This window comes from Pseudomonas sp. 22072, assembly GCF_052046095.1.
GTDB lineage: Bacteria > Pseudomonadota > Gammaproteobacteria > Pseudomonadales > Pseudomonadaceae > Aquipseudomonas > Aquipseudomonas paracarnis.
The window spans coordinates 45,207-156,523 of record NZ_JBQEQE010000014.1 but is presented as its reverse complement, the minus strand read 5'-3'; the positions used below and the strand labels follow the sequence as shown (position 1 = coordinate 156,523).

Genomic DNA, 111,317 nt, shown 5'->3' with positions numbered 1-111,317 from the left:
TTCGTTTCGGTGTGGCGCGCATTCTACGGAGCGACCCTAAGTCTGGCAAGCACTTTCTTAAATCTTTTTTTTCAGCCCTTCCAATGGCTTAGGCAGGGTTGGCCTGCGGCGTGATCAAGAGAATAATGCCCCCCTTTGTATAGAGGAGAGACTCACCCCATGTGGTTCAAGAACCTGCTTATCTATCGCCTGACCCAAGATCTGCCTGTTGATGCCGAGGCGTTGGAAGCGGCCATGGCCACCAAGCTGGCGCGCCCTTGTGCGAGCCAGGAGTTGACCACTTACGGTTTTGTCGCGCCTTTTGGTAAAGGTGAAGACGCCCCCCTGGTTCACGTCAGCGGCGATTTCCTGCTGATCGCCGCTCGCAAGGAAGAACGCATCCTGCCGGGTAGCGTGGTGCGTGATGCACTTAAAGAGAAAGTCGAAGAGATCGAAGCCGAGCAAATGCGCAAGGTCTACAAGAAGGAGCGCGACCAGATCAAGGATGAAATCATCCAGGCCTTCCTGCCGCGTGCCTTTATCCGTCGCTCGTCGACCTTCGCTGCAATCGCGCCGAAACAGGGCCTGATCCTGGTCAACTCGGCCAGCCCCAAGCGTGCCGAAGACCTGCTGTCGACCCTGCGTGAAGTGATCGGCACCCTGCCCGTCCGCCCTCTGACGGTAAAAACCGCACCAACTGCAATCATGACTGACTGGGTCACCACCCAGAAACCGGCTGATGACTTCTTCGTCCTCGACGAATGCGAACTGCGCGACACCCACGAAGACGGCGGCATCGTGCGCTGCAAACGCCAGGACCTGACCGGCGAAGAGATCCAGCTGCACCTGACCACCGGCAAGGTCGTAACCCAACTGTCCCTGGCGTGGCAGGACAAGCTGTCCTTCATGCTCGACGACAAGATGACCGTCAAGCGCCTGAAGTTCGAAGACCTGCTGCAAGACCAGGCGGAACAGGACGGCGGCGACGAAGCCCTGGGCCAACTGGATGCCAGCTTTACCTTGATGATGCTGACCTTCGGCGATTTCCTGCCGGCGCTGGTCGAGGCACTGGGCGGCGAAGAGACACCACAGGGCATCTAAGCAACACCGATCCAATGCGGGCACGGTCAGTGTGGGAGCTGGNCCGCTATCGCAGGCAAGCCAGCTCCCACATTTGATTGCATCGACAACTCGGAAATCGAATAAAAAAGGACATCCCCATGCGCGCACTCGCCGCCTTGAGCCGCTTTGTCGGCAACACCTTTGCCTACTGGGTGCTGATCTTTGCCGTTGTCGCCTTTCTCCAACCCAGCTGGTTCATCGGCCTGAAAAGCGCCATCGTCCCACTGCTGGGCCTGGTGATGTTCGGCATGGGGTTGACCTTGAAACTGGAAGACTTCGCCGAAGTCGCTCGCCACCCGTGGCGCGTGGCCTTGGGCGTGGTCGCGCATTTCGTGATCATGCCGGGCGTGGCATGGTTGCTGTGCCAGGCGTTCCATTTGCCGGCGGAAATTGCCGTTGGCGTGATCCTGGTCGGCTGTTGCCCAAGTGGCACGTCGTCCAACGTCATGACCTGGCTGGCCCGGGGTGACCTGGCGTTATCGGTGGCGATTGCCGCGGTCACCACCCTCCTCGCCCCGCTGCTCACACCGGCGTTGATCTGGCTGCTGGCCTCGGCCTGGCTGCCAGTGTCGTTCATGGAACTGTTCTGGTCGATCCTGCAAGTGGTGCTGCTACCCATCGTACTGGGCGTGGTCGCGCAGCGCTTGCTCGGTGATCGGGTAAGGCATGCGGTGGATGTGCTGCCACTGGTGTCGGTGGTCAGCATTGTGATCATCGTCGCGGCCGTGGTTGCCGCAAGCCAAGGCAAGATTGCCGAGTCGGGCCTGCTGATCATGGCCGTGGTGATGCTGCACAACAGCTTCGGTTACCTGCTGGGCTACTTCACCGGGCGCCTGTTCAAGTTGCCCTTGGCGCAACGCAAGTCGCTGGCCCTGGAAGTGGGCATGCAGAACTCCGGGCTGGGTGCCGCGCTGGCCAGTGCGCACTTTTCGCCACTGGCGGCGGTGCCCAGTGCGTTGTTCAGCGTCTGGCACAATATTTCCGGCGCATTGCTGTCGACCTATTTCCGCCGCATGAGCGAAAAGGAAGACCGCCGCGCCCTGGAAACCACGCCGTAACTTGATCGCCCGGTCCAATTTCGGCACTCTACCGAACTTCGCGGGGACGACCTCGCGACGCTATCAAGCGCTCACCCGGGGACGACCCCACTTTGATAGAAGCGAGGTCATCATGTCCTGGATCATTCTGTTTTTTGCCGGGTTGTTTGAAGTGGGCTGGGCCGTCGGCCTGAAGTACACCGACGGGTTCAGCAAGCCGCTGCCCACCGCCCTGACGATTGCCGCCATGGCTGTCAGCCTTGGGTTGTTGGGGCTGGCCATGAAGGAATTGCCGCTGGGCACCGCCTATGCCATCTGGACCGGCGTGGGGGCCGTGGGCACCGTGATTGCCGGGATTATCCTGTTTGGAGAATCCATGGCGTTGTTTCGGTTGGCGAGTGTGGCGTTGATTATTTGTGGGCTGATTGGCCTCAAGATCTCGACATAAGCCACTACCGCTATCGCAGGCAAGCCAGCTCCCACATTTGACTGTATTCACAATTCAAAATGTGGGAGCTGGCTTGCCTGCGATGATGCCCTGACAAACAACGACAAACTACCTGGCACTCCCCCGCAAACCGCCCACCACAGCGTGCAACTGCTCAGGCGTTGCCGCTTCCACAGCCACCGGCTCGCCCGCCACCAACACCACCCGCGACCAGATCCGATGAAACAAACCCTTGTTCGGATCACGGCTGAAGAAACTCCCCCACAACCCCTGCAATGCCATCGGGATCACCGGCACCGGCGTCTCCTCCAGGATGCGCGTCACCCCACCGCGAAACTCATTCATCTCGCCATCGGCTGTCAGCTTGCCTTCCGGGAAGATGCACACCAACTCGCCATCCTTGAGGTACTGGGCAATGCGCGCGAACGCCTGTTCGTAGATCTGAATGTCTTCATGGCGCCCGGCAATCGGAATAGCCCCGGCGGTGCGGAAGATAAAATTGAGCACCGGCAAGCGGTAGATCTTGTAGTACATGACAAAGCGAATCGGCCGACGTACTGCGCCGCCAATCAACAGCGCATCGACAAACGACACATGGTTGCACACCAGCAACGCCGCGCCTTCATCCGGGATGGCTTGCAGGTTGCGATGCTCCACGCGGTACATGGAATGGCTGAGCAGCCAGATCATGAAGCGCATGGTGAACTCGGGGACGATTTTAAAGATGTAAGTGTTAACCGCGATGTTGAGCAGCGACACCACCAGGAACAACTCGGGGATCGACAGCTTGGCCACGCTCAACAGCAGAATGGACACGATGGCCGAGACCACCATGAACAGTGCATTGAGAATGTTGTTCGCCGCGATCACCCGTGCCCGTTCGTTCTCGGCGGTACGCGACTGGATCAGCGCATACAGCGGCACGATGTAAAAGCCACCGAACACCCCCAGGCCGAGGATATCGAACAGCACCCACCACGCCTGGCCGTAGCTGAGCACCGCGAGCCAATCGTTGGCTTGCACGTTCTGCGGGAAGCCGCCGGAGTGCCACCAAAGCAGCAGGCCGAACACGGTCAGGCCAAATGAGCCAAACGGCACCAGGCCGATTTCCACCTTACGCCCGGAAAGCTTTTCGCACAGCATCGAGCCCAGGGCGATGCCCACCGAGAACACCGTGAGGATCAAGGTCACCACGGTTTCGTCGCCGTACAACCATTCCTTGGCATAGGCAGGTATTTGCGTGAGGTAAATCGCGCCGACAAACCAGAACCATGAGTTGCCGACAATCGAGCGCGACACCGCCGGCGTCTGCCCCAGGCCCATGCGTAAAGTCGCCCAGGACTGAGTGAAGATATTCCAGTCCAGGCGCAGCTGCGGTGTCGAAGCCGCTGCGCGCGGGATGCTGCGGCTGGCCAGGTAGCCCAGCACCGCCACGGCCACAATCGCCACCGCCACCACCGGCGCGTAATGGGTGGAAGACATCATGATCCCGGCACCGATGGTGCCGGCCAAAATTGCCAGGAACGTGCCCATCTCCACCAGGCCGTTACCGCCGACCAACTCATCGTCGTGCAAGGCCTGGGGCATGATCGAGTACTTCACCGGGCCGAACAGCGCCGAGTGAGTGCCCATGGCAAACAGCGCCAGCAGCATCAGTTCAAGATGATTGGTCAGAAAACCCGTCGCGCCCACCGCCATGATCACGATCTCGCCGATCTTGATCGCGCGGATCAACGCGTCCTTGTTGAATTTCTCGCCAAACTGCCCGGCCAACGCCGAGAACAGGAAGAACGGCAGGATAAACAACAAAGCACACAGGTTGACCCAGATGGAGCGGTCACCCTCGATGGTGAGCTTGTAAAGGATGGCCAGGATCAGCGACTGCTTGAAGATGTTGTCGTTGAACGCGCCCAGCAACTGGGTGATGAAAAACGGCAAGAAGCGCCGCGTGCGCAGCAAGGTGAATTGGGAAGGATGGCTCATCGTCGTCCGTGTTCCTGCGTGGCCTTTATTTATCAGGCCACGACTTTACCTAATCCTGCTTACTTATTCGCTAGCCCGGCAATACAAGGCGAAACAAAAAGCTCGCCTTTATAAGCGCCCTGCACGGTGCGCTTGGCCACGATCAGCCACATCAGCGCCAGCGCAACCACCAGCACACTGCCAAACACACTGAAAAACGCCAGATGTAACAGGCTCGCCAATTTAAGCGTGGCCAAGGCGTAAACCCCCAATGGGAAGGTGAAGCCCCACCAGCCCAGGTTGAACGGGATACCGGCGCGCAGGTAACGCAGGGTGATCAACACCGCAATCAACATCCACCACAAGCCGAAGCCCCACAGGGTGATGCCCGCAATCAGGCCCAGGCCGTGGGCCATTTCACCGACACTGGCCAGGCCATTGGCGGCAAAGATCGCGGGGGCATCCGTACCGAGCAGCAACATGCCCAGGGCACCGGTACCGATCGGGCCCAGGGCCAACCAGCTCGACGCGGCCATATTGGCGTGAGGCAACTTATGCAAGGCCATGCGCAGCATCAGGATGGTCAGGATGCTGAACGCTACCGGCAGGGAAAACGCCCACAGCACGTAGCTGGTCACCAACATCACCAGCTGCGAATGGGCATCGGCCAAGTGCGGCGCAAGCAAGCCGCCGCTGGCCGCCGCCACTTCGGCCGCCACCACGGGCAACAGCCAGACGGCGGTCATCTGGTCGATACTGTGCTCCTGGCGGGTGAACATCATGAATGGGATCAGCCCGCCGCAGGCCAAGGACATGGCGACGTCCAACCACCACAGAACTTCGGCCAGCGGGATGACATCACTGCCCCAGCGCGGCAAACCGAACAGCAGCAAGCCATTAAGAATGGTCGCCAGCCCCATGGGGATAGTGCCGAAAAACATCGAGACGGTGGAGTGCCCGAAGATGCGTCGCGCCTCGTGGAAAAACATCACCCAGCGGGCGGCGTAGAGCACGCTGAACAGCACAAACAGGCCGATGGTGAACAGCCACAGGCCCTCGGCGATAGCGTGCAAACCTGGCAAGTTGACTGGCAACTGGGCCAAGGCCAGCGCCAGCACACCGGTGCCCATGGTCGCGGCGAACCAGTTCGGGGTGAACTGGCGAATCACTTCCCGGGGACGGGTCAGGTGACTGAAGGGTTTGTAGCGGTGAGTAGTCGAGCAGGTCATGGGTTAATCCTCTTCCTCATTTGAGGTTGAAGCCATGATAGAACCTGATCGAATATCTATATAACGGGTAATATCTCTAACTGTTATCTATTTTACCTATATTGATCGCAATCAGGCCCTCGCCCTTGCCTGCGCCGTGTCCCGCCACAACAACCCAACAAGCGCGCCGAGAGACAGCAAGATAAGCACCGCACCGTAGCCGTCCGTGGTCGCGATCAGGCCAAACACACGGCTCAGGTTCCCCGCCAATAACGCCGGTATGCAGAACGCCAGGTAGCTCAATACATAGAACGCCGACATCAGGCCCGCCCGCTCATGGGGCAACGCCAGGCCCACGATGCTGCGCACACTGCCCATGAAGCCGCCGCCGAACCCCAGGCCTGCGATCACACTGGCGACAAAGAACAGCCACAGGCTGGCGATGTTTACGGCAACCAGCAGCAACCCCACGCCCACGGCCAGCAGTGCAGCCGACACGCGCATGAACCTGTCAGCCGCGTGGTTGCGCAGGCTGTAGATCATCACCGCGCCGCTCAAGGTCACCACCGCCACCAGCCCGCCGCCGATCAAGTGCGAGGTCGACCCGGTGGCGACACGCACCAACGACGGTGCCAACGAGGAAAAAAACCCACCCAGCGCCCACACGGCCACATTCAATGGCATCGCCAGCCACAACGCGCGGCGCGCCTGCGGCGGCACATGCAGGGTTGGCGCCAGGGACTTCAAGGCGCCGGGTGTGCGGCTGACCGTTTCAGGCAGGCGCCACACATACAGAGCCTGCAACACCATCAAGCCCAGCAGGGTGTAATAGATCAATTGGGTTGGCCACGGCGCGAACTCCACCAACAGCCCGCTGCCCAGGCCACCACTGGCCATGCCGAGCATCGGTGCAAGGCTGTTGAGCATCGGGCCGCGGACGCGGTCGGTATCGAGCAGCGTCGCACTCAATACCGCTGTGGCAGTGCCAGTCGCGAAGCCCTGTAACACGCGGGCGGCCAGCAGGCAGGCGGTGCTGTCAGCGTGGATAAACAGCAGCATCGCCACACTATTGAGCAGCAGCGCGGCGAAGATCACCGGCTTGCGCCCCAGGTAATCCGAGAGCGACCCCACCGTCAGCAGGGCCGCCAGCAGGCTCACGGCATAGACACCAAAGATGGCGGTGAGCATGGCCGCCGAAAAATGCAGGTGGTCTTGATACACCTGGTACAAGGGCGTCGGCGCGCTGGAGGCGGCGAGAAAGGTCAGCACCATGATCACTAGAACCGCCAGGCTGGACCGCTGAGAGATGACACTGGACATGGGCACGCTCCGCTAAAGCTAATATTTTGCTTTTGTGCAGTGTGCTATTCGCTGGCGCTTAAAGCAAATTCTTTGTGTTAAGGTCTCGCCCATGGCGATCAAAGAAGGCCTCCGCCCGGGGGGCCGCAGTGCCCGGGTACAAGAATCCGTCCACAGAGCGGTGCGCGAATTGCTGGAAGCCCATGAGCGTTCCAGCGTCACCGTGCCGATGATTGCGGCATGTGCAGGCGTCACGCCGTCGACCATTTACCGGCGCTGGGGCGATCTGTCAGTACTGCTCGCCGACGTCGCCCTGGCCCGTATGCGCCCCGATACCGAACCGGCCAACACCGGCAGCCTGCGTGGCGACCTGCAAGCCTGGGCCGAGCAATACCTGGATGAGATGAGTTCGGACGTAGGCCGCAACATGATGCGCGACGTGCAGAGCAGCCCGACGCCAGGGTATTGCGTGAGCATCCTGAGTGGGCAGTTGCAGGTGATTGTTGACCGCTACCCGCAGGAACAGCCACCGAGCGTTGACCATCTGATCAACCTGCTCGCCGCACCGACGGTGTTTCGTATTCTGTTTTCGGCAGAGCCTTTGGCTGTTGAAGAGCTGCATGCCCTGATCGAATTGGCACTGAAGGCTTAAAGCCCTACACATAGCAAATGTGGGAGCGGGCTTGCTCGCGAAGGCGTCGTGTCAGTCAATGCATCAGCAACTGATCTACCGCATTCGCGAGCAAGCCCGCTCCCACATTTTTTACCGCGTGCCGTCAGCGGCTAGGTACGCATCCCACGCCCACTCACCAGCAACCGCGCACAACCGATATACAGCACCACGGTCGCAACGATCATAAAGGTGATCGCCACACTGATCTTGATATCCGACACGCCCAAAATGCCGTAGCGGAAGGCGTTGACCATGTGCAGCACCGGGTTGGCCAGGGACACCGTCTGCCAGAACGGCGGCAGCAAGGTGATGGAGTAAAACACCCCGCCCAGGTAGGTCAGCGGCGTGAGCACGAAGGTCGGGATGATGGAAATATCATCGAAGTTGCGTGCGAACACGGCGTTGATAAAGCCCAGCAGCGAGAAGATCGTCGCCGTCAGCACCACCACCAGAATAGTGACACCCAGGTGATGCACCTGCAGCTGGGTAAAGAACAGCGACAGCAGCGTCACGATCACTCCCACCATCAGGCCACGCAACACGCCGCCCAGGGTGTAGCCGATGAGGATGGTGTGCGGTGACACCGGCGAGACCATCAGCTCTTCAATGGAGCGCTGGAACTTGCTGCCAAAGAAACTCGACACCACGTTGCCATAGGAGTTGGTGATCACCGACATCATGATCAGGCCCGGCACGATGTATTCCATGTAGGTGAAGCCACCCATGTCGCCGATCTGCCGGCCGATCAGGTTACCGAAGATCACAAAGTACAGGACCATGGTGATCGCCGGTGGCAGCAGGGTCTGCGGCCAGATCCGGGTAAAGCGCTTCACTTCGCGATAAACAATGGTTTGCAGCGCTACGAGGTTGGGTTGCAGTTCGGAACTCATACCGCCACCTTCGCCAGATTTTTCTCCACCAGGGACACAAACAACTCCTCAAGGCGATTGGTTTTGTTACGCAGGCTCAACACTTCGATGTTCTGAGTGGCCAACTGGGTGAACAGCGCGGTGATGCCCATGGCTTTGTCCACCTGCACCTCCAGGGTGTGGCTGTCCACCAGCCGGCTTGGGTAGCCGAGCAACTGCGGCGCCACCGACAGGTTGTTCTTCAGGTCGAGCAGGAAGGTTTCCACATGCAACTGGCCCAGCAGGTTGCGCATGCTGGTGTTCTCGACAATGGTGCCGTGGTCGATGATGCCGATGTTGCGGCACAACTGCTCAGCCTCTTCCAGGTAGTGGGTGGTGAGGATGATGGTGATGCCCTTCTCGTTCAGTTCGGTGAGGAAGGTCCACATCGAGCGGCGCAGCTCGATATCCACGCCGGCGGTAGGTTCGTCGAGGATCAACAGGCGCGGCTCATGCACCAGGGCGCGGGCGATCATCAGGCGTCGCTTCATGCCACCGGACAACGAGCGCGAAGGTACGTCACGCTTGTCCCACAGGCCCAGTTGAGTCAGGTACTGCTCGGCGCGTTCCTTGGCGACTTTCGCCGGAATGCCGTAGTAGCCGGCCTGGGTCACGACAATGTCGAAGGTCTTTTCGAACTGGTTGAAATTGAATTCCTGGGGCACCACGCCAATGGAGCGCTTGAGCGCCGCCGGGGATTTGTCCAGGTCGTGGCCGAAGATGTTCACCGTGCCGCTGGTCTTGTTGACCAGGGTGGAGAGAATGCCGATGGTGGTGGATTTGCCGGCACCGTTGGGGCCGAGCAAGGCGAAGAAGTCACCTTCGGCAACGTCCAGATCGATACCACTCAGGGCCTGGAAACCGTTGCCGTAGGTTTTGGTTAGCTGCCGGATGGACAGAGCGGAACTCATATGGAAGTACGCACCAAAGAAGGGAATAGAAAGAATAGATAAAGGCACACCGCAGGTAGTTCAACCTGCGATGCAGTGCGAGCATGGTGCGTGCCCATGCCGCACAAGTACAGTCACCCGTATTAATAGTGTGTATTAAGTCAACGCGGTCATCACCGCCTTGCGGTAGGCCGGGCGCTGTTGCAAGCGCTGGTACCAGGCCTCCAGATGGGGCATGGCAGGGCGTTCGATGGGCATCTCGAACCAGGCGTAGATGAAGCAGCCCAAGGGAATATCGCCCATGCCGAACGCCTGGCCGGACAGGTAGGGTTGCTCGGCGAGGGCTTGTTCGACGGTTTTGAGCGCGTCGATACAGGCTTGGCGCCCGGCATTGATGCTGTCCCAGTTTTGCTGGTCAGCCGGGGTGCGCACGATGCCCCAGAACACCGCTTTGAACGGATCGGCGAGCGTGGAAGTGGTCCAGTCCATCCACTTTTCGGCGTTGGCCCGGGCTTGCAGGTCGCTGGGGTAAAAGTCCGATGCCTGCTTGGCACACAGGTAACGCACGATGGTGTTGGATTCCCACAGCACAAAGTCGCCATCTTCGATCACCGGCACCCGGCCATTGGGGTTCATGGCCCGGTATTGCGGGGTATCGACCACACCAAAAGCCCCGCCCGCATCAATTGCTTCATAGTCCAGGCCGAGTTCCTCGGCGCACCACAGTGCTTTCCTGACGTTTGATGAATTTTTACGACCCCAGATCTTCAGCATGACCGCGCCTTATCGTTGATGAACATGGCTTGATGAACGCAGCAGCATACGCCGGTTCAGCCGCGGCTTAAATCGCCCTGCATATCGCCGAGCAAGGTGGGCGCATCGTCGCCAAACAGGTGCGGGTAGCACTGGCGGATATGCCCGAAGAAAAATGCTTCGGGCACGTCAGCAAATTGCCCGTGGTCCACCACGTACTCCATAGAACGCTGGCCCTGGCGATTGAACGCGTGGAACACGCTGTCGTGCAGCCCATCGAATTCCAACGGCGGCACGTCGAACACTTCGCACAGTTGCTGGTTGAACGCCGGAGTGGCCTTGACCCAGCGGCCGTTCAGGTAAAGCTCGGTATAACCGTGCATGGCGAACACGTCACTTTTGAGCAGAGCGAGCAGTCGCGGTGTGGACAGGTGGTTGCGCACGTCCGCCAGGCCAATGCGTGCGGGAATGCCGCAGTGGCGCGCGCAAGCGGCGAGCAACGTAGCTTTGGGCACACAGTAGCTTTCGCCGGCCGCCAGGGCGAAGCTGGCGCTCAAGGTGTTGGGGTCACGGCTGAAGGTATAGGGGTTGTAGCGAATGGCCTCGCGCACGGCGTAGTAAAGACTGACTGCCTGGTCACTTAAATCCGGGCGGGTTCCGCGATGTTTCTCGGCGAACTCCACCACCACAGGGTGGTCACTATCGATGAAGCGGCTGGGACTCAAGTACGTATTCATGAGCTTGATCTCCGAGGGGAGCCTGGAGTTTAACCACCAGGCCTGCCAGAGAGATAACGACGATTCGGCCAAATGCCGGCGCCGGCTGATGGGTTGCCCAGTACACCTTGTTACACCCTGATCACCCGGCTTGTTCGGATGCCGACTAAGCTCCCTGGTGGTTTCGCCCCTGGTTCACGGAGGATTGAATATGCTGTTGTTGTGGATACTGGTGCTGGTGGTCGGCATTGCCTACCTGGCACACCGCCGTACTGCCCCCCTGCCCGCCCTGGGTGTGGTCGCCGTCTACCTGCTGGCGATGGGCGCCTGGAGCCACGCACCGGGTTGGCTGCTGCTGATCTTCTGGGTACTCCTGGCCGTGGTGGCCGCGCCTTTGTTGCTGCCTGACCTGCGCCGCCAATACTTCACCAAGCCGCTGTTCAGCTGGTTCCAGAAAGTGCTGCCGCCGATGTCCGAGACCGAGCGCGATGCGATTGATGCCGGTACCGTGTGGTGGGACGGCGAGCTGTTCAGTGGCCGCCCGGACTGGGACAAATTGCTGGCCTACCCCAAGGCGCAATTGACCGAGGAAGAGCAGGCGTTCATCGACGGCCCCACCGAAGAACTCTGCGCCATGGTCAGCGACTGGGAAATCGGCCAGGCCATGGACCTGCCGCCGCAAGCCTGGGAACACATCAAGACCCATGGCTTCTTCGCCCTGATCATTCCCAAGGAGTACGGTGGCAAGGGCTTCTCCGCCTATGCCCACTCCCAGGTCGCCATGAAGCTCGCGACCCGCAGTGGTGACCTGGCCTCCACCGTGATGGTCCCCAACTCACTCGGCCCCGCCGAACTGCTGCTGCACTACGGCACCGAGGAACAGCGCAATCATTACCTGCCGCGCCTGGCCCGTGGCGACGACATCCCGTGCTTCGCCCTCACCGGCCCGCTGGCCGGCTCCGATGCGGGCGCCATGCCCGACACCGGCGTGATCTGCAAAGGCGAATGGGAAGGCAAGGAAACCCTCGGCCTGCGCCTGAACTGGGAAAAGCGCTACATCACCCTCGGCCCGGTCGCGACCTTGCTCGGCCTGGCCTTCAAGGCTCATGACCCGGACCACCTGTTGGGTGAAGAAGAAGACCTGGGCATCAGCCTCGCGTTGATTCCTACCGACACCCCTGGCGTGGAAATCGGCCGTCGTCACCTGCCGCTTGGCGCCGCTTTCATGAACGGCCCCAACTCCGGCAAGGATGTGTTCATCCCCCTGGAATACCTGATTGGTGGCCAGGAAATGCTCGGCAAGGGCTGGATGATGCTGATGAACTGCCTGTCGGTCGGCCGTTCGATCTCGCTGCCCGCCGTCGGCACCGGCGCCGCCAAGTTCACCAGCCTGGTGACCGGCCAATACGCCCAGGTGCGCGAACAGTTCAACGTACCGCTGTCGGCCTTCGAAGGCATCCAGGAAGCCCTGGCACGCATCGGTGGCAACGCCTGGCTGATGGACAGCGCACGCATGCTCACCGCCAACGCCGTGGACCTGGGCGAGAAGCCGTCGGTGTTGTCGGCGATCCTCAAGTATCACCTGACCGAACGCGGCCGTGAGTGCATCAGCCACGCCATGGACGTGCACGGCGGCAAGGGCATCATCATGGGCCCCAACAACTACCTGGGCCGCAACTGGCAGGGCGCACCGATCTTCATCACCGTGGAAGGCGCGAATATCCTTTCGCGTAACCTGATGATCTTCGGCCAGGGCGCGATTCGCTGCCACCCCTTCGTGCTCAAGGAAATGGCCCTGGCCGGCCGCGAAGACCATGACCAGGCGTTGAAGGAATTTGACGGCCTGCTGATGCAGCACATCGGCTTCGCCGTCAGCAACGCCGCCAGCACCCTGGTGCTGAACCTGGGCTTCGGGCACTTCGAAAAAGCCCCGGGCAACCGTTTGAGCCAGGGCTACTTCCGTGCCCTGAACCGCCAGGCGGCTGCGTTTGCCCTGCTGGCCGACCTGAGCATGATGTTGCTGGGTGGCGAGCTCAAGCGCCGCGAACGCTTGTCCGCTCGCCTGGGTGATGTGCTCAGCCACATGTACCTGGCGTCGGCGGCGCTCAAGCGTTATCACGACCTGGACTCGCCGGACCATCTGGAGCCGCTGTTTGCCTGGGCCATGGAAGAAAGCCTGGGCGAATCGGAACGCGCATTGGATGAGCTGCTGAGCAACTTCCCGAACAAGGTGCTGGGCTGCCTGTTGCGGGTGATCGTGTTCCCGTTCGGGCGTCGTCATACCGGGCCGTCCGACGCTCTGGATGCCGAAGTGGCAGCCGTGATCGGCCGCGCCAAAGGCGACCCGACCCTGGAAGAATTGCTGGCCGGCTGTTATCGCCCGCAATCAGCAGAAGATCCCGTGGGCGCCCTGCAACATGCCTACGACCTGCTCGGTGCCAGCCACCCCTTGCAGAAAAAACTCCACAGCGCGCTCAAAAGCGGCCAGGTCAAGCCGGCTGCCGGCGAGCATGCCATCGACGCGGCCCTGCAGGCCGGCGTGCTGCAACCGGCCGAGGCGCAAACCTTGCGCGATGCCGAGGCTGCGCGACGCAAGGTGATCGACGTGGATGATTTCAGCAAGGAAGAGCTGATGCAGGCAGAAGATAAAGTCCGCTGAGTCGAGCGGTCATATAAAAACGGGCGCGAGAGGCTTATACTCTCGCGCCCGTTTTTGCTTTAGAGGCCTTATCTCGTGTCCAACGTCGTTGCCGATCATCTTGTCTTGCTCGACCACTTGCGCAGCATCCTGGTTGCCGTCGGCGAAGCCGAACAGGTACCCGAGGAAAGCCACTCGCTGTTCCTGGAGCGTTTCGACGAACTGCGCGCCCTGTTGCCAATCGACCCGATCGAAAGCCAGTACCTGGGCCAGGACCTGATGAGCCAGGTCATCCTGCGCTACCCGCAAATCGCCCACCTGGTGCCCCGTGACCTGCTGTGGTTCTTTGGCGGCGACTGCCTGCACTTCATGCCCGACGAAGAACTGGACCTGTACCAGGCCCTGGAAGAACGTCGCTATGAAGCCGAACAGAACGACGAACCGTTCGACTGGAACCAGGAAAAACAGCTGCTGGCGATGCCTCAGGACCAGAGCAAGCACTGACAACTATGCTCGTTCCTACGCTCTGCGTGGGAACCTACCCTGTGACGCTCTGCGTCACCCGTGCACAGGCATAAAGGCAGGACGCGGAGCGTCCAAGGTGGCATTCCCACGCAGAGCGTGGGAACGAGCAACCGCGTTCCTACCGTCGGTGCAGCGTGGGCTCCCTGGCCATGCACTCCACCAGATAATCGATAAACACCCGCAACTTCGGCGGCAGGTAACGTGTGGGCGAATGCAGCAACCACGCCTCGCCATGGTACGACGCAATAAAATCCCACCCCGGCAACACCTGCACCAAATCTCCTGCTTCCAATGCGTGCCGCGCGGTGAAATACGGCAAGCTGGCAATCCCGACATGCTGCAACGCAGCCTCCAGTCGCACCCCGGTGTGGTTCGCCGCATACCGGCCGCGTACGCCGACCGTTACCGCCTTGCCAGCCTGGCGAAACTTCCAGCGTGAATCTCCCGGTGTCTCACCCAGATAGATGCAACTGTGCCCGAGCAGATCATGGGGATGGCTCGGTGTACCGTGCTCGGACAGGTACTGCGGCGTCGCGCACAGCAAATGTTCGATGGGCAACAGCTGGCGCCCGACCAAACCTGGCGGTGGGCTGTCGGTGATGCGGATGCTCAAGTCGACGTTGTCGTCGATCAAATCCACATGCCTGTCTTCCAGGATCAATTGCACATCCACCTTGGGATAGCGCCGCAAAAATTCCGGCATATGCGGGTGCACCACAAATCGCCCCACCGCCTTGGGCACACTGACCCGCACCAGCCCCTCGGCTTCATGGGTAAATTGCCCACTGATTTCCATCACCGAGCGCGCCGCATTGACCATCTCCTGGCAACGCTTGAACACCTCCTCGCCGCCCTCGCTCAGGCGCAGCTTGCGCGTGGTACGTTGCAGCAGGCGCGTGGCCAGGGCTTGTTCCAGGCGCGAGATGCTGCGGCTCACCGCCGAAGGTGAAACGCTGAGTTGCCGCGCCGCTTCGGAGAAGCTGCCGGTTTCCACGACCTTGACGAAAATCGCCATTTCACCCAATAGCGGCAAAGGAAGATTGATGCTCATGACGCACAGGTCCATTGATAATTGAGCGGATTATCACCCATCTGCGCACTATTTATACTGCCCACAGAACCCTGATGCGGATGTAGATGATGACCGAGCGCCTGTTTTTTACCCACGACCACCTGACGGCCGAGCTGGAAGTGCTCAGTTGCACCCCGTACGAAGAGCAATTCGCCGTGATTGTGCAGTCGACCATTTTCCATCCCCAAGGCGGAGGCCAGCCGTCCGACACCGGCTGGCTCGGCGACAGCCAGGTGCTGCGAGTCATGCAGGAAGCCGAACAGGTGGTGCACTACGTCGACCGACCTCTGGAGCCCGGCCTCGTCGTTGCACGAGTCGACGCACAGCGGCGCGCCTTGCATACGCGTCTGCATTCGGCGGGGCACTTGATTGGCAATGCCGGCGAACGCCTGGGCTGGATGCCGATCAAGGCCCACCATTGGCCCGGCGAAGGCAAGATCACTTTTATCCGTGGCGAGACCGCGCAAGACATGGATGCGCAGGCGCTCCAGCAGTGGGTCAACACATGGATCGCCGCCGACTATTCCCGCCATATGACGCTGGAAGACGGCACCCGCGAAGTCGGCTTCGGCGAATTACCGGCGTACGCCTGTGGCGGTACGCATGTTCAAGCGTTGAGCGAACTGGGCCAGGTAACGATCCTGGCGTTGTCGGAGAAAAAAGGCGCGCTCTCGGTGCGCTACAGCCTCGCTGATACCCTGACACTGTAGGAGCGAGCTTGCTCGCGAAGACCGTTAACGATAACGCGGGATACCTGATTCCCATCGGCGCCCTTTCGTTTTCGCGAGCAAGCGCGCTCCTACAGGGCCACGCTCGGCTGGCCCGATTCATTGATGAACGACTTCAACGTCGACACCGTCGCCGCCGGGTCACGCGGATCACTGATCGCCCGAAAATTCGTCAACATGGTGTTGGCCGCCAACTCCACCGACACATACCCACGCTGGCGACTGTCGAAAAACTTCACATGGGGGTTGAGCGGCATGATCTTCATGAACGCGTCGTAGGGAGGGCCATCTGAGGTGACCGACGAGCCGACGAACTCGGTGGCGACCACCGCCGAGTCTGGCCTGTCGGCGTCGAGATGCAGGTCGGTGGCCCAGAACGAATGAATATCCCCTCCCCAGAACACCGGGTTCTTCACGCGATTGCGCACGAGCGACGCCAGCATCCGTGAGCGGTTCGCCATGTAGCCATCCCAACCATCGGTCCAGCGGCCAAGCTTATGGTTGGTCAAGTCACGCTGCATCAGCGGCGCCACCAGCAAATCCTGGGCGATGACATTCCACTGCGCACTGGACTGGGCAAACCCCTGGTCCAGCCAAGACTCTTGCTGCCAGCCGAGCAACGTGCGGCCAGGGTCACGCAGGTCGCTGCAAGGGGTGGTGACAATATGCCCTTGGTGGCTGCCATTGGCCGCGATGCAGGGTTGCTCGGAACGGTACTGGCGACCGTCGAGCACATGAAAACGCGCGAGCCGCCCATAGTCCAGGCGCCGGTAGATGCGCATGTCCGGCCCCTTCGGCACGCTGCTGGCACGCAGGGGCATGTGTTCGTAAAACGCCTGGTACGCCGCGGCCCGTTGCTTGAGAAACTGCGCCACCGCCACCTTCGGGTCCTGGGACCAGCGGTTGGCGTAGTCATTCTGTACTTCGTGATCGTCCCAGGTTACGACGCTGGGAGCCGCGGCGTGCAGGGCCTGCAGGTCTGGATCAGTCTTGTACAGTGCGTAGCGGTTGCGGTAATCACTCAGGCTTTGCGCATTGCCGCTGCCGTGAGAACGAAACACCTTGCCCGAATCCGCAGCATAGGAACTGTCGTAAATATAATCACCGAGGAAAAACACCAGGTCCGGCTGCTCGGCGGCAAGGTGTCGGTAGGCGCTGAAGTAACCGCGCTCCCAGTGCGAGCAGGACACAAACCCCAGCCGGGCCGAGGCCATGGCCTGCAGCGGCGGCATCGTGCGCGACTGGCCCACCGGGCTCTGCGCACCGAGCCCTTCAAACTGGTACCAATACGGCCGATCCGCCGCCAGCCCCGCCACTTCGACATGCACTGCGTGAGCAAAACGGGGCGTCGCCAGTACTTCGCCCTGCTTCACAATGCGCGTCATCGCCGCATCGCTGGCCACCCGCCAACGCAGCGGCACCGAGCGACTCAGGCCGCCACGGCCATCCGCGGCGTTGAACAACGGCGCCAGGCGCGTCCAGATCACAAAGCCATCTGGCAACGGGTCACCGGAAGCCACGCCGAGGGTGAACGGATAATCCACCCCGGCACTGCGCGCAAACGGGCTGAGAATCGAAAACGCGGTAGCGACCGCCAGCCCGCCAAGGACCCGGCGCCGGCCGTGGTCCACTTCGCCGCTCACAGGCAGCGCTCCCAGACATCACGCACGGTGGCAAACCCGAGCATGTCCTCATACACGCCGTTCTTTAAAAACGCCTGGCGCATGCAGCCTTCATAACGCAGGCCGATCTTCTCCATGACCCGCGCCGATTCCTTGTTGCGCGCGAAACACTGGCTGCCCACGCGCTGCAACCCTAGCGCCTCGAACCCGAAGTCCATCACCGCGCTCGCCGCTTCCGCCGCATACCCCTGGTTACGGCAGTGCGCCGCCACCCAGCCACCCAAGTGCCCATAGTGATGGCGAGCGTTGATGCGCAGGCTGACCATGCCGACCAATTCGTCAGTGCTGCGCACATGCATCCCCAGGTTCAGCAGTTCACCAGTGCGGTACTTGTCGGCGGCCCCGACAATAAAATCCTGGGCGGTTTCCAGGGTGTAGGGCGCTGGAATGTTCGCCGTGTTGTCGGCAATTTTCGGCCCGTTGGCAAGCGTGAAAAGCACCTGCGCCTGATGCATTTGCAGGGCGCGCAACAGCAGTCGCGGGGTCGTCAATTGAGGCAGTGCAGTGGGCATGGGAGCCGGCTCTCAAGATAAATTTCTCAAGCATGGATGCCCCGAGTGTCAGTTTCATTACGCCCGAAAACTGACCGGTAAGTTTTCTGAAAGACGCGTCCTAGAGCCTCTAAACGGTCAATTAAAGTTAACCAATCGGTCATTTTTGGCTGTTAGCGTTTTGCCCCTAATTCAATGACGGGGTAACGGAATGAGAACCTGGGACGAACCCAAGAAACGCAAGGCGCACATCGAGCTGATCCCGATGATCGACGTGATGATGTTCCTGCTGGTGTTTTTCGTACTGGTGAGCCTGAACGTGATTCCCGCGCTCGGCATGAAGACCCAATTGCCCAGCGCCAGCAGTTCGCAGCAGCTCAAGCCGCAAAACAAATTCATCCTCACCCTGGGCCTGGAAGGCCAGTTGCAACTGGACGGCAAGGACCTGACGGTGGAGGCCCTGGTGCCGGCGCTGAAGGCGGCCGAAAAGCCCGATACCAAGTCGACGATCATCGTCAACAGCGACAAAGGCGTGGAGGTTTCGCGCCTGGTGGAAGTGATGGACACCCTGCGCCTGGGTGGCTTCACCTCCGTGTCCATCGCCACGCGTAAGTCCTGATCATGTACGTTCTGTTTCGTGCGCGTCAGCTGCTGGGCGGTGTTCCGGCCCTGATCGCCCTGGTGCTGATTGCACTGGGTATCCAGTCCCAGACGTTGAAGGTCGAGCCGGTGTATGACGAGTCGGCGGTCGAATTGGCCTTGGTTGAGCCGGAACCGCAAGTCATACCGGAACCGGTGGTGGAGCAAGAACCGCCACCGCCGGTGATTGAAGAGGAAGAGGCCGAGCCGGCGCCCCCGCCGCCACCGCCCAAGCCGCTGCCAAAACCCGAACCCAAGCCAAAGCCAAAACCTGTGCCCAAGCCTGCGCCCGTGGTCGCCAAGCCCGTGCCGACGCCGCCACCGGTGGCCGCCAAGCCAGCCCCGGCCGCCGTCACCCAAGCGGCACCGACGCCTGCCCCACCGGCGCCACCGAAGGTCGATGGCCAGGCCCTGGAAAGCGGTTACCTCAAAGGCTTGCGCAACGAACTGGACACCTACAAGCAGTACCCCACCGGGCGCCAGGCGTCCCTCGAACGCCCGAGCGGCGAGGTGGTGGTGTGGCTGTTGGTAGACCGTCAGGGCCGCGTCCTCGACTCAGGTTTACAAACCCAGGCCTCGAGCATGTTGCTCAACCGGGCAGCCACCAACAGCTTGCGTCGCATCAAGCAAGTCAAACCGTTCCCCGAGCAAGCCTTCGGGGGGCGAAATGAGCAGCGCTTCACCGCCACCTTCAACTACAGCGTGCAATAAGCACCCGACACCAGGACGACAGTGATGAAGTTCACCCGTATTCATCTGGCACTTGTGGCCGCGACCAGCATGAGCCAGGGACTGGTCATGGCAGAGACCAGCGACAGTGATGTCGGCACCATTGGGGTACAAGGCAAGGCGACCGCCGGGGGCGGTTACATGGTGCCGGAGGAAAGCATCAAGGGCCGCTCCACAGTGACCAAGGAAGCACTGGATAAACAGGCGGCCACCGGCAATGCCATCGACAAACTCAAGTACACCCCAGGCTTGAACATCTCCAGTGAAGACAACACCGGCCTGTCGGGCTTTCGCTTCACCATGCGCGGCATGAACTCCGACCAGGTGGGCATGTCGGTGGACGGCATGCCGATCAACGACTCCGGCAACTACGCGCTGTACTCCAACCTGCTGGGCGACCCGGAAAACATTGACCAGATCTTCGTCACCCAGGGCGCTTCGGAATCCGACGGCCCGCACATTGGTTCCAGCGGCGGCAACATTGGCATCGTGACCATTCGCCCGACCAAGGAAACCGGCGCCTTCGTCAAACAGGTCGTCGGCAGCAATGCCACGCGCAAGACTTTTGCCCGCCTCAATACCGGCGAAATCAACGGCCTGAGCAACTGGCTGTCGGTGTCCCATACCGAAGGTGAGATGTGGCGCGGTTCGGGCGCAGTACGCGCGGACAAGGTGGAGTGGAACAGCTTTTTCGACGCTGGCAATGGCAACACCGCCAACCTGATCCTCAAGTACCACGAGCAGGACAACAACAGTTACAGCCAGTTGACCAAGGCGCAGTTCCAGCAATATGGCCGCAAGTACGACCCTTATCCGGCAACACCCAGCGTGGGCAGCAACGGCAAGTACAACAGCTATTACGCCCTGGCGCAGAACCCGTTCCAGACGTTCACCGCCGTGCTCAACACCCAGTTCAAACTGGCCGATAACCTCGCACTGTCGGTGATCCCGTATTACTACTGGGGCAATGGCAGCGGCGTCGGTTCATCCAGCTATGCCCTCAACCGTGGCTCCAACCAGGGCGGTGTGTTCGACCTCGGCAACCTGCCCACGGCCGCCCAATACAACGCCGACGGCACACCCAACAGCGGCGTGTACTACCGCCCTTCACGCACGCAAACCTGGCGTCCGGGTATCACCACCAAGCTGACCTGGGACCTTGGCGACCACAGCCTGCAATTCGGTTACTGGTACGAGCGCGCACGCCAGAGCCAGACCCAGCCGTTCATTCCGCTCAAGAGCAACGGCAAGCCAGTGGATACCTGGCCAGATTCCAACAGCGCCATCGTCGATGCCAACGGCAACACCGTGCAGGGTCGCGACCGTTTCACCGTGACGCCAGCGCAAAAGGTCTGGGCCCAGGACACCTGGTACATCAACCCGGACTGGACCCTCATCGCAGGCCTGGCCTACATGAACGTCGAGCGTGAAGGCACCAACCACGGCAGCCTCAACGAACGCCCGGAAAAACGTAACCAGACCTACAACAAACTGCTGCCCAACGCCGGCCTGAAATACCAGCTGGACGAGCGTGACCAGTTGTTCTACAGCCTGTCGCGCAACATGCGGGTACCGCAGAACTACGTGCTCTACGACAAAGGCGCCGGCTCGATCGACGCCGAACCGGAAACCAGCTGGAACCATGAACTGGGCTGGCGCTACAGCGGCGACGATATGAACCTGGCCGCCACCCTGTTCTACATGGACTTCAAGAACCGCCAGGTTTCGTCCCGGGACATCAACGGTGACTTTGCCGACATCAACGCCGGCTCCGTCGTCAACAAAGGCCTGGAGCTGGAGTGGAGCGGCCAGTTGCCCCACCACTTCAATTACTACACCTCCTACACCTACACCAAGGCCGAGCAGCAGGATGACCTGACCGTCTACAACGCCGGCAAACCCATCGTGCTGCCCACCAGTGGCAAGCAGTTCGCCAACGTGCCCAAGAACATGCTGGCGGCCAACATCGGGTATGACGACGGGCGCTTCTACGGCACCTTCGGTGGCAAGTACACCAGCAAGCTCTACGGCGACCTGACCAACGACGAGGCGATTTCCGGTCGCACCGTGTTCAACCTCGGCGCCGGTATTTACCTGCCGGTGGACAAGAAAGTGGTCAAGGACGCGACCCTGCGCCTGAACGTCGACAACCTGTTCGACAAGAAATACCTGGACGGCGTGTACACCACCAAGACCAACGCGGCCAGCTACAGCGGTTTCCGCGATGGCGACCCCGCGTACATCGTCGGCCTGGACCGTACCGTCACGGTTTCGCTGGAAGCGAATTTCTAAGACTCACCCCAAGAGGAACACCATCATGGATATGAACCTGCTCCACGACGTCACTTTCTATGTGATGTACGCGGCGATGGCCATTGCGATCTTCATCGCCATCGAACGCGGCATCTACTTCGCCTACGTACGCCGCCAGGCACGCGCATTGATCGACGCCCTGGGCGCCAATGTGCACGGCGAGCGTGACCTGCCGGACAACCTGACCCGTCGCGACAGCCTGCCGCTGAACATGATCTTGCCGGTGCTGGCCCAGAAGGCGACCCACGGTTCGCGCAAGGACCTGGACGACGAAATCGATACCCAATACCTGAAGACCCGCGCCCCACTGGCCCGCAGCCTGTGGATCATCGAGACCATCACCACCGCCGCCCCACTGCTGGGCCTGCTGGGCACCATTCTCGGCATCATCGACACCTTCAAGGCGCTGGCCACCGCGGGCGTATCGGACCCAGGGCAGATTTCCGGTGGTATCGGGACGGCCTTGTTTGCCACGGGATTAGGTATCGCCATCGCGCTTTTTTGCGTGGTGTTCCACAACTTCTTCCAGGACAGCCTGGAGCGCATCAACGACCAGTTGAAGATCCTGTTGATCCGCGCCGCCACCGGCGCCCGCGCACAGGATGAAGTGACTCATCGCGTGCCCACCCCGCTGCATAGCCGCACAGCCTGACCTGCAGGGCGGGCGCCTTGGGCGCTCGCCTTTACCTTTGGTGCGATGAGACGCTTATGTCCCTTTCGATAAAGTTGCGTATTGCCGGCCTGACCGGCTTGCTCCTCAGTCCGCTGGCCCAGGCGGACTTTTCCATTCCAGGTTTTGAATTGGTGCATACCGTGCCTATGGACACCGCCCTGGGCACCGACGATTTGCGCCAGCCCGGCCCGGTATGGATCGAGCTGTTCGACGGCGCCAAAAGCCACATTGATATCGGCCAGTTCTACGCCGCGGACCACCCTGGCTCGGTGATGAACAGCGTGCTTGAACACCTGGAAGCCGCCGGCAAACGCGGCGTGAAGATTCGTTTCCTGCTCGAAGAAAAAGGCATCAAGCTGTCGGATGCCGCCACCCTGGAACGCTTGCGCGCCATTCCCAACCTGACCTTGCGCGTGCTGCCCTACGGGCAACTGAGCGGCGGCATCATCCACGCCAAGTACCTGCTGGTGGATGGCAAGCAGGCGTTTGTCGGCAGTCAGAATTTCGACTGGCGCGCCTTGGAACATATCCACGAAACCGGGCTGCGGATCACTGACGAAACGGTGGTGGGCCAGGTGCAGGCGATCTTCGAGCAAGACTGGCAAGCCCAGGCAGCGCTGGAGGGTAAACAACCGGTGCCGCTACCCGCCAGCGGCCCGGCACCCGCACGTACCGGCAACTACCTGGTGGCCAGCCCGCAACGCTACAACCCGCCCGGCGTGGGCGACTCACAGCTGGAACTGCCGCGCCTGCTGGGCGAAGCCCAAAAAGAGGTGCGCGTGCAATTGCTCGACTACGCGCCGCTGTCCTACGGACCGGATCGAACCCGACCGTACTACGCGGCGATCGACAACGCCGTGCGCGCCGCCGCAGCCCGTGGCGTGTCGATCAAACTGATGGTGTCCAACTGGAATACCGACCCGCTGGAACTGCCCTATCTCAAGAGCCTGGTGGTGCTGCCCAATATTGAGATCAAGATCGTCACCCTGCCCGAAGCCAAGCAAGGCTTTATCCCTTATGCGCGGGTGATACACAGCAAAACCATGGAGATCGACGGGCAAGTGGCGTGGGTCGGCACCAGCAATTGGTTGGGCGGCTACCTGGATAATTCGCGCAATCTGGAGGTGGTGATGCGCAGTGAGGCGATGGCCAGGCGTGTAGGCCAGTTGCATGAACAACTGTGGGATGGGCCTTACGCTAGAGCCTTGAGCGTGACGCAAGAGTATCCCGCGCCCCACCCTGGCCAGCATTGACCTTGGGCACCTGAGTAATGGTAGTGTGTGGAAATGTTTCTGTCTCTTCCGTCAGAAATCTCCTACTCACTACCTGCAAAGGAATGCCTTCAACCATGCACTTTCCACTTAAGCAATTGACGGTTGCCACCCTGTTCGCCGCCAGCCTTTCGGCCGTCGCCACGCCCGCATTCGCCAACATCAGCGCGGACCAGAGCACGGCAATCCTGAAGCAGTTCAACGAGACCTCGGTTACCGATTTCCGCGGTTTCCTCGGCACTCTGGCCCAGGGCGAGCTGGGCAAAGCGGCCGACACCGGCCCGGCTATCAGCGCGTTTGTGGGCAACAAACCCCTGAGCGCCGAGCAACAGAACGAGATCAATCGCCTGCTGGGCATTTACACCCGCGTTAAATATGGCAAAGCCGCGCTCGAAACCTTGCGTGAACTAGTGGAAGTCCCGACGTTCAACGTAGACGGTCTGCCACAGTACAAAAACCCGGAATTCCTCAAGATTGCCGCAAAGATCGAGGCCCTGGCCAAGTCCTTCAACCTGAACTTCCGTAACGTCGACAACCGCGTGTACGAAATTTCCCTGGAAGGCAGCGGTGATGAAGTCGTGGGTGTGCACGCCCATGCCGATGTGGTGCCCGTTACCCCGGAAAACTGGGTGCTGCAAGACGGTACCAAACTCGACCCGTTCAAGGTCACGCTGATTGGCGACCGTATGTATGGCCGCGGTACCGAGGATGACAAGAACGGCATCGTGGTGGCGATGTACGCCATGAAAGTGATCAAGGAAGAAAAACTGCCACTGGCGCGCACGTTCAAGCTTCTGGTGGACACCACTGAAGAAACCGCCGGTGATGCCATTCCTTACTACTTCGAACGCAACCCCGTGCCGCAATACAACCTGGCGCTGGATGGCGGTTACCCGGTGGTGATCGCCGAAAAAGGCTCGGGTACCGTGATGGCCACCTTCCCGGTGCGCAAGGGCGAAGGCAAAGGCGCAGAAATCATCGCGATGACCGGCGGCAAGGCGAACAACCAGATTCCATCGGCCTCGGTGGCCACCCTGGTCAGCGACACCCCCGCCGAACTGGCCGCCAGCCTGCAACAGGCCGGTGCCGACTATGCCAAGCGCAACGGTGGCGACTTCCAAGTGACGGCCAAGGTCGATGGCAAGGACGTCAAACTCACGGTTACCGGCGTATCTGCTCACTCTTCCGAACCTGAAACCGGGGTCAGCCCGGTGGCGCGCATGCTGGACCTGATCCACAGCCTCGACGGCAAGGTCGCCCTCCAGCACAACCACATCACCGATGCCGCGCGCTATGCCGCCGACAACTGGGGCCTGGATTACCTGGGCGGCAAATTGGGTGTGGGCTACGCGGATGATTTCATGGGGCCGTTGACCGCCTCGCTGACGTTTGTGGGGCAGGATGACAAAGCCTTCAAACTGGCCGTGAACCTGCGCGCACCGAAAGGTAAAACCCCGGAGTCGCTCAAGGCGCAAATCGAGCAGAAGCTGAACGCCTGGGACAAGAACGCCAAGGTCAACGTGAGCTTCACTTACTCGCTGGACACGCCGATGTACCGCAACCCTGAAGGCGAATGGGTAAAAGCCTTGCTGGCAGTGGCCACTGAAAACCTGGGCATGGCGCACAAATTCGGCACCTCGGCCGGCGCAACCTCGGTGCACGACCTGCCCAACGGCGTGCAATTCGGCCTGGCCCGCCCGGAAGAGAAGTACACCGGGCACACCGACAGCGAATTCAAGACCGTCGACCAGTTCCTGCTGGACCTGCAGATCGTCACCGAAATGATGGGCCGCGTCGGGCAATTGCCGAAGCTCTGACCCACCTGGTACCCAAGCGAGGCGGCGAAGGCAACGGCACAGGCACCCTCTTCAGCGCCTGAACCACCGCTTTCGCAGCCTCGCTGAAGCTCGACAGCTCCCACAGGGGATCGGCGGTGTGGGTGAGATCTCGCTTTGCAGGGCCATCGCGTCAAACACGACTCGGCAACAATGACAGCTCTTCAGCCTTGCAACATCAGCATGTCCTCAAAGAACCCCCCCACCGGCTCAGTGGGATGGCACAGCTGGATCTCCAATACCCAGGCCATTTCACTCGGTGGGATCTCCAGGTCAGCCAACTCCTTGCTTTCGAACAATGCATGGGGAAAATCCGCAAGGCGGTGCCCCGCCAGGTTGCGCGCCAGCCTCCAGCCCTTTGACGCAGCGCTCTGCTCGGCGAAGTCGTAGAGCTCACGCCCGGTCAGACCACGCAGCCACGCCTGGCGTGTTTCATCGAAGACTTCATGCAAGGCCGTCGTACAGGCCTGGTGCAACGGCCCATCGCCAAACACAAACGTATCGCCATAGTCGCCTTCGTAGCCATCCCACACCGGGCCAAGATCGACCACGGCAATGTCATTAGCGCGCAGCCTGCGCTGACGATCAATACCCTCGCGCGGTGGGCGCACAGTGTCGGCGCCAAAACGAATGTAGGTCGGATGCCAAGTGTGCGAAGCGCCCATGGCCTGCAGTTGCCTCGCGGCCATCTCAAGGGCCTCGCCGGTGGTCATGCCGACTTTCAACTGGCTGGCAATCGCCGCCAGGGCACGTATGGATTTTTCCCGCGCAGCCAGCATGCCGTCCAAGGAATAACGCGGGCCGACTTTCTCCCACACCGGGTCAAACGATAGGGAGACTGCTCCAGCACTTGACCGACCACTGGCGACAAACGCCTCCGCGATAAACCGGTGGCTGGGCAACCCCGCTTCAAGGCAGTGGATGCGTACTTGGCCGAGCATTGCACCGTTGCCGCACGCATAGACCTGGGCCTGTTCCCACTGATACCCATGACTCATTGCAACCTCCTGAACCCTGCCCTCGGAGGACCGCACGGGATGCCAGCGAAAACGGGGATGCTCAAGCATCAGGTGGTCGAGGAAAGCGCTGTCATAAAAGTCCGCCGATTGCGCGCCGCCCCAATACAACGTCACGTCGACATCGCGCTTGAGCGCGGTCAGCAAGATAGGCTTGATGCCCGCGTAACCAGTACCCGTAGCGAATAGCACCACGGGCGCCGCCTCATCGTCCTGCCAGGTACAGGCACCAAACGGCCCTTCCACGTGCAGACGCTCACCCACGGCGAGACCCCCCAGGATACCCTCGGAAAAATACCCGCCGCTCACCCGGCGAATCTGGAAGACCAAGCGCCCATCGTCCTCATCGGGCAGGTTGGCAATCGAGAAGCAGCGCGTGTCACCGTCCGCCAGGTGGAACTTGAGGTATTGGCCAGCCCGCACCGCCACTGGGGTTTCGGGCATCAATACCAACTCGATCACATCGGGGCCTAGCGCACGCTTGCTGTGAACCTGCGCCGCCACTACCAGCGCGGGGGTATCCAGCGACCAGCCGGGAATATGCAGGCGCATGTCGCCACAGGCGTGGCTCTGGCATAACAACATCTCATTGGCTGCCAAAAGATAAGAAGGGTGCGGCGCACCCGGCGCCAGGCGTTTGGCCCGGTACGCACCTTCGGCGACCACCACCTTGCACGAACCGCAGGCGCCACGGCGGCAGGAGAACGGCACGGCCAGGCCACTGGCGAGCATGGCGTCGAGCAAGAGTTCATCGCCCGCTTCAAAGCTTTTCCCCGAGGGCGACAGTTCGATGACATGACGTTTATTCATAAAGACCTCGGGATAAGTAAGGCTTGATTGTTGCGCTAGACTAGGCCCATTAAAACCTCCAGATTTGGATACTTCAGATGGTCCAGATGCGTAAATGGCGTCCACTGCTCCGGCTTGAAGAAGGTGCAAACCAGGCGACTTACCGCACGATCGCCGAAGGCTTGGTCAATGCCATCCTCGAAGGCCGCCTGCCGCCCGGGACGTTACTGCCGGGCACGCGGGAAATGGCACACTTGCTCGACGTCAACCGCAAGACGGTGATCCTGGCCTACGAAGAAGCCATGACCAAGGGCTGGCTGACCAGCGAGCCGCGCCGTGGCACCTTCGTCAATGTAAAGCTGACACTCAAACACCTGCCCAGCGTTACGCAACCGTCATTCGCGCCGCCGTTACTGGAGCAACCGCTGGTACTCTATTTCACCCATAACGCCCAAGTGGTCGCTCTACAGCATCGGCGCGATGCGCTGTTTTTCGACAACGGCACCAGCGACCACCGCCTGCTGCCCCAGGCAGTTCTGCACCGTTACTATCGCCATGCACTGCGCAACAGCTTTGCCTCCAATACCGTGCGCTACGGCAGCGAAGGCACCGGCTATCATTTGCGCTGCGCCCTGGCCGAGATGCTGCGCAACAACCGTGGGCTGACGGTCACTGCCGAAAATATCTGCCTGACCCAGGGCACCCAGATGTCCCTGTTCCTGAGCGCCAGCCTGCTGCTCAAGCCCGGCGACGTGGTCCTGGTGGAACGTCTGAGCTACCCACCGGCATGGGAAATTTTCCGCAAGCTCGGGGCGAAGTTGGTCACGGTCGACATCGATGATGAAGGTTGCCGCACCGACCAGATCGAGCGCTTATGCCGTGAGCACAAGGTGCGCATGATTTACCTCACGCCTCATCACCAATTCCCCACCACCGTGAGCTTGCACGCTGCACGCCGGCAGCACTTGCTGACGTTGGCCGCGCTGCATGACTTCTGCATTATCGAAGAGGACTACGACCACGAATACCATTTCAGTGGCCGCCCTTACCTGCCGCTGGCCAGTGACCGCGCCCAACGCCATGTGCTCTACATCGGCTCGTTGTCCAAGGTGCTGGGCTCGACGTTCCGCTGCAGCTATATCGTGGCGCCCACCTCTGTGATTGAAGCCCTGCAACGCAATGCCGCGCTGATGCTGGGCGATACCGACGCGGTCGCTCAAGCCATGCTGGCAGACCTGATCAATGAGGGGCAGTTGAAGAAGCATTTGCGCCGCGTGTCGAAAGAATATCGGGCGCGCCGTACGGTATTGCAAGATTGCCTGGATCAGGCGTTTGGTGCTCGCATACAAGTGCGCGAGCCCGAGGGTGGTTTGGCGCTATGGGTACGTTTCGAGGAAGAAATAGACGTCGATAAGTTGGCAAGCACCGCACTGGACCACGGCGTTGTGGCGCGCAGTGGTCGTCAGTTTTCCCCCAACGACCAACCGGTAAACGCGCTGCGCCTGGGCTTTGCCTCCCTCGACCGGGACGAAATCCAGCAAGCCACTCAGCGCCTGGCCCAGGCGATGAACGCCATGGGCAGGCGCTGAAAAACTTACCCTGCGGCCCCTAGAAATGGCAGCGCCAGGTACAACTTGATCACCACCGCGTTAGCGATATCGATGAAGAACGCGCCCACCATCGGCACCACCAGAAACGCGATCTGCGAAGGCCCGAAGCGCTGCGTCACCGCCTGCATATTGGCAATCGCCGTAGGCGTGGCGCCTAGCCCGAAGCCGCAATGGCCTGCCGCCAGCACCGCCGCATCGTAGTTGCGGCCCATCACCCGGAACGTCACGAAAATCGCGAACAGCGCCATCAGCAATGCCTGTGCGGCCAACAGAATGACAATCGGCAAAGCCAGTGCCGCCAAGTCCCAGAGCTTGAGTGACATCAGCGCCATCGCCAGGAACAACGACAAACTGACATTGCCCAGCACCGAGACTTCGCGTTCGAACACCTGATGCCAGCCGAGCATGGACAGCCCATTGCGCAGCACCACACCGACGAACAATACGCACACGAACGTCGGCAATTCAAAAGCGGTGCCTTGGATGGCGGCATTCAACAAGTTGCCGCCCTGCAGGCTGATCGCCACCAGCGCCAGGGTCTCGATAAACGAAAACGCGGTGATCAGGCGCTCTTCGTTCGGTTGCTCGAACCCCTTGGCCAGGCTCGATTGCGGTTGCCCAATACCTGGAACCTCGACCCGCTTGATCAGAAAACGCGCCACGGGCCCGCCGATCAGGCCACCGAGCACCAGGCCAAAGGTCGCCGAGGCAATCGCCAATTCAGACGCAGACGCCACGCCATACTGCTCACTGAACACCGCGCCCCAGGCCGCACCGGTGCCATGCCCACCGGACAAGGTCACCGAGCCCGCGAGCAGGCCCATCAATGGGTCAAGGCCGAGCGCCGAGGCCAGCGCGATACCCATGGCGTTTTGCACCACCAGCAAGCCCGTTACCACCAGCAGAAACACCGCCAGGATCCGCCCGCCCTTCTTCAGGCTGGCAAAATCGGCGTTCAAACCGATAGTGGCAAAGAACGCCAGCATCAACGGGGTTTGCAATGAAGGATCGAAGCGTACTTCGATATCGGCAAACGCGCGCAACGCCAGGAGCAGCATGGCGACCAACAGGCCACCGGCTACTGGTTCCGGAATGTTGTAGGTACGTAAGAAGCCGATGCGAGCCACAAGCCCGCGCCCCAGCAATAGCACCAGTGAAGCGGCAACGAGGGTTGAATAGAAATCGAGTTGAAGCATCCGGTCAGTTCTCTGAAGTGGACAAGGAGAATGGGTGGCCAGAGTAGAGAGCACAGGGCGAAAAGGTATCGCCCCCACAAAAAACACAGACTTTCCCTACAAGCCTCACAATAATAACCTACAACCGCCTGCACCTCGCCCCTCCAGAGATACGCAGAGTAGACTTACCGACGACGCCTTCGCAGCAGAGGCCAGTTGGAGGCGATCTCCCCCGGCTCAGCGTCACGCCCTGCGATTCGCAGCAGGTCTGGAAACTCAAGCAACAGGGCACGATTGCCCCGGCCAATGTGCTCCATCACGGCCAGGGTAATGTTTTCACGCACCATGCCCGTCGAAACGTAATACATGGCCCAGGCTTGCTCTGGCGTACAGAGGCCGATCTGTTCTTCAATCTCTTTGTAGGCCTTGTAGTCGTCCGACTCTAAATAACGCTGATCACGACCCTGGCGCATGCTGTCTCCCTCCCCGACCCCGTCACGTACCGCTTTTGACCTTGGTCCAGACCCGTGTGCGAATGCGCTCCGCCTTCAGCGGCAAGGGCTCAAGCGGAACCAGTGTGGCCATGGTCTTTTTATCGGGATAAATCCAAGGGTTATCCCGCAACTTTTGCTCGACGAACTCAGTGGCATCTTTGTTGGCGTTGGGATAGAGCATGTAGTTGGACGTCTTGGCTATCACCTGCGGCTGCAGCATGTAGTTGATGAACGCCAGAGCGGCCTTTGGGTGGCGAGCATCCTTGAGCAACACCCAGTTTTCAGACCAGACCAAGGCGCCTTCGCGCGGCAGGCTGTAGGCAATCTTGCGGCCGCTGTTGGACTTTTCATTAATCGCCTGAGCGGCCAGCGCACCATTGGCCCAGCCGACGACTGCACAGATATTGCCGTCCGCCAGGTCGGCGTCGATTCTGGACGAGTCGAAATAGAGCACATAGGGACGGATTTTCAACAGCAGCGCCTGGGCCTTCTGGTAATCCTCTGGATCGGTACTGTTACTGGGCAACCCCAGGTAGTGCAAGGCGATCGAAATGATTTCGCTGGGGGAGTCGAGCATGGCTACGCCACAAGACTTGAGCTTGCTGATGTTTTCTTCTTTGAAGATCAGGTCCCAACTATCCACCGGGGCGTCATCGCCCAGCGCCGCCTTGACTTTATCCACGTCGTAGCCAATGCCAGTGGTACCCCAGACATAGGGCACGGCGTAGCGATTGCCTGGGTCATTGACCGCCAGCAGGGAGAGGATGTCAGGGTCGATGTGCGAAAGGTTACTCAACTGCGCGCGATCCAGCGGCTGCAGCACCCCAGCCTTGATCAAGCCGGGTAATACATTGGAGGTGGCCACGACCAGGTCATAGCCGGTGCGCCCAGCCATGACCTTGCTCTGCATGATTTCGGCGCTGTCGAAAGCATCCATATGCAGCTTGATGCCGGTCTCCTGCTGGAATTGCCTGGGCGTCTGCGGTTCAAGAAACCCGAACCAGTTATACAGATACACCGAAGATTCAGCGGCGGCTGCGGGCGTGCTGGTTGCAGCCCCCAGGAGCGAAGCTAAAAAAATAGCTCGCAAGTGTGCTCGACTCATATGACTATCCCTGTCCACACGACACGCCTTCATGGCTATCGTAAGCTCGGGGTGAATATACCGAGCATCAACGAATAGTAAATACCTACAAGTACTTAGCTCTGGCCTGCAAAGCCCTAACCCTAAAGGGGTAGAACATGTCGCTTGACCTTCATAGCCTGGCTTGGCACCGATCGGTTGGAAAACTGATCATGCAGCTCAATCGCCCGGAGTTCTGGAGTTCGTTGATTCGCGTATTGAATGAATATGTGCAGATAGACAATTGGGTGGTGCTGGTTTTTGGCGACCACGCGGTGCGCGTGATCAGCCTGCCCGAAGTAGCAGACAGCGAAGAAATCGACGCCTTTATTCACCGCTATGTGAAAGGCCTGTATCTGCTGGACCCGTTCTATATCGCTGATCGAGAAAACCCACAGAGCGGGTTCTTCCATCTGCTCGATATTGCGCCGGAACACTTCCGGGAAACCGAGTACTACCAACAATATTTCGCGCAATACATCTCGGTCGATGAGGCGCAATACAATGTACGGCTCGATGCTGGCACAACGCTGTGCATGTCGTTTGGCAGCAACCTGCGATTCACCCAGGCGCAGATAACAGTATTGGACCTGATCAAGCCGTGGGTGACGGCATTGATGCATCAACGCATGTTTTTTGAAACTGACCCGACGAAAAACCTCGCCGAGCCGGCCCCATGGGCCGAGGCACTTACTCAGTTGGAAACACAAGTAACGGCACGTGAAAAGGACGTGCTCAAGTTACTCCTCAGTGGGTTCTCCAACAAAGAGATCGCCGGCAAGCTGTCGCTGTCGACAGAAACCATCAAAGTCCACCGCCGCAACATCTACAGCAAGCTGAATATCAAATCTCAGTCCGAACTGTTTGCGCGTTTTTTCATGCCACGGCAAGAGATCCCTTCGACGCTTTGAACGGGGTGGTGCGCTGGCGAAGTAAATTGCGCACAAACAAAAACGCCGATCATCACTGATCGGCGTTTTCGTTAAATATGGAGCGGGAAACGAGACTCGAACTCGCGACCCCGACCTTGGCAAGGTCGTGCTCTACCAACTGAGCTATTCCCGCAAATGGCGTCCCCTAGGGGACTCGAACCCCTGTTACCGCCGTGAAAGGGCGGTGTCCTAGGCCACTAGACGAAGGGGACACGCTACTGAAACACATGGTGTGTGTTCCAGTGCCCAGAGGCCTTGTCCGAAGACTTGGTCCTGGTTTCACTCAATGCCGCCCGAAGGCCACACTGCTTGTAAATTGGAGCGGGAAACGAGACTCGAACTCGCGACCCCGACCTTGGCAAGGTCGTGCTCTACCAACTGAGCTATTCCCGCATATGGCGTCCCCTAGGGGACTCGAACCCCTGTTACCGCCGTGAAAGGGCGGTGTCCTAGGCCACTAGACGAAGGGGACACACCTACAACATTCACTCCCTACCGCGTTTCGCTGTGTGCTTTACGCTGTAAGTGGCGCGCATTCTATGGATGGATTGAAAGGTCGTCAACCCCCAAGGATAAATTTATTTAAATCAATGACTTCGCCATGGTTTCACGGCCTTCGCGGGCATTGGCACCGTCCGAGCCTTGGCGCCTATATTCTGGCGTTCGACAAGACGCTATAGTTCACCCTAACAAATGATGGCAATGTGCATCCATTCAGGAAGCGCCTACCTATATAGAAGAAATCACCTGGGCAACTGGTCGATCGGTCCTATCCGCCGGATGACCCAGTCACTACACTCCACAGCACACCCTATTAAAGAGGTCACACCGGTGACACCACTCATGATCACCCTGCTGGTAATAGCCGGGATCGTAATACTGATCGCCATTGGCTACATGAACCACGTGGTGGAAAACAACAAGCTGGAAAAGAAGCGTACCGAGATCGAGCTTAACGATCGGCTGCGTCGCTGCGGTGAAATCACCGAGACCTTCCCCGGCCAACTGATGACCCCAGCGCTCAAGCTGTTGCTGGCTCGCCTGGAACTGAACGTCAACCAGCGCCTGTTGAACCTCAACAAGTCCAGCACACCGCTCAAGGCCCGCATCAACGAACTGAATGCGCTGATCGCCCAAGGCGAATCGATTCCGGTGCCCAACCCACCGGCCCCGATCCAGACCGAAGCCAAGGCCAAGGACGTGCGCTTCCTACTCGAAGCCCTGCACGGCCAAGTCACCCGCGCCGCCCAGGATGGCTTCCTGCCGACCAACGAGGCCAAGCACTGGATCAAGGAAATCCGTCATATCCTGGTGCTGCTGCATATCGAGTTTTTCAACAACCTCGGCCAGCACGCCCTGCTGCAAGGCCAACCCGGCCAGGCACGCCTGGCGTTCGAGCGCGGCGTGCAGTACCTGCGCAAACAACCGGAGCCGGTGCTCTACAGCGCCCAGTTGCAACTGCTGGAGTCCCAACTGGCGCGCGCCAACTCCACAGTGCTGACCAACAGCAAGCCGGCCGAGGACGAAGTCAACGAGCTGACCGAGGGCTTGAAAGTCGTCGATGCCGACGCCGAGTGGAAGAAGAAAGCGATCTACGATTGATGGCAACGCGAACGCAATGCTCATAGCAACGAAGATCAAAGGTGGTGGCTTGCCTGCGAAGACGTCGGCCCAGCAAACATTGATGTTGACTGACACACCGCTTTCGCGAGCAAGCCCGCTCCCACAGTGGGATTGTGGGGTGTCAGGTAGGTGAGCATCGGCTGGCAGGCCTTCATCGCAGGCAAGCCAGCTCCCACAGTGAAATCATCACATGCCATCAATGTGCACCTATCCCCCCGCTCCCGACTAGCGTAAAAAAGTGCCCCTCACTCCGTGAAATTAGAGGCCTGTTATGCCTGTCGCCGTGATTGATGGACAACCGCTGCACTATATCGACCAGGGCGCCGGCCCTGTCGTGCTACTGGGTTCGAGTTACCTGTGGGCCAGCGACATGTGGGCGCCGCAGATTGAAGCGCTGTCGCAGCAATACCGCGTGATCGTCCCCGAGTTGTGGGGCCACGGTGAGTCCGGGCCGTTGCCAGCACCCACTCATTCCCTGGATGACCTCGCCCGCCAGGCCCTGGCGTTGCTGGATCATCTTAGTATCGAGCAAGCCAACCTGGTGGGCCTCTCGGTCGGCGGCATGTGGGGCGCACGCCTGGCATTGCAGGCTCCCGAGCGCATCAACAGCGTAGTGCTGATGGACACCTACCTCGGGGCCGAACCCGAAGCAACGCGCCAGTATTATTTCTCGCTGTTCAAGATGATTGAAGACGCCGGGGCGATCCCCGAACCGTTGCTGGATGTGATCGCACCGATCTTCTTCCGCCCGGGCATCGACCGCGAATCCGCGCTGTACCGGGATTTTCGCCAGTCACTGCAAGACTTCCCCAGAGAACGCTTGCTGGACAGTATCGTGCCGCTGGGCCGCCTGATCTTCAGCCGCGAAGACATCTTGGCGCACTTACCTGCATTGGACGCCGACACCACCCTGGTGATGTGCGGCGAGCAGGACAAACCCCGGCCACCCGCCGAGTCCGAGGAAATGGCCGACCTGATCGGTTGCAGCCTGATCCTGATCCCCGAAGCCGGGCATATCTCCAGCCGCGAGAACCCGGATTTCGTCAACGAGGCGCTGCTGACCTTCCTCGCCAACCACGCCTGATCGCCCCGCCCTCAGATCGCAGCGCCTACGCTGCGATCAAAGGTGGAAATGCCCCACCATCCCCTTGAGTTGCGCGCCCAACTGCGCCAACTGGATGCTCGAGGCGGCATTGCCTTGCATGCTCAACGCCGAATGATCGGCACTCGCCCGAATACTGGTGACGCTGCGGTTGATCTCTTCAGCCACCGAGCTTTGCTCCTCGGCGGCAGCGGCGATCTGTTGGTTCATCTGCTGGATCAATGAAACAGCCGCCGCAATGCTGCCCAAGGCCCCTTCGGTTTCCAGCGCATCACTGACCGCCAGCTTCACCAGCTCGCCACTCTGCTGGATCTGCTGCACCGAGGACTGCGCCGCACTGCGCAGCGTGCTGACCAGCCGTTCGATTTCCTCGGTCGATTGCTGGGTGCGCTTGGCCAATGCCCGCACTTCATCGGCCACCACTGCAAAGCCACGCCCCTGCTCACCAGCACGCGCCGCCTCAATCGCAGCGTTCAAAGCCAACAAGTTGGTCTGTTCGGCCACGCTCTGGATCACGCTCAAGACGGTACCTATATTCTGGATTTGCGCGCTGAGGCTTTCGATACTGGCGCTGGCACTGTTGCTGGATGTGGCCAGCAACTCGATACGCTGCAGACTCATGCGCACCACCTGCTGGCCGCTATCGACCTTGGCATCCGCGGTCTGTGCGGCTTGGGCAGCCTGCTCGGCATTGCGTGCCACATCGTGCACCGTGGCGGTCATCTGGTTCATCGCCGTAGCGACTTGCTCGGTTTCGTCCTTCTGGTTGCTGACTTCGGCAGTGGTTTGCTCGGTGACGCTGGACAATGAATGCGCGGAGCTGGCGAGCTGTTCGATCCCCGCCTGCAACCCGCTGACCATCTGGCTCAAGCTGTTGCCCATCTGCTGCATCGCCTGCATCAGCTGGCCGATTTCATCACGCCGGCTGATCTCCATGCGCCCACTCAGGTCACCCGAGGCGATCTGCTGAGCCACGGCGATCACCGCCCGCAACGGCGCAACAATCAAGCGGGTGATCACCCATGCAGCGATCAAGCCCACCAGCAGCGCCAGGGCAGATGAACCGATGATCAGCAGCGTGCTGTGCTGCAACTGCGTTTGCATGGACTGGTCTTCGGCGGCGTACGCCTGGTTGACTCGATTCACCACTTGCTCGGCGCGGTCATGCAACTGGGTGTAGACCACTTTTTCCTGGGCCAACAGCCCGGTGTATTCGCCGAGCTTGTCACTGAACGACGCGATATGCCCGGAGACTTCATTGAGCACGGTCTGGTAGCCGGGGTCCTTGACCGTGGTTTTGAGTTTCTCGACTTCAGCCAGGGCCTGGTCGGCTTGCTCGATCTTGCCCTGCCCGGCGTCGTCTGCGTCCGCCCTGCGGCTCTGATCCAGGCGCACCCGCGCCTCGTTCATGGCCTGCAACATCAGACGCGACACCTGGCTGACCTGCCCCGCCTGCTCGATAAACTCCGCGCCCTCCTTGCCTTGGCTTTCCTTGAGGCCATAGGCGCCGTCGTCCGCCAGCCCGGCTTGCAGCACATCCAGGTTATTGGCCACGCTGGACACCGACCAACTGGCCATTTCCAGGGCGAGGTCCTTGGTCTGGGTCAACTCGACGAACTCATCGAATGCCTGGCGATAGGCGACCAAGGCTTGCTCAACATCACCCATCACTCGCTCGTTGCTGGCAGACCGAGCCTTGAGACGCGTGGCTTGGGCCAGCAGCGCATCGACACTGGCATGCAGGGCATCAACGGCCTTGGGGTCGGCGTGCAACGCATAGTTCTGCTCGATCAAGCGCACCTTGAGCAGGTCGCTGTTGAGCGTCGACATCGACGTGAGGCCTTCGAAGCGCTGGCCGATGGTCTGCAGGGACCACACACCGATGGCCGCTACCAGGGCCGTCAACAGCAGTACCAGGGTAAAACCCAAGCCGAGTTTTTTTGCCATACCGAGGTTGGCGAAACGTCGTTGCACGCCCGAAATCATTGCACTTGATCCTCTTGCGATGGCAAATGCCATAAGCCAGGTTTACAAGCAGCGAGATTCGCAACCCCGAGGCACTGAGCACAAGCCGCTGGCGCCGGAATAATGGCAAAAAGCTACATGCGCGTCGTTTTCAGAATGGTCGAGGTCGATCTTGCCGCGCCCATGGCTCGGAACAGCGTCAATGCGCGTTGATCAGCCGCGTAGGCCACATTGATGCGTAGCCATTCGCTACGCTCCCCCGTGGGGCTGAACAATGCGCCGGGCGACAGCAACACACCCAGTCGCTGGGCGCAGGCTTGCAATCGCAAGGGGTCGGCCAAGCCTGGTCGTGCCCACAGGAACATCCCGCCCGCGGGTGCGGCAAATACCTGCCACTCTTCATCCTCCAGTACCTGCAACGTCGCGGCCATCTGCGCATTCAAGCGCTTGCGCAGGCGCTGCATCCACTTACGATAAGTGCCGTTACTCAGCAACGTCGCCACCATGGCTTCGGCAAACCGTGAAGTGCCGATGCCTGTCAGGGTCTTGAGCTGGGCCAATTGCGTAATGATCGCAGCACTGGCACACAGGTAACCCACGCGCAGGGCGCTGCTCAGGGTTTTGGAAAAGCTCGACACATAGATCACCCGATCATCATGGGCCAGCGCTGACAAGCGCGTGCAACTGGCATGCTGCAGGTCGCCGTACACATCCTCTTCGATAATCAGGAAGTCGCGCTCGCGTGCCAACTCCAACAAGCGCTCCGCCACCGGGCGGCACAGGCTGGTGCCGGTGGGGTTGTGATACAGGCTGTTGATGAACAGGCACTTGGGCCGATGGGTTTGCAGCAGCGCTTCCAATGCCGGGATATCCGGGCCGCCATGGGCACGTGGCACTTGCAGCAGCGTGACCCCCCGAAAGGCCAGTTGGCGGTAGAGATTGCCATACCCGGGTGTTTCGACCACCACCTCATCACCGGGTTTGAGCAACGTGCGTATCAGCAGGTCCTGGGCATGGCTGGCGCCATGGGTGGTCAGGATACAGTCCAGGCTGGCGGGCACGTGAATCTGCGTCAGGCGCTTGAGCAGTTGTTCGCGCAACGCCGGCAGCCCCAAGGGTGTGCTGTAGTTGAACAGGCCACCAGTGTCGGTGCGGCTCAGTTCACGGATCGCGTAGCTGATGTCATCGCTTTCGCGCCAAGTGTCGGGTAACCAACCGCAGCCCAACTTCAGCTCGCCCAGCGGGCTATCGGTAAATGCACCCCAGCCTTGTTCCGCACCTTCATACCAATGGTTTTCGTGGGCCGTGGCGGGATGCGCCACCACGAACCCCGAACCCTGCCTGGGAGCCAGCAGCCCCTGGGCCACCAAGCGCTCGAATGCCTCGATCACGCTGGACTGGCTCAGCAGGTTATCGAGGGCCAATTGGCGAATGGACGGCAAGCGTGTGCCAGGGCTCACCCCCTCCTTGCGAATCCATTCTGCCACCGCGCCGACGATCTGCTGAACAACCGGTACCAGGGCTTGTCGATCGATCCCTAAATCCATGAGCCACTCACTTAAACTGTCTGTTAACCCAAAACAGTTAAGCACAGAAGCCTGGTAAAACCGGTCGCCAAGTTTTATTAAAGTATTGATTTTATTAGATTATTTACCTTCGGAAACATATTCAGCCACGGCACTCTGCCAGCTATGGAAACGCCCCACATCACCCCGCGCTCTTTTCAAACAGCGTGCCAAGCGCGGTCCTAGATCGCCGTCGCGCCACCGTCCACCGCCAGGGCCTGACCGGTGGTAAACGCTGCGCCATCACTGCACAGGTACAACACGGCGCTGGCGATTTCCTCAACCTTGCCAATGCGTCCCACCGGGTGCATGGCTGCGGCAAACTCAGCCTTGCGTGGGTCGGCCTCATAGGCGCGACGAAACATGTCGGTATCAATCACGGCCGGGCAGACGGCATTCACGCGAATTTTCTTCTTCGCGTACTCGATGGCCGCCGATTTGGTCAGGCCAATCACCGCATGCTTGGACGCCGCATAGATGCTCATCTTCGGTGCCGCCCCCAGCCCCGCCACCGATGCGGTGTTGACGATGGCCCCACCGCCCTGGGCCAACAGCAACGGCAACTGATACTTCATGCACAGCCACACGCCTTTGACGTTAACCCCCATGATGGCATCAAATTCATCAAGACTGCCGTCGGCCAGCTTGCCCTTTTCGATCTCGATGCCGGCGTTGTTGAAGGCGTAGTCCAGGCGCCCATAGGTGGCGACGGTTTGTGCCATCAATTGCTGCACGTCCGTGTCGAGCGTGACGTTGCAGCGCACAAATATCCCTTCGCCACCGGCCTGGTGGATCAGTGCCACAGTGCCCTCGCCTCCTGCCACATCAAGGTCCGCGACCACCACCTTCAAGCCTTCGGCGGCGAATGCCAGCGCGGTGGCGCGGCCAATACCAGCAGCGGCGCCGGTCACCAAGGCGACCTGGCCGGAAAACGTCATGCTCATGGGAACTGTCCTGTGGGGGTTAGTAACGGTGGAGCGAGTCTAGCCAACGCCCGCAGCCGTGCGTCAGCACTATCAGAAGGCCGGTTGGCGCTGCATGAATCGCAGTGATAAAGCCGCCCGGCTGATTATCAGCGAAGCCTATTACCGGGCATTCGCCTGCTTTGCACACCCTTGCCCTTCTGCCACTGAGGGTCTATCACTCATGTTCCATTTCTAAAGAGTCCTTGCCATGACCGCCCAGACCAACCGCCAATTTCTGCTCGCCAAACGCCCGGTCGGTGCCGCCACGCGAGAGACCTTCACTTACCAGGAAGTGCCAGTGGGCGAACCCCAGGACGGCCAAGTGCTGGTGCGCAATGAATACCTGTCCCTCGACCCGGCCATGCGTGGCTGGATGAATGAAGGCAAGTCCTACATCCCACCAGTAGGCATCGGCGAAGTGATGCGCGCCTTGGGCGTAGGCAAGGTGATTGCCTCGAAGCATCCGAACTTCGCGGTGGGGGACTACGTGAACGGTGCACTGGGCGTGCAGGATTACTTCCTCGGCGAGCCCCGTGGTTTCTATAAGGTGGACCCCAAGCTGGCACCTCTGCCCCGCTACCTGTCCGCCCTGGGCATGACCGGCATGACGGCGTACTTTGCCCTACTGGAGACCGGCGCCCCGAAAACCGGTGACACCGTGGTGATCTCCGGTGCTGCCGGTGCCGTGGGTAGCATCGCCGGGCAGATCGCCAAGCTCAAAGGCTGTCGCGTGGTGGGGATCGCCGGTGGCGCCGAAAAGTGCAAGTTCCTGGTGGATGAGCTGGGCTTCGACGCCGCCATCGACTACAAAACTGAAGACGTGCCCGCCGCCCTCAAGCGCGAGTGCCCCAAAGGCGTGGACGTGTATTTCGATAACGTCGGCGGCGATATTCTCGACGCCGTGCTCAGCCGCCTGGCGCTCAAAGCCCGCGTAGTGATTTGCGGCGCAATCAGCCAGTACAACAACAAGGAAGCGGTCAAAGGCCCGGCCAACTACCTGTCATTGCTGGTCAATCGTGCGCGCATGGAAGGCTTTGTGGTGATGGACCACGCGGCGAACTTCGCGGCGGCGGGCCAGGAAATGGCCGGCTGGATGGCCCAGGGCAAGCTCAAGAGCAAGGAAGATATTGTCGAAGGGCTGGAGACATTCCCGGAAACGCTGATGAAGCTGTTCAATGGCGAGAACTTCGGGAAGTTGGTGCTCAAAGTCAGCTGACACACCAAAAAAACAGATGTGGGAGCTGGCTTGCCTGCGATNTGATACCGAGTTGATACTATCGCAGGCAAGCCAGCTCCCACATTTTTGCCGCTCTAAAAATCAGGCGATCTCGGCGACGACCGCTGCCAACGCCTTGGCAGGATCCGCCGCCTGGCTGATCGGACGGCCAATCACCAGGTAATCCGAGCCCGCATCCAGGGCCTGGCGTGGGGTCAGGATGCGGCGCTGGTCATCTTGGGCGCTGCCGGTAGGACGGATACCCGGTGTCACCAGTTGCAGCGAGGGGTGAGCGTTCTTCAGGGCCTGGGCTTCCAGGGCCGAACACACCAGGCCGTCGAGGCCGGCTTTCTGCGCCAGGGCTGCCAGGCGCAACACCTGAACCTGCGGCTCGATATCCAGGCCAATACCTGCCAGGTCTTCACGCTCCATGCTGGTGAGCACGGTTACACCGATCAACAACGGTTTTGGGCCGCTGCGCTGTTCCAGCACTTCGCGGCAGGCGCTCATCATGCGCAGGCCACCGGAGCAGTGCACATTGACCATCCACACGCCCATCTCGGCCGCGGCTTTGACGGCCATCGCCGTGGTGTTGGGGATGTCATGGAATTTCAGATCCAGGAACACTTCGAAGCCTTTGTCACGCAGGGTGCCGACGATTTCCGCCGCGCAACTGGTGAACAGTTCCTTGCCGACCTTGACCCGGCAAAGCTTGGGGTCCAACTGGTCAGCCAGCTTCAGTGCGGCGTCACGGGTGGGGTAATCCAGGGCGACGATGATAGGAGTCTGGCAGACGGACATTGGAATGGGCTCTCAGGCAAGTCGAAATCGGCGCGGATTGTAGCGCAAGCAGCGCCGTTGCGGGATCCGATGATCGGTAAATACCGATCAAGCGCCCAATACCGGCGATTCAGGGTGATTGTTTCAGCGCCGATACATTCACGACATGCCCTCAATACGCCGTCCGGCTAGCCTCGCGCACATGACCGCCCGCCCAGCACTTCCAGCCCTGGAACTGGGCGCCTATGCTGACAGCCACAACCAGGCAGATGACCTCGCTATGCATACCCCTTGCGACCCTGTAAACGAAGCGCCAAAAGACGCGGTGATCGCCGAAGACAAGCGCTGGAACACCCGCGCGCTGATTGTCGACGACGACGTACCGATCCGCGAACTGCTGATCGACTACCTGGCACGCTTCAATATTCTCGCCTCAGGCGTCACCGACGGCACCGCCATGCGCCAAGCCATGCAAGCGGAGACCTTCGATGTGGTGGTGCTCGACCTGATGCTGCCGGGCGAAGACGGGCTGACATTGTGCCGCTGGCTGCGCGCCGAGTCGGACATTCCGATCCTGATGCTCACTGCCCGCTGCGAACCCACCGACCGCATCATCGGCCTGGAACTGGGGGCAGACGACTATATGTCCAAGCCGTTCGAACCCCGGGAACTGGTCGCGCGTATCCAGACAATCTTGCGCCGGGTGCGTGATGACCGCACCGAACAGCGGGCCAATATCCGTTTCGACAATTGGCGCCTGAACAGCGTGCTGCGCCAGTTGGTGGCCGATGATGGCCTGGTGGTGCCGCTGTCCAACGCCGAGTTTCGTTTGTTGTGGGTGTTCATCGAACGCCCCCGCCGTGTGCTGAGCCGCGAACAGCTGTTGGACGCGGCCCGTGGGCGCTCTATCGAGGCCTTTGATCGCAGCATCGACTTGCTCGTGTCGCGCCTGCGTCAGAAGCTGGGGGATGACCCCAAGGCTCCGCAACTGATCAAGACCGTACGCGGCGAAGGCTACCTGTTCGACGCCCGGGATATCGGTTGATGCGCGCGCCCTTCAATACGCTGTTCGGGCGACTGTTCGGCCTGTTGCTGGTGGCGATTGTGCTGGCCCATGTGCTGGCGTTCTTCTGGTTCCACCACTACGGCCCGCCGCCACCGCCCCGCGCGGCGTTCGTCGAACAACCGGACGGCAGCCTCACGCCCTTGCGCAAGGCGCCTCGCCCCTGGTTTGGCGGCCCGGTGGTACCCCTGACATTTCAATTTATCTCGCTGATCATCGCCGCCTGGTACGGCGCCAAACTGCTGAGCCGGCCGATCCAGCGCCTGAGCGCGGCGGCCGAGCGCTTGAGCGTCGACCTCGACAGCCCGCCCCTGGTGGAATCCGGCCCTCGCGAAGCGCGCCAGGCGGCCTCGACCTTCAACCTGATGCAAAAGCGCATCCGCGAACAAGTCAGCCAGCGCGCCCGCATGCTCGGCGCGGTCTCCCATGACCTGCGCACCCCCCTCTCGCGCCTCAAGCTGCGCCTGGAACAGATCGAAGACCCCAAGTTGCAAGGCCAGATGCGCCAAGACCTGGACGACATGATCGGCATGCTGGATGCCACCTTGAGCTACCTGCACGAACAGCGCACCAGCGAGACACGACATTGGCTCGACGTACAGGCATTGGTGGAATCCCTGAGTGAAAACGCTCAGGACCAAGGCCGCGACGTGAAATTTTCCGGCACCTGTACACCGTTGCAGGTACAGCCGATGGCGCTGCGCTCATGCCTGAACAATTTGATCGACAACGCCCTGCGCTATGCCGGCACCGCCCGGGTAGAACTGGCTGACAGCCGTGGCGCCCTGGTGATACGGGTGATCGACCACGGCCCGGGAATCGCCGCCGATAAGCGCGAAGCGGTGTTCGAGCCGTTCTTTCGCCTGGAAGGGTCGCGCAACCGCAATTCCGGAGGGGTCGGTTTGGGGATGACCATTGCCAGGGAGGCCGTCGAGCGACTCGGCGGCCACCTGAGCCTGGAAGATACACCGGGCGGTGGGTTGACGGCGGTGATGTGGTTGCCGAGGGTTTAAGCACTCCCATTTACCTGACGCGCCGCGAACCAAATGTGGGAGCTGGCTTGCCTGCGATTGNAGGCAAGCCAGCTCCCACAAGTACCGCGGCGCACCACAGTTAGGTACACCCATCAGTTACACGGTTTGTCTTCACGACGCACTTGCGCCTGGCTCGCGCTCCAGTCTGTCAACAGGCTGTAGGCCACCGCCAGCAACGTCGGGCCAATAAACAGGCCGATAAAGCCGAACGCTATCAACCCACCAAACACACCCAACAGCACAATCACCAACGGCAGGTTGCCGCCACGGCTGATCAGGTACGGCTTGAGCACGTTATCCACGCCGCTGATCACGAACGTGCCCCATACACCCAGGAATACCGCGTAGGTGTAATCGCCCTTCCAAGCCAGCCACGCCGTGGCCGGAATCCACACCAGCGGCGGCCCCATGGGAATAAGGCTGAGCAGGAAAGTCACGATACCCAGCACCAGCGCGCCCGGTACGCCAGCGATCAGAAAGCCGATCAGGGCCAGCAGCGCCTGGGCCGCAGCGGTGCCGATCACACCATTGACCACCCGCTGCACCGTGCCGGCCACCAGTTCGATGTAATAGCCAGCGCGCTCGCCAATCAGGCGCTCCAACAGGCGGTGCACAAACATCGCCAGGCGCGGCCCGTCACGGTAGAAAAAGAATACGAAGACCAGGCTCAGGGTCAGCTCAAGAATGCCGCCGCCAATTTGCGCACTGCGCGCCAACAACCAATTGCCGACCTGGCCCAGGTACGGCTTGATGCTCACCATCAGCGCCGCGCCTTGTTGATCAATGCTGTCCCAGGTCGCCACCAGGCGCTCGCCTACGAAGGGGATCGACCCCAACCAGGTCGGCGCCTCGGGCAAGCCGTCGACCTGGATGTCCTTGATGAGCGCCACCGCATCACGCACATGGTCAGCCAGGTTGAACCCAAGCCATACCAATGGCACCGCCACCAGCAACATCCACCCCAACGTCAGGATGCCAGCGGCCAGGGATTCTCGGCCGCCGAGCCAACGGGTGAGCAAACGCATCAGCGGCCAGCTGGCAAATGCCAGCACCGCGCCCCAGAACAGCGCCGACCAGAACGGCGCCATGACCCAGAAGCTGGCACCAAACAGCACCAGCAGCAGGATTTGCACCAGCAGGCGATCGTTATTGAGCATCGGGTATCTCGAAAAGAAGGCTGTAGGAAGAGAGCTTAGGCGAACGGCACGGGTCCGTTCGCCCTGTGGTGCTTAGCGTATCAGATGCAGATGCAGCCCTTGGGTTTCACCGGTGCCGGTTTCCAGACGGGCGGTGCGCACGCCCTTCTCCACCAGCGCCTGGCGCCAGGCCTCGGCCTGCGGCCCGCTCAGGCTCACGCGCAGGGTGGTGTCGAGGTTCAAGGCTCGGGATATCAAGGTCAGCCAGGTGTCGTCAGGCTCGGCGCCCAGCGCGGGAAAATCCAGCTCGCCGGTACTTTTGAGTTCCCGCAGCAGGGTCGCCGAGGTGGGCAGCAGCTCGCCCAAGGGCGCGCTGGCGTCGAGTTGCTCCACATGCAGGTAGGCGCGGCGGTTACCACGTGTGATCCCGTACAGCGCGACCAGGGAATTGTCCTGCGGGGCGGCCAGGCGTAGCAGCAGGTATTCCTGTTGGCCGTCGGCGCCCACCAGCTTGGCGTTGCCAAACACTTCGTTGGCCCACAGGCTGCTTTCGCCACAATCGCGGGCCTTGCACCAGAACAACAACTGCGCACCCTTGGCCTGCAAAGCTTCGCGCGTTGCGGTAAAGGCGGCGCTGGAGCTGTGTTCGGCGGGCAATTCATAGGTGATTGCAGTGGCTGGGCCGCGTGCGATGGCCTGGCCTTCATAACGTAACTGGCCGCTGATCTTGCGGATTGCGCCCATGGGGTAAATGCGTTCCTTGTCTTCAGCGGGGCGGTAATCGACGATTTGCGCATCAACCTGACGGGCTACCGCCGGTAGATCCTGGCTGCCAGGCAGATCGGCGGCAAATACCAGGGGGCTGAAACAACAAAGGCCCAGGGCACGGATACATCCTTTACCCAGGCTCATCGGATCAGTGAGCCCTGGCCAATGTTGGTCACAGCGATATCGAGTGTGTTCATGGTTGACTCCCTTTCAATCCGCCCAGCCTCGGCAGTTGACCTCGCCAAGTCAAGGCGTGGAGAAGAACCGATTGAAACAGTCTGCAACAAGAGCCGCACCGGGCTCGTCATTCAGGTGTAAATGATGGCCGCCTGGCAGCATGGTAACCGTGAAGGGTAGCTGAGAAAGCAATTCGGAATGTTTCGCCAGCATGCCGTCAGCCGCGACCACCAACTGGGTAGGGCACCCTACCCTTCGCACGAAGGCCATGGCTTGTTCGTCGGTCAGGCGCATCGGCGACGCCAGAGTCAGGCGGCTATCGCTGCGCCAGGTATAACCGCCCGGTACGGGCATCAAACCGCGCTGGGCCAGGAGCTGCGCTGCTTCACGGCTGACCGCGACCACGCCTTTCATCCGCGCCTCGACCGCTCGATCAAGGCTGTTGTAGACCGGCTTGCGCTTGTCCTGCAGGCTCAATTGCGCCTGCAACGCCATGCCCAGGCGCTCGGCCGCATTCTCGCCGCTGGCGGTCGGTGGGATCACGCCGTCAATCAGGCCCAGGTATGTCACCCGCTCCGGCACTGCCCCGGCCAATACCAGAGAGACGATGGCGCCCAGGGAGTGGCCAAGTAATGCAAAACGTTTCCAGCCCAGTTGCTCAGCCACCTGCAGCACGTCATAGACGTAATCCCACAAGGCATAACCGGCGCCAGCCGGGCGGTGCGCCGAATGCCCATGCCCCGCCATGTCCAGGGCGACGATGCGCAACCCTCGCAGCTTGGGCGCCAGGCGCGCAAAGCTGTTGGCGTTGTCCAGCCAGCCATGCAAAGCAATCACCGGCAGCCCATCCTCGGGCCCGAACAGATGCGCGGCCAGTTCGATGTGCGGCAGGCTCAGGCGTACCTCTTCGACGGGCGTACTCATGCGCAACTGCGCTCACGGGCCTGCCAGCGGGCGAACAGGGTCTTGATCAAGGCAGCAGTGTCCTGAGGGCGTTCGAGGGGAAACATATGGCCGCCGGGCATGGTGAGCATTTCGCCCATGGGCAAGCGGTCGACACCGCTGGCATGGTGACGCATCACCACCCGGCTCTGGCGGCCACGCACCACGGCCAGCGGCACCTTCAACTGGCGTACCTGGCCCGGGCTGGTGTGGGGCACGCCGCGATAGATGCTGATTTCGGTGGCTGGGTCGAACCGCAGGCGCAGGCGATCGCCCACTTGCTGCAGGCCATGTTGCAGGTACGCGTCAAAGCAATCGGGGTCAAAGCCACGGAACAGGGTCTTGCCGGCGAAATAGCTGCGCGCGGTGTCCAGGTCGGTGAATTCTTCGCGCCGGCCAAGCGTGCGCCCAGCCGGGGTGAGACGGTCGATAAAGCCAAAACGCTTGGCTGCGCGGATCACCCAGCGGTCTGCGCGGGTGAGCACCGGCGAATCCAGCATCACCACGCCCCGGTACAGGTGCGGGCAGCGCATGGCCGCGTGTAAATGCAGCACGCCACCCAGGGAATGGCCCACGCCCCATACCGGCTCTGGCTGCTGCTCCAGATGATGGATCAGCTCGTCCACCAGGTTCTGCCAGTTATCATCCACCGGGAATCTGGGGTCGTGACCGTGCTGCGGTAGATGAGCCACCGCATATTCCGGGGCCAGGGCGGCAAACAGCTTGCCGTAGGTGGCCGAAGGGAAGCCATTGGCGTGGGTAAAAAACACGTGCTGCGACATACAGGTTCCATCAACAAAAACAGAGGGGGATTGTCACCATGCCCGGCCCCTACAGCAATGACTGTAACTGCCAGGAATGATGACACTCACGCCACGCCTATCGCGCCGGCGGTTGTTCACCCAGCGGCACCACGGCCATGGTCAGGCGCGAGACACAACTGGCCTTGCCCTCGTCGCTGCTCAGGCGGATGTCCCACACCTGCGTGGTACGCCCGATATGAATAGCCTTGGCCACCGCAGTTACCCGGCCGTTGCGCACGCCGCGCAGGTGGTTGGCGTTGACCTCAAGACCCACGCAATAGAACTTGCTGGCATCAATGCACAAGTAGGCGGCCATGGAGCCGACACTTTCGGCCAGCACCACCGAGGCGCCGCCGTGCAGCAGGCCGTAGGGCTGATGGGTGCGGTGGTCGACCACCATACTGGCGGTAAGGGATTCGTCGTCGAAGCTTTCGAAACGAATATCCAGCATTTCACCGATGGTGTTTTTCTGGATCGCGTTGAGGTGTTCGATATTCGGTTGGGTACGCCACAGGCTCATACGATTGTCCTTGTTGGTTTTATTACGGCCCTAATCCTGCCACAAAACGGTTTCGGCGCGCGCGCTCCATGCTTGCAATTGTGGCCCGTACGTCGACTCGATCACGTTGCGTTTGATCTTCAAGGTCGGCGTGAGAAAACCGTTTTCCACCGCCCATTGGTCTTTCACCACCACCAATTGCCCCATGCGTTCGTGCTTGTCCAGGCCTGCGTTCACCTGTGCCAGCCAGCGTTCAAGACCACCGCCGAGGGCTTGGCGGTCCTCGCCGGGTGCCGACAACACGCACAGCCCTATCGGCGCACTGAGCCCCTCGCCGACCACACACACCTGTTCAATACGTGCATGTTCGGCCAGGCGGTTTTCAATCGGCGCCGGGGCTACGTATTTGCCTTTGCTGGTCTTGAAGATTTCCTTGAGACGTCCGGTCAGGCGCAGGCGACCGTCCGCGTTCTGCTCGCCCTTGTCACCCGTACGCAGGAAGCCATCTGCAGTGAGCGTATCCGCGGTTTTCTGCGGGTCCTTGAAGTAGCCCAACATGGTCGCGCCACTGTGTACCTGCACTTCGCCTGACGGGTCGATACGCACTTGCACGCCTGGGCAGGGCTGGCCGATCCAACCGAGCGTTTGCCCACCTGGGCGACACACATGGGAATAGCCGCAGTTTTCGGTCATGCCGTACACCTCCAGCACATCCAGGCCCAGGCGCTGATACCAACGCAGCAACGCCTCGGGCACCGGCGCGGCGCCGGACAGGGCAATGCGCAGCGCATCCAGCCCCAGGCCGGCGAGAATTTTATGGCCGACGCGTTTGCCGATAAAAGGCAGGCGTAACAGGGTATCGAGGCGTTTTTCCGGGATTTTGGCGTAGACGCCCAGTTGGAATTTGGTCCAGATGCGCGGCACGCCAAACAAGGCCGTCGGCCGCGCCCTGCGCAGATCGGTGAGGAAGGTTTCCAGGCTCTCGGCGAAAAAAACGGTTTGCCCGGTATAGATCGACGCCATTTCTACAAACATCCGCTCCGCCACATGGCACAGCGGCAGGTACGACAGCAACCGGTCGCCCTCCCCCAGGCCAAACAGCTCAGTACCGCCCGAGGCAGCAAACCCCAAGGCGCCGAAACTGTGCATCACCCCTTTAGGCAGGCCGGTCGTACCGGAGGTGTAGATGATAGTGGCCAGGCTGGCGACATCCGGTAGCGGGTTGTCCTGGATCGGTGAACAGGCTTGCAGGTCCGCCCAACTGAAATCGAAAGTCTCTTCAGGAGGGCACAGCGGCAGACTGATAGTCGGCACACCCACAGGAACGCCAGGCGCCATCGCCGACCAATCATCCAGCTTGCCGATCAGCGCCAACCGCGCCTGCGAGTGAGTCAGCACATGGGCGACTGAGTCCGCGGTGAGGTTGGGATAAAGCGGCACCGACACATGCCCAGCCATCCAGATCGCCAGGTCGGCGATGATCCAGTGGGCGCAGTTTTTTGAAATCAAGGCAATATGCGAGCCCTGGGGCAACTCCCGCGCGCGCAGCCAGTGCGCGGCGCAACGAGCCTGGTGGCCGACCTCGCCCCAGGTGAGGGCCTGCACCTCACCGCCGCCGATGGGCTGAACGAGGAAGACTTTGCGCGGGTGCCGCGCTTCACGCTCGAAGAAGACCTGCAACGGCAAACGAAAAGCGACAGGCATGGGACGCGCTCCTTTGTGATCCAAGATACAGCCAACCAAGCACTTGCTTGGTTGACTGTATAGCACAGGAGAAGGAAACGGCCTGCCGCTAACCACGATGCGAAGCGAGACGCTCTTGATCTGCTCTCGATCTTAGGCGCCCCCCCAAATCACTGGCGGATTACGGGCACACCGAGCCTGGGCGAGGTGCCGAGTGGTGGGGCAAGAGCCCTTTGGTTACTTTGGGCTGGGCCGGCATTCCGGCTTTGCCAAAGTGACCCGCCGTTCAGGGCGGAACCCTAAGTGGCCGTTACCGCAGGAATGGATATGTACTCGGTATAACGGTGTCGACTGTGACGCCGTCTTCGCGAGCAAGCCCGCTCCCACAGTGGAATCGTTGGGGCGTCAGCGAGATAGGCGTCGGCTGGCAGGCCGCCTTCGCAGGCAAGCCAGCTCCCACAATTGGATCGCGGGGCGTCAGCGAGATAGCGTCGGCTGGCAGGCCGTCATCGCGGGCAAGCCAGCTCCCACAATTGGATCGCGGGGCGTCAGCGAGATAGGCGCCGGCTGGCAGGCCGTCGCGGAAGCAAGCTCCCTCGCCACAGCGTCGCACGATGCCTAGGGATTCTTCACATCCACCAGACTCATCAAGCCAGCCAACGGAAAGTCACCCTCAAGCTCCGCCAGGCTGGCCGTGTACATCGGCTGTGGCTGGCGCTGATGCCCATGCTGCAGAAAACTGATCAGGCTACCCACCAGCGGTTGGTGGCTAACCAACAGCACGTTGTCATCGGTGTCGAGTTTCTCCAGCACTCGCTGGACATCCCCATCGGGCGTCAGCCACGGCACCGTGCGGATCTCAGGCTCAAACCCCAGCACATCGCGCACCAACTGCGCCGTCTGCTGCGCCCTAACATAAGGGCTGGCAATGATGGCGCCCAAGGGCTGGCCAATCAGGTGCGCAGCACTGCGCAATACTTCAGCACGCCCATGCTCGGTAAGGTTGCGCTCGGCGTCCGTGCGCGCATGCGCTTGGGCCTCGCCGTGACGCAGAATCCACACCTTCATAGCTTCGGCTCTTCATCACGTACCGGGTGCGGTGCCGGCGGTACGCTGTGGGCCGCTTCGCCTTCGGGGGCGCGTGGGGTTGGCCAATCGGCGAACGGCCAGGGCTTTTGTTCGGTGTGGAAGCTGCCGAAGCGGCCAATCTGCGCCAGGAACTGGCTGAGGCTGTCGCCAAAGTTCATCAGGCCCAGGTTCGGTGCGCCGTAGATCAGCCGGTAAACCAATTGCACCACCACCAGCGCACCGAGCAGGAATTGGGCTACCTGCCACACCAGCGCAAACACCAGCATCCACAGGATGCGCAAGACAATCGACTCGTATGGGGGGGCAGCTTTGGGATCGTTCATGACGCGTTCCTCAGTTGAAACCACTGGTGGAAATAAAGTCGACATCGGTCTTGGGCTCGGCCCGCATCAGCAGCTCGATGACCTGGTTCAGGGTGCGCCCTTCGAACAGGATCGCATGCAGGCCGGCGACCAGCGGCATGTACACGCCCACTTCCTGGGCCTTGGCCTTCAAGACCTTGAGGGTGTTGACCCCCTCGGCCACTTCGCCCAGACGCGTCACCGCTTCCTCCAGGCTCAGCCCTTGGCCCAAGGCGAACCCGACCTGGTAGTTGCGGCTTTTGGGCGAAGAACAGGTGACGATCAAGTCCCCTACGCCCGCCAGGCCGAGGAAGGTCATCGGGTTGGCGCCCTGGTTCACCGCAAAACGTGTCATCTCGGCCAGTGCGCGGGTAATCAGCATGCTCTTGGTGTTTTCGCCCATGCCCAGGGCCACGGCCATGCCAGCAATGATCGCGTAGACGTTTTTCAAGGCCCCGCCCAATTCGACGCCGAAGCGATCGCCGCTGGCGTAGACCCGGAAGGTACGGCCGTGCAACACGGCCTGGACGCGCTCGCACAAAGCCTCGTCCTCACTGGCGACCACGGTGGCGGTCAACGCGTGCTCGGCGACTTCCCGCGCAAGGTTTGGCCCGGACAGCACGCCAATGCGCGCCTGAGGGGCGATTTCGGTGAGGATTTCACTCATCAACTTGAAGGTGTGGGCTTCGATGCCCTTGGTCAGGCTGACCAGTAACTTGCCGGCCAAGCGTTCGGCGTGTGGCGCCAGTACCGAGCGCAAGGCGCTGGAAGGCAGCGCGACAAAGCACAGGTCGCAGGCCGTGAGGGTTTCCAGCAGGTCGGTCACCGGCTCGACGGCGGGATGAATCTTGATACCTTTAAGGTAACGAGGGTTTTCGCGATGCACGCGAATGGCTTCGGCCTGCTCGGGGTCGCGCATCCACTGGCGCACCGCGTGACCGTTCTCGGCCAGCAGGTTAGCCACGGCGGTACCAAAACTTCCGCCTCCCAGGACCGCAATAGGGCGCTGTTCAGTCATATGCAATCCGTTAATCCATACCAGTGGCGATGGCGGCATTATACGGGGCGCCCCGCTTGCGGCCAGCCCCCGTATCAATTCGCGCGAGTCAGAAAATGCCAGAGGCGTGCGAAGTAAATGCAAGTCCGACGACTGGCAAACAGCCGCACCTCGGTTAACATGGGCGGCTATCCGCAATTAACAAGGCCGTGCCGTGTATCTGGGCCCTCCTCCTCGCTCATCATTGTTGTTGGTGCTGTTGTGCGCTACCTGCTCGCATGCCGACGATCTGTTCCTCGACAGCCAGCCGCTGCCGCAGGTCTTGACCGCCACGCGTCTCAAGCAATCGGCCGCCGCCGTGCCCGGCAGCATGACGGTGATCGACAGTGAGCTGATCAAGGCCAGCGGTGCCCGGGACATCTCGGAACTGCTGCGGCTGGTCCCGGGGATGATGGTCGGCTACACCAGCGGCAACCAGGCGTCGGTGAATTACCATGGCACCAGCGCCAGTGACGCACGGCGCATGCAGGTGCTGATCGACGGTCGCTCGGTCTACCGCGCCGGCCTGGCCACGGTGGATTGGAGCGATATCCCAGTGGCCATGGAGGACATCGAGCGCATCGAGGTCTTTCGCGGCCCCAACACCGTCAGCTACGGTGCCAATGCGCTGATGGCGGTGGTGAATATCCTCACCCGCTCGCCAGCCAACAGTCACGGCTCGCGGGTAAAGGTCATCCGTGGCGAGCGTGGCATCAATGACTTCTATGCCAGCCAGGGTGTGGGCTGGGAGACCGGCGATTTGCGCTTGTCTCTGTCCGGGCAACAGGACGATGGTTTTGACAGCGACGCGGTCGGCGCCGACCGCCGTGACGGGCGTCGCCTCAACCGTTTCAGCCTGGCGGTGAGCCAGGCCTTGAACGCGCAACAAAGTCTCGATTGGCAACTGAACGTCAAGGAAGGCACCAACCAGCGCCCTTATACCTACACCCCGGTGTTTGCCGGAATTACCGAAGGCGGCACTAATTCCGATGTCACCGCCAAGGACTACGCAGGCTCCCTGCGCTGGAACTTCGACTTCAACCCCGACCACAGCCTGTATATCCAGGGCTCGGCACAGCAATGGGACCGCAAGCAAATCTGGAAAGCCTGTGACGCCAAGGCCTCGTTCAGCCCTGAACTGACCCAGTTATGGCAGCTCAACCCCAACTATGCCGAATTGCTGGCACGGCACATGGACACCTACAGCCAAGGCTCCGCCCCACCGGGTAACGCCGCCGAACAGGCCTTGGCCAACCAGGTGCTGGACCAGTGGCGCAACGGTGCCAACCAAAGCGTGTGCGGCGATATCGACCAGAGCACCCGCGAAAGCCGCTACGACGTGGAGATCCAGGACACGCTCAGCCTCTCCGACAGCCTGCGCCTGGTCAGCGGTATGAATTACCGCTATGACCGCGCCGACTCCGAAACCTACTTCAATGGCACCCTGGACGACACCACCTGGCGCCTGTTCGGCCACCTGGAATGGCGCGCCAGCGAGCACTGGCTGCTGCAAGGTGGCGCCATGTACGAAGACACCCACCTGAGCGGCAACTCGCTCACGCCACGTGTGGCGGTCAATTACCTGATCAATCCTCGCCACGGCTTGCGCGCGGTGTACTCCGAGGCAATCCGCTCGCCGGACATGTTCGAGAACAACGTCAATTGGAGCTACCGCGTCACCAATCTCAGCTCCCCGACCTACGGGCAAAACGCCGGTCAATATTTTGTCGTGACGCGCGGCCCTGGCAACCTCGACAAAGAGTTGATGCGTTCGCGCGAACTGGGCTACAACGGTTTCTTTGCCGAGCTGGGGCTGAATGTCGACGTGAAGCTGTTCTATGACGAAATCACCGACATGATCAGCTCGCCGCTGCGCAACAACCAATACATCGCCAGCAACGCCAACAGCTCGCGTTTTAGCGGTGCCGAGTCGCAGTTCGACTGGCGCGTGAGTGACGCCGACCGCCTGCGCCTGACCTATGCTTATGTAGACGCCACCTCCAGCAACCCGCTGGACAAAGCGCAAACCGCGCGTAACAGTGGCTCGGCCGGTTGGCTGCGTGAGTGGGGCCAGGGTTGGTCCAGCGCCTTGTTCTACTATGGCGACGACGCACTCAACCAATATCGCTTCCAGCGGGTCGACCTGCGGGTGGCCAAGCGCATTGCCGTAGGCAAAGCCAATGTGGAGCTGGCGGGCATGTTGCAGCAACGCCTGGATGACCAGCCCACCACCTGGGCCGACAACAACTACGACCATCGCCACGTTCTCTACTTCAGCGCCGAGCTGGACTTCTGACATGGCCGACCAGTCACGGATGACCCTCTTGTTGGTTTCACGGTTTTGGCGCCGCGGCCTGCTGCTCGCCTGCCTGTTGCTGACAGCGCCGGCGTGGAGTGCCGACATTCTGCTGACGGCCGCCGAAGACAGCGCCGGCGTGCGCGCTTTTACCCAGGCCCTTGCCCAACAACGCCCCGAAGACCAGGTCAGCTTCACGCCACTCAAGCAGTTGCCAGCGCCCAGTCACCTGCCTGCCAGCACCCGCCTGATTCTCCTTGACCTGCCGGGTCTGGACTGGCGCCTGCAGGATGCTCAGGGGCCACCAACCCTGGTGCTGCGCATCAGCCGCCTGCAGGCCCGACAACGCCTGGGCAACTCCCACCCGGCAAAAATCAGTCTGCTATGGAGCGACCCGCCGCTGGAACGTCAGTTGCGCCTGATCGCCAATATCCTGCCCCAGGCCCGGCGCGTCGGCGTGCTGTACGGCGTCGATAGCGAATTCCTGCTGCGCGAACTGATCCAGTTCGCCAAACCCATGGGCCTGGAAATCATGCCCCAGCCATGGGACAACACCAGCGACAGTCGCCCGCTGCAAACCCTGTTCAAAAACAGCGACGTGCTACTGGGCCTCGACGATCCGCAGCTGTACAACCCCAAGACCGTAAAAAACCTGTTGCTGAGCAGCTACGCCCAACAACTGCCGTTGGTGGGGCCCAACGCTGGGTTTGTGCGGGCCGGCAGCCTGGCCAGCACCTACAGCGATCAATCCGACTGGCTCGCGGTACTGGACCGACTGCTGGACCAGCCGCCGGCCAGTTGGCCCAGCACGCTCTACCCGCAGTACTTCAAAGTCGTGGGCAACCCACAAGTCGCGCGCTCACTGGGCATCGAACAGGTCGATGAAATCGCCGTTGCCGCCCGCCTGGCCGAAGGAGAACAACGCCCATGACCTTGCGCCGTCGTTGGGATATCAACACCCGCACCCAGCTCATTACCCTGGGCCCCGCGCTGCTGTTGACCCTGCTGCTCATCACCTTCTTCACCTTCGTGCGCATCCAGGACTTGCGCCAGGAGCTGGACCACACCGGTCAATTGATCGCCAACCAGCTGGCGCCTGCCACTGAGTACGGCGTGATTTCCGGCAACAACGATGTGCTTGAAACCCTGCTGCGTGCGACCTTGGCCACACCCCATGTGCGCTTCCTGGAGATCCAGGACAGCGCCGAGAACATCTTGGTGTATGTGGAGCAGCCGTCCGAGCGGCATGACCGTTCGCTGTCGGTGAAGGTGTTCCAGGCACCGATCCGCCTGCAACACATCCAGCTCAACAATGACTTTTTCCAGGACAACCTCAGCGAACCCAAGGCACCCCGCGCGGACTACCTGGGGCGAGTGATTGTGGGTATGTCCAACGACGCTTTCAGCCAGCGCCAGCAGGAAATCCTGTTCAAGGCAGGGGTCCTGGCGCTGTTTGCCCTGCTGTTTACCTTCCTGCTGGCGCGACGCTTGTCGGCCAGCCTGTCACAGCCGATCAGCGCCATGGGGCACGCGGTCAAGGCCATCCAGCAAGGCGATTACAAGACGCCACTGCCCATCGTCGATGACTCGGAATTGGGCGACCTCTCGCGGCATATCAACAACCTGGCCGAGGGCCTTCAACAGGCCAGTCGCGAACAGCAACAAGCCATGGCGCAGTTGATCCAGACCCGTGAAGAAGCCGAGCGGGCGAACAACGCCAAGTCGGATTTTCTGGCGATGATGAGCCACGAACTGCGCACGCCCATGAATGGCGTGCTGGGCATGCTGCAACTGCTGGAAACCACGGAGATGACCGAGGAGCAGACCGAGTACGCGGCGCTGGCGTGCGAGTCCACCGAGCATTTGCTCAAGGTGATCAATGACATCCTCGATTTTTCACGCATTGAACGCGCCGCCCTGGAACTGGAACATATTCCGTTCAACCTGGCCGATCTGATCAACAGCTGCGCCCAGGCTTTCCAGCACAGCGCCCAGCAGCGCGGGCTGAGCCTGGAACTGCCCATTCCCATGGGCATGGAGGCTCTGCGTGTGCGCGGCGACCCGACGCGGATCCGCCAGATTCTGGTGAACCTGATCGGCAATGCATTGAAATTTACCGAACATGGCAGCGTGACCGTGGAGCCCCACTGGCAAACCCTGGACCATGAGTTGGTGTGGTTCACCTGCACCGTACGCGACAGCGGTATCGGTATTTCCGCCGAACGCCTGGATTTGATGTTCGATGCATTCCAGCAGGCAGACAGCTCCATTTCCAGGCGTTACGGTGGCACGGGCCTGGGCCTGCCGATTGCGCGCACCCTGGCCGAACGTATGGGTGGCACCTTGCGCGCCCAGAGCGAAGAAGGTCGAGGTTCAGTGTTCACCTTGGAGATTCCGCTGGCCATTGACCAGCAGCATGCCCCGGTCACCGCACCTGACGCGCTTGGCAAAGCCAGCGCCGGCGATGGGCGCCACGTGCTGTTGGTAGAGGACAACCCGGTCAACCGCACCGTGGTCGAAGCGATGCTGCGCAGCCTGGGCTTTGAAGTCAGCCTGGCCACGGACGGCGCCGAGGCGATCCGCAGCGCCGAGAGCCTGATTTTCACCGCTATCCTGATGGATTGTCGCCTGCCCTTGATCGACGGCTACGAAGCCACACGGCAGATTCGCCAACTGCCCGGTTGCGCCGATCTGCCGATCATCGCCCTGACGGCCAACGCCTTGCAGGGCGATCGCGAAGCCTGCCTGGCAGCCGGAATGAACGATTACCTGGCCAAGCCGTTCAAACGCACGGATTTGCAGCAAATCCTGCAGCGCTGGGTGCAATAGCGCCGCGCCATCAGCCAACTGCGACTGGCGTGAAAGACGAAAGTGCGGCAGTCTTAGGCACCCGAACGGGCTGATAAACAGGCCCGGTTTAAAATTTCAGTGAACAAGTGTACATTCAGTGCCTTGCCGCTGTGACTTTCACTACAACGCAATAGTCTATGTGTAGGCTGCCGCTATGAGGCATGAACGCTTCATTCGGTTCGGGAAGATTTGCCCTACCCTGCCGCATGGGATTATTGAGGAGCTCGCATGACCAAACAAAACGCCTTTACTCGGGAAGACCTGCTGCGCTGCAGTCGCGGTGAGCTGTTCGGCCCAGGTAACGCGCAACTGCCCGCCCCGAACATGCTGATGGTGGATCGCATCACCCATATCAGCGAAGAGGGTGGCAAGTACGGCAAAGGTGAATTGGTCGCCGAGCTGGATATCACCCCTGACCTGTGGTTCTTCGCTTGCCACTTCGAAGGCGACCCTGTGATGCCAGGTTGCCTGGGCCTTGACGCCATGTGGCAACTGGTTGGCTTCTACCTGGGCTGGCAAGGCCTGCCGGGCCGCGGTCGCGCCCTGGGTTCGGGCGAAGTGAAGTTCTTTGGCCAGGTACTGCCGAGCGCCAAGAAAGTCACCTACAACATTCAAATCAAGCGCGTCCTCAAGGGCAAGCTGAACCTGGCCATCGCCGACGGTTCGGTGACTGTCGACGGTCGCGAGATCTATACTGCCGAAGGCCTTCGGGTCGGCGTATTCACTTCCACTGACAACTTTTAAGGGTTATCCGCATGCGCCGCGTCGTTATCACTGGTCTGGGCATCGTTTCTTGCCTGGGCAATGACAAAGAGACCGTCACCGCTAACCTGCGTGCAAGTCGCCCTGGCATCCGCTTCAACCCGGAATATGCCGAAATGGGTCTGCGTAGCCAGGTTTCCGGCTCCATTGACCTGCCCCTCGAAGAACTGATCGATCGCAAGATCTATCGCTTCGTCGGCCACGCTGCCGCCTACGCCTACCTGGCCATGAAAGACGCGATCGCCGACTCCGGCCTGAGCGAAGACCAGGTTTCGAACGTACGCACCGGCCTGATCGCCGGCTCCGGCGGCGCATCGACCCTCAACCAGATGGAAGCGCTGGACATCCTGCGCGAAAAAGGCGTGAAGCGCGTTGGCCCGTACCGTGTAACGCGGACCATGGGCAGCACCGTTTCCGCCTGCCTGGCTACGCCATTCCAGATCAAGGGCGTGAACTACTCGATCTCCTCCGCATGCGCCACCAGCGCCCACTGCATCGGGACTGCCGTTGAGCAGATCCAACTGGGCAAGCAGGACATCGTGTTTGCCGGCGGCGGTGAAGAAGAGCATTGGAGCCAGTCGTTCCTGTTCGACGCCATGGGTGCCTTGTCCACCCAGTACAACGAAACCCCGGAAAAAGCCTCCCGCGCCTACGACGCCAAGCGTGACGGTTTCGTCATCGCCGGTGGTGGTGGCATGGTGGTGGTCGAGGAGCTGGAACACGCCCTGGCCCGTGGCGCCAAGATCTACGCGGAAATCGTCGGCTACGGCGCGACGTCCGACGGCTACGATATGGTTGCGCCAAGCGGTGAAGGCGCCATCCGCTGCATGCAGATGGCAATGTCCACCGTCGATACCCCAATCGACTACCTGAACACTCACGGCACTTCGACCCCGGTCGGCGATGCCAAGGAAATGGAAGGCGTGCGCGCGGTATTTGGCGACAAGGCTCCGAAGATCAGCTCCACCAAGAGCCTGTCGGGTCACTCCTTGGGCGCCGCTGGCGTTCACGAAGCGATCTATTGCCTGCTGATGATGGAAGGCAACTTCATGGCCGGCTCGGCCAACATCGACGAAATTGATCCGGTTGTGGCCGATATGCCAATCCTGACCAAGACCGTTGAAAACGCCAAGATCGACACCGTGATGAGCAACAGCTTTGGCTTCGGTGGCACCAATGCCACCTTGGTACTCAAGCGCTGGCAGGGCAAGTAAGCCCGCAGGTTGATCACACGAAAAAGCCCCGACTGGTTCGGGGCTTTTTTTTTGCGTTTGATTTGAAACCGCGTCGCCTTCATCGCAGGCAAGCCAGCTCCCACATTCGACCGCGTTCATCCTGGAGGAATACGGTCCAGTGTGGGAGCTGGCTTGCCTGCGGCTGGGCCGCCCCGGTTCCCCGCCCTACACCGAAAACCGCGCCACCATCGAATTCAGATCCACCGCCAACCGCGACAACTCCTGACTCGCTGCACTGGTCTGGTTGGCCCCGGTCGATGTCTGGTGCGCTAGGTCGCGGATATTCATCAGGTTACGATCCACCTCCCGAGCCACCGCCGCCTGCTGCTCCGACGCGCTGGCAATCACGAGGTTGCGTTCGTTGATCAAGGTGAATGCCGAGGCAATCTCTTCCAGGGCCATGCCCGCCGATTTGGCGAGATCCAATGTAGAGCGCGCCCGTGTATTGCTCTGCTGCATCGAGCTGACAGCCTGGTCGGTGCCCTGCTGAATCCCGCTGATCATCTGCTCGATTTCCTGGGTCGACTGTTGCGTGCGATGGGCCAAGGCCCGCACTTCATCGGCTACCACCGCAAACCCGCGCCCGGCATCCCCCGCTCGCGCCGCTTCAATCGCCGCGTTCAGTGCCAGCAAGTTGGTTTGCTCGGCAATCGAGCGAATCACATCCAGCACTGTGCTGATGCCATAGACCTTTTGCGCCAGCGCTTCGACCTGGGTCACATTGGCGGTCACATCGGTCGCGAGGGCTTCAATCGACACCACCGTCTGCTGCACCTGCTCACGCCCTTGCTGGGCAATCCGGTCGGATTCGCGAGATGCCTGGGACGTGGCCACGGCATTGCTCGCCACCTCCTCCACCGCCACCGTCATCTGATTGACTGCCGTGGCCGCCTGTTCGATTTCCTGGTTCTGCTGGTGTAAACCACGGGTCGCATCCTCGGTGACGCAACTGAGCTCTTCGGAAGCCGACGCCAATTGGTTCGACGATTCTGATATGCGCCGGATAGTGTCGCGCAAGCTCTCCTGCATGCGTTTGAGCGCCTGTTGCAAGCGCGCCGGCTCGTCGCTGCCACTGAGCCTGATGTCGCCCGTCAAGTCGCCACTGGCAACGCCCTGGGCCACTTTCAACGACTGTGCCAGCGGCAGCACGATGCTGCGTGTCAGCCACACCGCCAGGCCAATCGTGACCAACGCCGTGACGCCAATCATGGTCATCACCCAGACCCGCGACTGGCTGAACACCTGCTGTGCCAGCCGGGCGGCCTCGTTGGCGCTGGACTTGTTCAGATTGACCAAGTCACGCAGCGTCACGGCCATCTGGTCAGCCATCTGATTCATTTCGCCATTGACCACCGCAATGGCCTCCTCCAGCCGATTGGCCTTGGATAAGCCCACCACCTGCTCCTGGCGTTGCAGGTACTGCTGCTCCTCGACCTTGAAGCGATCAAACAGCACGCGCTCCTCAGGCAAGACGATCAATGCCTCGTACACGCCTTCAGCGTGGTGCAAACCGGTTTTTATTTCGGCAATTTTCTGCTCGTTCTGCGCCACCGCCTGGGGGTCGCGGTTGACCAGCAAGCGCAACGTCAGCGCCCGAATGCGCAACACATCCTGGTTCATCTCCCCCACCGCCATCACGCTGGGCAGCCAGTTGGTCTCCACCTGGTCCGACTGCTGGCGCATATTGGCCATCTGCAACAGGGCAAAGCCGCCCAAGACGAACACCATCAACGCCAGCACACCAAAGCCCAGGCCGGCGCGAGGGGCGATATTCAAACTGCGGATATTCATGCCAGGGTTCCTTCCAAAAGTACTGCATCCACCTGCAGCGGGTCTCTTGGACGTTATCGGCACCTCAGGTCATTGGCGTAAGATCAAAACGCGATATCAAGGCGCGTCGCCATCGCGATGCGGCTTGGGCAGGATGGCGAGGAAGTTGTCGCGCGCAACCTTGTGGGCAACGTCTTCGGGCAACGCATCGAGGAAAGGATCGAAACGGCGCATCTCTTTGCCCAACTTATTGAAGCGCCCCACAACATCGGAGCCGAGCATGAAGCGATCCGGGAAGCGCTCCACCAGCGCAACCCATTGCGGCCGTGGCTTGCCGGCGTCATCCAGCAGATAGGGCGTGAGCATGCTCCAGGACAGGTCGATATACAGGTTGGGGTACGCCTCAAGCAGGCGCGTCAGGGTAGGCAACAAAAAGTCCATCTGCACCTGATGACGGTGAATTTCCTTGCTGGTACCGGCATGGGCCCAGATAAAACGCGTGTGCGGGTGATTGCGTAACGGCTGCTCGACTTCCGCCAGGTACAGCGGGTTGCGCTCACGTTTGGAGGTGATGTTGGAGTGCAGCATCACCGGCAGGTCGTTTTCGGCCGCCAGGTGATAGATGCGCGTCATGGCTTCGTTATTGGCGCGCGGGGTGTCACCGGAGGTCAGGGCGGTAAGGTCATCGTGCCGGGTGAACACTTCACCGATGCCCCGCCACAGCCCTGGGTTGAGGTCGAGCATACGCTGGATGTGGGCGGCGGAGTTTTTGTCGTTGGGATTGAAACCGGCGAGGAAGGGATGAAAGTGCTGGCGTTGCTCGGGGGAAAGTTTATTGACCGCCGCCGCGACGATCACATCCGTGGCGCTGTACCAATATGCATCGGCGTCGTCACCGGCGTAATAGCGCGGGCGCTTGGGCTCGTCTTCGTGCCATTTCTTGGCCACGGGAATCCCGGAAATCATGACGTGCTCAATGCGGTTGTCCGCCATGGCCTTGAGCAGCTTGTCCATGCCGGCGGTTTCCTGGAAAAAATCCACGTAGTGCAGGTGCGCGTCGCTGTAGGCATAGTCACGGGCCTGCACGACAAGGCTGCTGGCGGCGAGCAACAAGGCAAGACTCAGGCGGGCTCCAGACACGGTAAAACCTCAATAAGGGTTGATACGGGTAGACCTTGCGCCAGCCTTCAGGGTTCAGCATGGAAAAAACCGGAACACTGGGGTGCCAGCATGCTCTATAACTGCATGACCTTCATCCTGCGCCCTTATGAGGTTTGCCATGCCTGTTACCGTTAATACGCTGAACGCTGAAAACTTCCGTCACAGCGTGAATATCAATAATCACGAGCTGTTTACCGACCTGCCCAAGAGCCTGGGCGGTGACGATTCGGCGCCCTCCCCCCACGATTATTTCGATGCTGCGCTGGCGTCGTGCAAAGCCTTGACCGTAAGGCTCTACGCGCAGAAAAAAGATATCCCGCTGACCGGCGTGACCGTGGAGGTCACTCACGACAGCGACGAAGAGCAAAAGGGTAAATACAAACTCAACGTCAAGCTGACCCTCAAGGGCGTACTCACCGACGCCCAGCGCGATGAACTGCATCGCGTGGCCGATAAGTGCCCGGTACATAAGCTGATGACCACCGCCGAAGTCACTATCGAGACGAAATTGTCGGAAGGCGCCTTCAGCCAATAGCCCCAACTTCCCATCGAGCGGGTTATGCTCAAAGCATCCAACCCGCTCAGACTGGGATGCCCATGACCACCCTCACCGTGATTCGCCCTCGCCCCGAAGATGTAGAAGGCCAGCCTATCCTGCGGCCCCTGCCCTCACGTGAATGCCGCAGCGTCGGTCCCTTTGTATTTTTCGATCATATGCTGCCGACCCGCTACGCACCGGGTAACGGCATGAATATCCGCCAGCATCCCCACATCGGCCTGTCCACCCTCACCTACCTGTTTGAAGGCACCTTGCAGCACAAGGACAGCCTTGGCTCGGACCAGGTGGTGCAAGCCGGCGATGTCAGCTGGATGACCGCCGGCAGCGCGATTGCCCACGTCGAGCGCACACCTGAAGCGGTCAAGGCCAGGGGTTTCAACCTGCATGGCCTGCAGGTGTGGCTGGCCTCGCCCAAGGACCACGAGACCGGGCCCGGACACTACAGCCATCACCCAGCCGCAAGTTTGCCGATAAGCGATAACCTCGGCGTGCAGGTGCGTTTGATCGCCGGTGATGGTTTTTGCCTCAGATCACCGGTGCCGGTGCTGTCGCCGACGCTGTATGCCGAAGTACAGATGCAAACCGCCACCACCCTGTTGATTCCTGATGAACATGAGGAACGCGCGGTGTATGTGCTGGAGGGTGAGGTGCAATTGGACGGTGAAGCCCTGGAGGTCAACAGCTTGGTGGTATTGCCGACTGGGCAGGAGATGACTCTGTATGCCGAGAGTGATTGCCACCTGATGGTATTTGGCGGGGCACCGCTGGATGGGCCACGGCGGATCAACTGGAATTTTGTGGCGAGCGACCCGGCTGTGATCGAGCAGGCGAGACAGCGTTGGGCGGCTGGGGATTGGCCCACTGTGCCGGGGGAGTCAGAAAGAATCGAGTTGCCTGTTAGATAGCATTCGCGAGCAAGCCCGCTCCCACATTTCGATCTGTGAACGCACTCAAATGTGGGAGCGGGCTTGCTCGCGAAGAGGCCCGAACAGGCGCCGAAGCATCAGCCCTTGAACACTTCATCCAACAAGTTATGCATCGACTGGAAAGCCCGTGCGGCGGTCTTGGCGTCGTACATCATCTTGCCCGACACATTGGCATGGGGGTCGGTGAAGGAATGCACCGCGCCGCCGTAGCTGAGCAACTGCCAATCCACACCCGCCGCGTTCATTTCATCTTCGAACGCTGGCAGTTGCTCTTTGGGCACCAACGGGTCCGAGGCGCCATGCAGCACCAGCACTGAACCCTTGATGTTCTTCGCGTCTGCGGGGTTCGGTGTATCCAGAGTGCCATGGAACGACACGGCAGCCTTCAGCGGCGCGCCGGTACGGGCCAGTTCCAGGGAGCAGCAACCGCCAAAGCAGAAGCCGAAGGTGGCCAGTTTGGACGTGTCCACCGCGGCTTCAACCTGGCCTTGCAATTGCTCGAAGGCGGCTTGCATGCGCTTGTTCAGCAACGGGCGATCATTCTTCAACGGCATCATCGCCGCGCCCGCTTCATCGCCATTTGAAGGACGTACGTTTTGCCCGTAGAGGTCGGCAATCAGCACCACGTAGCCTTTGCCGGCAACGGCCTTCGCAATCTCTTCGGCCCCCGCACTTACGCCCATCCAGTTCGGCGCCATCAGCAGTCCCGGCAACGGGCCCTTGTGGCTGGCATCGAATGCCAGACGGCTTTCATAAGACTGGCCATCAATCTGATAGACCACGGAACGTACAGTGACTTGGCTCATCATTTTCTCCAATTCAGATGGATTGACGATGCTCCCTGTAGGAGCGAGGGTGAAGCCTAGTTCTTGCTCGCGAAAAACGTGAGATCACCGCGCTCATTCAGCATTTGCGCGTTATCGTTGACGTTCTTCGCGAGCAAGCTCGCTCCTACAGTAGAGCCAGAACGAAAAAACCCGCCGAAGCGGGTTTTTCTACAACGGTGTTAAACCGACAATTCAACCAACAGCTTGTTCAGTCGGCGCACATACGCGGCCGGGTCCTTCAAGCTGTCGCCGGCTGCCAGGGCGGCCTGGTCGAAGAGGATGTGCGACAGGTCACCAAACCGCTCTTCGCTCTGCTCGCCATCGAGTTTCTCGATCAGCGGGTGAGACGGGTTGAATTCGAAGATGGGCTTGGAATCCGGCACTTTCTGGCCGCTGGCTTCCAGGATCTGGCGCATCTGCATGCCCAGGTCCTGCTCGCCGATGGCCAGGATCGCCGGGGAATCGGTCAGGCGGTGGGAAACCCGCACTTCACTCACCGCTTCACCCAGGGAAGCCTTGATGCGCTCAACCAGGCCCTCTTTGGACTTGGCGACTTCTTCGGCTTCTTTCTTCTCTTCTTCGGAGTCCAGGTTACCCAGGTCCAGGTCACCACGGGCCACGTCGACGAAGGTTTTGCCGTCGAACTCGGTGAGGTAGCTCATCAGCCACTCATCGATACGGTCGGTCAGCAGCAGCACTTCGATGCCTTTCTTGCGGAAGACTTCCAGGTGCGGGCTGTTCTTGACCTGGGCGTAGGTTTCGCCGGTCAGGTAGTAGATCTTGTCCTGACCTTCCTTGGCACGTGCCAGGTAGTCAGCCAGGGACACAACCTGCTCGCCGTCTTCGCCTTGAGTCGAGGCAAAACGCAGCAAACCGGCGATTTTTTCCTTGTTGGCAAAATCTTCCGCCGGGCCTTCTTTCATGACCTGGCCGAAGTTTTTCCAGAAGCTCTTGTACTGCTCAGGCTCGTTCTTCGCCAGCTTTTCCAGCATGTCGAGTACGCGCTTGGTGAGCGCCGACTTCATGGAGTCGATGATCGGGTCTTTCTGCAGGATTTCCCGCGACACGTTCAGCGACAGGTCGTTGGAGTCGACCACACCTTTGATAAAGCGCAGGTACAGCGGCAGGAAGGATTCCGCCTGGTCCATTACGAACACGCGCTGCACGTACAGCTTCAGGCCTTTTGGCGCCTCGCGCTGGTACAGGTCGAACGGAGCACGGGCCGGTACGTAGAGCAGCGAGCTGTATTCGAGCTTGCCTTCAACCTTGTTGTGGCTCCAGCTCAGCGGGTTCTCGTAGTCGTGCCCAATGTGCTTGTAGAACTCCTGGTATTCCTCGTCCTTGATCTCGGTACGCGGACGGGTCCACAGGGCGCTGGCGCGGTTGACAGTTTCCCACTCCACCGCAGGGGCTTCTTCGCCTTCGGCAACGGTCTGTTCCTTGGGCAACTCGATCGGCAACGCGATGTGGTCGGAGTACTTCTTGATGATGTTGCGCAGACGCCAGCCATCGGCGAATTCGTCTTCACCGGCTTTCAAGTGCAGCACGATGCGGGTGCCGCGGTCAGCCTTGTCGATAGTGGCGATTTCAAATTCGCCCTCGCCTTTGGAAGCCCAGTGCACGCCTTCGCTGGCGTCAAGGCCGGCGCGGCGGCTGAATACTTCAACCTTGTCGGCGACGATGAAGGCCGAATAGAAGCCCACGCCGAATTGGCCGATCAGGTGAGAGTCTTTTTTCTGGTCGCCCGACAGGTTCTTCATGAAATCTGCGGTGCCGGACTTGGCGATGGTCCCCAGGTGGGTGATCGCATCGTCACGGCTCATGCCGATACCGTTGTCTTCGAGGGTGACGGTCTTGGCGTCTTTGTCGTAGCTCACACGGATCTTGAGTTCCGCGCCGCCTTCCAGCAACTCGGGCTTGGACAGGGCTTCGAAACGTAATTTATCGACAGCGTCAGAGGCGTTCGAGATCAATTCGCGAAGGAAAATTTCCTTGTTGGAATACAGCGAATGGATCATGAGGTGCAGCAGTTGCTTCACCTCGGTCTGGAAGCCCAGGGTTTCCTTTTGAGTTTCCACACTCATGGTCATCAAACTCCAATTGGATGGCAGTGGCCGCGCCCTTGAGGGTTGGCGGCGGGTTGTCATCAAAGTTGGGGACTAAGACCAGGATTTCAAGGGCGGACCAATTCCTCAATTTTGAAATGTGCCCGGGCAGTGGCAATCGGTTCGGCCGGCGTGCTCTGCCAAGCGGTAATCGCCACGTTGGCCACGCGCCGGCCCTGGCGCCATACCTGACACTTGGCATAGGTGTCCCGAAACTGGCCGGCGCGCAGGTAATCCAGGGAGAAGTCGATGATTTTCGGCAGGCCCGGAGCGCCAGTGAACACCAGCAGGTGCATGGCGGCTGCCAGCTCCATGAAGCCGGCGATCACCCCGCCATGCAGCGCTGGCAATATGGGGTTACCAATATTGTCCTTGCTGGCCGGCAGGCGAAACAGCAACTCATCCCCCAGGCGGGTGCATTCGATGCCGATCAGCCTGGCATAGGGCACCAGCTCGAGCAGCGCATCGTAGTTGCCACGGTCGAGGGCTTGCTCCAGGCGCGTCTTGAACCGATGCGTCATGCCTGTTCTCCCTTGATGACAGTGCCCAAGCCTTGAGTCCCTTTGAGGCGCTTGCCCATGCGCATGAACGTGCCTACCACATGGGCGATAGGTTGTTGCGGGTCATCCTGATAGGCAACGCCACGGGTGAAGATCACGTCGGTGGTGACCCGGTAGCATTGCGCGAAGCCATACACCGGCTTATGGGGTTCGGCGGGATGCATGTAGTCGATACGCAGGTCCAGGGTGGGGCACACCTCGAACTCGGGCAATACGCACAGGGTCGCCATGCCGCAAGCGGTGTCCATCAAGGAGGTCAGCGCGCCGCCGTGGATCACCCCGGTCAGGGGATCACCGACAATATGCGGCCCATAAGGCAGTACGAGGGTCATGCCCTCCTCGCTGGCTTCATGCACCGCCACACCCAGCACCTGGCAATGGCGCAGGGCCGAAACGAAGCGCACGGCACGCTCCAACAAAGGGTTTACGGTCATTGTTTTTAGACTCTTATTAGTGTGAATTCGGCGGATTGGAATGACTGGGTAAAGTTCCTGTACGAAACATGCTATATATCTGTGGGACATAAGGAACTAATGCTGGCCCCTTGGGTTCGAAAGGCCAGTAGATATCTTCAATAAGGAGAAACACCCCATGCGTAAGACATTAGCTATTTCCATGATGCTGGCCGCTGCTCTCGGTCTGGCTGCCTGCGACAAGAAATCCGAAGACAAAGCCCAAGACGCTGCTGCACATGCTGAGCAAGCTCAGCAAGATATGGCTAAAGCACAGGATAAAGTGAACGACGCTGCGAAAGAAAACGCCGAAGCTGCCAAAGCTCAGGCCGAATCGAACGAAGCTGCTGCAAAAGAAGCTGCACCTGCCGCACCTGCAGAACCTGCCAAGCAGTAATCGCAGGGTTTGAAGCTGTATTGCAGCAAAAAGAAAGCCCGCTGACTAAGCGGGCTTTTCTTTGTCTGCGATTTACTGCCAGCGCTACGATGCGCCCTCTTTTACAGCGTCGACTACTGGCATATCGGTCGGGGTATACACCATCACCTGCAATACATCGGAATGGAACTCGCGGCGGTACAGCACCAACACCACCCCACTGCTCATCAACATGAACAACCAGGGGCTGACAAACCAGGCCAGCATGGTCATGCCGAAGTAATACGCACGCAGGCCAAAGTTGAACTGGTTGGCCGCCATCGAAATCACCCGCGCCGCCCGCAAGGCAAATGCATTGCGCTCCTGCTCCGACACATGTCGTTCACCAATCATCGGCGCCGAGCCCACCAGCACCGCCGCGAAGTTGTACTGACGCATGCACCAGCTGAAAGTAAAAAACGCATAGACAAATACCAGGGCCAGGCACAGCAACTTGACCTCCGACATGCCCTGGGACGCCTGCTGCACCATTGGAATGTCTGCCAGCAACGACACCGCCCGCTCCGAAGCACCGAGCACGGTCAGGATACCCGCAAGGATGATCAAAGTACTGGAGGCAAAGAACGAGGCATTACGCTCCAGGTTGCCGATCACGCTGGCATCGGCGATGCGGTTATCGCGCAACAGCATGCGGCGCATCCAGTCTTCACGGTACAGGTGTAACACGCTGGCCAGGCAGGCCGTATCTCGAGCTTTCCAGGTGGCATAACGGGTATAGCCGCCCCAGCAGAGAATGAACCACAGTGCGGCAAGCAGGTGGACTTGATTGGTTTCGACGAACGACATGCGGGTCCTTCTAAATGTGAGCCCGGTGAGTTGTGCAACAAATATCAAAACCCCGGCCGTACTACCTGTCTTTTATGAGAATTCCTGTTTCCAGATGTACATGAGTTCGGCCTTGGAACCAATAGGACGCCTCCACTCACTTAGTTGGCCCCAGGGCACGAAGCCTTGATCATTTCTCAGGCGGAAGGAACTGCATATCTATCCTTAGGATGTTAAATGCGCTCAACGTCTCTCTCTGTCAGCCAAACACATGCGCCGCAAGCGATCCAGCTGTCCGTGGGCACAGCCTCTGAATCAACAACGCAACACCCGCCTTTATCGCATCACCCTCAGCCCAAACCGTTGGGACTGGACACGGATGATCGGATCAAAATCCAGGTAGCCGGCATAAAGCCAGTCGTTGCCAATGATACAGGGCCGAACGCAGTCGCCGCGCAATCCCAATTGATTGAGCAGCATCAGGCGTACAACCAGAAAATTATTGATTTACTCAGTCAGCAGATGACATTCCAACGCTTCACCCAGGCTCAGTTGAAAAAAGCCTTTCCCCAGCTCACATCAATCGACCCGAACATTATCCACGTCAACACCTATCGAAAACAGCCGCCGGCAGAGCCCGTGCTGATTTCTACGCAAATCTTATCGGAGGCATTGCTCGAAAAAGTCGCGCAAGTCCACATAAACGCCGTCACTGGCACGCCCAACACTGAAGAGCACAGTGCCGACATACAAACGGGCTTTTACATTGACGGACCTGCGGGTGCTCCCCAAACCAGGTTGGAGCATCAGGGTTCCCTGCTGACGCTTGCACACGATATCGCAACCCGCTTTTCAGGCGCGCTCAGTAGCTACTGGAAAAGATCACCCGTAGGCTCCCCCAAGCAGCCATCACGATCAGCCCAACTGCTCGCCCTGCATCGGCAAATGCTTTCCACCGAGGCAGCCCTGCGGGTTGAAGACGGAACCCTCAGCGAGGCTGGCAAAAAGCTGATCGACACCGCCTTTCAGTACCCCACCCTTGAAGCACGCGAGCGCGAACTTCCCGCAGGGGATCGGCCTGGGGTGTATCCGATCCGGATAGATGACAACTCCGCCAACGGCGCATTTTTAGCCGGTTGTTTTCTTATCACTCGCAGCGACGGCTCGTCGGCCGAGGCACCTTACACCGCAAGTGACACCCGTAATATCGGGCTGGATGACACCACCGGGCCTGTAGTGCTTTATACCCCCGGGGACGGTTTCGAGGAGTTCGCGAGCCCTGGCAAAGCCCGCGAAGCATTGATGCAGAGAATCGATAATGATGACGAGAAGGCCAACCTGCTACTCAAAAGTCTACCGGTGTCGGTAGAGCACAGTCGAAACCCTCAGTGGGGTGATGATTTAATGCTGGGATTCGCCCCCGTCTGCGGCGACGTAGTGGCACAAACCTTTCCCCAGTTGTTGCAGCGACAGGCTGACGAGGTCAATGAAACCATGCAGGCCGGGTTCGCCCAAGCGCAAGCCGAAGCTGGCTCCTCTCGCACACCGTCGTTGCTCTCTGCCCAAACTGTCGAAACCATCAATGATGCAGCGGATCTTTCACTGCATTTCGATGGCAGTAATGCCCTGCTCGCACGCAATGAGCAACTGCACAACAAACTGCAGCCACAATGGCTTAAAGAACTGACTCCCCAACAAGAAACGAGCTATAGGGAGCTGGAGGAAGCACAGGATACAAGCCTTACGCACTTGCAAGCGCTATTGGCAAACATCCCGGACCCCAACATTTTCGCCAAACAGTTGCTGGCCCAGGCGTTGAAAGCCAAGCTGCCGGACCGCTACCAGCACGAGGAAATAGACCCTGACCACGTGATGGTTCAGATGACCACACAGCAGTCGAGCAATCGCGGCCTTTTAGGTTCCGCAAACGCACCAAAGCCGAAGATCCACACCCGATCGCTTACCGACCTGACGCTCATGAACACAACGCCATGGCATGAACGCTCGCCGACGAGCACCTGGGCCGCTCGCGTCGTAAGTGCCAATGGAAAATACCTGCTGACCCTGGATAAGCCGTTTCTCGAGGACCTGATCAGCCAAACCGATGTGGGCGGCAAATACCTCAAACTACTGGATGACAAACTCAGCCCCACTGCCACCTCCGACGAAGCCAGGGTGCTGCCCGACGCGTGGAAAAACCATCTGAAGGCAAGGATGGCCAAGGACGCGTTCATCACCAGCCTGGATCCCGACGCCTATCTGAACAGGCAAAAAATCGCCGAACAATGGATCGAAGCGACGCTTGAGCATAGCGACTCCACCACCTGGCCAATCGTGAATGGTGCGTCCATCGTCTCGCATAGAGTGGTCCTGAACGGCAAACCCGTCCAGGGCATGATGGTCATCAAACCGACCAACCACCCCTCGCTGGTGCTGTACAGCCCGGATGCTCCCGACGGACGTCCTTTCAGAGAAATTGTGGACGAGGATCAACTTAACACGCTGCTGAACACGTCCGAGTGGATGTCCTACATGGATCAGCGGGTATCACCTGTTGATCGATACAATATTCACGACACCCTGTTTTTGCCTCAGCTCGGCACGTGGCTCAAGAAATTCGCGGCCGACCATGAAGCGGGCATCCGGCTGAAGCCGTTCAAAGGTAGCATCACTGAAAACCTGTACATGCAGGAGGTGGGGTTACTCAGAGGGAGAGCGTCGGTTGGGATGACAACCAGCGCAGAGATATCGGCCCGATCCACAGCCAACAAATTAATGTTCGCCGCAGACATAGCCCAATTCGTTCTAAGCCTCATCCCGGTCAACGCTGGTATGTCAGCCACCAACAGGCTCTCCAAGGCTGCGCTAAGAACGTTGCGTACACCCGGACAAAGCCTGCCCAAGCTCCTCACCCAACCGGGACGCTGGGGGGCGGTGTACAACGACTTCGCCATGGCTGCGTCGGGTATCCCTTTACTCAAAAGGACCCCGTTGCGCCCAGTGTTCAGAAGCCCTGGGCGCACGCTCCAACAGCGACTGACAATCACGGCAGGTACAAACGGTACGCCAAGCGGTCACGTCGTACCGGTTCCGGGTACGTCGATATCGGCCGGCCGCCCCTCAAGCATCCCGACTCAATTGCCGAACCCGGCCCACCCTGTACAGAACCGTGGGGACCTCGCCGCGCACGCACTGGATAATCAGCTACTGGCAGGAAAACCGCTCAGCGCCACCGGGCCACAACAAGTCGGTGAAAAATGGTTGATCCGTTACACCGATAACTCAGACGTGAGCAGGGTCTATCAAATAAGCCCAGCGTTCAAATTCGAATCAGGATTTGTAAACGTTATAAACCCCGAGACAAAGCGTCGGGTGGCTACGCTTTTGAACAAAGGGAACGGCGAATGGGTGCTAACCGGTTTGCCGGGAGGCGCCAAACTACCTCAAACGCTAGCCCCCCTACCGCAGCCTCATTCTGCCTCCTCGGCGGAAAACCTAGTGCCTGCAAGCAGCTCCACCACCTCCGGCAGTTCGCGAATAGAGCCGCCCATTCGAAAACCACTTGCAGTGCTGGTCAATACCAGGGCTCGTGACCTGAACGCCGAGCTGCATCTGGCCGGAGCGGCATTGAACCCCCGAGCGGCCCGAGCGGAACTGGTTCGCATCACAAAGCCGGATGACCTGAAGGTTGTATTGAAACCCGATACAGTCAGCAAGTTCGTCTTCACTCAAGACAACCAACTGATCATCGGTACTATCGACAAAAGTGCACCGCCAAAATGGTTATCACATCCTGCAATCGCGGAAATCGGTGCTGGCAGTGGCCAATCAGAAAAGGTAGTCAGCGCAGGCTATATAAGGAAAGACGCCTTCGGGAAATTCCACCTTTCCGATGTCTCTGGACACTATCTACCCAAAAAAAGCGATTTAAGGCCCGCCCAGGAATATTTGAGGAACATGGGAGTGGATTCGACAAAGAGCAAGTTCCCGATACCCTGAAACAGGCAGCCTGGCTTGGCACTGCGTACAAAAAAAGCCCCGGATCATTTGATCCGGGGCTTTTTAATTGCAGCGTATAAGTCAGAGGTTTTAAGCGATCGCTTCGCTGCGCTTGCCCAGCATACGGTCAATCACCACGGCCACGACCAGCGTCATCAACGATGGTACCAGCCACGCCAAACCTTGCTCGCTCAGCGGCAAGTTGGCCAACTGTGTAGGCATCCAACCCGCCAGGCCCGCGCCCTTGAGCGCGTCGATGCAGCCAAAGATGAACGACACCAGCATCACCGGGCCGACGATACGGCCCTGTTCCTGCCAGAACCCTTTGCAGAAGCTCAAGGCCACCAACACGATGCACGGCGGGTAGATCGCGGTCAGCACCGGGATCGAGAAGGCAATGAGTTTGGTCAAGCCCAGGTTGGACACAAACAGCGAGAACAGTGCCAGGATCACCACCAGGGTCTTGTAGGACAGCGGCAGGATCTTGCTGAAGTACTCGGCGCAGGCACAGGTCAGGCCCACGGCGGTCACCAGGCATGCCAGGGAAATCAGCACGGCGAGGAAACCACTACCCAAGGAGCCGAACGTGTATTGCACATAGGCATGCAGTACCGCCGCGCCATTGCTGGCACCCGCGGCCACGGCATGGCTGCCCGAACCCAGACGGAACAGGCTGACGTACACCAGTGCCAGGCCCACGCCGGCAATTAGCCCGGCAATGATCGCGTAACGGGTGATCAGCTTGGGCGACTCGACGCCACGGGAGCGGATAGCGTTGACGATCACAATGCCGAACACCAGGGCGCCCAGGGTATCCATGGTCAGGTAACCATTGATAAAGCCTTGGGAGAACGGCGCGGCAACGTATTCCGGCGTGGCAACCCCCACCTCACCGGCGGGCAAGGCAAACGCAGCGATACCGAGGATAGCCAGGGCGATGATCTTCAGCGGCGCCAGGAAACGGCCCACGGTGTCCAGCAGTCGCCCTGGATACAGGGAGACAAAGAACACCACCAGGAAATACACCGAGCTGTAGAGGAACAACGCCAACGGGCTTTCACCGGTCAAGGGCGCCAGGCCCACTTCAAACGATACTGTTGCGGTGCGTGGGGTCGCAAACAGCGGGCCCACTGCCAGGTAGGCCGCTGCCGCCAGCAAGCCACCGGCAATCTTGCCAATTGGGCTGCTCAGCGCGTCCATGCCACCACCGACCTTGGCCAGGGCGATCACGGTGACCACCGGCAAACCGACTGCGGTGATCAGGAAGCCCAGCGCCGCCATCCACACATGCGGCCCGGACTGCAAACCCACGATAGGCGGGAAGATGATGTTGCCGGCGCCCACGAACAGGGCAAAGGTCATAAAGCCCAGCGCCAGGATATCCTGGCTTTTCAACACTTTCATTTGAGGAAATACCACACTACTGAATCGGAATTTAGAGAGGGCTTCCCTATGGATGAGGGAAATGCTGCCGGCCCTTGTGGGGACCGACCGGTCTAGCGCGCAGCTTCCTTTTGGGACGCGGACGCATAAAGAGGCGGCTAGAGTACAGAATCAGGCTGACAAACGCACTGTTGCGGGGCGAACTGTCCGATAAGCGACATTTGAATGTCGCGTTTTCATACTTAATTGGGCAACACAGAACCCTGTGGGAGCTGGCTTGCCTGCGATGGCATCGACTCGGTTTGGCTGATGCACCCAGTTGTCTGTATCGCAGGCAAGCCAGCTCCCACATTGAACCGAGCACATTCGTCAATCTGGCTATATCCAGAATGCACAAAGGCCACCCGAAGGTGGCCTTTGTGTGGTAAAGCGTCAGCTAAGCGCGAGGCTTACTTGACAGCCCAACCGGTCAGCTCGGCCAGGGCCTTGCCGATGTCTGCCAGCGAACGCACGGTTTTAACGCCTGCGTCTTGCAGTGCAGCGAATTTCTCGTCTGCAGTGCCTTTGCCGCCAGAGATGATTGCGCCAGCATGGCCCATGCGCTTGCCCGCAGGGGCAGTCACACCAGCGATGTAGGAAACAACCGGCTTGGTCACGTGTGCCTTGATGTAGGCAGCCGCTTCTTCTTCAGCCGAACCGCCGATCTCACCGATCATCACGATCGCTTCGGTCTTCGGGTCTTCCTGGAACAGCTTCAGGATGTCGATGAAGTTGGAGCCTGGGATCGGGTCACCGCCGATGCCGACGCAAGTCGACTGACCGAAACCGGCGTCAGTGGTCTGCTTGACAGCTTCGTAGGTCAGGGTGCCGGAACGGGAAACGATACCGACTTTACCTGGCAAGTGAATGTGACCTGGCATAATGCCGATCTTGCATTCGCCTGGGGTGATCACGCCTGGGCAGTTAGGGCCGATCAGGACTACACCCAGCTCGTCGCACTTAACTTTAGCGTCCAGCATGTCCAGGGTAGGAATGCCTTCGGTGATGCAGACGATCAGCTTGATGCCGCCGAAGGCCGCTTCCAGGATCGAGTCCTTGCAGAAAGGAGCTGGAACGTAGATCACGCTGGCAGTGGCGCCAGTGGCTTCTACCGCTTCTTTCACGGTGTTGAACACGGGCAGGCCCAGGTGCTCGGTGCCGCCTTTGCCTGGTGTTACGCCGCCAACCATCTGGGTGCCGTATTCGATGGCTTGCTGGGTGTGGAAACTACCTTGCGAACCGGTAATACCCTGGCAGATAACTTTGGTGTCTTTATTGATCAGGACGCTCATTACTTGCCCTCCGCAGCTTTGACAACTTGTTGAGCAGCGTCGGTCAGGCTGGTAGCCGCGATGATGTTCAAACCGCTTTCTGCCAGTACTTTAGCGCCCAGTTCAGCGTTGTTACCTTCAAGGCGAACAACAACCGGGATTTTAACGCCGACTTCTTTCACTGCACCGATGATGCCTTCGGCAATCATGTCGCAACGAACGATGCCGCCGAAGATGTTGACCAGTACTGCGGCGACGTTGGAGTCGGACAGGATGATCTTGAACGCTTCGGTAACGCGTTCCTTGGTAGCGCCACCACCTACGTCGAGGAAGTTGGCTGGCTTGCCGCCATGCAGGTTGACGATGTCCATGGTACCCATGGCCAGGCCGGCACCGTTGACCATGCAGCCGATGTTACCTTCCAGGGCTACGTAGTTCAGTTCGAACTTGGCAGCGTGCGCTTCGCGCGGATCGTCTTGCGACGGATCGTGGAAAGTCTTCAGCTTAGGCTGACGGTACATGGCGTTGGCGTCGATGTTGATCTTGGCATCGAGGCAGTGCAGATCGCCGTCAGCCTTGATCACCAGCGGGTTCACTTCCAGCAGGGCCAGATCGTGATCCTGGAACAGTTTGGCCAGACCTACGAAGATCTTGGCGAACTGGGCAACTTGCTTGCCTTCCAGGCCCAGCTGGAAAGCCAGCTCGCGACCCTGGAATGGCTGAGCGCCAACCAGTGGATCGATAGTGGCCTTCAGAATTTTTTCTGGGGTTTCGTGAGCGATTTTCTCGATGTCCACGCCACCTTCGGTGGAAGCCATGAACACGATGCGACGGCTCGAACGGTCAACGACAGCGCCCAGGTACAGCTCTTTAGCGATATCAGTGCACGATTCAACCAGGATCTTGGTGACTGGTTGGCCATTGGCATCAGTCTGGTAAGTCACCAGACGCTTGCCCAGCCACTGCTGTGCGAAGGCCTTGGCGTCTTCTTTGCTGCGAACCAGCTTGACGCCGCCCGCTTTACCGCGACCACCGGCGTGGACCTGGGCTTTGACAACCCACTCGCTGCCGCCGATTTTGTCGCAAGCTTCTGCTGCTGCTTCCGGGGTGTCTACTGCGTAGCCCTTGGAAACTGGCAGGCCGTATTCAGCGAACAGCTGCTTACCCTGATACTCGTGAAGATTCATGCTTTTTACCGTCTTCGTTAGGTACTGCGCATTCGGCGCTGCGCTCATTATGAGTGCCGCGCCACCTGTGACTGCTGCTTGCGCAACTTGCGGGGCTTATGGCCCGTAAAGCTGCGCAAGGCTGCGTCCAGCGGATATTCCGCGGTGAGTCTTGCGCGCAAGGCTCACGACGGGCAACTCCGCCGTGGTTTCTTATTATCTCGCTTAGCGCTTCTTGCGGTTGGCGATGTGGATGGCGCCGCCATTCACTGCCAACGCTGCTTCGTGCAACGCTTCGGACAGGGTCGGATGGGAGAAGACCATCATGCCCAAGTCCTCGGCACTGGTGCCGAATTCCATGCCGATCGCGCCTTGCTGAACCAGTTCTGCAGCGCTTGGGCCAATCACGTGGACGCCCAAAACGCGGTCAGTCTTGGCATCAGCGATGACTTTGACAAAACCACCGGTGTCGTTGGCTGCCATGGCACGGCCAGAAGCGGCAAACGGGAAGGTGCCGACGTTAACTTCAACGCCTTCAGCTTTCAACTGCTGTTCGTTCTTGCCGACCCATGCAATTTCCGGGTGGGTGTAGATAACCGATGGGATCAGGTCGTAGTTCATCTGGGTCTTGTGACCCTTGATGCGCTCAACAACCATGATGCCCTCTTCGGAAGCCTTGTGGGCCAGCATCATGCCACGAACCACGTCGCCAATGGCATAGACGCCAGGCACGGTGGTAGCGCAATGATCGTCAACGTGGATGAAACCACGCTCGTCGATGTTCACGCCGCTGTCGGAAGCCAACAGGTCATTGGTCACTGGGCGGCGACCAACGGCAACGATCAGCTTGTCGAAGGTGATGGTCTGCTCGCCGTCTTTATCGGTGTAGGTCACCACGACTTCTTCGCCGTTGACCTTGGAACCGGTAACACGGGCGCCAAGCTTGATGTCCAGACCTTGTTTGGTCAGGGTTTTCAGCGCTTCCTTGGAGACTGCAGTGTCAGCCGCCAGCAGGAACGTGTCCAGGGCTTCCAGCACGGTGACTTCAGCGCCAAGGCGCGACCATACCGAGCCCAGCTCCAGACCGATGACGCCAGCGCCGATCACGCCCAGGCGCTTAGGCACAGCCTGGAATTCCAGGGCGCCGGTCGAATCAACGATCACGTTGTTATCAACAGGAGCAGGCGGAATGTCGATTGGACGCGAACCTGGCGCCAGGATCACGTTTTCGGCTTCGATGACTTCAACCGAACCGTCTGGCTTGGTGACTTCAACTTTCTTGCCGGCCAGCAGCTTGCCGTGGCCTTGAATCGAAGTAACGCCGTTGGCCTTGAACAAGGTCGCAACGCCGGAAGTCAGGCCTTTGACGATGTTGGCTTTACGGCCGACCATTGCTGGTACGTCCATGGTCACGCCAGCATGGTTGATGCCGTGGATCGCGAAGCCGTCTTGGGCTTCGTGGAATTTCCAGGAGCTGTCCAGCAGCGCCTTGGACGGAATGCAACCCACGTTCAGGCAAGTACCGCCCAGCGCCAGTTTGCCTTCCTTGTCGGTGTATTTTTCGATGCAAGCAGTGGACAGGCCCAGTTGCGCAGCCTTGATGGCGGCAACATAGCCGCCAGGGCCTGCACCAATCACTACAACGTCAAATTTCTGTGTCATGAAAATAGATCCTCTATTTGCGACAAGCTTCTAGTCACACGTTGCAAGCCAAGCTGCTTTTTCCTACAGCTTGTAGCTCGCAACGTGCAACTGCTTCTATCAGATGTCCAGGAGCAGGCGAGCCGGGTCTTCCAGCAGGTTCTTGATGGTCACCAGGAACGTCACGGCTTCTTTACCGTCGATCAGGCGGTGATCGTAAGACAGTGCCAGGTACATCATTGGGCGGATCACGACCTGGCCGTTGATGGCCATCGGACGCTGGATGATGTTGTGCATGCCCAGGATCGCGGCCTGCGGTGGGTTGACGATCGGCGTCGACATCATCGAACCGAAGGTACCACCGTTGGTGATGGTGAAGGTACCGCCGGTCATCTCGTCGATGGTCAGCTTGCCGTCACGGGCTTTCTTGCCGAAGCCAGCGATGCCGCCTTCGATTTCGGCCAGGCTCATCAGCTCGGCGTTACGCAGGACTGGAACCACCAGGCCACGGTCGCTGGACACGGCGACGCCGATATCCGAGTAGCCGTGGTAAACGATGTCGCCGCCGTCGATGGAAGCGTTGACTGCCGGGAAGCGCTTCAGCGCTTCGGTGGCCGCTTTCACGAAGAACGACATGAAGCCCAGGCGCACGCCGTTGTGGGACTTCTCGAACAGATCCTTGTACTTCGAACGCAGGGCCATGACTTCGGTCATGTCGACTTCGTTGAAGGTGGTCAGCATCGCCATGTTCGACTGAGCTTCAACCAGGCGCTTGGCCACGGTGGCACGTACGCGAGTCATCGGTACGCGCTTCTCGGTGCGGTCGCCAGCGGCAAACACAGGCGCAGCGGCAGCAGGCGCTGCAGCCTTGGCAGGTGCGGCAGCCGGAGCGTTCTTCTTGGCTTCAACTGCGGCAACCACGTCTTCCTTGGTCACACGGCCATCTTTGCCGGTGCCCTTGATGGAAGCCAGGTTGATGCCGTTTTCTTCAGCCAGTTGACGCGCAGCCGGAGCAGCGATTGGATCTTCGCCACCGGCTGCCGGCGCAGCGGCAGGCGCCGAAGCAGCCGGTGCAGCAGCGGCAGGAGCAGGCGCTGCAGCAGCGCTGCCCTCTTCGATCGAGCCCAGTACCTGGTTCGACAGAACGGTAGCGCCCTCTTCAGCAACGATCGCGCCCAGCACGCCGTCAGCTTCGGCCAATACTTCCAGAACGACTTTGTCGGTCTCGATGTCGACGATCAGGTCGTCACGCTTGACGGCCTCGCCTGGTTTCTTGTGCCAAGTGGCAACGGTGCCATCGGCAACCGATTCCGGGAATGACGGGGCTTTGATTTCGATAGCCATTATCTGTAGGTCCTTAAAATTCGGTTTCAGTCAGCGCGAAGGCGTTAAACAGTGAAAGCATCTTGCAGCAGTTTTTCCTGCTGCTCGGCGTGCATCGACGCGTAACCACAGGCAGGTGCAGCAGAAGCATCACGACCGGCATACTCAAGGACCAAAGCCTTGTTGTGGTTGCCGATGCTGCGACGCAGATGATGCTGGCTGCTGTACCAGGCGCCCTGGTTCATCGGTTCTTCCTGACACCACACTACGTTCGTGAGGTTGGTGTAAGGCGCGATGATCTCCATGAGGTCATCTTCCGGGAACGGATAAAGCTGCTCGATACGCACGATGGCGATGTCTTCGCGGCCTTCGGCACGGCGTTTTTCCAACAGATCGTAGTAGACCTTGCCGCTGCACAGGATCAGGCGAGTGACCTTGGCGGCGTCCAGCGTATCGATCTCTGGAATCACGGTCTGGAACGAACCTTGGGCCAGATCTTCCAGGGTCGAAACGGCCAGCTTGTGACGCAACAGCGACTTCGGCGTCAGCACCACCAGCGGCTTGCGCAGCGGACGGATCACCTGGCGACGCAGCAAGTGGTAGATCTGCGCCGGGGTCGTCGGCACGCACACCTGAATGTTGTGCTCGGCGCACAATTGCAGGTAACGCTCCAGACGGGCCGAGGAGTGCTCAGGGCCCTGACCTTCATAACCGTGTGGCAGCAGCATGGTCAGACCGCACAGACGGCCCCACTTGTGCTCGCCGCTGGTGATGAACTGGTCGATAACCACCTGGGCACCGTTGGCGAAGTCGCCGAACTGGGCTTCCCAGATCACCAGCGCGTTCGGCGTGGTGGTCGAGTAACCGTATTCGAACGCCAGTACGGCTTCTTCGGACAGGAACGAATCGTACAGGTCGAAACGTGGCTGGCCTTCGTAAAGGTTCTGCAACGGGATGTAGGTGCCCGCGTCTTTCTGGTTGTGCAATACAGCATGACGGTGCGAGAACGTACCGCGGCCGATGTCCTGGCCGGTCATGCGGATCGGGTGACCTTCGAACGCCAGGGTCGCGTACGCCATGGTTTCGGCGTAACCCCAGTTGATCGGCAGGCCGCCAACTTGCATCTTCTGACGGTCTTCGTAGATCTTCGCAACCTGGCGCTGTACGACGAAGCCTTCGGGAATTTCCAGCAGCTTGGCGGACAGTTCCTGCAACGTCTTCAAATCGAACGAGGTATCGTGACGGGCAGTCCAGGTGTGACCCAGGTACGGGCGCCAGTCAACGAACAGCTCTTTGTTCGGCTCCTTGACCAGGCTTTTCACTACATGCAGGCCGTTGTCCAGCGCGTTGCGGTATTCGTCGACTTTCGCCTGAACACGCGCATCGTCAACCACGCCGGCCTTGGTCAGGCTTTCGGCGTACAGCTCACGGGTGGTGCGCTGCTTGGTGATCTGCTGGTACATCAACGGCTGGGTGCCGCTTGGCTCGTCCGCTTCGTTGTGACCGCGACGGCGGTAGCAAACCAGGTCGATGACCACGTCACGCTTGAACTGCATGCGGTAGTCGACAGCCAGTTGGGTCACGAACAGCACGGCTTCCGGATCATCGCCATTCACATGGAGGATCGGCGCCTGGATCATCTTGGCAACGTCGGTGGCGTACTCGGTGGAGCGCGCATCCAACGGGTTGCTGATGGTGAAGCCCACCTGGTTGTTGATGACGATGTGAACGGTACCGCCGGTCTTGAAGCCGCGAGTCTGCGACATCTGGAACGTTTCCAGGACCACGCCTTGACCGGCGAATGCCGCGTCACCGTGGATGGAAATCGGCAGCACTTTCTCACCGGTGGCGTCGTTACGACGATCCTGGCGAGCACGCACCGAACCCTCGACCACTGGCGAAACGATTTCCAGGTGGGAGGGGTTGAATGCCATGGCCAGGTGAACTTCACCGCCGGTGGTCATCACGTTGGACGAGAAGCCCTGGTGGTATTTAACGTCACCGGAACCCAACTCGACCTTCTTCTTGCCTTCGAACTCGTCGAACAGCTCACGCGGGTTCTTGCCGAAGGTGTTGACCAACACGTTCAGGCGACCACGGTGAGCCATGCCGATCACGATTTCCTTGGTGCCATAGGAACCGGAACGCTGGATCAGCTCGTCGAGCATCGGAATCAGGCTTTCGCCGCCTTCCAGGCCGAAACGCTTGGTGCCTGGGTATTTGGTGCCCAGGTATTTTTCGAGGCCTTCGGCCGCGGTCACACGCTCCAGCAGGTGGCCGCGCACATCGGCGGACAATACCGGACGGCCACGCACGCCTTCCAGGCGGTGCTGGAACCACTGGCGCTGCTCGGAATCGGTGATGTGCGTAAATTCAGCGCCGATGGTGCGGCAATATGTCTGCTGCAACGCTTCGTGAATTTCGCGTAGGCTCGCTTCCTCTTTGCCGATGAACAGGTCGCCGGCACGGAAGGTCGTATCAAGATCGGCATTGGTCAAGCCGTAATGATTGATCGACAGGTCTGCAGGTGCAGGACGCCGCCACAGCCCCAGCGGGTCAAGCTGGGCTGCCTGGTGGCCACGCATACGGTAGGCCTGGATCAGTCGCAGTACTTCAACTTGCTTCTTCTCATGCTCACTGCTCACGCTGCCGGCGGAAACCGGTTGGGCGCGGCGCTGGTTCTTTGCCAGCAGCACGAACTGATCGCGAATTGTTGCGTGCGATACATCGGTGGCAGCGTTGCCGTCTGAAGACAACGTCTGAAATTTGGTGCGCCATTCTTCTGGCACAGCGTTAGGGTCGTGCAGGTAGAGCTCATAAAGCTCTTCCACATAGGCAGCGTTACCACCTGAAAGATAGCCGCTGTTCCACATGCGCTGCATCACGCTTTCTTGCATGCTTGGTCACCCTCGATTTGGGGACACCACCGGCGAAAACACCGAGTTTGCTTGCAAAAGGCCAAGTGCAGCGACCAAAACAAGCCACTTAGGATCACGCTGATAGTTCGGGTACCAACCCGAATGCCCCTGCTTGTCTCATTTCTTCAAAATAAGAGCCGCGGCTTTGTAAGTCGCTGCTCAAGTTAAAACTACGGCGCCGGTTGAAGCCTGCGCCGCAGCATTTACGGGCACAACGGTCCTGCTTTTACTACAACGTCAGTTACACGCCGCTCTGCAGCAGCATGTTACGGATGTGACCAATGGCCTTAGTCGGGTTCAGGCCTTTAGGACATACGTTGACGCAGTTCATGATCCCGCGGCAGCGGAATACGCTGAACGGGTCATCCAGCGAAGCCAGACGCTCGGACGTCTTGGTATCACGGCTGTCTGCCAGGAAGCGGTAGGCTTGCAGCAGCGCAGCTGGACCCAGGAACTTGTCCGGGTTCCACCAGAAGGACGGGCAGGATGTCGAGCAGCAAGCGCACAGGATGCACTCGTACAGGCCATCGAGTTTTTCACGTTCTTCCGGGGACTGCAGACGCTCGATGGCCGGAGCCGGCGTGTCGTTCTGCAGGAACGGCTTAACTTTCTCGTATTGCTTGTAGAAGATGCTCATATCGACGACCAGGTCACGGATAACCGGCAAACCTGGCAGCGGACGAACGATCAGCTTGTTGCCTTTGACCACGGCGGACAGCGGCGTGATGCACGCCAGGCCGTTTTTGCCGTTGATGTTCATGCCGTCGGAACCGCACACACCTTCACGGCAAGAGCGACGATAGGAGAAACCCTCGTCCTGCTCTTTGATCAGTGCCAGTACATCCAGCACCATCAGGTCTTTACCACCGGTATCGACCTGGAATTCCTGCATGAACGGCGCAGCGTCCTGATCAGGGTTGTAGCGATAAACACTGACTTTCAACATGGCAGCCACCCTTAGTAAGTCCGAATCTTCGGTTCAAACGTCGGTACCGTCTTCGGCGAGAAGTTCACGGCACGCTTGGTTACGCGCTTGTCACCCGGGAAGTACAGGGTGTGGCACAACCAGTTTTCGTCGTCGCGATCTTCGAAGTCTTCACGAGCGTGAGCACCACGGGATTCTTTACGAACCTCGGCGGCGATCGCCGTCGCTTCAGCCACTTCCAGCAGGTTTTGCAGTTCAAGGGCTTCGATACGAGCGGTGTTGAACGCCTGGCTCTTATCGTTGATCTTGACGTTGGCGATGCGCGTGCGCAGGTCGGCCAGCTGGGCAATACCCTTCTGCATGTATTCGCCGGTACGGAACACACCGAAGTAGTTCTGCATGCAGCTTTGCAGCTCGCGACGCAGGGTTGCTACGTCTTCGCCATCAGTGCGCTCGTTCAGAGCGTTCAGACGCGCCAGGGCAGCTTCGATGTTGGCGTCGGTGGCGTCATCGTATTCGATGCCGTCAGTCAGCGCCTTTTCCAGGTGCAGGCCGGCCGCGCGACCGAATACCACCAGGTCAAGCAGCGAGTTGCCGCCCAGGCGGTTGGCACCGTGAACCGATACGCAAGCCACTTCGCCTACCGCGAACAGACCATGGATGATCTCGTCCTCGCCTTCGGCGTTCTGGGTGATTGCCTGGCCATGAATGTTGGTCGGCACGCCGCCCATCATATAGTGGCAAGTTGGAACCACCGGAACCGGCGCAACTACCGGGTCAACGTGGGCAAAGGTCTTGGACAGCTCGCAGATACCAGGCAGGCGGCTGTGCAGCACTTCTTCGCCCAGGTGATCGAGCTTGAGCAGTACGTGGTCGCCATTCGGGCCACAGCCGTTACCGGCGATGATCTCTTTAACCATCGAGCGAGCCACAACGTCACGACCCGCCAAGTCTTTGGCGTTCGGAGCATAACGCTCCATGAAACGCTCGCCGTGCTTGTTGATCAGGTAACCACCTTCACCACGGCAACCTTCGGTCACCAGCACACCGGCGCCGGCGATGCCGGTCGGGTGGAACTGCCACATTTCGATGTCTTGTACCGGTACGCCAGCACGCAGGGCCATGCCGACGCCGTCACCGGTGTTGATCAGGGCATTGGTGGTCGACGCGTAGATACGACCTGCACCACCGGTCGCCAGCACAGTAGCCTTGGCGCGGATGTAGGTGGTTTCACCGGTTTCGATGCAGATGGCGATCACACCGACGAACTCGCCTTGTGCGTTCTTGACCAGGTCAACCGCGTAGTACTCGTTCAGGAACGTGGTACCGGCTTTCAGGTTGCCCTGATAAAGGGTGTGCAGCAGCGCGTGACCGGTACGGTCCGACGCAGCGCAGGTACGGGCAGCCTGGCCGCCTTTACCGTAGTCCTTCGACTGGCCGCCGAATGGACGCTGGTAGATACGGCCTTGCTCGGTACGGGAGAACGGCAGACCCATGTGGTCCAGCTCGAACACCGCGGCCGGGCCTTCCTGACACATGTATTCGATAGCGTCCTGGTCACCGATGTAGTCGGAACCCTTGACGGTATCGTACATGTGCCAGCGCCAGTCATCGTTCGGGTCGGCGGAGGCGATGGCGCAGGTGATGCCACCCTGGGCCGATACGGTGTGCGAGCGCGTCGGGAACACCTTGGTGATCACGGCAGTCTTGTGACCGCCCTGGGCCAGCTGCAGCGCAGCGCGCATGCCAGCACCGCCGCCACCAATAATGATGGCGTCGAATGAAATAGTTGGAATGTTAGCCATGAATCAGATACCCCAAAGAATCTGCACACCCCAGACGAAGTAAGCGAACATCGCAACGCCGCATACTGCCTGGAAGAGGAAACGTACTGCAGTCGCGGACTTGCCCAGCGCCATCGGCGTCAGGTAGTCAGTCGCGATGGTCCACATGCCAACCCAGGCGTGAGCGCCCAGGGCTACAAGGGCCAGCAGACTGAAGATTCGCATCGCATTGTGGGAAAACAGGCCGTGCCATTGCTCATAGCCGATGCCCGGGTTTGCGACGAGGTATCCGATCAGGAAAATGAAATAAGCCGCGAGAACGACCGCAGACACACGCTGTGCCATCCAGTCATAGAGGCCCGAACGCGACAGATTCGTTACGCTGGTTACCATATCCAAACTCCTGCCAGAACGATCAGCACCACGGAAATGGCGACGATGATTTTCGAGCCCAGGCGGCCGCCTTCCAGCGTCTCACCGATGCCCATGTCCATGATCAAGTGGCGCACACCGGCTACCAGGTGATACAGAAGAGAGGACAGGAGGCCCCATGCTACGAACTTGGCCAGCGGGCTGGTCAAGCATGCCTTCACCTCGGCGTATCCTTCCTCGGAACCCAGGGATTTGCTCAATGCATAAAGCATGATGCCCAAGCCCAGGAACAGGATGATGCCGGAAACACGGTGCAGGAACGACGTAACGCCGGTGATGGGGAGTTTGATGGTCCTTAGGTCTAGGTTTACAGGTCGTTGGCTATTCACGGCTTTTTTTCACACTGAAGAGCCCCTAACAATCAGGGCAAAGTTGTTGGGGAGTGCGACTGGTCAGGTAAGCACCACCCAGGGAGTGCGACCCCCAATGAAAGCAAGCCCAAAAGCCCTTGGCGGTCGGTGGCCGAGTATAGACAGTTAGGTTACTAATGACAACGCGCACACCTCACCCTAATAGCTGATTGCGCTGGCGGGATAAAAGGCGTAAATGGCAGTCAATTTCGACGAAAAAGTACGGTTAAAGCCTTCTGGCGCAAGACTTTAGGCAAATTGACATCTGGATTTATATCAATATAGTGGTGCGGGCCCTGCGTGGGGGGTCTGTCTGATGATTTGAAGCATAAATAGGAGGCCACATGGCTGACAAAAAAGCGCAGTTGATCATCGAGGGCGCAGCCCCCGTCGAGCTGCCCATTTTAACCGGCACCGTTGGTCCCGATGTTATCGACGTACGGGGCCTGACGGCCACGGGCCGTTTTACTTTCGACCCAGGCTTCATGTCGACCGCTTCCTGCGAGTCGAAGATCACCTATATCGATGGTGACAATGGCATTCTGCTTCATCGCGGCTACCCGATCGAGCAACTGGCTGAAAAGTCGGACTACCTGGAAACCTGCTACCTGCTGCTAAATGGCGAATTGCCAACAGCCGAGCAGAAAGCCCAGTTCGTCAGCACCGTGAAGAACCACACCATGGTTCACGAGCAGTTGAAGACCTTCTTCAACGGCTTCCGTCGCGACGCCCACCCGATGGCCGTCATGTGCGGTGTAGTAGGCGCCCTGTCGGCCTTCTATCACGACTCCCTGGACATCAATAACCCGCAGCATCGCGAAATTTCCGCGATCCGCCTGGTTGCCAAGATGCCTACCCTGGCCGCAATGGTTTACAAGTACTCCATGGGCCAACCCATGATGTACCCGCGCAACGACCTGACGTACGCGGAAAACTTCCTGCACATGATGTTCAACACCCCGTGCGAGATCAAACCGATCAGCCCGGTGCTCGCCAAGGCCATGGACCGGATCTTCATCCTCCACGCCGACCACGAGCAGAACGCTTCCACCTCTACCGTGCGCCTGGCGGGCTCTTCGGGTGCCAACCCGTTCGCCTGTATTGCCGCCGGTATCGCCGCACTGTGGGGCCCTGCCCACGGCGGTGCGAACGAAGCCGTATTGACCATGCTCGATGAAATCGGCGATGTGTCCAACATCGACACCTTCATCGCCAAGGCCAAGGACAAGAACGATCCGTTCAAGTTGATGGGCTTCGGTCACCGGGTCTACAAGAACCGCGACCCGCGCGCTACCGTCATGAAGCAGACCTGCGACGAAGTGTTGAAGGAACTGGGCATCAAGAACGATCCGCAACTCGAACTGGCCATGCGCCTGGAAGAGATCGCCCTGACCGACCCGTACTTCATCGAACGCTCGCTGTACCCGAACGTCGACTTCTACTCGGGGATCATCCTCAAGGCGATCGGCATTCCAACCAGCATGTTCACCGTAATCTTCGCCCTGGCGCGGACCGTGGGCTGGATCTCCCACTGGAAAGAAATGCTCTCCAGCCCGTACAAGATTGGCCGCCCACGCCAGCTGTACACCGGCTACGAGTCGCGTGACATCACCAAGCTGGAAGACCGCAAGTAAGCATTCAACTGCTTAGCTGCATTGAGAACGGCCTCCCTTAGTGGAGGCCGTTTTTGTTGGTGTGGCCTGATCTACCGTCATCGCAGGCAAGCCAGCTCCCACATTGGACCGCATTCCAACAAAAGGACACGGCCCAGCCTGGGAGCCGGGCTCGCCCGCGATGAGGCCAGCCCAGGCGACACAAAAAAGCCAAGCAAAAAAATACCCCGGCCTTGCGACCGGGGTATCTCTTATGCAGCTGACGACTTAGTGATTAACTGCCCCACTCGCCCCCAGGCCAGTCTGCGAACGCACGAACTGCGGGAAGTACAGCGCACGCTCTTTCTCTGCCGCCGCCGACTTGTCGGTGATGGAGAAGAACCAGATGCCGACGAACGCAATGATCATCGAGAACAGCGCCGGGTACTCGTACGGGAAGATCGCCTTTTCATGGTGCAGGATCGACACCCAGATGGTCGGACCGAGGATCATCAGGCCTACGGCGCTGATCAAGCCCAGCCAACCGCCAATCATGGCACCACGGGTGGTGAGGTTTTTCCAGTACATGGAAAGCAGCAGCACCGGGAAGTTACAGCTGGCAGCGATAGAGAACGCCAGGCCGACCATGAACGCGATGTTCTGGCTTTCGAACAGGATACCCAGGCCGATGGCCAATACACCCAAGGCTACGGTGGTGATCTTCGACACGCGAATCTCATCTTTCTCGTTGGCCTTGCCTTTCTTGATCACGCTGGCATACAGGTCATGGGACACCGCCGAAGCACCCGCCAGGGTCAAGCCGGCAACCACCGCCAGGATGGTGGCAAACGCCACGGCCGAGATGAAGCCCAGGAAGATACTGCCACCCACCGCGTTGGCCAGATGCACCGCCGCCATGTTGTTACCACCAAGCAAGGCGCCCGCTGCATCCTTGAACGCCGGGTTGGTGCTGACCAGCAGGATCGCACCGAAACCGATGATGAAGGTCAGGATATAGAAGTAGCCGATGAAGCCGGTTGCGTACAGTACGCTCTTACGCGCTTCCTTGGCGTCGCTCACCGTGAAGAAGCGCATCAGGATGTGCGGCAGGCCAGCGGTACCGAACATCAGTGCCAGGCCCAGGGAGAATGCCGAGATCGGGTCTTTCACCAGGCCGCCGGGGCTCATGATCGCTTCACCTTTGGGGTGAACCTTGATCGCCTCGGAGAACAGCATATTGAAGTCGAAGTTGACGTGCTTCATCACCATCAGCGCCATGAACGAGGCACCGGACAGCAACAGTACCGCCTTGATGATCTGCACCCAGGTGGTCGCCAACATGCCGCCGAACAGCACGTACAGGCACATCAGGATACCCACCAGGATCACCGCCACATGGTAATCAAGGCCAAACAGCAGCTGGATCAGCTTGCCCGCGCCAACCATCTGCGCGATCAGGTAGAACGCCACCACCACCAGCGAGCCACACGCCGACAGGCTGCGGATCTGGGTTTGCCCCAGGCGATAGGACGCCACGTCGGCAAAGGTGTATTTGCCCAGGTTACGCAAGCGCTCGGCGATCAGGAACAGAATGATCGGCCAGCCCACAAGGAAGCCGATCGAGTAGATCAAGCCGTCGTAACCGGAGGTGAACACCAACGCGGAAATCCCCAGGAAGGACGCCGCCGACATGTAGTCACCGGCAATCGCCAGACCGTTCTGGAAACCGGTGATCTTGCCGCCCGCCGCATAGTAGTCCGCTGCCGATTTGTTGCGCTTGGACGCCCAATAAGTGATGCACAGGGTGGCGCCGACAAACGCGACGAACATCACAATGGCCGAGACGTTCAGCGGTTGCTTGTGCACTTCACCGGTCAATGCGTCCGCCGCCCAAACGGCCGGAGCCAACAGCGAAGCACCGAATAGAGCCAATAGACGCCGGATCATTGCGCAGCCTCCTTGAGAATCGCATTGTTCAGGTCGTCAAATTCGCCGTTGGCCCGACGCACGTAGATGCCGGTGAGAATGAAGGCCGACACAATCAGCCCGACGCCCAGGGGAATGCCCCAGGTAATCGAGGAACCGGGGCTGATCTTGGCCCCCAGCACTTGTGGCCCGTAGGCAATCAACAGGATGAAAGCGGAGTAAAGCCCTAGCATGATCGCCGAGAGAATCCAGGCGAACCTTTCCCTTTTCCTGACCAGCTCCTTGAAACGCGGGCTGTTTTGAATCGAGAGGTAAATGCTGTCGTTCATTGTTTTTATCCTCGCAGCACAGCTTTTTATTATTTTGGAACGTATCCACTGTATGCGGCTGCGCAATGGGTTCCAGACGACCTTAGTAGTAGATCGAGCTTAGCGAGGATTTGTAAAAAGTGTAGGAGCGAGCTTGCTCGCGAAAAACGTCAACGATAACGCGTTCATTCTGGATGATCGCGGTGCCTGTGCGTTCTTCGCGAGCAAGCTCGCTCCTACAATTGGGGCGGGGTTATTTAGCAGTCCATTCGGCGACGCGCTCGGGGTGCTTGGCTACCCAGTCCTTGGCCGCGGCGTCCGGCTTGGCGCCTTCTTGAATCGCCAGCATGACTTCACCGATTTCATCCTTGGAGGCCCACTGGAATTTCTTCAGGAAGGCTGCGACTTCCGGCGCTTTCTTCTCCAGGCCCTTGCTGCCGATGCTGTTGACGGTTTCAGCAGCACCATAAATCCCTTTTGGGTCGTCCAGGAAACGCAGTTTCCACTTGGCGAACATCCAGTGCGGTACCCAACCGGTGACCGCAATCGACTCCTGCTTGTCTTCGGCGCGGGTCAGTTCGGCAATCATCGCCGCACCCGAGCTGGCTTGCAGTTTGTAGTCCAGGCCATATTGTTTGATAGCTTCGTCGGTCTTGAGCATTACGCCTGAACCGGCGTCGATGCCGACGATCTTGTTTTTGAAGGTGGTATCGGTCTTGAGGTCTTCAATGGACTTGGCCTTGACGTATTCAGGCACGATCAGGCCGATCTTGGCGTCTTTGAAGTTGGGGCCGTAGTCGACCACCTTGTCCTTGTTCTTGGTCCAGTATTCACCGTGGGTTACAGGTAGCCAGGCGGAAAGCATGGCATCGAGTTTGCCGGTGGCGACGCCCTGCCACATGATCCCGGTGGCAACCGCTTGCAGTTTTACGTCGTAGCCGAGCTTTTGCTTGATCACCTCTGCCGCCACATGAGTAGTGGCCACGCTGTCGGACCAGCCGTCCACGTAGCCGATGCTCAGGGTCTTGCTGTCGGCACTGGCCAGTGTGGAGCCCATCGCAACTACCAGAGTGGCAGCTGCGCCCAAGAGTCGTCGCATCTTCATAGTACTTCCCCGAAAGTGCTGCGCCCGACGGATGCCGAGCGACGTCAAACTGTTGTTATAGGGTGCACCGCGCCCCCTTCACGCGCATCGATCCGGTTGCTGAGGCATCAGTGGAGTACTGACAGTTTTATCTTCAACCTGCGTAGGCATTTGCCCTGCTCTGTCAGCGACCTTGGTTGAGCAGGAAACGACATCACATCGCCAGCAGGATGCTTTGTAGGCGTTATCGCCAGAATCCCGCCCGAAGTTTGCATGTCAAAATTATGCAGCCCCACAGGGCTGCGGCAAATCCGGGTAAGATGCGCGCCTTTGCTCCCCCAGATAAGCCGACCATGCCCGCGACTGCCCGCTTCCCTGCCCTGCCCTATTTCTTCGCCTTGATCCTCGGCGTGCTTGCCCTTGTCGGCTACTGGTACGGCCTCGGCCGGCCCGTGGTGTTGCCAGACGTCGCCAGCGCCAGCCATAAGCTGCAATGTGCGTCCTACACACCGTTCGACAAAGACCAATCCCCATTCGATCAACCGTTCGCGTTGCGCCCCGAGCGCATGGACGCCGACCTCGCGCTACTGGCTACGCGCTTTGAATGCATTCGCACCTACTCCATGACCGGCCTGGAGGCCCTGCCGGACATGGCGCGCAAGCATGGGTTGAAAGTGATGGCCGGGGCCTGGGTCAGCAGCGACCCCGTGGCGACCGAAAAAGAGATCAACGAGTTGATCGCGGCGGCCAACGCCAGCCCGGACGTGGTGACCTCGGTGATCGTCGGCAACGAAGCCCTGCTGCGCAAGGAAGTCACCGCCAAGCAACTGGTGGCGCTGATCCATCAGGTTAAAAGCCAGATCAAGCAGCCCGTCACCTATGCCGATGTCTGGGAGTTCTGGTTGCAACACCCGGAAATCGAGCCTGCGGTGGACTTCCTGACCATTCACCTGTTGCCGTATTGGGAAGATGAGCCGTCCGGCATCGACCAGGCGCTCAAGCACGTGGGCGATGTGCGCCAGACCTTCGGCCATAAATTCGCGCCCAAGGACATCGTGATCGGCGAAACCGGCTGGCCCAGCGAAGGCCGGCAGCGCGAAACCGCCGTGCCCAGCCGGGTCAATGAGGCCAGGTTCATGCGCGGCTTCGTGGCCATGGCCGAAGCCAATGGCTGGCGCTACAACCTGATCGAAGCCTTTGACCAGCCATGGAAACGTGCAAGTGAAGGGGCTGTGGGTGGTTACTGGGGGCTGTTCGATGCAGACCGTCAGGACAAAGGTATCCTCGCCGGCCCGGTGACCAATGTGCCGTACTGGCGGCTGTGGCTGGGCGTCGGCGGGCTCATCCTGCTGGGCACCCTGGTGCTCGGCGGCCGCGTTCGCAGCACTCGCTCTGCGTTAATACTGCCGTTGCTAGGGGCCGTCGCAGCGTGCTCCATCGGCAGTTGGGCCGAACTGACCCGCGTTACCGCGCGTTTCAACGATGAATGGCTATGGGCAGGCTTGCTGGTGGTCTTGAACCTGCTGGTGCTGGCTCATGCCGCCCTGGCCCTCAGCGCCCGGCAAGGCTGGCGTGAGCGCGGGTTCAACTGGCTGGAGCAGCGCGCCGGCTGGTTGATGGCAATTGCCGGGTTTGCCGGTGCGGTGATGATGCTGGCGCTGGTGTTTGACCCGCGCTATCGCAGCTTTCCAAGCGCAGCGCTGGTGTTGCCGGCCCTGGTGTACCTGATACGCCCGGTGACCGGGCCACGTCGGGAGATTGCGTTGCTGGCCTTTATCATCGGTGCCGGCGTTGCGCCGCAGTTGTACCGTGAAGGGCTGTTGAATCAGCAGGCCTGGGGTTGGGCAGTGGTCAGCGTGCTGATGGTTGCGGCTTTGTGGCGTTGCTTGCGAGTGCGCAAGGCGTAACACCGCTATCGCAGGCAAGCCAGCTCCCACATTTGACCGTGCTCACAGATAGAAATGTGTGAACACAATCAACTGTGGGAGCTGGCTTGCCTGCGATGAGGCCACATCAGGCGCCGCGAGGCTTCCTGACCAACCGCAACCCCGCAATCACCACCGCGAACACCGCAAACGTCGTGTTGTACAGCGCCAGCGCCGGCAACCCGAACACCAACCCCACCACCGCCAACGCCCACCCCGCACGCCCCGGTACAAAAAAGCCCAGCACCGAAGTGATCAACGCCGCCCACCCCAGCAGCTTGAAATGAATCATCAAACCCAGGTTCGAACGCACCTGGCATTCCCAGCGGCTGGCCTCATCAGCGCAGATGCCAACCCATTGCCCATCCTCCATGAAGCCATAGCGTGCGGCATAACTGGCGGCCAGCCATAACGGCAGGGCAATAAGCAGCAGGATCAACGGCAAACGACGGGACATGGGGCACTCCGATAGGCAAAAACGGCGCCCAGCTTAATCCCACGGCGGCCGTTAGCAAGGTGTTCGCACAGATATCTGTTCAACAAAGCATGGCAAAGTGTATCGTCTCGCTACTATTACCCCGATTCCGACGTTTTTTCCGACTTTTCGTGCCGAGTGCTGGCACTTCGGTGACAAGGCGGTGGTCATAGCCTGCGAACTTCATTCAGCCCGTTCCTCTTAGGGATTAAGTCATGCTCCGTTCCTTGCGCTGTGCTGCCTTGCTGGGCAGCCTATTTTTGAGTGCGTCAGCACTGGCCGTCGATATCGACCAAGCCAGCTATGGCTACCCTTTGACCAACCCGTTCGAAGCGACCATCGCCACCACACCTCCCGATCTGCGGCCAACCCTGCCGACCGATGACGAGATCACCCAGTCCGACTACACCCTGACGATGCGCCCCGAGCGCGAGTTCAGCCTGCCGGACAATTTCTGGGCGGTGAAGAAACTCACCTACCGCATTGCCAAGCAGGACCGCGCCGCGCCTTTGATCTTCCTGATCGCCGGCACCGGTGCACGCTTTGACAGCAGCATCAACGAATACCTGAAAAAGCTGTATTACCAGGCCGGCTACCATGTGGTGCAGCTGTCTTCGCCGACCAGCTTCGACTTCATCAGCGCCGCTTCGCGCTTCGCCACCCCGGGCATCACCCAGGAAGACGCCGAAGACATGTACCGCGTGATGCAAGCCGTACGCGCGCAGAACGCCTCGTTGCCCGTGACCGATTTCTACCTCACCGGCTACAGCCTGGGCGCCCTGGATGCGGCGTTTGTCAGCAAGCTGGATGAGACCCGCCGCAGCTTCAACTTCAAGAAAGTGCTGCTGCTCAACCCGCCGGTCAACCTCTACACCTCGATCACCAACCTCGACAAGCTGGTACAGACCGAGGTCAAGGGCATCAACAACAGCACCACCTTCTATGAGTTGGTGCTGAGCAAACTGACGCGTTACTTCCAGCAAAAAGGCTACATCGACCTCAACGATGCCCTGCTTTATGACTTCCAGCAGTCCAAGCAGCACCTGACCAACGAACAGATGGCCATGCTGATCGGCACCTCGTTCCGCTTCTCGGCCGCCGACATTGCCTTCACTTCGGACTTGATCAACCGACGTGGCCTGATTATTCCGCCCAAGTACCCGATTACCGAAGGCACCAGCCTCACGCCGTTCCTCAAGCGTGCCCTGCAGTGTGACTTCGACTGCTACCTCACCGAACAAGTGATCCCGATGTGGCGCGCTCGTTCCGATGGCGGCAGCCTGCTGCAACTGATCGATCAGGTCAGCTTGTACGCCCTCAAGGACTACCTGCGCGACAGCCCGAAAATCGCCGTGATGCATAACGCCGACGATGTGATCCTCGGCCCTGGCGACCTGGGTTTCCTGCGTAAAACCTTCGGCGATCGCTTGACCGTCTACCCGCTGGGCGGCCACTGCGGCAACCTCAATTACCGCGTCAACGCCGACGCCATGCTGGAGTTCTTCCGTGGCTAAATATCTTCTGCTGCTCGCCGCACTGATGTGCGCAGGCGTGGCCAATGCCGACAACAGCAAGGCCCAAGAACCCGTCAAGGTCGATGCCGACGGCTTCAAGGAGCCGCTGACCAAGCTCAAGTTCAACCCAGGCTTGGACCAGCGCGAATTCGAGCGTTCCACGCTCACCGCGCTCAACGTCTACGACCCACTGGAGTCGTGGAACCGCCGCGTGTACCACTTCAACTATCGCTTCGACCAGTGGGTGTTCCTGCCGGTGGTGAACGGTTACCGCTATGTTACGCCGAGCTTTCTGCGCACCGGCGTGAGCAACTTCTTCAACAACCTGGGCGATGTGCCCAACCTGATGAACAGCTTGTTGCAGCTCAAGGGCCACCGCTCGCTGGAAACCACCGGGCGCCTGCTGGTCAACACCACCATTGGCATCGCGGGCCTGTGGGACCCGGCCACCGCCATGGGCCTGCCGCGCCAGAGCGAAGACTTCGGCCAGACCCTGGGCTTCTACGGTGTACCGGGTGGCGCCTATGTGATGCTGCCGATCTTCGGCCCATCGAACCTGCGTGATACCGGCGGCCTGCTGGTGGACTACAGCGCCGAATCGCAGATCAACTTCCTCAACGTGTCTGAAGTCAGCTCCAACCATCCGGAAGTCTGGGCCCTGCGCGCCGTCGACAAGCGCTACCAGACCAGCTTCCGCTACGGCCAGATGAACTCGCCGTTCGAGTATGAGAAGGTGCGGTATATCTACACCGAATCGCGCAAGTTGCAGATTGCCGAGTAAACAGCAGCGATAAAAAAAGGCCATTCGATTGAATGGCCTTTTTTATGCCTGCGGTTTCACCCTCGCAGTGCTTTCCAACCTTTACCTGCCACGCTGACCACTGCCAGGACGACAGCGCCGGCAATGATCCCCGCCACCGCATTGAGCAGCGTTGGCATCAGCCACGCCAACGCGCCGGTGCTCTGGCTCACGGTTTCGATCCAGTGATGCACCACGGGCACGCCATGGGTGAGGATGCCGCCACCGACCATGAACATCGCCGCCGTGCCAATCACTGACAGGCTCTTCATCATGTAGGGGGCCGCGCTCAGGATCGCGCCGCCAATACTGCGCGCCACCTGGCCCGGCTTCTGCGTCAGCCACAGCCCCAGGTCGTCGAGCTTGACGATACCGGCCACCAATCCATATACGCCGATGGTCATGACAATGGCGATACCCGACAGCACAATCACCTGCTGCGTGAGCTGCGCGTCGGCGACGATGCCGAGGGTGATGGCAATGATTTCGGCGGACAGAATGAAGTCGGTACGGATCGCGCCCTTGATCTTGTCTTTCTCGAACGCCACCAGATCGGTTGCCGGGTCGGCCACCGCTTCAGCCAACTGTGCGTGTTCGGCTTGATCTTCAGCCTTGCTGTGCAGGAATTTGTGCGCGAGCTTTTCGAAGCCCTCGAAACACAGATAGGCACCGCCAAGCATCAACAGTGGTATCACCGCCCAGGGTGCAAAGGCGCTGATCAACAGGGCCGTCGGCACCAGGATCAGCTTGTTGATAAACGAGCCCTTGGCCACCGCCCACACCACCGGGATTTCTCGCTCGGCGCGCACGCCGGAGACCTGCTGGGCGTTCAGTGCAAGGTCATCGCCCAGCACGCCCGATGTCTTCTTGGCGGCCATTTTTGTCATCAGCGCGACGTCATCGAGTACCGCCGCGATATCGTCAATCAACACCAACAAGCTGCTTCCTGCCATGAACCGGACTTCCGTTAGAGAGAGATGGCGCGAGCATAGCGCGGCGCAAGGCCTTGCGGGCAGATTGTTGAGGCTTGCGGATGGCCGGTGCTACCATGCGCAACCGCCTGTCATGGCAAGGAAACGTCTGGTTTATGAGCAGCATTCGCGAGCGCAACAAAGAAAAAATCCTGCGGGCGGCGAGCGAGGAGTTTGCCGACAAGGGCTTCGCCGCGACCAAAACCAGCGACATCGCCGCCAAGGCCGGGCTGCCCAAGCCCAACGTCTATTACTACTTCAAGTCCAAGGACAACCTTTACCGCGAGGTGCTCGAAAGCATTATCGAGCCCATCCTGGCCGCCTCCACGCCGTTCAACCCCGAAGGCGAGCCCAAGGAAGTATTGAGCAACTACATCCGCTCCAAAATCCGCATCTCCCGCGACCTGCCGTTCGCCTCCAAGGTGTTCGCCAGCGAAATCATGCACGGCGCCCCACACCTGAGCGCCGACCAGGTTGAGCAGCTCAACGCTCAGGCCAAGCACAATATCGACTGCATTCAGAACTGGGTTGACCGTGGCCTGATCGCCGCGATCGACCCCAACCACCTGATGTTCAGCATCTGGGCAGCCACCCAGACCTATGCCGATTTCGACTGGCAGATCTCGGCGGTAACCGGCAAGGCCAAGCTGGATGAGGCCGATTATGAGGCGGCGGCGCAGACGATTATTCGGTTGGTGCTCAAGGGGTGTGAGCCGGATTGATAGACCGCGGCGAGGCTATCGCAGGCAAGCCAGCTCCCACACGGATTTGCGCCGGACACGAAATGTAAAATGGTCACAATCCCCTGTGGGAGCGGGCTTGCCCGCGATAGCGCCCATCCAGACACATCCTGCTAAAAGCCCGCCGATCAGCCTTCACGCCTCAGTCTAGCCTCTCAGAACACCATCTGAAGAGAGGCCACGGAATGCCTGATTTACCTGCTTCAAAACGCCTGCGCATCGGCCGCTATAACGAGTCCAACCGCATTTACCTGCTCACCACCAACACCCTTGAACGCGAGCCTATCTTCAGCGACTTCAGACTCGGCCGCCTGGTCGTACAACAATTCAGGATCGCCCAATATAAAGGGCTCGCAACATCATTGGCCTGGGTGGTAATGCCTGACCATTTCCATTGGCTTGTTTCTCTGGAGAAAGGTTCACTTGCCGACTTGATGCGACAAGTTAAATCCAAGAGCACCCGAGTGGTGAATGCGGTGGCTGGCCGTCAAGGTCGCCTCTGGCAACCGGGCTTTCATGACTATGCCGTGCGTCGAGAGGAAAGCCTTGAGGGGATTGCACGTTACATCGTAGCCAATCCACTCAGGGCCGGGCTGGTAAAGAAGTTTGGTGACTATCCGCTGTGGGATGCCATTTGGATTTGACTGGAGACCGAGTCGACTGCATCGCAAGCAAGCCAGCTCCCACACTGATTGCACTCACACAGTTGAATTTGTGAACACCGCCAATGTGGGAGCTGGCTTGCCTGCGATAGCTTACTCACAGTCAGAACGATTCAAGCCGACACCCCCGCATCCGCCATCAACCCCACTCCTTCTATCGCCGTGATCGCACACTGCTCGTCAATATCGGACGTGTCCCCGCTGATCCCGATCGCGCCCAGCACCATGCCGCTCTGATCCCGAATCAACACCCCACCCGGCGCAGGCACGACGCTGCCCTGCCCCAGGCTGTTCAACGCCGCGATAAACGCCGGGCGCTGTTGGGCGTCCAGCGCCAGCAAACGTGAACCCTTGCCCAGGGCAATGGCGCCCCAGGCCTTGCCGATGGCGATTTGCGGGCGTAGCAGGCTGGCGCCGTCTTCGCGTTGCAGGGTGACCAGGTGGCCGCCGCTGTCGAGCACGGCGATGGTCAGTGGCGCAGCCGAAATGGTGCGGCCTGCAGTAAGGGCCTGGGTGGCCAGTTGGGTGGCGAGTTTCAAGGTTAAAGCGCTCATAGGTGCCGTCCTTATCTTGTTATGGGTAATGCGGTGAGGTCTGTTTGATCAGATGCTCGATCACACAAATAGAACACAATGATGTTTATTTTTGTATACAATATTTTCCAACAAAGGCTCCACACGTCGAAAAAAGCGCTTCCGACGAACGCAAAGGTCAGTTTACGAAAGGCATTGACCAACGCCGCTCGCCGTGAATACACTTTGGACAGACACCACTTGTATACAATTACAAAACGCAAGAGGCACCAAAACCATGAGCAAAATGAGAGCAATCGAAGCCGCCGTCCTGGTGATGCGCCGTGAAGGTGTGGATACCGCCTTCGGTATCCCAGGCGCCGCGATCAACCCGCTGTATTCGGCCTTGCAGAAGGTGGGTGGCATCGATCACGTCCTTGCTCGCCACGTTGAAGGCGCCTCGCACATGGCCGAGGGCTACACCCGTACCAAGGCCGGCAACATCGGCGTGTGCATCGGCACGTCGGGCCCGGCGGGTACCGACATGGTCACCGGCCTGTACAGCGCCTCGGCCGACTCGATCCCGATCCTGTGCATTACCGGCCAAGCCCCCCGCGCCCGGATGCACAAGGAGGACTTCCAGGCCGTGGACATCACCAGCATCGTCAAGCCGGTGACCAAGTGGGCAACCACAGTGCTGGAACCCGGCCAAGTGCCTTACGCGTTCCAGAAGGCCTTCTATGAAATGCGCTCCGGCCGCCCCGGCCCGGTGTTGATCGACCTGCCGTTCGACGTACAGATGGCCGAGATCGAATTCGACATCGACGCCTACCAGCCGCTGCCTCTGGCCAAGCCGCTGGCGACCCGTGTGCAAGTGGAAAAAGCCCTGGCTCTGCTCGACGCAGCCGAACGCCCATTGCTGGTGAGCGGTGGCGGCGTGATCAACGCCGACGCCAGCGAGCTGCTGGTGGAGTTCGCTGAGCTGACCGGCATCCCGGTGATCCCGACCCTGATGGGCTGGGGCACCATTGCGGACGACCACCCGCTGATGGTGGGCATGGTCGGCCTGCAAACCTCGCACCGCTACGGCAACGCGACGATGCTCAAGTCAGACGTGGTGTTGGGCATCGGCAACCGCTGGGCCAACCGTCACACCGGCTCGGTAGAGGTGTACACCGAAGGCCGTAAATTCATTCACGTCGACATCGAGCCGACCCAGATTGGCCGCGTGTTCACGCCGGACCTGGGCATCGTTTCCGACGCCGGCTCCGCGCTGACGATGTTCATTGAAGTGGCCCGCGAGTGGAAAGCCGCCGGCAAGCTCAAGGACCGCAGTGCCTGGTTGCATGACTGCCAACAACGCAAGGCCACCCTGCACCGCAAGACTCACTTCGACAACGTGCCGGTCAAGCCGCAACGCGTTTACGAAGAGATGAACCAGGTGTTCGGCAAAGACACCTGCTACGTCAGCACCATCGGCCTGTCGCAGATTGCCGGCGCGCAATTCTTGCATGTGTACAAGCCACGCCACTGGATCAACTGCGGCCAGGCTGGCCCACTGGGCTGGACCATTCCCGCGGCGCTGGGCGTGGTCAAGGCCGACCCGAGCCGCAAAGTGGTGGCCTTGTCGGGCGACTATGACTTCCAGTTCATGATCGAAGAACTGGCGGTGGGCGCACAGTTCAAGCTGCCGTACATCCATGTGGTAGTGAACAACTCATACCTGGGCCTGATCCGCCAGGCCCAGCGTGGGTTCGAGATGGACTACTGCGTGCAGCTGTCCTTCGACAACCTCAACGCCCCCGAACTCAACGGCTATGGCGTCGACCATGTGGCGGTTGCCGAGGGCTTGGGCTGCAAGGCCCTGCGTGTGTTCGAGCCAGGCCAGATCCAACCAGCCTTGCGCCGCGCCCAAGAGATGATCGAAGAATTCAAGGTGCCGGTGATCGTTGAGATTATTCTGGAACGGGTGACCAATATTTCCATGGGCACCGAGATCAACGCCGTCAATGAATTCGAAGACCTGGCCCTGGTCGGCAACGACGCGCCGACTGCCATTTCCCTGCTCGATTAAGGAGAACCCTATGCCGCGCTTTGCTGCCAACCTGTCCATGCTGTTTACCGAACAGGATTTCCTTGCCCGCTTCAAAGCGGCTGCCGATGCCGGCTTCCAGGGCGTGGAGTACCTCTTCCCGTATGAGTTCAGCTCTGCCGACATCAAGGCGCAGTTGGACGCCAACGGCCTGACCCAGGTGTTGTTCAACCTGCCTGCCGGTGACTGGGCCAAGGGCGAGCGCGGCCTGGCTTGCCACCCGGACCGGGTCGAGGAGTTCCGTGCCGGGGTCAAACTGGCAATCGCCTATGCCCAGGTCTTGGGCAACACCCAGGTCAATTGCCTGGCGGGAATCCGGCCACAAGGCGTCGATGACGAGACCGTGGAAAAGACCTTTGTCGCCAACCTCAAGTACGCCGCCGAGAAGCTGCAAGCGGCGGGTATCAAGCTGGTGATGGAGATGATCAACACCCGCGACATTCCCGGCTTCTACCTCAACAACACGGCGCAGGCCCTGTCGATTCGCGAGCAAGTGGGCAGCGCCAATCTGTTCCTGCAATACGACATCTACCACATGCAAATCATGGAAGGCGACCTGGCGCGGACCATGGCGGCGCACCTCGGCGAGATCAATCACATTCAGCTGGCGGACAACCCTGGGCGCAACGAACCAGGTACCGGCGAGATCAACTACCGCTTCCTGTTCGAGCATCTGGACCGCATTGGTTACGCGGGTTGGGTCGGCTGTGAGTACAAGCCGTTGACCACTACCGAGGCGGGTTTGGGTTGGCTCAAAACCCACAACGCCATCTGACACAACACAAAACAAAACAATGTGGGAGCTGGCTTGCCTGCGATGCAGACACCTCGCTGTATCAGGCATACGGGGGTGATGCCATCGCAGGCAAGCCAGCGCACACACTAAAAGAGGTTTTTGATCATGGCTAAAATCGGATTTATCGGCACCGGCATCATGGGCCAACCCATGGCCGCCAACCTGCAGAAAGCAGGCCATCAACTGTTTCTCTCCGAACATCACGGCAAGGCTCCGGCTGAACTGATCAGCGCCGGCGCCGTGGCGCTGGCCAACCCGCAACAAGTGGCCCAGGAAGCCGAGTTCATCATCGTCATGGTGCCCGACACCCCACAAGTCGATGACGTGCTGTTTCGCGCCGACGGCGTGGCTGCGGGCCTGTCGCCGAACAAGGTGGTGATCGACATGAGCTCGATCTCCCCTACTGCGACCAAAGCATTCGCCGCCAAGGTCAACCAGGCCGGCGCGCATTACCTGGATGCCCCGGTGTCCGGTGGTGAAGTCGGTGCCAAGGCCGGCACCTTGAGCATCATGGTCGGCGGCGAACCGCAGACGTTCGAACGCGCGCTGCCGCTGTTCCAGAGCATGGGCAAAAACATCACCCTGGTAGGCGGCAATGGCGATGGCCAGACCGCCAAGGTGGCCAACCAGATCATCGTTGCCCTGAACATCCAGGCGGTGGCCGAAGCGTTGTTGTTCGCCTCCAAAAACGGCGCCGACCCGGCCAAAGTGCGTGAAGCGCTGATGGGTGGCTTTGCATCGTCCAAGATCCTGGAAGTGCACGGCGAGCGCATGATCAAGGGCACCTTCGATCCGGGCTTCCGTATCAACCTGCACCAGAAGGACCTGAACCTGGCCCTCGCCGGCGCCAAGGAACTGGGGATCAACCTGCCGAACACCGCCGGCACCCAGCAAGTGTTCAGCACCTGCACGGCACTTGGCGGCGGCAACTGGGACCACTCGGCACTGATCAAGGGCCTGGAGCATATGGCGAATTTCTCGATTCGCGATAAATAACCCACACCGCTGATCGTTCCCACGCTCCGCGTGGGAATGCCTCTTGTGACGCTCCGCGTCACGCTTTGGGCGCAGAGCGTCCCGGACTGCATTCCCACGCAGAGCGTGGGAACGATCGCAGAGCGTGGGAACGATCGCTGCACCTCTAATAACAAGAATCCCCCGGGAGCCCGCTTATGTCGGTCGATCCGCAACACCTGCTTCGCGAGCTGTTTGCCACAGCCATCGATGCCGCCCACCCCCGGCAAGTCCTTGAACCCTACCTGCCTGCCGACCGCAGTGGCCGTGTGATCGTGATCGGCGCCGGTAAAGCCGCGGCCGCCATGGCATTGGTCGTGGAAGATTGTTGGCAGGGCGAAGTCTCGGGCCTGGTGGTCACGCGCTATGGCCATGGCGCGCCATGCAAAAAAATCGAAGTGGTCGAAGCCGCCCACCCGGTTCCGGATGCGGCCGGCCTGGCCGTAGCCCAGCGCGTGCTGGAACTGATCAGCCATCTGGGTGAAGACGACCGTGTGATTTTCCTGCTCTCCGGCGGTGGCTCGGCACTACTCGCCCTGCCCGCCGAGGGCATCACCCTGGCGGACAAACAAGCCATCAACAAAGCCCTGCTTAAATCCGGCGCCACCATTGGCGAGATGAATTGCGTGCGCAAGCACCTCTCGGCCATCAAGGGCGGGCGCTTGGCCAAGGCTGCGTGGCCGGCCACGGTGTACACCTACGCGATCTCCGATGTACCGGGCGACCAGGCCACGGTGATTGCCTCGGGCCCGACCGTCGGTGACCCTAGCACCTCGCAACAGGCCCTGGCGATCCTCAAGCGTTACCACATCGACACCCCCGCTTCGGTGCGCAGTTGGTTGCAGAACCCGGCCTCGGAAACCGTCAAGCCTGGCGATCCGGTGCTTGCCCGCAGCCACTTCCAATTGATCGCCCGCCCGCAGCAATCCCTGGAAGCGGTGGCGGTCAAAGTGCGCCAGGCCGGTTTCAGCCCGCTGATCCTCGGTGATCTGGAAGGCGAAGCCCGCGATGTGGCCAAGGTACACGCCGGCATCGCCCGGCAGATCGTGCAGCACGGCCAGCCACTGGCGGCACCGTGCGTGATCCTTTCGGGGGGCGAAACCACCGTCACCGTACGCGGCAACGGCCGTGGCGGGCGCAATGCGGAATTCCTGCTCAGCCTCACCGACAGCCTCAAGGGCCTGCCCGGCGTGTACGCCCTGGCCGGCGATACCGATGGCATCGACGGTTCAGAAGACAACGCCGGCGCGATCATGACCCCCTGCAGCTACCGCCGTGCCGAAGCCCTGGGCCTGTCGGCCAGTGATGAGCTGGACAACAACAATGGCTACGGCTATTTCGCCGCCCTGGGCGACTTGATCGTCACCGAGCCGACGCGCACCAACGTCAACGACTTCCGCGCCATCCTGATCCTTGAGACTGCCAACCATGACGCCTGACAAGAAGGTCAAAATCCTCGCCACCCTGGGCCCGGCCACCGACGGTATCGACGACATCCGCGAGCTGGTGGAGGCCGGGGTAAATATCTTCCGTCTCAACTTCAGCCACGGCGACCACGCCGACCATGCCCAGCGCTACCAGTGGATTCGCCAGGTCGAGCGCCAGCTCAACTACCCGCTCGGTATCCTCATGGACCTGCAAGGGCCGAAGCTGCGGGTGGGACGCTTTGCCGAAGGCAAGGTGCAACTGGTGCGCGGCCAGGCCCTGCGCCTGGACCTGGATGAAACCTTGGGGGACCAACGGCGGGTCAACCTGCCCCACCCGCAAATCATCGCGGCCCTGGAGCCGGGCATGGACCTGCTGCTCGACGACGGCAAGCTGCGCCTGCGCGTGATCACCAAGCATGCCGACGCCATCGACACCACCGTGCTCAATGGCGGCGAACTGTCTGACCGCAAAGGTGTGAACGTCCCACAAGCGCTGTTGAAACTGAGCCCACTCACCGCCAAGGACCGCCGCGACCTGAGCTTCGGCCTGGAGCTGGGTGTGGACTGGGTGGCGCTGTCGTTTGTGCAGCGCCCGGAAGACATCCGCGAAGCCCGCGAGCTGATCGGCGATAAAGCGTTTTTGATGGCCAAGATCGAAAAGCCTTCGGCGGTGCAACGGTTGCGTGAAATCGCCGAACTGAGTGACGCGATCATGGTGGCCCGGGGTGATCTGGGCGTGGAAGTGCCGGCCGAGAGCGTGCCGCAGATCCAGAAAGACATTATCAGCACCTGCCGCCAACTGGGCAAGCCGGTGGTGGTGGCCACGCAGATGCTCGAATCCATGCGCTTCTCGCCGGCACCCACCCGCGCCGAAGTCACCGATGTCGCCAACGCGGTGGCTGAAGGTGCCGACGCGGTGATGCTGTCGGCGGAAACCGCCTCGGGCGAGTACCCGCTGGAAGCGGTGCAGATGATGAGCAAGATCATCCGCCAGGTGGAAAACGGCCCGGACTACCAGGCACAGCTGGATGTCAGCCGGCCCAAGGCAGATGCCACCGTGTCGGACGCCATCAGCTGTGCGATCCGCCGCATCAGCAGCATCCTGCCGGTGGCGGTGCTGGTGAACTACAGCGAGTCCGGCAGTTCCAGCTTGCGCGCGGCGCGGGAGCGGCCCGTGGCGCCGATCCTCAACCTCACACCCAACCTGTCCACGGCGCGGCGCCTGAGCGTGGCGTGGGGCGTGCACTCGGTGGTCAATGATCGGCTGCGCCAGGTGGATGAGGTGTGTTCCACCGCACTGGAAATTGCCCAGGCCCAGGGCATGGCGCAGCGTGGCGACACCTTGGTGATTACCGCAGGGGTGCCGTTCGGGCAGCCGGGGTCCACCAATTCGCTGCGTATAGAGACGCTGATTTAGCGCCTGTCAGGGCCTCATCGCGGGCAAGCCCGGCTCCCACCTTTGATCGAGTTTGCATGTCGAACATCAATCAAATGTGGGAGCTGGCTTGCCTGCGATGAGGGCAACTCGGTCTTATTGACTCAACCCAAATGCACAACCCAACCTGCCCCGACTGGGCCGAAGCCCTGCTCAACGGCTTCAGCCAAATCTTCCTGCAGCGCCACCCGCTGTGCGGCCTGCTGTGCCTGCTGGCGATCCTGATCGGTGCCCCGGCCTTGCTTGGCGGTGCCTTGCTGGGGGGCGTCGCAGGGTTGCTCACGGCCCAGCGCCGGGGGTATCCCAAAGCCGAGCGCCAGGCCGGGCTGTATAGCTACAACGGCGTATTGCTGGGCCTGTTGATCAGCCAGCACTTTGCCTGGTCGGCGCTGGTGCCGCCGCTGATCCTGGCGTGCGGCGGCTTGAGTGCCATCCTCACTCGGCACTGGTTGAAACACGCGACCCAACCCCTGGATTTGCCAGCGTACACCGCGCCCTTTGTTGGCCTGGGCTGGTTGCTGCTCGGCCAGGCCCCGGAGAACACCCTTGCGCTGAGCGAGCCCGACACTGTCGCTGTACTGGCCGCACCCTTCACCGGCCTTGGGCAAATCATGCTGCTGGACCAGCCCCTGGCGGGTGTGCTGATCGCCCTGGGCTTGCTGCTGGCCGACCGTCGCGCCGTCGCGTGGGCCTTGGGCGGCGCCACTCTCGGCATGCTGGCCGGCCTGTGGTTGAACGACGCCACTGGCGCTCTGCTAGGCCTGCACAGCTATAACCCCGCGCTGGCCGCCCTGGCCCTGTGCTCGTCGCGTCGCCAGCCTTGGTTGCCACTGCTGGGTATCGGCCTGGCCATCCTGCTCACCCCAGGCTTCGCCGCCCTGCACCTGCCCGCGCTGACCGCGCCATTTATCCTCGCGTGCTGGCTGGTGCGCGCCGGTCAGCGAATGCTGCACAAGCCTCACATGGACAGCCCGTTCGAATCGCCCTAGGCTTGCTCGATATTCGTTTCAGGCAGGGTTTATGGACAGCAACAACGACTGGCGCCAGCGCCTCTACATCATGGTGTTCCAAAGCGACACCGTCGCCGGGCGGCGCTTTGACGGCATCCTGCTGCTGATCATCCTCGCCAGCCTGGTGATCGTGATGCTCGACAGCATCGACACAATCCATCAGAACTACGCCGACGTGCTGGCCTATATCGAGTGGGGCTTCACGCTGATCTTCGCCATCGAGTACGGCCTGCGCCTGTATTGCTCGCCCAAGCCGCTGCGCTATGCCTTCAGCTTTTATGGCTTGGTGGACCTGCTCGCCATCGTCCCCGGCATCCTCGCGCTGTACTACAGCGACGCCCAGTATCTGCTGATCATCCGCATCATCCGGATGCTGCGCATCTTCCGCGTGCTCAAGCTCAGCCCGTATCTCAAGCAGGCCAACTACCTGATGGCGGCGCTGCGCGGCAGCAAGCAGAAGATCGTGGTGTTCCTGGTCAGCGTGTGCACCCTGGTGACGGTGTTCGGCACCTTGATGTACGTGATCGAAGGCCCGGAACATGGCTTTACCAGTATTCCCAAGGGCATCTACTGGGCGATCGTCACCCTGACCACCGTGGGCTTCGGCGATATCGTGCCCAAGACGCCCCTGGGCCAGGTGATTTCTTCGCTGGTGATGATCACCGGTTACTCGATCATCGCCGTGCCGACGGGTATTTTTACCGCTGAACTGGCAAGTGCCATGCGCGGCGAACAGCTGCATACCGACTGCCCAGTGTGCAAGAAGGACAGCCATGAACCCAACGCCGCGTTTTGCGCGCGCTGTGGCAGCAATCTGTTTCGCAAACTGGAATAAGCAAAGTTCGTTTTAATCTTTAAAGCTCTATGCAGGCCCGGCTATAGTCGCTGGCAAATTGCCTCCCTCTTCTCGAACAACAAGGAATGAGCAGTGAAAAAAATCCTCAGCGCCTCTCTACTGGCCGCCGGCCTGGCCTTGGCGGGCTCCGCCCAGGCAGCGACCACCCTGCTCAACGTCTCCTACGACGTGATGCGCGATTTCTACAAGGACTACAACGCCGCCTTCCAGAAGCATTGGGCAGCCGAGCACCCGGACGACAAGCTGACGTTGCAGATGTCCTTCGGCGGCTCCAGCAAACAGGCACGCTCGGTGATCGACGGCCTGCCCGCCGACGTGATCACCATGAACATGGCCACCGACATCAATGCCCTGGTCGACAACGGCAAGCTGGTGCCGGACAACTGGGTGACACGCCTGCCGAATAACAGTGCGCCATTCACCTCAGCCACAGTCTTTATCGTGCGCAAAGGCAACCCCAAGGCGTTGAAAGACTGGCCCGACCTGCTCAAGGATGGCGTGCAAGTGATCGTGCCCAACCCGAAGACCTCGGGCAACGGCCGCTACACCTACCTGTCGGCCTGGGGCTACGTGTTGAAGAACGGCGGCGATGAAGACAAGGCCAAGACCTTCGTTGGAAAGTTGTTCAAGCAAGCGCCCGTGCTGGACACCGGTGGCCGCGCCGCCACCACCACCTTCATGACCAACCAGATTGGCGACGTGCTGGTGACCTTTGAAAACGAAGCGGAAATGATCGCCCGTGAGTTTGGCCGTGATCAGTTCGAAGTGGTCTACCCAAGCGTCTCCGCCGAAGCCGAGCCGCCGGTGTCGGTGGTGGATAAAGTGGTCGAGAAAAAAGGCACCCGTGCGGTGGCTGAGGACTACCTCAAGTATCTGTGGTCGCCCGAAGGCCAGGAAATTGCGGCCAACAACTACCTGCGCCCACGGGACCCGAAGGTGCTGTCCAAGTACACCGACCGGTTCCCCAAGGTGGACTTCCTGTCGGTGGAGAAGACCTTCGGCGACTGGCGCACAGTGCAAAAGACCCATTTCAATGATGGCGGGGTGTTTGACCAGATCTACTCTGGCCAATAACCCATCTGACTGAATCAACTCGGTCAAACCTGTGGGAGCTGGCTTGCCTGCGAAAGCGATCTATCAGTCATATTTCTGGTGACTGGTGCACCGCCATCGCAGGCAAGCCAGCTCCCACTTTTTTGCGTAGGGCAGATGTGTCTGAATGTATCATCAGCCGGCATAAGTGATATCACCACAAGCAGCCTACTCACTTGAGAGCCTTGTCTTTACTCTCTCACGCCATCGTCCTTCGCCTTTATGAGTACACCATGAACGCAACCTCTCACGCTGCAGGCACCATGACCCGGGGCATGGTCATGCTGTTCGCGTTTTGCTGCGGCGCCATCGTCGCCAACATCTACTACGCGCAACCGATCATCGAGCTGATTGCCCCAGACATTGGCCTGACGCCGGCAATGGCCAGCCTGATCGTGTCCCTCACGCAAATCGGCTATGCCCTGGGCCTGTTTTTCCTGGTGCCTCTGGGCGACCTGCTGGAAAACCGCAAGCTGATGATCACCACCACCGTCGTGGCGATCGCCAGCCTGTTGGGTGCGGCGTTTATCGAACAGCCGAACCTGTTCTTGCTGGTGTCGCTGCTGATCGGTTTCAGTTCCGTCTCGGTGCAGATCCTGATTCCGCTGGCCGCACACCTGGCGCCGGCCGAATCCCGGGGCCGGGTGGTCGGCAGCATCATGGGCGGCCTGCTGCTGGGCATTCTGCTGGCACGGCCGGTGTCGAGCGTGGTGGCCGACCACTTCGGCTGGCGTGCGATGTTCATAGCGGCCGCCGCACTGATGGCGTTTATCAGCGTGGTGCTGATGCTGACAATCCCCAAGCGCCAGCCCGATCACAGTGCCAGCTACGGCCAGTTGCTGCGCTCCCTGGGCACCCTGTTGCGTGAGCAACCGCTGTTGCGCCAGCGGGCGTTCTACCAGGGTTGCATGTTCGCTGCCTTCAGCCTGTTCTGGACTGCCGTACCACTGGAACTGGCGCGTAACCACGGCCTGAGCCAAAGCGAGATCGCACTGTTTGCCCTGGTCGGTGCCCTTGGCGCCATCGCCGCGCCCATGGCCGGTCGCCTGGCCGATGCCGGCCATACCCACCGCGCCTCGTTGCTGGCGATGCTGTTTGGCGCGCTGAGTTTCCTCCCGGCGTTGGTACACCCGCTCTACAGCGTGATCGGCCTGGCAGTCACCGGTGTGGTTCTGGACTTCTGCGTGCAGATGAATATGGTCCTCGGCCAGCGCGCCATCTACGCCCTCGATGCCAACAGCCGCAGCCGCCTGAACGCGCTGTACATGACCAGCATTTTTATCGGCGGTGCGTTCGGTTCGGCGATTGCCAGCAGCGTGTATGAACATGGCGGCTGGTTGGCCGTCATGCTGGTGGGCAGCGCATTTGCGCTAGTGGCCTTGTTGCGCTTCCTGAGTGCGTCACGTAAAGCCGCGTTGGCCACTGCCCAAGCGTCCTGACGGGGCCTTCGGCGCATAAAAACGTTTCACAACGCAATGCGGGGCGGGACTTAATCAACCATTGAGTAAGTCCCGCCCCGCATTGCGTCAAACAATCGCGCCCCCTGCCGCCCCTGTATAGTGCTCAACGAAGTTCAGCGCTACCTTGCCGTCGCGTGCCATTTGCGACAGGTCGATCTTGTCTTCTCCGTATTGAAGTCCACCAACAAGTCGGCATGGGTGCGTATTGAAAAATATGAGCTCCGTCTCCGGGTTTTATCTGAGCGCTGGCATTACCCATGCACTACTGGGTCAGGTGTTCACGCTGTGCCCGTGCTCCAGGCAACACAGCAAGCGTTCGACGGTATGCGCCAACGGGCCGGAATTATCCAATACGAACAACCCCGCGCCATGACCGGCAATCAATTCGGCAGTGAACCGCGCATTGCGCGCGAGGCGCTCCTCGATATCCGCCAATGACTCCCGTCCACGCGCAATCAGACGCTGGCGCAGCACCGCTTGGTCCACCGTCAGCAGCAATACCAGCAAGGTCGGATAACGCTCACGGGTTTGCGCCAGGTGCGCACGGGAACCGTTGACCAGAACGTCGTCCCCCGCGGCCAGCCAATCGTCGATTTCCCTGGGGATGCCGTAGGACAAGCCATTAGCCTGCCAGCTCAAGGCAAATGCGCCCTCGGCCTCCATGGCCGCAAACTGCTCGGGGCTCACACCTTGCGCCGCTTCGCCCACCGCCTCCGCGGACCGAGTGATCACCCGTCGCACCATGCGGCACCCACGCTCAACCAGACGTGGGCGTGCGGCATCCAGCAGACTGTCTTTGCCCGAACCCGATGGCCCGATGAGATAGATCAACCTGCCTGCCATTAAAAACCCTCTTCGCTTGTCCCCACACCGGTACATCCCCGGGACCACTGCGCGGCGCCTGGTTTGCACCCGGGGAGCCGCGTCGTAGTAGCCGCAGGAAAGTATACCTAGCAATCCTTCCCACGCCAGGCCAGCGATAGCCACATCACTACAGCGCACTGCGCATTCGGCGCATGCGTCGGGCTTTAATTGCTTGGCCCTACCGTGATCTACACAGTGCGTTTGAAAGCCATGAAAAAGGCGACCCTCAGGCCTAATGCCAGTCAGTTAAGAGCTAGAGCAGACAACCAGTGACTTGTGGCGAGGGAGCTTGCTCCCGCTGGACTGCGTAG

95 protein-coding genes, 4 tRNA genes and 1 pseudogene are annotated in these 111,317 nt (G+C 60.1%); 44 read left to right on the top strand and 56 right to left on the bottom strand.

Features of this window, described 5'->3' with window-relative positions; genetic code table 11:
- Positions 1-159 precede the first annotated feature (159 nt).
- The 3 genes from rdgC (at position 160) to sugE (ending at position 2,586) form a co-directional block, all read left to right on the top strand.
- On the top strand, positions 160-1,080 hold the full coding sequence (gene rdgC, locus ACTJLA_RS16545; RefSeq protein ID WP_005786703.1) for a recombination-associated protein RdgC: 921 nt from the start codon (positions 160-162) through the stop codon (positions 1,078-1,080).
- A gap of 119 nt (positions 1,081-1,199) precedes the next feature.
- Entirely contained in the window at positions 1,200-2,159 is a 960-nt protein-coding gene (locus ACTJLA_RS16540) for a bile acid:sodium symporter family protein (protein ID WP_003190129.1), read from the top strand.
- A gap of 112 nt (positions 2,160-2,271) precedes the next feature.
- Positions 2,272-2,586 carry a quaternary ammonium compound efflux SMR transporter SugE gene (gene sugE, locus ACTJLA_RS16535; protein WP_010211634.1) on the top strand — a complete coding sequence of 105 codons (315 nt, stop codon included), beginning with the start codon at positions 2,272-2,274 and terminating at the stop codon, positions 2,584-2,586.
- Between the two features lie 108 nt (positions 2,587-2,694).
- Here sugE and ACTJLA_RS16530 read toward each other — a convergent pair whose 3' ends face one another.
- The 3 genes from ACTJLA_RS16530 to ACTJLA_RS16520 all read right to left on the bottom strand — a co-directional run bounded on the left by ACTJLA_RS16530 (position 2,695) and on the right by ACTJLA_RS16520 (position 7,076).
- Complete coding sequence (locus ACTJLA_RS16530; RefSeq protein WP_054921686.1) at positions 2,695-4,569, bottom strand: MFS transporter; 1,875 nt, start codon at positions 4,567-4,569, stop codon at positions 2,695-2,697.
- A 59-nt stretch (positions 4,570-4,628) separates the two neighbouring features.
- Positions 4,629-5,777: a TDT family transporter gene (locus ACTJLA_RS16525; RefSeq protein WP_440841617.1), complete on the bottom strand. Its 1,149-nt coding sequence runs from the start codon at positions 5,775-5,777 to the stop codon at positions 4,629-4,631.
- 111 nt (positions 5,778-5,888) lie between these two features.
- Positions 5,889-7,076, bottom strand: a complete 1,188-nt coding sequence (locus tag ACTJLA_RS16520) for an MFS transporter (protein ID WP_440841616.1) — start codon at positions 7,074-7,076, stop codon at positions 5,889-5,891.
- 91 nt (positions 7,077-7,167) lie between these two features.
- Between ACTJLA_RS16520 and ACTJLA_RS16515 the strand changes: the two genes are divergently transcribed.
- Positions 7,168-7,707 carry a TetR/AcrR family transcriptional regulator gene (locus tag ACTJLA_RS16515; protein ID WP_072435554.1) on the top strand — a complete coding sequence of 180 codons (540 nt, stop codon included), beginning with the start codon at positions 7,168-7,170 and terminating at the stop codon, positions 7,705-7,707.
- Positions 7,708-7,838: 131 nt separating this feature from the next.
- Here the strand turns inward: ACTJLA_RS16515 and ACTJLA_RS16510 are convergent, their stop codons facing one another.
- The 4 genes from ACTJLA_RS16510 to ACTJLA_RS16495 all read right to left on the bottom strand — a co-directional run bounded on the left by ACTJLA_RS16510 (position 7,839) and on the right by ACTJLA_RS16495 (position 11,016).
- Positions 7,839-8,618, bottom strand: coding sequence for an ABC transporter permease (locus ACTJLA_RS16510; protein WP_017529785.1), 780 nt, complete (start codon positions 8,616-8,618; stop codon positions 7,839-7,841).
- Positions 8,615-9,547 (bottom strand): ABC transporter ATP-binding protein, encoded by a 933-nt coding sequence (locus ACTJLA_RS16505; protein ID WP_014717781.1) that lies wholly within the window; start codon positions 9,545-9,547, stop codon positions 8,615-8,617. Before ACTJLA_RS16505 ends, ACTJLA_RS16510 begins: the two co-directional genes overlap by 4 nt.
- A 135-nt stretch (positions 9,548-9,682) precedes the next feature.
- Positions 9,683-10,300: a glutathione S-transferase family protein gene (locus tag ACTJLA_RS16500; RefSeq protein WP_032892575.1), complete on the bottom strand. Its 618-nt coding sequence runs from the start codon at positions 10,298-10,300 to the stop codon at positions 9,683-9,685.
- Between the two features lie 56 nt (positions 10,301-10,356).
- A complete protein-coding gene (locus ACTJLA_RS16495) occupies positions 10,357-11,016 on the bottom strand; it encodes a transglutaminase-like domain-containing protein (RefSeq protein WP_054897863.1) in 660 nt (219 codons plus the stop codon).
- Between the two features lie 190 nt (positions 11,017-11,206).
- On the opposite strand from ACTJLA_RS16495, the gene ACTJLA_RS16490 reads away from it, so the two are divergent.
- The gene (locus ACTJLA_RS16490; protein WP_054921694.1) at positions 11,207-13,654 is read left to right on the top strand and encodes an acyl-CoA dehydrogenase; all 2,448 of its coding nucleotides are present in this window, start codon (positions 11,207-11,209) and stop codon (positions 13,652-13,654) included.
- A 75-nt stretch (positions 13,655-13,729) separates the two neighbouring features.
- Positions 13,730-14,137, top strand: a complete 408-nt coding sequence (locus ACTJLA_RS16485; RefSeq protein ID WP_003190109.1) for a PA2817 family protein — start codon at positions 13,730-13,732, stop codon at positions 14,135-14,137.
- A gap of 139 nt (positions 14,138-14,276) precedes the next feature.
- Here ACTJLA_RS16485 and ACTJLA_RS16480 read toward each other — a convergent pair whose 3' ends face one another.
- Positions 14,277-15,209 carry a LysR family transcriptional regulator gene (locus tag ACTJLA_RS16480; RefSeq protein ID WP_197900621.1) on the bottom strand — a complete coding sequence of 311 codons (933 nt, stop codon included), beginning with the start codon at positions 15,207-15,209 and terminating at the stop codon, positions 14,277-14,279.
- A gap of 89 nt (positions 15,210-15,298) precedes the next feature.
- On the opposite strand from ACTJLA_RS16480, the gene ACTJLA_RS16475 reads away from it, so the two are divergent.
- Positions 15,299-15,940 carry a serine-tRNA(Ala) deacylase AlaX gene (locus tag ACTJLA_RS16475; RefSeq protein ID WP_034127270.1) on the top strand — a complete coding sequence of 214 codons (642 nt, stop codon included), beginning with the start codon at positions 15,299-15,301 and terminating at the stop codon, positions 15,938-15,940.
- Positions 15,941-16,029: 89 nt separating this feature from the next.
- Here the strand turns inward: ACTJLA_RS16475 and ACTJLA_RS16470 are convergent, their stop codons facing one another.
- Together ACTJLA_RS16470 and ACTJLA_RS16465 are read right to left on the bottom strand one after the other, a co-directional pair.
- Complete coding sequence (locus ACTJLA_RS16470) at positions 16,030-17,601, bottom strand: alkaline phosphatase D family protein (RefSeq protein WP_314551307.1); 1,572 nt, start codon at positions 17,599-17,601, stop codon at positions 16,030-16,032.
- On the bottom strand, positions 17,598-18,152 hold the full coding sequence (locus ACTJLA_RS16465) for a GNAT family protein (protein ID WP_314551310.1): 555 nt from the start codon (positions 18,150-18,152) through the stop codon (positions 17,598-17,600). Before ACTJLA_RS16465 ends, ACTJLA_RS16470 begins: the two co-directional genes overlap by 4 nt.
- A gap of 190 nt (positions 18,153-18,342) precedes the next feature.
- On the opposite strand from ACTJLA_RS16465, the gene ACTJLA_RS16460 reads away from it, so the two are divergent.
- From ACTJLA_RS16460 to ACTJLA_RS16435, 6 genes are all read left to right on the top strand, one after another.
- Positions 18,343-18,750: an ExbD/TolR family protein gene (locus tag ACTJLA_RS16460; protein WP_014717774.1), complete on the top strand. Its 408-nt coding sequence runs from the start codon at positions 18,343-18,345 to the stop codon at positions 18,748-18,750.
- Between the two features lie 2 nt (positions 18,751-18,752).
- Positions 18,753-19,481: an energy transducer TonB gene (locus ACTJLA_RS16455; RefSeq protein ID WP_314551314.1), complete on the top strand. Its 729-nt coding sequence runs from the start codon at positions 18,753-18,755 to the stop codon at positions 19,479-19,481.
- Positions 19,482-19,505: 24 nt separating this feature from the next.
- Entirely contained in the window at positions 19,506-21,791 is a 2,286-nt protein-coding gene (locus ACTJLA_RS16450; protein ID WP_034127226.1) for a TonB-dependent receptor, read from the top strand.
- Between the two features lie 25 nt (positions 21,792-21,816).
- Positions 21,817-22,464 (top strand): MotA/TolQ/ExbB proton channel family protein, encoded by a 648-nt coding sequence (locus ACTJLA_RS16445; protein WP_054897855.1) that lies wholly within the window; start codon positions 21,817-21,819, stop codon positions 22,462-22,464.
- 56 nt (positions 22,465-22,520) lie between these two features.
- A complete protein-coding gene (locus tag ACTJLA_RS16440; RefSeq protein ID WP_314551317.1) occupies positions 22,521-23,738 on the top strand; it encodes a phospholipase D-like domain-containing protein in 1,218 nt (405 codons plus the stop codon).
- Positions 23,739-23,833: 95 nt separating this feature from the next.
- Positions 23,834-25,573: a dipeptidase gene (locus ACTJLA_RS16435; protein WP_440841612.1), complete on the top strand. Its 1,740-nt coding sequence runs from the start codon at positions 23,834-23,836 to the stop codon at positions 25,571-25,573.
- A gap of 182 nt (positions 25,574-25,755) precedes the next feature.
- Here ACTJLA_RS16435 and ACTJLA_RS16430 read toward each other — a convergent pair whose 3' ends face one another.
- A complete protein-coding gene (locus tag ACTJLA_RS16430; protein WP_314551321.1) occupies positions 25,756-27,417 on the bottom strand; it encodes a M24 family metallopeptidase in 1,662 nt (553 codons plus the stop codon).
- A 77-nt stretch (positions 27,418-27,494) separates the two neighbouring features.
- Between ACTJLA_RS16430 and pdxR the strand changes: the two genes are divergently transcribed.
- A complete protein-coding gene (gene pdxR / locus ACTJLA_RS16425; protein WP_314551324.1) occupies positions 27,495-28,985 on the top strand; it encodes a MocR-like pyridoxine biosynthesis transcription factor PdxR in 1,491 nt (496 codons plus the stop codon).
- A gap of 5 nt (positions 28,986-28,990) precedes the next feature.
- On the opposite strand, the gene gltS is transcribed toward pdxR, so the two are convergent.
- The 3 genes from gltS to ACTJLA_RS16410 form a co-directional block, all read right to left on the bottom strand.
- Positions 28,991-30,202 (bottom strand): sodium/glutamate symporter, encoded by a 1,212-nt coding sequence (gene gltS, locus ACTJLA_RS16420; protein ID WP_236452515.1) that lies wholly within the window; start codon positions 30,200-30,202, stop codon positions 28,991-28,993.
- 164 nt (positions 30,203-30,366) lie between these two features.
- The gene (locus ACTJLA_RS16415; protein ID WP_054920042.1) at positions 30,367-30,654 is read right to left on the bottom strand and encodes a hypothetical protein; all 288 of its coding nucleotides are present in this window, start codon (positions 30,652-30,654) and stop codon (positions 30,367-30,369) included.
- A gap of 22 nt (positions 30,655-30,676) precedes the next feature.
- A complete protein-coding gene (locus ACTJLA_RS16410) occupies positions 30,677-31,780 on the bottom strand; it encodes a polyamine ABC transporter substrate-binding protein (RefSeq protein ID WP_054920044.1) in 1,104 nt (367 codons plus the stop codon).
- Positions 31,781-31,917: 137 nt separating this feature from the next.
- Here ACTJLA_RS16410 and ACTJLA_RS16405 point away from each other — a divergent pair, with 137 nt between their 5' ends.
- The gene (locus tag ACTJLA_RS16405; RefSeq protein WP_054898854.1) at positions 31,918-32,709 is read left to right on the top strand and encodes a helix-turn-helix transcriptional regulator; all 792 of its coding nucleotides are present in this window, start codon (positions 31,918-31,920) and stop codon (positions 32,707-32,709) included.
- Between the two features lie 78 nt (positions 32,710-32,787).
- On the opposite strand, the gene ACTJLA_RS16400 is transcribed toward ACTJLA_RS16405, so the two are convergent.
- The 4 genes from ACTJLA_RS16400 to ACTJLA_RS16385 all read right to left on the bottom strand — a co-directional run bounded on the left by ACTJLA_RS16400 (position 32,788) and on the right by ACTJLA_RS16385 (position 33,202).
- Positions 32,788-32,863 (bottom strand) — tRNA-Gly (locus ACTJLA_RS16400).
- Positions 32,864-32,866: 3 nt separating this feature from the next.
- Positions 32,867-32,942, bottom strand: a tRNA-Glu gene (locus ACTJLA_RS16395).
- A 105-nt stretch (positions 32,943-33,047) separates the two neighbouring features.
- Positions 33,048-33,123, bottom strand: a tRNA-Gly gene (locus ACTJLA_RS16390).
- Between the two features lie 3 nt (positions 33,124-33,126).
- Positions 33,127-33,202 (bottom strand) — tRNA-Glu (locus tag ACTJLA_RS16385).
- Between the two features lie 359 nt (positions 33,203-33,561).
- On the opposite strand from ACTJLA_RS16385, the gene ACTJLA_RS16380 reads away from it, so the two are divergent.
- Together ACTJLA_RS16380 and ACTJLA_RS16375 are read left to right on the top strand one after the other, a co-directional pair.
- Positions 33,562-34,332 carry a hypothetical protein gene (locus tag ACTJLA_RS16380; RefSeq protein ID WP_034127216.1) on the top strand — a complete coding sequence of 257 codons (771 nt, stop codon included), beginning with the start codon at positions 33,562-33,564 and terminating at the stop codon, positions 34,330-34,332.
- Positions 34,333-34,624: 292 nt separating this feature from the next.
- A complete protein-coding gene (locus tag ACTJLA_RS16375; RefSeq protein ID WP_314548563.1) occupies positions 34,625-35,437 on the top strand; it encodes an alpha/beta fold hydrolase in 813 nt (270 codons plus the stop codon).
- 36 nt (positions 35,438-35,473) lie between these two features.
- Here the strand turns inward: ACTJLA_RS16375 and ACTJLA_RS16370 are convergent, their stop codons facing one another.
- From ACTJLA_RS16370 to ACTJLA_RS16355, 4 genes and pseudogenes are all read right to left on the bottom strand, one after another.
- A complete protein-coding gene (locus tag ACTJLA_RS16370; protein WP_371264160.1) occupies positions 35,474-36,316 on the bottom strand; it encodes a methyl-accepting chemotaxis protein in 843 nt (280 codons plus the stop codon).
- 15 nt (positions 36,317-36,331) lie between these two features.
- Positions 36,332-36,559, bottom strand: a pseudogene (locus tag ACTJLA_RS16365) (HAMP domain-containing protein); the annotation flags it as partial.
- Between the two features lie 995 nt (positions 36,560-37,554).
- Entirely contained in the window at positions 37,555-38,967 is a 1,413-nt protein-coding gene (locus ACTJLA_RS16360; protein ID WP_314548558.1) for a PLP-dependent aminotransferase family protein, read from the bottom strand.
- Positions 38,968-39,167: 200 nt separating this feature from the next.
- On the bottom strand, positions 39,168-39,929 hold the full coding sequence (locus ACTJLA_RS16355) for an SDR family oxidoreductase (protein ID WP_003190072.1): 762 nt from the start codon (positions 39,927-39,929) through the stop codon (positions 39,168-39,170).
- A 229-nt stretch (positions 39,930-40,158) separates the two neighbouring features.
- Here ACTJLA_RS16355 and ACTJLA_RS16350 point away from each other — a divergent pair, with 229 nt between their 5' ends.
- Positions 40,159-41,166 carry an NADP-dependent oxidoreductase gene (locus tag ACTJLA_RS16350; RefSeq protein WP_089042713.1) on the top strand — a complete coding sequence of 336 codons (1,008 nt, stop codon included), beginning with the start codon at positions 40,159-40,161 and terminating at the stop codon, positions 41,164-41,166.
- A gap of 102 nt (positions 41,167-41,268) precedes the next feature.
- Here the strand turns inward: ACTJLA_RS16350 and pyrF are convergent, their stop codons facing one another.
- On the bottom strand, positions 41,269-41,967 hold the full coding sequence (gene pyrF, locus ACTJLA_RS16345; RefSeq protein WP_003190068.1) for an orotidine-5'-phosphate decarboxylase: 699 nt from the start codon (positions 41,965-41,967) through the stop codon (positions 41,269-41,271).
- A gap of 259 nt (positions 41,968-42,226) precedes the next feature.
- Between pyrF and ACTJLA_RS16340 the strand changes: the two genes are divergently transcribed.
- Entirely contained in the window at positions 42,227-42,991 is a 765-nt protein-coding gene (locus ACTJLA_RS16340; protein ID WP_034127268.1) for a response regulator, read from the top strand.
- Positions 42,991-44,022, top strand: coding sequence for a sensor histidine kinase (locus ACTJLA_RS16335; RefSeq protein WP_089042712.1), 1,032 nt, complete (start codon positions 42,991-42,993; stop codon positions 44,020-44,022). Before ACTJLA_RS16340 ends, ACTJLA_RS16335 begins: the two co-directional genes overlap by 1 nt.
- 113 nt (positions 44,023-44,135) lie before the next feature.
- Here ACTJLA_RS16335 and ACTJLA_RS16330 read toward each other — a convergent pair whose 3' ends face one another.
- The 9 genes from ACTJLA_RS16330 to ACTJLA_RS16290 form a co-directional block, all read right to left on the bottom strand.
- Positions 44,136-45,200: an AI-2E family transporter gene (locus tag ACTJLA_RS16330; protein ID WP_003190063.1), complete on the bottom strand. Its 1,065-nt coding sequence runs from the start codon at positions 45,198-45,200 to the stop codon at positions 44,136-44,138.
- 72 nt (positions 45,201-45,272) lie between these two features.
- Positions 45,273-46,091 (bottom strand): DUF4892 domain-containing protein, encoded by an 819-nt coding sequence (locus tag ACTJLA_RS16325; RefSeq protein WP_054920057.1) that lies wholly within the window; start codon positions 46,089-46,091, stop codon positions 45,273-45,275.
- Between the two features lie 102 nt (positions 46,092-46,193).
- Positions 46,194-47,048, bottom strand: coding sequence for an alpha/beta hydrolase (locus ACTJLA_RS16320; RefSeq protein WP_314548544.1), 855 nt, complete (start codon positions 47,046-47,048; stop codon positions 46,194-46,196).
- Positions 47,045-47,848, bottom strand: coding sequence for an alpha/beta fold hydrolase (locus ACTJLA_RS16315; RefSeq protein ID WP_044273029.1), 804 nt, complete (start codon positions 47,846-47,848; stop codon positions 47,045-47,047). The genes ACTJLA_RS16320 and ACTJLA_RS16315 overlap by 4 nt, the downstream gene beginning before the upstream one ends.
- Positions 47,849-47,945: 97 nt before the next feature.
- Positions 47,946-48,389, bottom strand: a complete 444-nt coding sequence (locus ACTJLA_RS16310; RefSeq protein ID WP_314548537.1) for a hotdog fold thioesterase — start codon at positions 48,387-48,389, stop codon at positions 47,946-47,948.
- Positions 48,390-48,419: 30 nt separating this feature from the next.
- Positions 48,420-50,072, bottom strand: coding sequence for an AMP-binding protein (locus ACTJLA_RS16305; protein WP_259039125.1), 1,653 nt, complete (start codon positions 50,070-50,072; stop codon positions 48,420-48,422).
- Between the two features lie 597 nt (positions 50,073-50,669).
- Positions 50,670-51,119 (bottom strand): phosphohistidine phosphatase SixA, encoded by a 450-nt coding sequence (gene sixA / locus ACTJLA_RS16300; protein WP_060764494.1) that lies wholly within the window; start codon positions 51,117-51,119, stop codon positions 50,670-50,672.
- Entirely contained in the window at positions 51,116-51,463 is a 348-nt protein-coding gene (locus tag ACTJLA_RS16295; RefSeq protein WP_054899024.1) for a DUF4389 domain-containing protein, read from the bottom strand. Before ACTJLA_RS16295 ends, sixA begins: the two co-directional genes overlap by 4 nt.
- A gap of 10 nt (positions 51,464-51,473) precedes the next feature.
- On the bottom strand, positions 51,474-52,499 hold the full coding sequence (locus ACTJLA_RS16290) for an NAD(P)H-dependent glycerol-3-phosphate dehydrogenase (RefSeq protein ID WP_034127205.1): 1,026 nt from the start codon (positions 52,497-52,499) through the stop codon (positions 51,474-51,476).
- Between the two features lie 193 nt (positions 52,500-52,692).
- Between ACTJLA_RS16290 and ACTJLA_RS16285 the strand changes: the two genes are divergently transcribed.
- From ACTJLA_RS16285 to fabB, 5 genes are all read left to right on the top strand, one after another.
- Entirely contained in the window at positions 52,693-54,813 is a 2,121-nt protein-coding gene (locus ACTJLA_RS16285) for a TonB-dependent receptor plug domain-containing protein (RefSeq protein WP_082423475.1), read from the top strand.
- Between the two features lies 1 nt (position 54,814).
- Positions 54,815-55,744, top strand: coding sequence for an ABC transporter substrate-binding protein (locus tag ACTJLA_RS16280; protein ID WP_054899023.1), 930 nt, complete (start codon positions 54,815-54,817; stop codon positions 55,742-55,744).
- Positions 55,741-57,642 (top strand): ATP-binding protein, encoded by a 1,902-nt coding sequence (locus ACTJLA_RS16275; protein ID WP_054899022.1) that lies wholly within the window; start codon positions 55,741-55,743, stop codon positions 57,640-57,642. The genes ACTJLA_RS16280 and ACTJLA_RS16275 overlap by 4 nt, the downstream gene beginning before the upstream one ends.
- Before the next feature lie 249 nt (positions 57,643-57,891).
- Positions 57,892-58,407, top strand: coding sequence for a 3-hydroxyacyl-[acyl-carrier-protein] dehydratase FabA (gene fabA, locus ACTJLA_RS16270; protein ID WP_003190035.1), 516 nt, complete (start codon positions 57,892-57,894; stop codon positions 58,405-58,407).
- 11 nt (positions 58,408-58,418) lie between these two features.
- The gene (fabB, locus tag ACTJLA_RS16265; protein ID WP_003190033.1) at positions 58,419-59,639 is read left to right on the top strand and encodes a beta-ketoacyl-ACP synthase I; all 1,221 of its coding nucleotides are present in this window, start codon (positions 58,419-58,421) and stop codon (positions 59,637-59,639) included.
- A gap of 186 nt (positions 59,640-59,825) precedes the next feature.
- On the opposite strand, the gene ACTJLA_RS16260 is transcribed toward fabB, so the two are convergent.
- Both ACTJLA_RS16260 and ACTJLA_RS16255 read right to left on the bottom strand, forming a co-directional pair.
- Positions 59,826-61,451: a methyl-accepting chemotaxis protein gene (locus ACTJLA_RS16260; protein ID WP_072448131.1), complete on the bottom strand. Its 1,626-nt coding sequence runs from the start codon at positions 61,449-61,451 to the stop codon at positions 59,826-59,828.
- Between the two features lie 96 nt (positions 61,452-61,547).
- A complete protein-coding gene (locus ACTJLA_RS16255) occupies positions 61,548-62,570 on the bottom strand; it encodes an amidohydrolase family protein (RefSeq protein ID WP_314548515.1) in 1,023 nt (340 codons plus the stop codon).
- A gap of 139 nt (positions 62,571-62,709) precedes the next feature.
- Here ACTJLA_RS16255 and ACTJLA_RS16250 point away from each other — a divergent pair, with 139 nt between their 5' ends.
- A complete protein-coding gene (locus tag ACTJLA_RS16250; RefSeq protein WP_034127200.1) occupies positions 62,710-63,126 on the top strand; it encodes an OsmC family protein in 417 nt (138 codons plus the stop codon).
- 62 nt (positions 63,127-63,188) lie between these two features.
- Complete coding sequence (locus ACTJLA_RS16245; RefSeq protein WP_054899020.1) at positions 63,189-64,055, top strand: pirin family protein; 867 nt, start codon at positions 63,189-63,191, stop codon at positions 64,053-64,055.
- A gap of 98 nt (positions 64,056-64,153) precedes the next feature.
- Here ACTJLA_RS16245 and ACTJLA_RS16240 read toward each other — a convergent pair whose 3' ends face one another.
- The 4 genes from ACTJLA_RS16240 to ACTJLA_RS16225 form a co-directional block, all read right to left on the bottom strand.
- Positions 64,154-64,882 (bottom strand): dienelactone hydrolase family protein, encoded by a 729-nt coding sequence (locus tag ACTJLA_RS16240; protein WP_314548511.1) that lies wholly within the window; start codon positions 64,880-64,882, stop codon positions 64,154-64,156.
- A gap of 200 nt (positions 64,883-65,082) precedes the next feature.
- Positions 65,083-66,987, bottom strand: coding sequence for a molecular chaperone HtpG (htpG, locus tag ACTJLA_RS16235; protein ID WP_014717738.1), 1,905 nt, complete (start codon positions 66,985-66,987; stop codon positions 65,083-65,085).
- 89 nt (positions 66,988-67,076) lie between these two features.
- Positions 67,077-67,529, bottom strand: a complete 453-nt coding sequence (locus ACTJLA_RS16230; protein WP_054898383.1) for a PaaI family thioesterase — start codon at positions 67,527-67,529, stop codon at positions 67,077-67,079.
- Positions 67,526-68,002, bottom strand: a complete 477-nt coding sequence (locus ACTJLA_RS16225; protein ID WP_014717736.1) for a PaaI family thioesterase — start codon at positions 68,000-68,002, stop codon at positions 67,526-67,528. Before ACTJLA_RS16225 ends, ACTJLA_RS16230 begins: the two co-directional genes overlap by 4 nt.
- Before the next feature lie 157 nt (positions 68,003-68,159).
- Between ACTJLA_RS16225 and ACTJLA_RS16220 the strand changes: the two genes are divergently transcribed.
- On the top strand, positions 68,160-68,417 hold the full coding sequence (locus ACTJLA_RS16220) for a hypothetical protein (RefSeq protein ID WP_034127196.1): 258 nt from the start codon (positions 68,160-68,162) through the stop codon (positions 68,415-68,417).
- 84 nt (positions 68,418-68,501) lie between these two features.
- Here the strand turns inward: ACTJLA_RS16220 and ACTJLA_RS16215 are convergent, their stop codons facing one another.
- Entirely contained in the window at positions 68,502-69,242 is a 741-nt protein-coding gene (locus ACTJLA_RS16215; protein WP_054898382.1) for a DUF599 domain-containing protein, read from the bottom strand.
- Between the two features lie 216 nt (positions 69,243-69,458).
- Between ACTJLA_RS16215 and ACTJLA_RS16210 the strand changes: the two genes are divergently transcribed.
- Positions 69,459-73,220 (top strand): dermonecrotic toxin domain-containing protein, encoded by a 3,762-nt coding sequence (locus tag ACTJLA_RS16210; protein WP_314548504.1) that lies wholly within the window; start codon positions 69,459-69,461, stop codon positions 73,218-73,220.
- 90 nt (positions 73,221-73,310) lie between these two features.
- Here ACTJLA_RS16210 and brnQ read toward each other — a convergent pair whose 3' ends face one another.
- The 10 genes from brnQ to sdhC all read right to left on the bottom strand — a co-directional run bounded on the left by brnQ (position 73,311) and on the right by sdhC (position 86,431).
- A complete protein-coding gene (gene brnQ, locus ACTJLA_RS16205; protein WP_054920086.1) occupies positions 73,311-74,624 on the bottom strand; it encodes a branched-chain amino acid transport system II carrier protein in 1,314 nt (437 codons plus the stop codon).
- Between the two features lie 428 nt (positions 74,625-75,052).
- Positions 75,053-75,934 carry a succinate--CoA ligase subunit alpha gene (sucD, locus tag ACTJLA_RS16200; protein ID WP_003190013.1) on the bottom strand — a complete coding sequence of 294 codons (882 nt, stop codon included), beginning with the start codon at positions 75,932-75,934 and terminating at the stop codon, positions 75,053-75,055.
- Positions 75,934-77,100 (bottom strand): ADP-forming succinate--CoA ligase subunit beta, encoded by a 1,167-nt coding sequence (gene sucC, locus ACTJLA_RS16195; protein ID WP_003190011.1) that lies wholly within the window; start codon positions 77,098-77,100, stop codon positions 75,934-75,936. The genes sucD and sucC overlap by 1 nt, the downstream gene beginning before the upstream one ends.
- A 204-nt stretch (positions 77,101-77,304) precedes the next feature.
- Positions 77,305-78,741, bottom strand: coding sequence for a dihydrolipoyl dehydrogenase (lpdA, locus tag ACTJLA_RS16190; RefSeq protein WP_003190010.1), 1,437 nt, complete (start codon positions 78,739-78,741; stop codon positions 77,305-77,307).
- Positions 78,742-78,840: 99 nt separating this feature from the next.
- Complete coding sequence (gene odhB, locus ACTJLA_RS16185; protein ID WP_314548499.1) at positions 78,841-80,064, bottom strand: 2-oxoglutarate dehydrogenase complex dihydrolipoyllysine-residue succinyltransferase; 1,224 nt, start codon at positions 80,062-80,064, stop codon at positions 78,841-78,843.
- Between the two features lie 44 nt (positions 80,065-80,108).
- Positions 80,109-82,940, bottom strand: a complete 2,832-nt coding sequence (locus tag ACTJLA_RS16180) for a 2-oxoglutarate dehydrogenase E1 component (RefSeq protein WP_440841601.1) — start codon at positions 82,938-82,940, stop codon at positions 80,109-80,111.
- A gap of 262 nt (positions 82,941-83,202) precedes the next feature.
- Complete coding sequence (locus ACTJLA_RS16175) at positions 83,203-83,907, bottom strand: succinate dehydrogenase iron-sulfur subunit (RefSeq protein ID WP_003172807.1); 705 nt, start codon at positions 83,905-83,907, stop codon at positions 83,203-83,205.
- Positions 83,908-83,918: 11 nt separating this feature from the next.
- Positions 83,919-85,691 (bottom strand): succinate dehydrogenase flavoprotein subunit, encoded by a 1,773-nt coding sequence (gene sdhA, locus ACTJLA_RS16170; RefSeq protein ID WP_054920095.1) that lies wholly within the window; start codon positions 85,689-85,691, stop codon positions 83,919-83,921.
- A gap of 3 nt (positions 85,692-85,694) precedes the next feature.
- Positions 85,695-86,063, bottom strand: coding sequence for a succinate dehydrogenase, hydrophobic membrane anchor protein (gene sdhD / locus ACTJLA_RS16165; protein ID WP_003172805.1), 369 nt, complete (start codon positions 86,061-86,063; stop codon positions 85,695-85,697).
- On the bottom strand, positions 86,057-86,431 hold the full coding sequence (sdhC, locus tag ACTJLA_RS16160) for a succinate dehydrogenase, cytochrome b556 subunit (protein WP_014717729.1): 375 nt from the start codon (positions 86,429-86,431) through the stop codon (positions 86,057-86,059). The genes sdhD and sdhC overlap by 7 nt, the downstream gene beginning before the upstream one ends.
- A gap of 365 nt (positions 86,432-86,796) precedes the next feature.
- On the opposite strand from sdhC, the gene gltA reads away from it, so the two are divergent.
- Positions 86,797-88,086: a citrate synthase gene (gene gltA / locus ACTJLA_RS16155; RefSeq protein WP_014717728.1), complete on the top strand. Its 1,290-nt coding sequence runs from the start codon at positions 86,797-86,799 to the stop codon at positions 88,084-88,086.
- Between the two features lie 246 nt (positions 88,087-88,332).
- Here gltA and ACTJLA_RS16150 read toward each other — a convergent pair whose 3' ends face one another.
- The 3 genes from ACTJLA_RS16150 to ACTJLA_RS16140 form a co-directional block, all read right to left on the bottom strand.
- Positions 88,333-89,991: a cation acetate symporter gene (locus tag ACTJLA_RS16150; RefSeq protein WP_032892639.1), complete on the bottom strand. Its 1,659-nt coding sequence runs from the start codon at positions 89,989-89,991 to the stop codon at positions 88,333-88,335.
- The gene (locus tag ACTJLA_RS16145; protein WP_003190001.1) at positions 89,988-90,299 is read right to left on the bottom strand and encodes a DUF485 domain-containing protein; all 312 of its coding nucleotides are present in this window, start codon (positions 90,297-90,299) and stop codon (positions 89,988-89,990) included. Before ACTJLA_RS16145 ends, ACTJLA_RS16150 begins: the two co-directional genes overlap by 4 nt.
- 232 nt (positions 90,300-90,531) lie before the next feature.
- Positions 90,532-91,383: a glycine betaine ABC transporter substrate-binding protein gene (locus ACTJLA_RS16140; RefSeq protein ID WP_003233255.1), complete on the bottom strand. Its 852-nt coding sequence runs from the start codon at positions 91,381-91,383 to the stop codon at positions 90,532-90,534.
- A 332-nt stretch (positions 91,384-91,715) separates the two neighbouring features.
- On the opposite strand from ACTJLA_RS16140, the gene ACTJLA_RS16135 reads away from it, so the two are divergent.
- Entirely contained in the window at positions 91,716-93,269 is a 1,554-nt protein-coding gene (locus ACTJLA_RS16135; RefSeq protein WP_034127189.1) for a glycoside hydrolase family 17 protein, read from the top strand.
- A 106-nt stretch (positions 93,270-93,375) separates the two neighbouring features.
- Here the strand turns inward: ACTJLA_RS16135 and ACTJLA_RS16130 are convergent, their stop codons facing one another.
- Complete coding sequence (locus ACTJLA_RS16130) at positions 93,376-93,744, bottom strand: hypothetical protein (protein ID WP_014717724.1); 369 nt, start codon at positions 93,742-93,744, stop codon at positions 93,376-93,378.
- 233 nt (positions 93,745-93,977) lie between these two features.
- Between ACTJLA_RS16130 and ACTJLA_RS16125 the strand changes: the two genes are divergently transcribed.
- Together ACTJLA_RS16125 and ACTJLA_RS16120 are read left to right on the top strand one after the other, a co-directional pair.
- Positions 93,978-95,276, top strand: a complete 1,299-nt coding sequence (locus ACTJLA_RS16125; protein WP_032892643.1) for a serine/threonine protein kinase — start codon at positions 93,978-93,980, stop codon at positions 95,274-95,276.
- The gene (locus ACTJLA_RS16120) at positions 95,269-96,057 is read left to right on the top strand and encodes an MlaA family lipoprotein (protein ID WP_054898378.1); all 789 of its coding nucleotides are present in this window, start codon (positions 95,269-95,271) and stop codon (positions 96,055-96,057) included. The genes ACTJLA_RS16125 and ACTJLA_RS16120 overlap by 8 nt, the downstream gene beginning before the upstream one ends.
- Before the next feature lie 56 nt (positions 96,058-96,113).
- On the opposite strand, the gene ACTJLA_RS16115 is transcribed toward ACTJLA_RS16120, so the two are convergent.
- Positions 96,114-97,028: a DUF808 domain-containing protein gene (locus ACTJLA_RS16115; protein ID WP_034127188.1), complete on the bottom strand. Its 915-nt coding sequence runs from the start codon at positions 97,026-97,028 to the stop codon at positions 96,114-96,116.
- Between the two features lie 134 nt (positions 97,029-97,162).
- Here ACTJLA_RS16115 and ACTJLA_RS16110 point away from each other — a divergent pair, with 134 nt between their 5' ends.
- Together ACTJLA_RS16110 and ACTJLA_RS16105 are read left to right on the top strand one after the other, a co-directional pair.
- A complete protein-coding gene (locus ACTJLA_RS16110; RefSeq protein WP_198790736.1) occupies positions 97,163-97,768 on the top strand; it encodes a TetR/AcrR family transcriptional regulator in 606 nt (201 codons plus the stop codon).
- Between the two features lie 203 nt (positions 97,769-97,971).
- Positions 97,972-98,430 carry an REP-associated tyrosine transposase gene (locus tag ACTJLA_RS16105; protein ID WP_198790737.1) on the top strand — a complete coding sequence of 153 codons (459 nt, stop codon included), beginning with the start codon at positions 97,972-97,974 and terminating at the stop codon, positions 98,428-98,430.
- A gap of 131 nt (positions 98,431-98,561) precedes the next feature.
- On the opposite strand, the gene ACTJLA_RS16100 is transcribed toward ACTJLA_RS16105, so the two are convergent.
- Positions 98,562-99,002, bottom strand: coding sequence for a GlcG/HbpS family heme-binding protein (locus tag ACTJLA_RS16100; protein WP_020302584.1), 441 nt, complete (start codon positions 99,000-99,002; stop codon positions 98,562-98,564).
- 256 nt (positions 99,003-99,258) lie between these two features.
- Here ACTJLA_RS16100 and gcl point away from each other — a divergent pair, with 256 nt between their 5' ends.
- The 9 genes from gcl to ACTJLA_RS16055 all read left to right on the top strand — a co-directional run bounded on the left by gcl (position 99,259) and on the right by ACTJLA_RS16055 (position 110,121).
- A complete protein-coding gene (gene gcl, locus ACTJLA_RS16095) occupies positions 99,259-101,034 on the top strand; it encodes a glyoxylate carboligase (protein WP_200648836.1) in 1,776 nt (591 codons plus the stop codon).
- A gap of 10 nt (positions 101,035-101,044) precedes the next feature.
- Entirely contained in the window at positions 101,045-101,827 is a 783-nt protein-coding gene (gene hyi, locus ACTJLA_RS16090; protein WP_014717718.1) for a hydroxypyruvate isomerase, read from the top strand.
- Positions 101,828-101,953: 126 nt separating this feature from the next.
- Positions 101,954-102,844: a 2-hydroxy-3-oxopropionate reductase gene (locus tag ACTJLA_RS16085; RefSeq protein ID WP_198790738.1), complete on the top strand. Its 891-nt coding sequence runs from the start codon at positions 101,954-101,956 to the stop codon at positions 102,842-102,844.
- A 176-nt stretch (positions 102,845-103,020) separates the two neighbouring features.
- On the top strand, positions 103,021-104,301 hold the full coding sequence (locus tag ACTJLA_RS16080) for a glycerate kinase type-2 family protein (RefSeq protein ID WP_197901431.1): 1,281 nt from the start codon (positions 103,021-103,023) through the stop codon (positions 104,299-104,301).
- Positions 104,291-105,706, top strand: a complete 1,416-nt coding sequence (pyk, locus tag ACTJLA_RS16075) for a pyruvate kinase (protein WP_440841591.1) — start codon at positions 104,291-104,293, stop codon at positions 105,704-105,706. Before ACTJLA_RS16080 ends, pyk begins: the two co-directional genes overlap by 11 nt.
- Positions 105,707-105,837: 131 nt before the next feature.
- A complete protein-coding gene (locus tag ACTJLA_RS16070; RefSeq protein WP_440841590.1) occupies positions 105,838-106,713 on the top strand; it encodes an urea transporter in 876 nt (291 codons plus the stop codon).
- A gap of 31 nt (positions 106,714-106,744) precedes the next feature.
- Positions 106,745-107,569 (top strand): ion transporter, encoded by an 825-nt coding sequence (locus ACTJLA_RS16065; RefSeq protein ID WP_014717713.1) that lies wholly within the window; start codon positions 106,745-106,747, stop codon positions 107,567-107,569.
- A gap of 93 nt (positions 107,570-107,662) precedes the next feature.
- A complete protein-coding gene (locus ACTJLA_RS16060) occupies positions 107,663-108,664 on the top strand; it encodes a sulfate ABC transporter substrate-binding protein (RefSeq protein WP_197883866.1) in 1,002 nt (333 codons plus the stop codon).
- A gap of 251 nt (positions 108,665-108,915) precedes the next feature.
- Positions 108,916-110,121: an MFS transporter gene (locus ACTJLA_RS16055; RefSeq protein WP_096142953.1), complete on the top strand. Its 1,206-nt coding sequence runs from the start codon at positions 108,916-108,918 to the stop codon at positions 110,119-110,121.
- A 291-nt stretch (positions 110,122-110,412) separates the two neighbouring features.
- Here ACTJLA_RS16055 and phnN read toward each other — a convergent pair whose 3' ends face one another.
- A complete protein-coding gene (gene phnN / locus ACTJLA_RS16050) occupies positions 110,413-110,985 on the bottom strand; it encodes a phosphonate metabolism protein/1,5-bisphosphokinase (PRPP-forming) PhnN (protein ID WP_057976699.1) in 573 nt (190 codons plus the stop codon).
- Positions 110,986-111,317: the final 332 nt, after the last annotated feature.

Bases quoted from the DNA above. Each gene is read 5' to 3' on its own strand.
- rdgC (WP_005786703.1), top strand. From the start codon at position 160: ATGTGGTTCAAGAACCTGCTTATCTATCGCCTGACCCAAGATCTGCCT.
- ACTJLA_RS16540 (WP_003190129.1), top strand. From the start codon at position 1,200: ATGCGCGCACTCGCCGCCTTGAGCCGCTTTGTCGGCAACACCTTTGCC.
- sugE (WP_010211634.1), top strand. From the start codon at position 2,272: ATGTCCTGGATCATTCTGTTTTTTGCCGGGTTGTTTGAAGTGGGCTGG.
- ACTJLA_RS16530 (WP_054921686.1), bottom strand. From the start codon at position 4,569: ATGAGCCATCCTTCCCAATTCACCTTGCTGCGCACGCGGCGCTTCTTG.
- ACTJLA_RS16525 (WP_440841617.1), bottom strand. From the start codon at position 5,777: ATGACCTGCTCGACTACTCACCGCTACAAACCCTTCAGTCACCTGACC.
- ACTJLA_RS16520 (WP_440841616.1), bottom strand. From the start codon at position 7,076: ATGTCCAGTGTCATCTCTCAGCGGTCCAGCCTGGCGGTTCTAGTGATC.
- ACTJLA_RS16515 (WP_072435554.1), top strand. From the start codon at position 7,168: ATGGCGATCAAAGAAGGCCTCCGCCCGGGGGGCCGCAGTGCCCGGGTA.
- ACTJLA_RS16510 (WP_017529785.1), bottom strand. From the start codon at position 8,618: ATGAGTTCCGAACTGCAACCCAACCTCGTAGCGCTGCAAACCATTGTT.
- ACTJLA_RS16505 (WP_014717781.1), bottom strand. From the start codon at position 9,547: ATGAGTTCCGCTCTGTCCATCCGGCAGCTAACCAAAACCTACGGCAAC.
- ACTJLA_RS16500 (WP_032892575.1), bottom strand. From the start codon at position 10,300: ATGCTGAAGATCTGGGGTCGTAAAAATTCATCAAACGTCAGGAAAGCA.
- ACTJLA_RS16495 (WP_054897863.1), bottom strand. From the start codon at position 11,016: ATGAATACGTACTTGAGTCCCAGCCGCTTCATCGATAGTGACCACCCT.
- ACTJLA_RS16490 (WP_054921694.1), top strand. From the start codon at position 11,207: ATGCTGTTGTTGTGGATACTGGTGCTGGTGGTCGGCATTGCCTACCTG.
- ACTJLA_RS16480 (WP_197900621.1), bottom strand. From the start codon at position 15,209: ATGAGCATCAATCTTCCTTTGCCGCTATTGGGTGAAATGGCGATTTTC.
- ACTJLA_RS16475 (WP_034127270.1), top strand. From the start codon at position 15,299: ATGACCGAGCGCCTGTTTTTTACCCACGACCACCTGACGGCCGAGCTG.
- ACTJLA_RS16465 (WP_314551310.1), bottom strand. From the start codon at position 18,152: ATGCCCACTGCACTGCCTCAATTGACGACCCCGCGACTGCTGTTGCGC.
- ACTJLA_RS16460 (WP_014717774.1), top strand. From the start codon at position 18,343: ATGAGAACCTGGGACGAACCCAAGAAACGCAAGGCGCACATCGAGCTG.
- ACTJLA_RS16455 (WP_314551314.1), top strand. From the start codon at position 18,753: ATGTACGTTCTGTTTCGTGCGCGTCAGCTGCTGGGCGGTGTTCCGGCC.
- ACTJLA_RS16450 (WP_034127226.1), top strand. From the start codon at position 19,506: ATGAAGTTCACCCGTATTCATCTGGCACTTGTGGCCGCGACCAGCATG.
- ACTJLA_RS16445 (WP_054897855.1), top strand. From the start codon at position 21,817: ATGGATATGAACCTGCTCCACGACGTCACTTTCTATGTGATGTACGCG.
- ACTJLA_RS16440 (WP_314551317.1), top strand. From the start codon at position 22,521: ATGTCCCTTTCGATAAAGTTGCGTATTGCCGGCCTGACCGGCTTGCTC.
- ACTJLA_RS16435 (WP_440841612.1), top strand. From the start codon at position 23,834: ATGCACTTTCCACTTAAGCAATTGACGGTTGCCACCCTGTTCGCCGCC.
- ACTJLA_RS16430 (WP_314551321.1), bottom strand. From the start codon at position 27,417: ATGAATAAACGTCATGTCATCGAACTGTCGCCCTCGGGGAAAAGCTTT.
- pdxR (WP_314551324.1), top strand. From the start codon at position 27,495: ATGGTCCAGATGCGTAAATGGCGTCCACTGCTCCGGCTTGAAGAAGGT.
- gltS (WP_236452515.1), bottom strand. From the start codon at position 30,202: ATGCTTCAACTCGATTTCTATTCAACCCTCGTTGCCGCTTCACTGGTG.
- ACTJLA_RS16415 (WP_054920042.1), bottom strand. From the start codon at position 30,654: ATGCGCCAGGGTCGTGATCAGCGTTATTTAGAGTCGGACGACTACAAG.
- ACTJLA_RS16410 (WP_054920044.1), bottom strand. From the start codon at position 31,780: ATGAGTCGAGCACACTTGCGAGCTATTTTTTTAGCTTCGCTCCTGGGG.
- ACTJLA_RS16405 (WP_054898854.1), top strand. From the start codon at position 31,918: ATGTCGCTTGACCTTCATAGCCTGGCTTGGCACCGATCGGTTGGAAAA.
- ACTJLA_RS16375 (WP_314548563.1), top strand. From the start codon at position 34,625: ATGCCTGTCGCCGTGATTGATGGACAACCGCTGCACTATATCGACCAG.
- ACTJLA_RS16370 (WP_371264160.1), bottom strand. From the start codon at position 36,316: ATGGTCAGCGGGTTGCAGGCGGGGATCGAACAGCTCGCCAGCTCCGCG.
- ACTJLA_RS16360 (WP_314548558.1), bottom strand. From the start codon at position 38,967: ATGGATTTAGGGATCGATCGACAAGCCCTGGTACCGGTTGTTCAGCAG.
- ACTJLA_RS16355 (WP_003190072.1), bottom strand. From the start codon at position 39,929: ATGAGCATGACGTTTTCCGGCCAGGTCGCCTTGGTGACCGGCGCCGCT.
- ACTJLA_RS16350 (WP_089042713.1), top strand. From the start codon at position 40,159: ATGACCGCCCAGACCAACCGCCAATTTCTGCTCGCCAAACGCCCGGTC.
- pyrF (WP_003190068.1), bottom strand. From the start codon at position 41,967: ATGTCCGTCTGCCAGACTCCTATCATCGTCGCCCTGGATTACCCCACC.
- ACTJLA_RS16340 (WP_034127268.1), top strand. From the start codon at position 42,227: ATGCATACCCCTTGCGACCCTGTAAACGAAGCGCCAAAAGACGCGGTG.
- ACTJLA_RS16335 (WP_089042712.1), top strand. From the start codon at position 42,991: ATGCGCGCGCCCTTCAATACGCTGTTCGGGCGACTGTTCGGCCTGTTG.
- ACTJLA_RS16330 (WP_003190063.1), bottom strand. From the start codon at position 45,200: ATGCTCAATAACGATCGCCTGCTGGTGCAAATCCTGCTGCTGGTGCTG.
- ACTJLA_RS16325 (WP_054920057.1), bottom strand. From the start codon at position 46,091: ATGAGCCTGGGTAAAGGATGTATCCGTGCCCTGGGCCTTTGTTGTTTC.
- ACTJLA_RS16320 (WP_314548544.1), bottom strand. From the start codon at position 47,048: ATGAGTACGCCCGTCGAAGAGGTACGCCTGAGCCTGCCGCACATCGAA.
- ACTJLA_RS16315 (WP_044273029.1), bottom strand. From the start codon at position 47,848: ATGTCGCAGCACGTGTTTTTTACCCACGCCAATGGCTTCCCTTCGGCC.
- ACTJLA_RS16310 (WP_314548537.1), bottom strand. From the start codon at position 48,389: ATGAGCCTGTGGCGTACCCAACCGAATATCGAACACCTCAACGCGATC.
- ACTJLA_RS16305 (WP_259039125.1), bottom strand. From the start codon at position 50,072: ATGCCTGTCGCTTTTCGTTTGCCGTTGCAGGTCTTCTTCGAGCGTGAA.
- sixA (WP_060764494.1), bottom strand. From the start codon at position 51,119: ATGAAGGTGTGGATTCTGCGTCACGGCGAGGCCCAAGCGCATGCGCGC.
- ACTJLA_RS16295 (WP_054899024.1), bottom strand. From the start codon at position 51,463: ATGAACGATCCCAAAGCTGCCCCCCCATACGAGTCGATTGTCTTGCGC.
- ACTJLA_RS16290 (WP_034127205.1), bottom strand. From the start codon at position 52,499: ATGACTGAACAGCGCCCTATTGCGGTCCTGGGAGGCGGAAGTTTTGGT.
- ACTJLA_RS16280 (WP_054899023.1), top strand. From the start codon at position 54,815: ATGGCCGACCAGTCACGGATGACCCTCTTGTTGGTTTCACGGTTTTGG.
- ACTJLA_RS16275 (WP_054899022.1), top strand. From the start codon at position 55,741: ATGACCTTGCGCCGTCGTTGGGATATCAACACCCGCACCCAGCTCATT.
- fabA (WP_003190035.1), top strand. From the start codon at position 57,892: ATGACCAAACAAAACGCCTTTACTCGGGAAGACCTGCTGCGCTGCAGT.
- fabB (WP_003190033.1), top strand. From the start codon at position 58,419: ATGCGCCGCGTCGTTATCACTGGTCTGGGCATCGTTTCTTGCCTGGGC.
- ACTJLA_RS16260 (WP_072448131.1), bottom strand. From the start codon at position 61,451: ATGAATATCCGCAGTTTGAATATCGCCCCTCGCGCCGGCCTGGGCTTT.
- ACTJLA_RS16250 (WP_034127200.1), top strand. From the start codon at position 62,710: ATGCCTGTTACCGTTAATACGCTGAACGCTGAAAACTTCCGTCACAGC.
- ACTJLA_RS16245 (WP_054899020.1), top strand. From the start codon at position 63,189: ATGACCACCCTCACCGTGATTCGCCCTCGCCCCGAAGATGTAGAAGGC.
- ACTJLA_RS16240 (WP_314548511.1), bottom strand. From the start codon at position 64,882: ATGAGCCAAGTCACTGTACGTTCCGTGGTCTATCAGATTGATGGCCAG.
- htpG (WP_014717738.1), bottom strand. From the start codon at position 66,987: ATGAGTGTGGAAACTCAAAAGGAAACCCTGGGCTTCCAGACCGAGGTG.
- ACTJLA_RS16230 (WP_054898383.1), bottom strand. From the start codon at position 67,529: ATGACGCATCGGTTCAAGACGCGCCTGGAGCAAGCCCTCGACCGTGGC.
- ACTJLA_RS16225 (WP_014717736.1), bottom strand. From the start codon at position 68,002: ATGACCGTAAACCCTTTGTTGGAGCGTGCCGTGCGCTTCGTTTCGGCC.
- ACTJLA_RS16220 (WP_034127196.1), top strand. From the start codon at position 68,160: ATGCGTAAGACATTAGCTATTTCCATGATGCTGGCCGCTGCTCTCGGT.
- ACTJLA_RS16215 (WP_054898382.1), bottom strand. From the start codon at position 69,242: ATGTCGTTCGTCGAAACCAATCAAGTCCACCTGCTTGCCGCACTGTGG.
- ACTJLA_RS16210 (WP_314548504.1), top strand. From the start codon at position 69,459: ATGCGCTCAACGTCTCTCTCTGTCAGCCAAACACATGCGCCGCAAGCG.
- brnQ (WP_054920086.1), bottom strand. From the start codon at position 74,624: ATGAAAGTGTTGAAAAGCCAGGATATCCTGGCGCTGGGCTTTATGACC.
- sucD (WP_003190013.1), bottom strand. From the start codon at position 75,934: ATGAGCGTCCTGATCAATAAAGACACCAAAGTTATCTGCCAGGGTATT.
- sucC (WP_003190011.1), bottom strand. From the start codon at position 77,100: ATGAATCTTCACGAGTATCAGGGTAAGCAGCTGTTCGCTGAATACGGC.
- lpdA (WP_003190010.1), bottom strand. From the start codon at position 78,741: ATGACACAGAAATTTGACGTTGTAGTGATTGGTGCAGGCCCTGGCGGC.
- odhB (WP_314548499.1), bottom strand. From the start codon at position 80,064: ATGGCTATCGAAATCAAAGCCCCGTCATTCCCGGAATCGGTTGCCGAT.
- ACTJLA_RS16180 (WP_440841601.1), bottom strand. From the start codon at position 82,940: ATGCAAGAAAGCGTGATGCAGCGCATGTGGAACAGCGGCTATCTTTCA.
- ACTJLA_RS16175 (WP_003172807.1), bottom strand. From the start codon at position 83,907: ATGTTGAAAGTCAGTGTTTATCGCTACAACCCTGATCAGGACGCTGCG.
- sdhA (WP_054920095.1), bottom strand. From the start codon at position 85,691: ATGGCTAACATTCCAACTATTTCATTCGACGCCATCATTATTGGTGGC.
- sdhD (WP_003172805.1), bottom strand. From the start codon at position 86,063: ATGGTAACCAGCGTAACGAATCTGTCGCGTTCGGGCCTCTATGACTGG.
- gltA (WP_014717728.1), top strand. From the start codon at position 86,797: ATGGCTGACAAAAAAGCGCAGTTGATCATCGAGGGCGCAGCCCCCGTC.
- ACTJLA_RS16150 (WP_032892639.1), bottom strand. From the start codon at position 89,991: ATGATCCGGCGTCTATTGGCTCTATTCGGTGCTTCGCTGTTGGCTCCG.
- ACTJLA_RS16145 (WP_003190001.1), bottom strand. From the start codon at position 90,299: ATGAACGACAGCATTTACCTCTCGATTCAAAACAGCCCGCGTTTCAAG.
- ACTJLA_RS16140 (WP_003233255.1), bottom strand. From the start codon at position 91,383: ATGAAGATGCGACGACTCTTGGGCGCAGCTGCCACTCTGGTAGTTGCG.
- ACTJLA_RS16135 (WP_034127189.1), top strand. From the start codon at position 91,716: ATGCCCGCGACTGCCCGCTTCCCTGCCCTGCCCTATTTCTTCGCCTTG.
- ACTJLA_RS16130 (WP_014717724.1), bottom strand. From the start codon at position 93,744: ATGTCCCGTCGTTTGCCGTTGATCCTGCTGCTTATTGCCCTGCCGTTA.
- ACTJLA_RS16125 (WP_032892643.1), top strand. From the start codon at position 93,978: ATGCTCCGTTCCTTGCGCTGTGCTGCCTTGCTGGGCAGCCTATTTTTG.
- ACTJLA_RS16115 (WP_034127188.1), bottom strand. From the start codon at position 97,028: ATGGCAGGAAGCAGCTTGTTGGTGTTGATTGACGATATCGCGGCGGTA.
- ACTJLA_RS16110 (WP_198790736.1), top strand. From the start codon at position 97,163: ATGAGCAGCATTCGCGAGCGCAACAAAGAAAAAATCCTGCGGGCGGCG.
- ACTJLA_RS16105 (WP_198790737.1), top strand. From the start codon at position 97,972: ATGCCTGATTTACCTGCTTCAAAACGCCTGCGCATCGGCCGCTATAAC.
- ACTJLA_RS16100 (WP_020302584.1), bottom strand. From the start codon at position 99,002: ATGAGCGCTTTAACCTTGAAACTCGCCACCCAACTGGCCACCCAGGCC.
- gcl (WP_200648836.1), top strand. From the start codon at position 99,259: ATGAGCAAAATGAGAGCAATCGAAGCCGCCGTCCTGGTGATGCGCCGT.
- hyi (WP_014717718.1), top strand. From the start codon at position 101,045: ATGCCGCGCTTTGCTGCCAACCTGTCCATGCTGTTTACCGAACAGGAT.
- ACTJLA_RS16085 (WP_198790738.1), top strand. From the start codon at position 101,954: ATGGCTAAAATCGGATTTATCGGCACCGGCATCATGGGCCAACCCATG.
- ACTJLA_RS16080 (WP_197901431.1), top strand. From the start codon at position 103,021: ATGTCGGTCGATCCGCAACACCTGCTTCGCGAGCTGTTTGCCACAGCC.
- pyk (WP_440841591.1), top strand. From the start codon at position 104,291: ATGACGCCTGACAAGAAGGTCAAAATCCTCGCCACCCTGGGCCCGGCC.
- ACTJLA_RS16070 (WP_440841590.1), top strand. From the start codon at position 105,838: ATGCACAACCCAACCTGCCCCGACTGGGCCGAAGCCCTGCTCAACGGC.
- ACTJLA_RS16065 (WP_014717713.1), top strand. From the start codon at position 106,745: ATGGACAGCAACAACGACTGGCGCCAGCGCCTCTACATCATGGTGTTC.
- ACTJLA_RS16055 (WP_096142953.1), top strand. From the start codon at position 108,916: ATGAACGCAACCTCTCACGCTGCAGGCACCATGACCCGGGGCATGGTC.
- phnN (WP_057976699.1), bottom strand. From the start codon at position 110,985: ATGGCAGGCAGGTTGATCTATCTCATCGGGCCATCGGGTTCGGGCAAA.